This is a genomic window from uncultured Campylobacter sp., assembly GCF_938017775.1.
In the GTDB taxonomy this organism is placed as follows: Bacteria; Campylobacterota; Campylobacteria; order Campylobacterales; family Campylobacteraceae; genus Campylobacter_B.
Genome location: NZ_CALIIU010000008.1, coordinates 1 through 115343 on the forward strand (window position 1 = coordinate 1; position 115343 = coordinate 115343).

Below are 115343 nucleotides of genomic sequence, written 5' to 3' on the forward strand. Positions count from 1 at the left end.
CCCTTATAGCCGATACGCTCCTGGCGGTAGATGACATCCCCCTTAGAGTCTTCCCACTTGATGAGCAGGGCGATCAGAGCGATCAGGGGGGAGAAGAAGATCAGCGAAACCAAGGCTAAGGTAAAGTCAAAGGCGCCGAAATCAGCGATACTAAAAAGGCGTAAGGGATTTGAAAAATTTAGTCTTAAATGAAATTTTTAAAATTTTATCTCGCAAAGTCGTTTTGGAAAAACCCAAAGATAAAAGCTTGGCTCATTACGCCTCGCCCGAGGCTTTCGCGCTGGCTAAGGAGCTGCGAAAGGCGCCTAGGCTCATCGCTGAGGAGCTTGCGGTTAAATTTAAAGATAGCGAAATTCTAAGCGCCACGGCGGTGAACGGCTATCTAAATTTTCACCTAAAGCCCGCTGTGTTGGGTGCTCTTGCCGAAAATGCTCTTAGATTGGGCGGCGATTTTGCGAAAAACGACGCGAAGCTCGGAGACGGAATTTTACCGGCTTCGGAAAAGCTTTGCGTGGGCGAGCCTGCTAGCAAAGGCTCCGCTACGAATTTGGCTGCGAGCGGTAACGACGCTGCCAAATCGCAGAATTCCGACACGCAAAATTTTATTTCGCAGAATTCTGCAGAGGCGTCAAATTCCGTTGCTGTGCCAAAATGCGATGAGGCGCGGAATTCCGCCGCTATGCCGCAAAAAATTTTGCTTGAATATATCAGCGCCAATCCGACAGGTCCGCTTCATATCGGGCACGTGCGCGGCGCCGTTTACGGCGATACGTTTGCGCGCATCGGAGGCTATCTTGGGCACTGCGTCGATACGGAGTACTACATCAACGACGCGGGCAATCAGATCGAGCTTTTGGGCACTTCGATCGCGCTTCGTGCGCGCGAGCTTGCGGGCGAGGACGTAAGCTACCCCGAGAAATACTACCGCGGCGAGTATATCGACGAGATTATCCCTCTTGCGCGCGCCCAATTCGGCGATGAAATTTTCCGCGACGAATCGCGCGTTTTGATCCTTGCGGAGTTTGCTAAGGACGAAGTGCTAAAGATCATCCAAAAAGATCTCGCAGACGCGGGCATTCATATCCAAAACTGGGCTAGCGAAAAGAGCCTCTACGGCGAGCTTGAGCCTACGATTAAGAAGCTTGAGCGCAGCGGCAAGATGTATGAGCAGGAGGGCAAAATTTGGATCCGCTCATCGCAGCTCGGCGACGAAAAGGATCGCGTCGTCATCCGCGAGGATGCCCGCCCGACCTATCTTGCGGGCGACATCGTCTATCACAACAACAAATTTGAGCGCGGATATGAGCACTGCATCAACATCTGGGGCGCCGATCACCACGGCTACATCGCGCGCCTAAAGGCCGCCGTGCATTTTCTGGGCTATGACGAAAGCAGGCTCGAGATCATCCTAATGCAGATGGTAAATTTGCTTAAAGACGGGCAGACCTACAAGATGAGCAAGCGCGCAGGCAACGCGATCTTGATGAGCGACGTGCTCGCCGCGATCGGCAGGGACGCGATGCGATTTATCTTTATCAGCAAAAAGGGCGAGACGCCGCTTGAGTTCGACGTGGATGAGCTCGCGCGCGAAGACAGCAGCAATCCGATCTTTTACATCAACTACGCCCACGCGCGGGTCAATCAAATTTTTACCAAAGCGGGCAAGCGCGAGGCGGACGTCCTAGGTGCGGACTTCGGCGCGCTGGATGAAGCGGGGCTCGGCCTAGCTTTTGCGGCGCTTGGCTTGAATGAAATTTTAAACGACGCTTTTAATTCGCGCGGCTTGCAGAAGCTACCAGATTTCCTAAAGGCGCTCGCGGCGGACTTTCACAAATACTACAACGAAAACCGCGTCGTAGGCAGCGAGAACGAGGATGCGAAGCTCAAGCTGTTCGCACTCGTGGCGCTTAGTATTCGCACGGCGTTTGCCCTGATGGGCCTAAGCGCGAAAGAGAAGATGTAGCCGCACAGGCTACATCCGCGCCGATAGCCTAAATCTCACGAACGAAATTTTATGATTTAAATACAAGGCGAAATTTTACGGCGGGATTTCTGCTGCGAAATTTTATGTTTTGCTTTTCACTTCCCGCCTTGCCGCAAAATTTTGCGGCGGAATTTGGGATGAAATTTTATCGTGAAATTTGATTTAAAATTCTATCGCTATGAAATTTTAAAGCTAGTTCTAAATTTATAGCTCGTAGAATTTCAACTTTAGAATTTTACGGGCACTTTAGCGGTATTGCTGTGGCGCCGGGCGCGGTTCTTAAAATTTAAAATTTGGCTGCAAATTTACAGCTTGCGGGTTTTTAAAAATTTTGCGACGCGGAAGCCCTGGGTAAATTTTAAAACAGAGCTTTAAGGTGGCAAAATTTTATCCGCAAAATTTACTCGGGCGGGATTTGCCTGCAAGACCGCTCCTTAAGCCCCGCGGCGCATCGCCGCAAAAAGGATAGATATGAGAAAGATCATCGACATAACGGCGCTTTCCATCGCCGTTTGCATCTTGATTATGGTGCTTTTTTTGCCGTCGCCAGTTTTATCATTTAAATGCTACCGCGGCGATAGCGTGGGCTGCGCACAGCTGGGGCGCGACAAGCTCTCCCGCGGAGATTACGAAGGCGCCAAGCCCGCTCTTGCTAAGGCTTGCGAGGCGGGTGAGAAAGATAGCTGCTTTGATTTGGGAGCCCTATACGACGGCGAGGGCAATGCGACGCAGGCAGGCGTATTTTATGACGCAGCGTGCGATAAAAACGTCGCCGTAGCCTGCCACAAGCTAGGCAACCTATATCAGCGAGGGCGCCTGAGTAGGGACTTCGTTGCCGCCGCGCAGCGCTACGCTAGGGCTTGCGATTTGGGCTATGCCAAAAGCTGCCACAATGCGGGCGTGGTCTATTTCACGGGCGGTTTTGGGCTCGCGGCGGATCCGGCAAAGGCGGTGAGCTTTTTCGAGCGAGGCTGTGACGGCGGGCTAGTGGATAGCTGCTATAATGCCGGCGTTGCGTATGATAAGGGTCTCGGCGCACCGCAGGATCGCGACCAGGCGGAGAAGCTTTACACCAAATCCTGCGAGCTGGGCTACGGCGATGCCTGCAATAATTTAGGCTATTTGTATGTGAGCAAGGGGGATCTGCGCGGATTTTCCAAGGGGCTTGGATGGGTCAAAAAGGGCTGCGACGCGGGCAATAAAAAATCCTGCCAGCTCTACGAATTCATGAAAAACGAAATTTTAAAGAAGTAGGCGCTTGGTAGCCCGGCGCACATTTGCCGATTTGCACTGCCTGCCGTGCACGCCGCCTGTTTTGTATTGCTCGCCGTCCGCCGTATGTCGTATGGCGTCCGTCGTGCGCTGTCTGCCTTGCGCCGCCTATTTGCACTGCTCGTTGCGCGGTATTGGCTTTTTGCGGCGGCTTGCTTGCGATACTACCGCGGCGGATTTGTGAGCTTTTGCGGCGTGCGGAATTTTACTTGGAATTCTATTGCTATAAAATTTTTAAGGCTTAGTTCTAAATTTGCTGCCCACAGAGGTTCAACTTTAAAATTTTACGGGCGGCGCTGCGAGCAAGGCATAAATTTTGATTTTAAAATTTTACGGCGCGGAATTTAGCGCGGAAGCAAAGCGCGAAGCTGTTTGAGGAGACAAATTGGAATATGAAATCACGGGCGAGGTTCAAAATCTCCGCGTCCACGCTGCAAGAGGAAATAGCAAAATTTGGGTATTTTTCGAGATAGACGGCGTGAAGCTGCGCGGCGAGTTTAACGATATCCCCGTAGAGGAGGGCGAGCCTGCGCGCGCATATTTCATCCGCGGAGGATATGCGGGCAGCTACGTGATCACTCGAGTTCAGGTGGTGCGCAAACCAAGCCCTTTGCGCCGCAAGCTGGGGATCGCGACCGCCGTGTGCACGCTTGGCTTCGGCGCGGCGCTGTGGATTGTAGGCTTTGGGATTTTAAACGTCGGCGGGAGGGGCTCGCTAATTAATTTTGTCTGTGTTGCCGCCGCAGGATTTGGGGTGCTAAAAGAGGGCGCGGGCAATCTGAGAGCGTGGCTGAATCAACGCACGTCCGAGTAGATCGCCGCCGCGGCGTAAATTTCATAAATTTAATCCACCGAATAAAATTTACTCGCGCCGCCGTATCTTTGCGGCGTAAATTTTGCTAAAATTCGCTCCGAGCGCGAAATCCGCTGCGTAAATTTAGAAAAAGGTAAAATTTTGAATATAAACGAAGCGATAGTCGCCACTGCCAAAAAGCAAAAAGAGTGCCGGCTGGCATTTGTAAAGTATCTGTTTTTGGGAATTTTATTTATAATAGCACTGCCCGTGGGCGGCGGATTTGCCGTAGGACATCTTTTTGAAAATCGCCTTGCACCGCTATTTTTCATCATTATCTATATTCCGTTTTTTCAAGCCGCGCTAATGGCTAACGCAAGCCGAGTGACCAGCGAGCTGGGGGATTACAAAGCGTTTTATAAAGACGTTTTCGTTCGCGCCGCTATTCGGGGCACAGATCCAAATTTTAGCTACGATCCGAATGCCGGCATCAGCCGTAAAGAATTTCGCAAAATTGGCATCTATTCGCCAGGTGAGTTTCGCGCCGAAGATCAAATCAGCGGCATTTATAAAGACGTCAAATTTAACCTCAGCGAAGCGATCCGCATCCCAAACGGCGCGACGCTGGAGCTAAGCGACTCAGCGGCGCTAAATTTGCTCTCCGCGATAATTTTTGCATGGGAGGCCATGAAGGATATGCAAGCCTTTAGCGGCTCGGTTTTGGTCTGCGAGTTTTACAAGAAATTTAGCGGGCAAACGATAGTCGCGAGTCGCACGTTAAATACTAAATTTATAGGCAAAAAAGAACAGATGGACGACGTGTTTTTTAGTAAAGAATTTCGAGTTTTTGCGGACGATAAGGTTGAGGCGAGGTATCTTTTGACGCCCGCATTTATGGAGCGTCTGCGAGAGCTAAAGGAAAAATTTGCGGGGAAAATGGGGGTGAGCGCGGCGTTTATGGACGATAAATTTTATCTATTTTTAAACGGAGCGAAAAATAAGTTTGAAACAACGCTCTTTTCGCTGCCGCCGAGCTTAGAGGACGCCGCTGAGATCAAAAATGAAATTTCAGAGTTTTTATCTATCATAGATAAGCTAAATTTAAACCCGGATTTAAGCGGGGCAGCGATTTTGGCTGATTAATGCGCGCCGCTATTTATCGGCTAAAATTTACTTGCGTTGCAGCTGGTCGCCGTTATTCTCCGCTGCCGACCGAGATGTGTTACGGCTCGGATCGCTCATTTTCGCTACCGGCCGGGGCGCGCTTAAGTAGCTCCTGTTCGCGAGCGAATAATTTGTAAAATTTCTCCTAGTCGTGCAGATAGACGAGCCTGCGCTCTTTGCCGCTTTCGTCTATATAGATGCCTTGCGTCGAGCATAGGCTCATCTTTTGCCAGTAGTCGAAAAACGGCAGCGCCTCGATATCATCTTGCAGCACGCCTCGCATCATGCCGTTATCGTAAATTTTTAGATCGTAGCAGGTCTTTTTCATTTTAACCTTTCTAAATTTTACCGCGACGGAATTTTATCGTGGTGGAATTCTTAAATTTGCATTGCGATAAAATTCCGTCTTTTAGAATTTTGCCCGCCGCAAAATTTACCGCAAATTCCGCGACTTTGGATTTGCAGCGTTAAGCCTCGATGGCTTTAAATTTTGCAGCGCTAACCCTTGATGAGCTCTGCAGAATTTCACCGCAAGTAAAATTTAGCCCGCCAGCGCCTTTAGCTGATTGACGTTTAGCCCGTCAACCAAAATATAGCTCGCATCGATGAGGCGGTAGTTTTGCTTCGGCAGCCGCGCGATAAACTCGCCGTATTCCAGCTCGGCGATGTCGCGGTAGTTACCGGCGTCGTTTTCGTCGCCCTCTATGCCTATGAGCGCGATCTGCCAGCGCGCGACGTCGCTATTTTTTAGCATCTCCGCGTTTTGCCACTCCACAAGCGGCTTGTAGGGCAGGATAGTGGGCAGGTCCTGCGTGAGCGCGTATGAGCCCATTATCGTGCCGTCATCTCCATTTCGGTAAAACCTCTGGTGCGCGCTGTAAGCGTCAAGATATTGCACCTCGGTTAGCCGCTTGCTAAACTCGGCGGCGGGGTTATACGAGGCTAAAATTTCATCCATCATCGCGCGGTTTATCGCAAAAGGCCTCTGAACCCCGTAGCAAAAATTTACCTCCGTATCGCCGCTTAAGTGTTGATCTATCGAATGTAGCCCCGCCGCTATATCGCGCTCGTAGTCGAATTGCTCTATCCTGTCGTGAGCGTAAATTTCGCCGTTTTCATCCGCGATCTCGCCCCCCAGCTGCTTAGATAGCGCCTGCAGATATGAGATCGCCAAAACCCAATCAAAGATCGTCGCGGGCGTATTTACGCGCACGGCGTAGCTTAGCCGCTCCTCGTCATATCTTAGCTCCATTCCGCGCCCGCTCTTGTTCTGCACGCCCAAAATCAAGCACTCCTGCTCGCTCAAAGGCGATTTTAAAAACGCCCTCTCGTCAAAGCCCTCGGCGCTCTCATCTATGTCAAATACCGATAGATTGGGCAGGAGCTCCAATGCCTTGCTAACGCTCATAGCGTCCGAATACCCCATAAATAGCGGTCGCTTTTTGTTTTTGACGCGGAATTCTACGCTCATCGTTTTCTCCTTTGTTAAATTGGCAAAATTATAGCGAAATTTTACCCGCCGCAGCGGGCTAAATTTGCGCTCGCAAGCCCGCATCGCTGGTTGCACAAATGCGCGCCGCAGCCCGCACAAAACTACACTCCCAATCGCGAAAGCCTACGCGCCGACCGCCTCTTTTAGGCTCTGTGCGCACAAGCCCGCATCCTTAAGCTTGCGCAAAATTTCACCCATCAGCTCCTCTTTGAAAACGTCCAGTATCATCGCGCCGGCGTCCAGCTCAGCATAGCGCAGGGCGGGTTCGCTGAAGTTTTTAAGCTCTTTAAACCGCCGCTCGCCCCGCCTGGCAAATCCGAGCCGAACTTCGTTCGGGCTAAGGCTCAGCATGCCGCCGTCGCGAGCGAAATTATACACGCTAAAGCCGTAAAGCTGCGGATCGGCGGCTCTTGCGCGCACGCTCAAAATTTCCTCCAGCCGCGCCTTTGTGCCATTTAGATCGAGCCCTGTTTGCAGCGCGATTTTGCCGCCCGTGTCGAGCCGCAAAAGCGTCAAAAACGAAGCAAAATCCTGCGCGATGATGCTTTGCTCATCGCATTCGACGTCGATGTAGGCGACCGCAGGCTGTTCGCTCGTGCGGTAGTCCAGGCACAGGTACCAGTGGCCGTCGCCGCTGAAGGGCACCAGCCCGTCAAGCTCGAAGCTCACGCACTCGCGCTCTTCGCCCCAGCTAAAGCGTGTAAGCGACGGATACGCCTCGCCGATACCGCTGACGGCGTCTAGCGGGTAGCCCTCTAGCTCGTAGCGTAGGTAGCCGCCGTTTTGTACGCCCAGCATTATGGCGAACTCGCGCGGCAGAGCGTGTTCTAGCTCCTCTTCCGCGGCCCTCAGCGCCTCGGGCGTGAGCGGATCTTGTAGATAGGGCAGGTAGATCGGCCTGCGCCAGATGTTTGCAAGCTGGTTTGCGTTCATTTTCGCTCCTTTAAATTTGCGGATTAAAATTTCAAGCTCAGGCTTAAATTTCAAGCTCGAAGCCGAAATCTCGGGCTATAAAATTTTAAAATTTTGCGGCGCCGAATTTTTCACGGCCCGCTCGCTGTATTCGGCGCGTCTGCAACTATTCGGCTCGTCTTTCGGCAGTTTAAATTTAATCTAGATCGGAGCGCGCCGCCGTTTAAATTTAATCTGCACCGAGCGGGCTCAAAGCCGCACGCCGATAAAATTTCATCGTAAATTTATGCGGCCTGAGCATCTATTTAAAGCGGCGGAATTTTGCGGGCGAACTAAAGCCTTTCGCGCGCCTAATCGAAATCATAATACAGGCTCCACGCGCCGCTTTGCGGGTTTTTAGCAAACATCAAGCTGCCGCCGTCTATGACGTTAAAGCCCGCCTTTTCGTCTGAAGAGACCTGAAAAACGAACTGATAGCCATCGCCGAAGCTCACTCCCGACTGGCAAAAGTAGGGGTAGCCGCCGAATTTCGTGCAGTTATAAAACTCCAAGGCGATGTCGTCGTAATACTCGAGCCCCTCTGTCTCCTCAAGACGCAAAATTTCATCTATGGCGTCCGCATCCAGCCCACCGCCGTCCCAGCTCGCGACGTCGTCCGCGGCAAATTTTGGCTGCAAAGGAAAGGGTCTTATCTGCGAGCGAGGATTTGCAAGCTCCTTTATGACGAGCTCAGCCTCGTTTTTATACTCGCGGACCTTCCACAGGCCGTCCATATTCTCAGGGGATTTGCCGATGAAATCCTGCGAGATGAAGACCGTAAGCAGCTTGACGCCGTCCAAGACCTGCGGCACGTAGGGCAGCGTGGGCAGGTAAAACTGTGCCAGAGGGAGCATCTGCGCGCCGTTTTGATCCGTCGGCAGCTCCTCATCCGCCGCGCAGGCAAGCGCGCGGCCGATCCAGCATCATCGATCGCGCCTCGCGGCCTCACTCCGCCCGTCTGAAAATAGGTGATTTCGCGAGCGATCTTGCGCTGCAGCTCCTTAATCTTTTCTTGCAGATCCGTTTGCATTTGCGTCCTTTTCGGTTGGAATTTTAGCGCTTTTGTGAAATTATAGCGTAAATTTTACCCGCCGCCGCGAGCTAAATTTGCAGCGTAAAGAGTTGCGAAAAGTAAGCTTAAAGCTTTTTGGGAGTAAAATTTAAACAGACCCATGTAGGCGGTAAATTTAATCAAAGGAGCGAAAATGACGAAAGATCAGTGCTGCGTTTTAAAGCATTTGACGGCGGGCGAGACGGGCGGTTTTGAGAAAACGGGCGAGATGAATGACGGCGAGTTTTTGGACGCGCTTATCGCAAAAGGGCTCGTGCGGGTGCTTGATTGGGCGGGCGAGGATAGCACGGGCGATGTGGGTAAATTTATCAGCTCTAGGCTTGATGCGCTGCAAAGCGGCGTGGCTCTAGAGTGCGATAAAATTTATGCCAAGCTTACTTTTAATGCGAGGCCTTTAGAATTTTAGCTTATTAATGAGCGTGGAGGGAAAAAATTTGATCAAAGAAATACAGCAAGCAACGATAACCAAAGATGATTTTTTGGGTATAAATTTGGACGAAATATTAAAAGGTACAAAATATTTTGACGATTACAGTTCTAAATTCGCGGACTTGTGTGAGGAAAATTTTAGAAATGGAAATTTAAAAGCTAGCAAAGTGTTTTATTTACTAAGAAATGCTTGCTCTATGGCTTTAAAACCTGGAAGCTTAAACGAGCCGTATGAAGCGGGATGCATCCGGGGCAATAGCAGATCGGCGATACTAGAGGATTTTACCGAGCGGGATTTGGAATTTTTCGAGAGTATTTTGGATGAAATAACCGATTGCAGGCTAAAATCAAGGATAGCAGATATTTTATGGATTTTAAAAATTCCCAAAAATATAAAATTTTTAGAGATCGCCGTAAATGAATACTCGAAAATATCTCTAGAGCCAAAGTCGCTAAACCAATTTAATATAGATGCGTTTGAAAGGGCTATAAGGCTATCGCGATTATCTAAAATCACAAAAAATCAATACGCCGAAATACTAAATAAAATTTTAGAATGCTTTAATAGGGCGGAATCGACCGATCAATACTACTGCTTAAGGATGTCGCATTTATTGGATATCGCGGAGTTGAACAAAAAACTGCAACTAAGCGTAGCTGAAAAATTAGAAAATTTTGCCGACACCTTTGCAAAAGAGAATAAATTTATGGCAGCAATCGACTATTATCAAGAGTCGCAAAAATGGTATAAGAAGCTCAAAAATAGCCGTAAAATAGCCGAAATCGCACTTAAAATAGCTAATATCTTAATAGAAAAAGCAAAAGAAAGCGGTGCTATATCGTCAAAAATAGACCTAGAGCAAGCACTAAAAGAGCTCAGAAGTATTCCTGCAAAAGATAGAAATGAGCTCGGAATCGATCAAAAAATAGATGAGATACGCAAGCTGATAGAGCAAAATAACCAAGATATTATAAGCGAAATGAGTTTGATTGCTACTGATAAGATCGATATTTCACGCTACAAAAACGATGCAAAGCTAGCAGTAAAAGGCAAGCGATTATCTGAAGCGGTATCATGCCTAGCCAATATCACAGCAAATCCGCTATATGAAGATATCAAAAAATCATCCGAGAACCTTCTAAAGAAATCTCTGATTTCAAATTTTATTACTCAAATTTACGTAGATGCCGACGGAAGGAAGCTACAACAAATAATGACAAAAGATGATCGATTAAAACATGAAATGTACCATCAATACTATATACATGTCGAGTTGGCGGTAGACAGCAGTATATTGCCAGCATTTTGGCAAATTTTAAAGGAGCATAGAGTGTCTATGCGTTTCATTTATGATATTTGCAGAAACTCTAGCGTAGTTCCGGTTGATAGGGTAGATATCTGGGCGCAAGGCTTATATTACGGCTTTGATAGAGACTTTTTGGTTTCAAGTCATTTGTTGATACCTCAAATAGAGCATTTGGCGAGAATTTTATTGCGACAAGAAAAAATCCCTACGACTACTATCGATGAAAACGGCGTAGAATCTGAAAAAAGCATAAATTCGCTTTTGCAAGAACCAAAAATATATGAATTGCTCGGGAGAGATTTGACGGAAGAGCTAAAATTTTTACTAACGGAGCCGATGGGGCTAAACTATAGAAATAAAATATGTCACGGACTGGTCAGCGAATCTCCAAATAGTGCCGATATTTATATTTGGTGGCTTTGCCTTAAGCTAGTAGTTAATAATTGTGTTTTGTATACAATATAACTCCAATCTAGAAAATTTTTTTGAGTGATTTTATTAAGATAGTGCGTTTTATTTATATTTGCATTTTTTCAAATGAGTTTGATTTTAATGGTTGTGGACGTAGGCTCGCGCCGCTAAAAATCAAAATTTCGCCTTGCTTGCGAGCGCTAAATTTACAATCTCTAAATTTAAAATTTTAAGCGTAAATTTTGATCTAAAATTTCTAAAGTCGCTAAATTTTAAAATTTAAATGCAATGCGAGCTTGCCGGCTCGCTTATCATAAGGCTCGCAAATTCTGCCGCAATCGAAGCGACGAACTCATTCGATAAGGATAAGACAAAATTTTAGCTAGCGCGCCCGCACAGAATTCCGATATTAGCGCGATCGCGAAAGCGCTATGTTTGAAATCCGAAACCGACGAGGCGAGACGAAAGGCTAGCTGCGAGCTTTGGCGATGCACGCCTCGATCGCCGCCATCACCGCTGCGCGGAAGCCCGCCGCCTCCAGTGCCGCGAGCCCCTCTATCGTCGTGCCCGCAGGCGAGCAGACCGCGTCTTTGAGCTCCGATGGGCGCCTGCCGCTTTGTAGCAGACGCGCCGTGCCCTCTACCGCCACCGCTACCGCGTCGTAGCACAGCGCCCGCGGTAGTCCGCCCCGCACGCCCGCATCCGCCGCAGCCTCGATAAAGGCGCACACATACGCAGGCAGACTCCCTGCGATCCCCGTAAATGCAGCAAAGCCGGCCTCGTCTATCTCGTAGAATTTGCCGATTTTGGCGGCTAGAGCTCGCACGATCTCCCGACTAGCCTCGTCAAAATACTCGCCGTAGCACAGCGCCGTAGCCGATGCGCCGATGCCCGCGGCGACGTTTGGCATCGCGCGAGCCACGAAAACGTCCGCACCCACGATATTTTGGGCGCACTCCAGCTTGAAATTCGGCGCCAAAAGAAGCAGGATTTTGCCCGCGAGCTCAGGCGCGATCAGGCGCAAAATCCCCTCGTAGCTGGCGGGCTTGGTCGCGAGCACGATAATATCCGCAGTGTGCGCCAGCTGCGTCTCGCCTTGTAAAATTTGCACGCCGTAGCGCTTGCGCAAAAATTCGTTTTTGCTTCTGGCATAAGCTAGGACTTGAAGCTTCGTATCTGAGGCGGGCTGCGCGCAGGCGGAATCACGCTCGTGGCTCGTAAAATCCTGCTCGGAGGTGGGCTGCGCGCAGGCGAAGTCGCGCTCGCGGCTCGTAAAATTCTGCTCTAAATTTGCGGAATTCTGCCCACAAGCGGTAAAGCTTTGAGCATCGGAAATAAAATTCCGCTCGCCGCGCGCGGAATTTTCTCCGCCCGCCGCGCAATCTTGCCCGCCAGCTCTGCAAAGTGCGGCGATCATCGCCTCGCCCATATTTCCGCCGCCGATAAATCCCACTTTCATTTTCGCTCCTTTTAAAGCTAAATTATGCCTCAATGATAGCTCAAAATTTCTTTATCCGCCCTTGCAGCGCGCGGTTTATCTACGTAAAAGCAAATTTTAGCTACAATCTCGCCTAAATTTTTAAAAAAAGGATGCGTTATGGCAATAAATGTTTTTTACGACAAAGATTGCGATTTGGGTTTGATTAAGGCTAAAAAGGTCGCTATGATCGGCTTTGGCTCGCAGGGACACGCTCACGCCGAAAATTTGCGCGATAGCGGCGTAGAGGTTATCGTGGGTCTTAAAAAGGGCGGCGCGAGCTGGAGCAAGGCTGAGGCAAAGGGCTTTAAAGTAATGAGCGTCGGCGAAGCTACGAAGGCCGCGGATCTTGTGATGATCCTAACGCCTGATGAGTTTCAAAGCGACATTTTCAAAGCGGAGATCGAGCCAAATTTAAGCGAGGGCAACGCGATCGCGTTCGCGCACGGCTTTAATATCCACTTCGGACAGATCGTCCCTCCAAAGGGCATCGATTGCATTATGATCGCTCCGAAAGCCCCGGGCCACACCGTCCGCAACGAGTTTGTAAGCGGCGGCGGCGTGCCGATGCTGATCGCCGTTTCGCAAAACGAAAGCGGCAGAGCCAAAGAGCTTGCTCTAAGCTACGCAAGTGCGATCGGCGGCGGCCGCACCGGCATCATCGAAACGACTTTTAAAGCAGAGACCGAGACCGATCTTTTCGGCGAGCAGGCTGTACTTTGCGGCGGACTTTGCGCGCTCATCAACGCGGGATTTGAGACCCTCGTAGAGGCTGGATATGAGCCCGAGATGGCGTATTTTGAGTGCCAGCACGAGATGAAGCTGATCGTGGATCTCATCTATCAAGGCGGTATGGCCGATATGCGCTACTCAATCTCAAACACCGCAGAATACGGCGATTACGTAAGCGGCAACCGCGTCGTAAACGAAAGCAGCAAAGCGGCGATGAAAGAGGTGCTAAAAGAGATCCAAAACGGTAAATTTGCAAAAGACTTCATCCTCGAGCGCAAGGCGGGCTACGTGCGAATGAACGCCGAGCGCAATATCACGGCAAACAGCTTGCTTACCAAAACCGGCGATAAGCTTCGCGCGATGATGCCGTGGATTGCCAAGGGCAAGCTCGTAAATAAAGATAAAAACTGATTTCGGCTGAGCTTTGGCTAGTAGAAATTCACGCGGGCGCCGCAAAAAGCGCCCGATCAACTACATAACGATCGCCTTTGTCGTAATCTTATGCTTTTTAAGCGGCGCGATTACTTACGCGGTTTTGGATCTCGTATTTTCGGGCAATAAAGCCGCGTTGCAGCAAAGCTCGCGCAAACAAACTCCCGAGAGCCCTTCCGATTCTCGCGGTAAAAAGCCGCGTTTAAGCGCTGCGCAGAAGGAGGCATTGATTCAAAAGGAGCTTGATAAGATCGCCGAGCAAAACGTAACTACGCCTAAGATGAGCATCGAGCCTGCGCGGCGGAATTCCGTAGGAGAAAATTCTGCAAACGGCAATTTGCAAAATTCCGAAAATTCTATGGTTTTTGCAAATTCCGCCGCCTTAAATTCGGCAAGCGGCGGACCTGACGTAAATTTTACCGCAGTAAATTCTGCGCCAGAGAATTTCATAAATTCTACCGCGCAAAGCCACGTTTCGGGCAACGCGGACGATCTTTCTAAATCGCCGCGCAAAGCACTGCCTGCAGGCTCTCGCGCAAAGCTAGCGATCATCATCGACGACGTAGGCACCGACGAGCAGGCGCAAAAGCTCATTGCTCTGCCCGTGCGCGTGACGCCGTCCATCTTCCCGCCCGAGTATCAGCGGAAGGACACGCGCTCGCTCGCTCGCGGCTTTGAGCATTACGCGATCCACCTGCCGATGGAGGCGAGCTCCGCTAAAAATAACTCCGCGACGCTGCGAGCTTCGGATAATTACGAGAAGCTAAACGGCGTCATAGCGAAGCTGCGCGCGGACTTTCCAAATGCTAAATTTATAAACAACCACACCGGTTCTAAATTTACCTCCGACGAGCGCGCGATGCAAAATCTGCTGCGCGCGATGAACGAGCATGGATTTTTATTTATTGATTCGCGCACAAGCCCCGCTACCAAGGCCAAGGCGGCGATGAAGGGGCTCGGCATGCGATACGTGCATCGCGATGTGTTTTTAGATAATCAAGACAGCGTCGCCGCGGTGCGCAAAAAGCTGCGCGAAGCCGTCGCGCTTGCTAAAAAGCAGGGTTACGCCATCGCTATCGGCCATCCCAAAAGCTCCACTCTGCGCGCGCTTGCAAACAGCGCCGACATCCTAGGCGAGGTCGATTTAGTGTATTTGGACGAAATTTATGAGTACTACGAGTGAGCTCGGTTTTAAAATTCAAAGCCTAGCAAGGCTCGGTGCGAGCGAGCCCGCGCAGCTGTATTTTAGGGGCGAGCCGGCGATGTTACAAAAGCGCCGCATCTCGATAGTGGGCTCGCGCAAAATGAGCGTTTATAGCAAAAATTTGATCCTGCGTCTCGCGCGCGCTTTGAGCGATGCGGACTTTTGCGTCGTAAGCGGCGCGGCGATCGGCTGCGACATAGCCGCGCACGAAGGGGCGTTTCCAAATACGATCGCGGTTTTTGGCAACGGCCTTGATCAAATTTATCCCGCACAAAACGCCGCCATGATCGGCAAAATTTATGAGCGTAGCCTCGCGCTTAGCGAGTATGAGGACGGCGTGAGCGCGCGCGGATTTCAGTTTTTGCAGCGCAACCGCATCGTCGTGGCGCTATCCGAAGCGCTGATCGTCGCTCAGGCAGAGCCTCGCAGCGGCTCGCTACAAAGCGCGCGTCTGGCTCGCGAGATGGGGGTGCCCGTGTACGTGCTGCCGCACCGAATGGACGAGAGCGCGGGCACGAATGATCTGCTCGCAAAATCTCAGGCGCGACTGATCGCGGATTTTGGCGAGTTTGTCGCCTCTTTGGCTCCGCAGACGTCGCAAAACACTGAGCGCGCGCAGGATGAGGTGATGGAATTTTTAGCGCTAAATTCCGATCTGCAAGCGGCGATCGAGCGCTTCGGCGATAAAATTTACGAATACGAGCTTGAAGGCAGGATAGAAATTTTAGGCGCAAAGATCGTGGCAAAGTAGTCGGCGGCGGGCGCTTACTCGCCGTGATTTAATCGGCGCACTCGCCGGTACGGCTTGTTTGCACGGCGCGTAGTCTGCGCAATCGGTGTTTAAATTTAGAAAAAGGCGGCTCGGTAAAATTTTGCTTTTCGCAAGTAGCACTTGAGCTTAAAACAAACCCGCGCGGCCTGTCTGTGTGTCGCTGCTCGCCCCACTTGCGGTAATGATCGGTTTGTGAATGCCTCTCGCGAGCTATAAATTACTTTGTGACGCGGAATTTAAGAGCTAAAATGCGCGAAATTTTCTAAAATAGCGTTTAAATGTTGCCCATCGTGCTAAATTTTTGCGGGTAAATTTGGCTACGAATTTCAGCGCGAGTGTGGTAGGCTAAATTTGCCGCAAGGGAAAATTTTGGTCACGGCGGCAAAATTTTACGAGTTATAAAGCGTAGGGGCTTGTATCTGCTCCGTCGCGTGAGTGCGGGTTTGCTTTAAAATTTTGATTTTGCGTGGGGTGGGTTGGTTGCACGTCCGGCACCTGCACGGCAGGATTTATGCCCGCCGTGAGTTTGGGTGTCGCTTACGTGCAGCTCACGCGGACTCAGTGAGGATGTACTGAGCCGGGCGCGGCGATCGAAATTTTGGAATTTGAAGCTTGTGGCACGCTAAATTTAATAGCTCGCAAGCGGCGCGAGCGAGTGTAATTTATGTCAATTTCGTATAAAATTTCATAAATTCCGCAGCTAAATTCTGCGATGAAATTTAGCTATGAAATTTCGATCGCGGAATTTCAGCGATAGAATTTTGATAGCGAAATTCCGCAAAATTTAATATTAGCAAAGGATAAAATTTGATAGTTGCGATCGATCTTGGGCTTAAACGTATCGGCGTGGCGGCGGCACCGGATGATAAGACGCCGCTTCCGTGCGATCCGATCCTGCGCAAAAACCGTATCCAAGCCGCGCGCGAGCTAAGCGAACTGCTGCGCGAAAAGGGTGCTAGCGTGCTAGTGCTGGGCGTGCCGCGCGGCGGGGCGAGCGAGGATGAGATGAGCAGGCGCATACGCCACTTCGCCTCGCTTCTGGATTTTGACGGCGAGATAAAATTTCAAGACGAGAGCTTTTCGAGCGCCGAAGCGGCGGAGTTTGCGAGTAAATGCGCTAAGGGCGGCGGCAAGGATCCGCGCTTTGATAGTATCGCCGCGACGATAATTTTGCAGAGGTTTTTGGCGAGCAAGGGCTAGGCGTGCGTGCAGCAACGCAATTTGCGCGCAGCGGAATAACGATATAGAAAACCGCCGCCCGCGTCGTTGCAATATCTGCCGTTTGCTCTAGTAGAAGTCGGGCGCGGCGATTAGACTGAGCGTAAGATCGCCCGCGGTTAAATTTGCGGATTGCGAGCAGATTACGCGAGACGGCGAAGTTTGCAAGATAGGCGATATGGATAAATTTAAATAAAGGAGAGAGTATGTTTAAGATCACGATGTTAGTAAAAAGGGCGCCGAGCATCACGCAGCAGGAGTTTTTGGCACACTGGGCGGCGCATTCGCAAAAGGTTTTGGCTAATCAAAAAGAGCTAAATATTATCCGTTACGCAAAAACTATTCCTGTCTTTCCCGAGGGACAGAGCACCAGGCGCGAGACGGCGGCGTTTGACTACGATGCGATGGGCGAGCTGTGGTATGAGAGCGTGCAGGCGTTTGCGGAGGCGCGAAACAGCGAGGCGGCGCGAGCGGTGTTGGCGGAGCTGATGGCGGATGAGGCGCGGTTTTGCGATATGAAAAACTCCGTGATGTGGTTCGGCGATGAAGAGGCGGTGATAGAGTTCGGCTCCAAAAAAGCGTAAATTTAAAGACCGAGAGGATAAAATTTCATGGATCGTGTAAGCGGCGAAAAGCGGAAATTTATCGCTCATGACCGATACGCTTTTTTGGCATACAGCGCGCGGAATCGCGGCAAATATAGTGCTCATGGATGATGTGTGGGTGCGGCTTACATGATGAAATTTACATGCGCGATACAGATACTGCGCGGCCTAAGTTATTTTTAAGGCTCATATATCTAAGTGGCGTGGATCTAAGAAGCCTGGGTATCGGAGCAAAAAATGCCTAAAGACGCATTATGCCTGCGATTTTGGCATAGAAAAGCCTATTTCTAATATAAAATTTAAGGGCTGGCGGCATAAAATTTTTTAAAATTTTTAAGCAGCAATGCGAAATTTTCAAAAATTTTCTAGGGCGCGGCAAGATGCTCACCGTGGGCTTAGTATGCAACAAGATGTTTTACATACTAGATCATCGCTCTGATAAATCGCCATTGCGGAGGCTGTAGGCGTTTCAGACCACAGGATTAAATGCTTTAGTTATTATAAATACTGCAGACGCCGTGGATGCCGCATAGACGTGCGAGTAAAAAAGTGGGATAGCCAGCCATAAAAATAATCTTGCAAGTAAAATTTTAATTTGTCTTTTTAAAATTCCGCTCAAAGTCCCGTTTAAAATTTTATTTAAAATTTTGCTTGGGATTTTGATAGGAATTTTGCAAGAATTTGCCGGAAATTTCACAGCTATTATCAAAAATTAAAATTTTATCTCTCGCTTTTTGCTATAATTATTTTTAAAATTTAAAAGGAGCAAAAATGAAAATTTTAGCGTCGATTGCCGCACTAATCGTAGCAGCCTACTTGCTCGCGCAGATATTTTTCCCGCAAGGGGTCTCGTTTGTCGGATGCGGCATCGGTAGGGCTAATTCGTGCGAAGACTATGGAGCATATTTGCTTGAGGAGCGCGATTATGAGGCGGCAAAAAAGCCATTTGAAAAAGCTTGTGAAGCGGGGCTAGAAAATAGCTGTGCTATCGCAGGGGATTTGTATTACGACGAGCAAAATTTATATAAAACTACAAAAGATAAGGGCAAGTCCACGCGGTTTTATTCCAAAGCGTGTGAGCTGGGAGCCGCCAAAGCTTGCTACAACACCGCAATAATCTCTTATAAAAATGCCGATAAGAAAAATACGTTCGCTTTTTTTGCTAAATCATGCGATTTGGGACTAGGCGAGGGCTGCTTAAACGCTGCGGTCGCTAGCTACGAAGAAAAAGACTATCAGGGCGCTCTTAAGTTTTTCCTTAAATCTTGCGATGCTGCTTTGGCAGAGGGATGCCAAAGGGTTGGGCTAGCGTATTCAAAGAAGGAATTTGGCGAGCCGGATCTGGATAAAGCGATGATCTACTACGACAAAGCCTGCAAGCTGGGAGCTGAGTTTAGCTGCAACGTAGTAGCTGCGATGAATAAAATAAATGCAAGCGAGGATAATGCTACTAATGCGACCAAATAGATAGCAGGGCTAGCTAGATGATAATACGGTGAGATCGAAATTAGCGTAGAAATTTTGCGGAGCTTTATAGGATTTTATGAAATTCCGTGGAATTTCGTCTTTAAATTTTATTGCTGAAATTCCACATATCGCGATAATGGCGATGGATAGTGATTTTAAAATTTCAGTATCTTAGAAGTTTAGAATTTAATCTATGCTATGGATTTTATTGACATAATTTTAATTTGTCATAGACTTATCCATCGCGATATAGGGATTTCATCATAATTATGGTGCTAAATTATATATCGTTAAAAGAGAAAAAATTGCGCAAACTAGCGAGTAGCTATGTAATCACAGCTGATATGGCAAAAATATCCGAAGAAGATCGCACGGGATAATTAATTTGCGAAGTAAATAAAATCAATTCACAAGGGAATGGGAATCTATCAATAAACAAGTAAAATTATTCATCGCAAAGCAAGCAAAATCGATCTGTAAGTGGGTAAATCAAGCTTAAAACTAACTCGAAGTAGCCTGCAAATAAGCTAAATTGTAAGCAAGATAAATTTTAAGCAGGCATATTGTAAGAAAGTAAAATTTTAGATGAGATAAGTGAGATAAATCGATTTCAAATCACCGTAGAAGTTGGATGGTGATCCTAATTTAAAGCCCCATTTTTCCGGGATTTAAGATGCCTTTTGGATCGAAAGCCCTTTTGATTGCGCGAAATAGCTCCATCTCTGCTGCGCTAAAAGCTAGTGGCATAAATTCTGCTTTGCTTAGCCCGATGCCGTGCTCGCCGCTGAGCGTACCGCCAAGACCAACTGCAGCTTTGAAAATTTCGGTGATCGCGTCATGTCCGCGTCGCACCTGAGCTTCGTCCTTTTTGTCGGCGATCATGACGTTGGTGTGTACATTGCCGTCGCCCGTGTGCCCGAAGCAGGGCACGCGCACGCCGTATTTATCGCCGATGCGCGCGATACGGCGCAGTAGCTCGGGCAGCTGCGAGCGCGGGACGGTGATGTCCTCATTTAGCTTAAGCGTGCCGTAGATATTGATCGCCTGCGAGCAGTTGCGTCTCGCAAACCAAATGCCCGCACGCTCCTCTTCGCTTTCTGCGACGCGAAAGTCGCTCGCGCCGTTTTGAACGAAAATTTCTTTTATGAGCGCGAGCTCCTCCAAAAGCACTGCTTCTAAATTACCGTCGGTTTCGCAGATCAAAATCGCGCCCGCGCCCTTCGGCAAGCCTTTATGAAATTTCTCCTCGACCGCGGCTATGCACAGCGCGTCTAAAAATTCCATCGCCACGGGCGTGATACCGGCAGCCATCGTCTTATACACGGCATTCATTGCCGCATCTACGCTAGGAAAGACGCCCATCGCAGTCTTTTTAAGCTTTGGCATCGGGATTAGTTTGAGCGTGATTTCGGTGATGATGGCAAGCGCGCCTTCGCTTGCGATTAAAATTCCTGCCACGTTGAAGCCTGCGACATCTTTGATAGTGCGTTTGCCCGCTCGGATCACCTCTCCATTAGGCAGTACCGCACGCAGTGCCATTACGTAGTCTTTGGTGATGCCGTATTTTGCAGCGCGCATACCGCCGGAGTTTTCGGCGACATTGCCTCCTAGCGTGGAATAATCCTGGCTTGCGGGATCGGGCGGATAAAAGAGCCCGCGCGCTGCGGCTGCTTTTTGCAGATCGATATTTATGCAGCCGGGTTGGACTACGGCGAGTAGATTTTGCATGTCGATTTCTAGAATTTTATTCATATGTTTTTCAAATGCCAAAATCACTCCGCCGTTTGCGGCTAAAGATCCACCCGTAAAACCGCTACCTGCGCCTCTTGGAACTATGGGGATTAAATTTTCGTTGCAGAATTTTAAAATTTGACTGACATCGTCCTCGCTTCGCGGGAAAAGCACGCCGTCCGGCAGGCAGCGTCTTTTCGTCGCGTCGTAGCAGTATGCCGTGCGATGAGCCTCGTCAAAATAGGCATTATCCGCGCCTAATAGATTTGTAAAAAACGCTTGCGCAGCACTACTCGTCGCCATCTAAGCCTAGCAAATAGCGGTAGTGTTTGTCGTAATCGCTGATCGGGCCATTAGTAAAATCCCAAATGACGGTCTTTATCTCGCCCACGCGTGAGTAAAATGGCAGCTGATAATAAGCCACGCTGCCGCTAGCGAACGTGCGCAAAGGCTTGAAGCTGCCGCAGTCGGCAAATACGCCCTGTTTATCCATCGCGATAAAAATCAGTCCGGCGCTGTTTTGCGCGCAAATTTTACGAAAATCGTCTCGGCTAGGATTTGGCTTGTGGTTGTAGCTAAGATAGGCGCCGCCAAGATCTGGGTGGATAAAATTGATATTTGGAAAAGCCTTGATAACCTGCTCGTAAATTTCGGCGTTAGGCGCGACGATTATGGCGCGGTCATAGAGGAAATTTAAGATCACTTTATCGCCGCTTGAGGGTAAAATTTTAGGCAGTGGCAGCGCCTCTTGAGCTAACATATCAAAGACCTCAAATCGCACCTTTGCCTTGCCTGCGCTTTTTTGCGTCACGACGGCACGCGCGATGATGGAGCTTGCGCCGCTACCGAAATTATGCATCACCACTCCGCTGCTACCTACGGCAATCGTAGAACTATCTATGATCTCGCCCGAACCATCCTTTACACTAAGTAGGGCGGTTTCGTATCGCGGCATGTTAAATTCCGCCCCTATCGCCGCACTTAAAAATAGGCCTAAAATAAGTAAAGCTTTTTTCAAAATTCTGCTCCTGAATAAAATTTCGGCTAATTATACATAAAACTTTGAAATTAGCGATAAAATTCCGCGGTATTTACGAAATATAAGCGTTTTTTCGTTACAATCCCGCCTTAAAATAATATTTCAAAGCGGTTTTATATGACTAGAATTTTTATATTGCTTTTTCTGTGGATAGGCGTAGTTTTTGCGAACAACCCCAGCGTAGAGAAGTTTGCCTGGCCCGATGGCGTGAGTCTGCTGCAGTTTATGGAAACCGCGGGCATTCCCGCATCTGTATATTACGACCTGGATAAAGAGGATCAGGAGCTTGCCGCCGAGGTACGAGCTGGCGTGGAGTGTCAAATTTTGCGTGATCCAGCAGGTCGCGTCTCTCAGCTGTTAATTCCCGTCAGCGAGGAGCTTCAGATCCACATCTACCGCGATAAATTCGGCACTTTTAGATTCGTTTATACTCCGATAGTTTATGAGGAAAACAGCTACTCTTTAGGAATTCAGATCGAAAGCTCGCCCTATCAAGACATCATCAAAGCTACGGGTAATGCGGCTTTAGCGAATGAGTTTATGCTTGTTTTTAAAAACGAGGTAAATTTTAAAAAGCTGCAAAAGGGCGATCGGCTTGTGATCCTATACGAGCAAAAGACGCGCCTTGGCAAACCTTTTGGCGGAGTAAATATCACCGCAGGAATGATCGAGGAAAATAAAAAGCCCAAATCGCTATATTTTTTCGACGATAAATACTACGACCGAAGCGGTAAAAAGGTCGAATCTTTTCTGCTAATCACGCCGCTTGTTTATACTAGAATTTCATCGTATTTTACCCCTAAAAGATTTCATCCGATTTTAAAGCGATATCGCGCGCACTTAGGCGTGGATTATGCAGCTCCCAAAGGCACTAGGGTAAATGCCGCAGGGGCGGGCAAGATTAGCTTCGTAGGGCGTAAAAACGGCTACGGCAATACCGTAGAGATCAACCACGGAGGCGGTATTAGCACGCTTTATGCGCATCTTAGTGGCTTTGCTAGCGGCACAAAAGCAGGCGTTAGCGTCAAGCAAGGCCAGCTCATCGCTTATGTGGGCTCGACCGGGCTTAGTTCGGGACCGCATCTGCACTTCGGACTTTATAAAAATAAGCAGGCGATAGATCCGCTTAAGGTAGTCAAGATTGAAAAAACTAACGTCATAAGCGCCGAGGAACTTAAATTTAAAGCCCTCGTCAAAGATATGGACGCCAGAATGGCTGCGGCTAAAGACGGCTCAAAAAACCCTACTAAATTTGAAAACTACGAGTCGCTTATCACGATAAATTAAGGCCAAAAATGGAAAATAAAGAGCAGCTGGACGACGTCGAGGAAGCTAAGGCGCTTCTTGATGCGCATCTAGGCGATACGCTTGAGCATGAGCTGAGTGCCGCCGATCTTACGGAGCATTTAAAAACTCTAAAAAAGCACGACGAAAAAAAATATGTAGAATTCTTAAAAAAGCTAGATCCTGAGGATCTTGCCGATGCTGCGCTTGAGATGCCCGAGCATATGCTCGAAGACGTCATCGAAACTCTGCCTCACGAAAAGATCGTAAAAGCGATTGAGGAGCTCGAAAGCGACGATCAGGCAGAGCTTTTGCAAAACATCGGCGAAATCGACGAGGACAAGGCCGAGCAGATTTTCTACGGGCTTGATGAGGACGATCGCCACGACATTCTTACTATCTCCAAATATAGCGAAGATGAGGCGGGCGCGTATATGCAGACCGAGGTCTTTAGCGCGAGGCAGGATCAGACCCTGGGGCAGGCGGTCGAGATGCTGCGCGTTATGCGCGAAAAGGATGAGATCGAGAATGTCTTTCAGCTCTTTGTGCTCGATAAAAAAGGGCACCTGCTTACGAGCTTTTCGACGTCCGATCTGATTTTATACGATTTCTCGCTCACGTTGGAAGAAATTTCACAAAAATTCGGCGCCGAAAATAAAATCCACTTCGCCACCGATACCGATAAGATCGACGACGTGATCAAGGACTTTGAAGAATTCGATCTTAACGTCATCCCCGTTGTCGATGCTAACGGCGTGCTTATCGGGCGTATCACCGCCGATGATATCCACGATCTCATCCAAGAGCGCGCCACCGAGCAAATTTACAACCTCGCGGGCGTCGATGACGAAGCGGAGGACGATGAGACTACGATCTTTAAAGCAGGTCGCGCGCGCGCTGTGTGGCTAGCGGTAAATTTATGCACGGCGATCGTAAGCTCCACGATCATCGGGCTTTTTGACGCCACTATCGAAAAGCTGGTCGCGCTCGCCGTGCTTATGCCAATAGTCGCCTCCATGGGCGGCAATACCGGCACGCAGGCGCTTACGGTAACCGTGCGCCGCCTAGCCCTGGGCGAGATAGCGTTTAAAGATAAAAAGCAGGTTCTCTTTCGCGAGATCACGATCGCTTTTATAAATGGCTTAATCTTTGCCACGCTAATGGGGTTTGTGGCGTATTTTTGGTTCGGCATTAAGCTTTTGGGGCTAGTAATTGCGATGTCGATGGTGCTAAATTTAACGCTTGCGGGGCTTTTTGGCGCCGTCATTCCGATCACACTTAAAAAATTAAATATCGACCCCGCCGTCGGTAGCTCCGTGCTGCTTACCACGGTTACGGATATCGTGGGATTTTTTAGCTTTTTAGGACTTGCGACGTGGATACTACTATAAAAAATTTTAAAATTTCCGAGCTTAAAAGCTCGAATTTCGTTAAACCCTTTCGCTTAAATTTCGAGATGGACGGCGTAGCGCGCGCATGGGACTGCGTAAAGGTGCACGATAGCGTCTCGATTTTGCTATACCATACGCAGCGTGACGCGCTTTTGCTCGTTAAGCAGTTTCGCCCCAGCGTGTGGTTTTACCAAGAGGAAAATTTAATAAATTCGCCCGAAAAAGGCTACACCTATGAGCTTTGCGCTGGCATTTTAGATAAGGGCATCAGCGAGGAGCAAACGGCGATCGAAGAGGTGCTCGAGGAGACGGGATATGCCGTGAAAGATTTGAAATTTATCACGAGCTACTACAGCGCCCTGGGCTTTGCGGCGAACCGTCAAATTTTATACTTCGCGTGCATCGACGAATCGATGAAGCTAGGTCGCGGCGGCGGCGTGGACGGCGAGAAGATCGAGCTTTTCTACCTGCCTGCGGCCAAGGCGCGGGAGTTTATGTTCGACGAAAAGATCGTGCGCGCGCCGGGGCTTATCTTAGCATTTCAATGGTTTTTGAGCGAGTTTAAAGCTTAGCGGCGAGACGGAATTTCGTGTGCCATCGCGCGTTTTTGCGTCTCGGCTTTAAATTTAAAGGACGGCGATGAGGGTTTTACTTAGGCTGTGCGTTATCGCGGCGTGTGTTTATGTCTGCGTGCTAGCGGGACTTTATATCTTTCAGGAGCGGCTGATATTTTTGGGCGAGCCGCTAGATAAAAACTTCAAATTTAGCTTTGAAAATTCCGAATTTGCAGGAGTTGTGAACGCGCCCGATAGCGGCGCGCATTTAGATATGCAGGCGTCCGCTACGCAAAATGACGCCTCTACAAACGGCGGCGCGGACGAAAACGCTTCGGCGGCGGGTGACGTAAAAGAAAACGGAGGCGCAGCGAGCGAGATCAAAAATAAAAGCGCTCAAACTAGCGGCGAGCAGGGCGTAGAAAACATCGTAGGAAACGGCGCTGCAGGCAATAACGCAAACGCCGCTTCAGTAAAATTTCAAGAGATCAATATCCCGTTTGGGGGCGGGTCTATAAACGGGCTGAAATTTAGCGCGGCAGAGCCTAAAGGCGCGATTTTGTTCTTTCACGGCAACTTCGGCGACGTGAGCGGCTGGGGCGCATACGGCGCGGATTTTGCGGCTTTGGGATACGATTTTTATATTTTCGACTACCCTGGCTACGGTAAATCGGACGGCAAAATTTCATCGCAGCAGCAGCTTTTGGCGAGCGCGGATGCGATGAGCCGTTACGTTTTGGCGCAGCATTCGCCAAGTAAGCTCGCGATGATCGGCTACTCGATCGGAAGCGGCATCGCGGCTCAGCAGGCTGCGAAGTGGGATGCGGCGCGGCTGATTTTGCTCGCGCCATATTTTAGCTTCGAGCGGCTTGCGCACGAAAAAATCCCCTTTGTGCCGAAATTTTTGATCCGATATAAGATTCCGACCGCGGAATTTTTGCACGCGGCGCGCAGCACTCAGATCACGCTCATCCATGGCGGCGCCGACGAGTTGATACCCGTGCAGCACTGTCGCGATCTTGCGGGATCTCTTAAAGAGGGCGATCTATTTTATGAAATAGCCGCTGCGCGGCATAACGGACTGCTGGCAATGCCCGGTATTTGGGAAATTTTAAAAGAGCGGCTGCGCTAATTTAACGGCGGCTCGGCGTAAAATTCCACGCAGAATTCGACCGCTAAATTTTAAAATTTTACGTATAATTCCGCGCGGGCTAGGTCGTCGTAAAATTTCATAAAATTTTATAGCGGCAAAACACGGCGCCAAAACAAGGGCGCAATTTCAAATCAAAATTTATGCGTTGTTAGCTGCAAATATAAAGCCGGTCTCGTTGGCGCTAAATTATTTCTAGCGCGCAGGTGCTGCAAATTTCAAACTAAAATTTGCGCCCGATCACGACGCCGTATTTTATCCGCGTAGAATTCTGCCGCATAAAATTTTACCTAGCGAAATTCTGTTTCGAAAAATTCTATCTCGTAGAATTTTAATTCGCCGCGCTCAAATTTTACCCGCCGCTTTAAATTTATACCGCAGCGCCTAAATTTCTCCCGCTCGTCGCGCTTTACCGAAATTTATATTTAGTTGTTGTAAAATGCGTTTTTAAAAGGATTTTAGCGGTTTGTGATATGAGTATTTTAGAGTTTACGGAGTGCGTAGGCATCGCTTCGGCGGCGCTTAGCGGGTTTTTATTCGGCGTAAAGAAGGGCTGCGATTGGCTTGGGATCTTTATCGCGGCGTTTTTGACGGCGCTTGGCGGCGGGATCATGCGCGATACCTTAGTAAGCCGCGAAATCTACTCGTTTACGCACTATGCGCCTGTAACGATCGTGCTTGCGGTAAGCGCCGTAGCCATTTTTGCCAAGCTTTATGAAAACCGCGATTTGGAGGGTAAATTTTTATTTATTCTAACCGATGCGATCGACGTCGTAAGCTTTTCGATCGTGGGAGCGATGGTTGCGCTAAGCTACAATCACAACGTTTTCGGCGTGGTGTTAATCGCGTTTTGCAATGGCGTGGGCGGCGGTATTTTGCGCGACGTACTGCTGAACGAAGTGCCGTGGTTTTTGCATACGGGGCTTTATGGCACGATAAGCATGGGCGTGGGCTTAATATATTTCGTGCTTGATGGATTGGGGCTTAGCGGTGTAGTTTCGGTGCTTATTTTGCTGGTTTTAGGGGTTGCGTTTCGCATGGTGGCTTATTACAAATCTTGGCATCTGCCTAAAGTGGAGTATAAAAAATGAACTATTTGATGGATAATTTTGCGCGCGTAAACGTGGCGCTGGTAAGAGGCGAGGGCTCGATAGTCTATGACGAAACGGGCAAGGACTACGTGGATTTTGGCGCGGGCATCGGCGTAAACTGCCTGGGGCACGCAAATGAAATCGTGCTGGAAGCGATCGGCACGCAAGCCGCGCAGATCATCCACGGCTCAAATATCTATAGAATTTTGCCCCAAGAAGCCCTGGCTCAAAAGATTAGCGAGCTTTTGGGGTATCGCAGCTACGCCGTGTTTTGTAACTCTGGCGCGGAGGCTAACGAAGCTGCGATCAAAATGGCGCGCAAATACGGCACCGTAAATTTCCCTAATAAAAAATTTGAAATTCTAACTCTACAAAATTCCTTTCACGGTCGCACGTTAGCGACATTGCAAGCTACCGGGCAGGAGAAATTTCATCCGGAAATTTTCGCGCCCTATATGCCCGGGTTTAAATTTTTCGACGATATCGAGGATATCATCGCGCATATTGATGAAAATAGCGTCGCCGTGATGATCGAGCTAGTCCAGGGCGAGGGCGGCATTAAACCTCTGAATAGGGCTAGCGTGCAAAGGCTGGCGGCGGTTTTGAAAGAAAAAAAGCTGCTTTTGATCACCGACGAGGTACAGTGCGGCGTATATCGCACGGGCGAGTTTGCGACGTCGCAAATTTACGGCATCCGCCCCGACATCATCACCTTTGCTAAAGGTCTTGCGGGCGGCGTGCCGATCGGCGCGTGCGTGGCGCAGCAAAACATTTTCGCTCCGGGCGAGCACGGCAGCACTTTCGGCGGTAACTTTTTGGCGACCTCTACGGCGCTTGCGGTGCTTTCGCAGCTTCAGTTTTTAAAAGCGAGCGGCAAGCTTGATAAGACTATAAAAAGATTTATCAAAAAACTGGACGGGCTCGCCGCAGACTATCCTAGCCTGATCGAAAAGCGCGTGGGGCTCGGTTTGATGCAAGGTCTCGTGCTGCGCGATGAAAAAAATCTGAGCGAGATCTTTAACAAAGCCCTGCAAAACGGACTTTTGATCCTAAAATCCGGCAAGCGTACCCTTAGATTTTTGCCTGCGCTAAATATCAAAAAATCCGAGATCAAAGAGGGCTTTGCGCGCCTACGCAAGAGCTTGGATGAGATAGTGCGGGCGTGAAATTTAGCGATTTTTTCGAGGGCTGGCTAAACGAGAGCTACTACGCAAATACCGCTAAAATCGGCAAGAGCGGCGATTTTTATACTGCCGTAAGCGTAGGGAGCTTTTTTGGGATCTGCATCGCGCGCGAAATTTTACGCCTAAGCGCGGATTTTTGCGCGGCGCAAGAGTTAAGCTTAGACGCGGCGCCGAGCTCAAATAGGTCGCGGCAAAATCTTGCAGCTAATCCTGGCAAACTAAATTTAGATGTCGCGCTTGCAGAAAAATCGCAAAATAGCGCTAAAATCGCTATCGTAGAGATCGGCTCGCACGACGGGCGGCTGCTTTGCGACATAGCGCAAGCTATCTTTACGCTGGGCGGTACGGCGGCGCTTGATAAATTTAGCTTTGCGATTATCGAGCCGCACGAGCGCCTGCGCGAGCTGCAGCGGGCGAGCTTTGCGGAGAGCTTCGGCGACGAAATCGCGCTAAAGCATTTCACAAGCGCGCGCGAGGCAAAATTTAAAGATGCGATCTTTGTGGCAAACGAGCTTTTCGACGCCTTTAAATGCGAGGCGGTGGACGGCGAAAATATGCTTTTTATTGAAAGCGGTGCGGTAAAATTTGTCCCCATAAAAGAACGTGAAATTTTGACCCTCGCACGCAGATTCGGCATCTCGCGCGGCGAAATCCCGATCGGATACTTTCGCTTCGCGCGCGAAATTTGCGCCAGCGCGCAGCGGTTTTATTTCATCGCCTTTGATTACGGACAGATGGGCTCTAGCGGCGATTTTAGCCTGCGGATTTACCGAAATCACGAAGTTTTTAGCTTCTTTGAGGTGCAAAACTTGAGCGATTTTTACGGCAAAAGCGATCTTACCTACGACGTAAATTTTGAAATTTTACGCGCGGCGTTTGAGGACGCGGGCGCCGTGACGGCGGATTTTAAAAGACAGATCGCGGCTTTGATAGACTTCGGCGCGGTCCAGCTTTTAGAGCTTTTTATGCAAAAAGGCGGCGAGAAGGGCTATCAGAACGCGCTTTTGCAGTTCAATCACCTGCGCGCGGAGTTTGGCGAGAAGTTTAAGATGATAAAATTTAAAAAGGGGCTTTGATGAAAGCTTTTATCGATTGCGACTGTGAAATTTTGCAAAGGACGCTGGAGCTGTTTTTGAAGGACCATGCCGCAAGCGCGCAGGATTGCGATTTTGTGATAAGCGATGAGCTGCAAAGCTCGGCAAAACCGCTATTTTTGATCGGCGAGGAGGGGGATTTGGCGCTACCGTTCTCAAAGCAGATGTTGTTATCGAGGCTAGAGGATTTTCAAAGCTCGCTACGGGTGGATCTTAGTGGATACGACGCGGCAGAAGTTGAAATTTGCGCGCTATTTGATGAGTTCAAGACAAAAATCATCGAAATTTTAAGAAGGCAAAATGGCTAAATTTTCCAAGCTCGGCGGCGCGCTCTTTACGCAAATTTCAAGCGGCATCTATAAGGGCAAAAAGCTCGCTCTGCCCGCGCTTTCGAGCACGCGCAGCACAAAAAGCATCGTAAAGGGCTCCTTTTTCGATACTTGGCGGGAGGAGTTGCGCGGCGCGGCGTTTATCGAGTGCTTCGGCGGTAGCGGCGCGATGGCGCTTGAAGCGCTAAGCAACGGCGCAAAAAACGTTTATGCGATCGAAAAGGACGTCGCCGCGCATAAGATAATGCGGAAAAATTTCGAGCTTTTCGGATTCGGCGCAAACGCGATTTTGGGCGATTGCTTCGAGCGACTACCCGAAATTTTGCACGAGTTGCAAGCGGATATGAACGGATGCTCGGGCGGGAATTCGTTAAATTTAAGCGGCAAAAATTTCAAAAACAGCACTGCCGGTGCCGCCTGCTACGAAAATTTAAGCAGCGAAAAAGAGGGCTGTCGCAAAAGCTTTAGTAGCGTAGAGCAGGGCGAGAACGGATACCGCGCCGCGCAAGGCATCGGAGCGGAAAGCGGCACGCAAAGCGGCGTGAAAGATTTGCCTAAATGCGGTACGCGAAGCAGTATGTCTGACAGCGCACAAAATGGCGCGCAAAGCGGCACAAATGCTGATTGCGCAGGCGAGGGCTTTGGCGATTGCGTCCAGATTGTCGATTGCGCGGGCGCTACTAGTATAAAATACTGCATGAATTTGCTAGCTGCGGGCGCTGCGAGCTTTAGCGAAAAGGTTGACGCTAGCTCCGCTTCAAAATACGACGCTAGCGACGCCGAGACTGCTAATCGCAACATAAATTTAAGCTCAAAATGCGGCGTAAGTTCTAATTTTGACGCAAATCGCGGTGCGAGCTTAGGCGCGAGCTGCGAAGAGAAAGAAATCTTAAATTTAGGCGAGAATTTTAACGCTAGCTACGGAGAAAATTTACATTCAAATGTAAATTTTGTCTATGATTTAAGAAAAAATTCTGGCGTCAACTCCCGTGAAAATCTATCCTGCGGTTTAGGCGAATGCTCTGCCGTAAATTTAAGCGAAAGTCATACCGTAAATTCCAGCGAAAATTCCGTCACCAATCCCGCGCACAGAGTGTTTGTCTATCTGGATCCGCCGTTTGCGATCAGGCAGGGCTTTGGTGAGATTTACGAGCGGGTGCTGGCGCTGATAGCGCGCCTGGGCTCCGTGCAGTGCGAGCTGCTAATCGCGATCGAGCATATGAGCGAGCTTGAACTGCCGCCTAAAATCGGCGATTTCGCGCTACTTAAATCGCGCAAATTCGGCGCTACGACGATGAGTTATTACGCAAAATGAAAAGCTTAAAGCAAATTTTAGATTATTACGCCGATTTGAAAAATTGCGACGCGGATCTTTTCGGCGCGCCCGATCCGCTGCAGGTCGCAAAGGGACATCGAAACGACGTAGTAGCGATTATCTGCGCGCTGTTTGCTTACGGGAGTGCGGCTCAAATTTTAAAATTCCTCCGCTCGCTTGATTTTTCGCTTTTGGACGCGAGCGATGAGCGCATTAGGGCGGAGCTTGCAGGCAAAAAGTATAGATTTCAAAGCCCGCGCGACGTCGCTGAAATTTTTATAACTTTAAAGCGGCTTAAAAATAGCCTTAGCATCGAGGAGAGCGTGTTTCGCGGCATGCAAAAAAGCGGACGGATCGAGGATGGGATAAATTTTTTAATCGGCAAGATTTACAGATTAAATCCCTACCGCAGCCAGGGGTATGAGTTTTTTTTCGGGCGCGGCTTCGCGCAAAGGCCCGCGTCGCCGTACAAGCGCTACAATCTTTTCCTGCGCTGGGCGGTGCGCGACAGCGACATCGATCTGGGGCTGTATAAAAAGATCGAAAAATCGCGCCTCCTTATCCCGCTCGATACCCATACGCATAAAGTTTCACTTAAGCTTGGGCTGATTGATCGCAAGAGTTACGATTTCGAGGCGGTTTTGCAGCTTACGCAAAGCTTAAGGCGCTTCGATCCGAGCGACCCTATCAAATACGACTTCGCGCTGTACCGCCTCGGACAGAGCGGCGAGATAGATAAAATTTTACCCGAACTGGGCGCAAATTTAAACAAAACCGCGGAGTAAGTCGGCGGAATTTTACCTAACACGAGCTATGAAATTTTATGAAGCTTTAGTGCGGGTGTGCGACGGAATTTTGCGCTGTTTTGCTACTGCATAAGTAGGGCCGGCTTTATGGATTTTGCCGTACGCCTTGAGTGCGGCGCGCCGAAATTTTATAGAATTTTGCTAAAAGATCACTTCATAAATTTCTGCAAATTTCACGGATAGATGCGCGAAATTTATAGGGCTATCTTGTAGAATTTGGGTAAAATTCCACAGCCTTGTGCTGCTTAAATTTTATGAAATTTTGCAGCTTGTGCGTGACGCGATAAAATGCATAGAGCTAAAACGGCAATCGCGCGGTAAATTTCATAAAATTTAAGCAGGAGCCGTGCGGCAAAATCCGATATAATTCCGTGGAATTTTAAAAATTGCATGGAATTCTAGCAGGCGCTCGTATGCACTTTGCGGTGCATGAGCGGTTTGCGATCGTAATTGCGCGGAATTCTGGCAGGCGTTCATAGCGTGTGCCTGTGTGATTTGAGAAAAGGACAAAAATGGAGCTTGAACTTTGGCAGTTCGCGGTGCTTTTTACGGCGGCGTTTTTCGGCGGATTTGTCGACTCGATCGCGGGCGGCGGCGGGCTGATCTCGCTGCCTGCGCTGCTTGCCGTGGGCGTTCCGCCGCATGTAGCGATCGCCACAAATAGATTTCAAGGCAGCTTCGGAAGCTTTACCGCCGCTTTAAATTTCATCCGCAAGGGTTATGTCGATGCAGCGGAGATCTTGCGCGGCGTGATTTTTACGTTCATAGGCGGGCTCGTCGGCGCTTATGTCCTGCTCCTAATCGATGCGAAATTCCTAAACTACCTCATTCCGATCCTGCTGCTGGCGCTTTTCTTTTATATGATTTTTTCGCCGAACCTAGGCGAAGCGCCCGCCAAACCCAAGATGTCAAAAAAGAGCTTTTATGCGATTTTTGGGCTTGTTTTGGGCTTTTACGACGGATTTTTCGGCCCGGGCGCGGGCTCGTTTTGGACGTTTGCGCTGGTTGGAATTTTAGGGCTTTATATGAAAAAGGCGGTCGCACACACGAAGGTTTTAAATTTCACCTCAAACATCGTCTCTTTGGGCGTTTTTATCATCGGCGGGCAGATTTTATGGCTCGTCGGAGCGGTGATGGCGGTCGGACAGATCGCGGGCAGCTTCGCAGGCTCAAGCCTAGTGATGAGATGCGACGTGAAATTTGTGCGCAAGATGCTTCTGCTCGTCGTTGCCGCCACGATTTTAAAGCTACTTTACGGACTGATTGCAAGTTGATTACAGACCGATTGAGGGCCGATCGCAGGCTGATCTCAAGGCAAAATCATAGAATTTTATACAGGATTTCGTATAAAATTTCGCGTAAAATTTTATGAACCTTCGCCGATTTGCCGCAATGACGCTGATCTTACTGCCGCGACGATGTCGATTTTATGGCATCGTCTTGCCGATCTAGCTACGATGCGATGCCGATTTTGCCGCAGTGTCGCACCAAGCTTACTGCGACACTGCCAATTTACTACTGCAGCGTCGATTATATCGTAGTTTCGTACCTATTGCGTTGCGACGGAGCCGACTTTGCTGCTGCGACAGCGCCGATCTTGCCGCCTCGATAGCGTCTATTTTATTATTGCGGTCTTAATTTCACCGTAGCGCTATACAGATTGTGCTGCGACAATGCCGATCTTGTTGCTAATAGCGCGCAGATATTGTCGTAGCGTCGCACCGAACTTACTGCAGCAGCACTGATTTTATCGCGGTGTCGCACCAATCTCGCTATGACGACGCCGATCTAGCTGTCGCAATAGTGCCGATTTTACTACTGCGGCACCGATCTTGCTTAATATCGTACTGATCTAGAGCTGTGTGTCGCCGATGAAATTTTGCCTATTCGTATCGGTTAAATTTCTCCATATTGTCCGCGCGTTTTTTTGATTACCAGCCACCGATAGAATTTGGTTGTATTGCCTAGCACGCGGCATTATCGTGCCGGTGCTTATAAAATTTCATACGCTTACGTCAGCAAAATTTTAAAATACTACTTTGTAGATCGTTTTATCGCGCTGTCGCACACGTTATCTTACCGAGCTCGTATCGATTAAATTTAGCCGCACTTTCACGCGCTGTTTTTTGCGCCCGTCAGCTATTTTAAATTTTGCCGTTTCGTCGCCACGGCTCGCTTTTCGCGCTAGCCCCTCACCATATTGCTCGCTGTATTTGCGCGATAAATTTAACCGCACCGCCACGTATGCTGTTCCGCTCCGCTATCGCTGATGAAATTTGCAACCGTTAAATTTCATCGCACCGCCGCGCCCACAATCTTAGCCGCCCACTCGTAAAATTCCGCAGCCTAAAGCAATGCTAAAATATTTTACGATAAAATGGACGAAATTTTTCACAAAGGATTTACTATGCAGATCATCTCGACTCCCGATGCGGCGCAGGCCATCGGACCATACTCTCAGGCGATCAAGGCGGGCGGACTCATCTTTACCTCGGGGCAGATCGCGCTTAAGCCGGACGGCGAGTTCGTCGCGGGCGGCGTGGAGGCGCAAACGAGGCAGGTTTTGCGAAACCTCGCCGCGATCCTGAAAGAAGCTGGCGCGACGCTACAAGATGCCGTCAAAACTACGATTTTTCTGGCCGATATGGGCGATTTTGCCGCGGTGAACGAGATATACGCTGCGGCGTTCGGCGCGCACAAACCCGCTCGCAGCACGGTGCAGGTCGCCAAACTTCCCAAGGGCGCGCTTGTGGAGATCGAAGTAATAGCGCTGGTTAGGGCCTAGCGCTAAATTTAGATCACTAGAACTCTGCCGGTTCGCGTTTGCGGTTGAAATTTTATGTGCGGGCTGCTCGAAATTTTAAACGGCTCGCTTTGATTTTGAAGCTATGCGTGCTTTTAAATTTAGATTTTCAAAGTCGCGCAAATGCCCGCGGGTTTATGTAAACAGCGCGTTTTAGTGCTGCTAAGGCGTTAAAATTTCTCGCTCGAAACGGGATCAAAATGATAGAAAAACTTATTCAAAAATCTAAAAATATCACGGCCTTGGGGCGCAGCGACATAGAGCCCGCATGGATCGCGCAGGCGCAGCGGCGCTCGGTTTTGCGCTTCCTGCGAGCTACAAGCAGATGCTGCTAAGATACGCTAGCATCAGCGCGGCGGGGACGGAGCTAAAAACGATCGCGCCGCCCGAGTTTGCGGAGGATGCCGACGCCGACATCTGCTACACGTATGAGATAAATCTGAAAAACGGGCTATTCGCCGCGGACGAGCTCGTATTTTTGCAGCTCGAGGACGAAGAGTATTATTTTAAAATTTCGCTCGCAGGCGATATAGCGGATGGCTCGCCAAACACGACGCGCGGCAAGACGGCGGAGAGCACGAGCGGCGAAACTGCGGGCGCGACAGCGCGTGGTACAGTGGTCGCGACGGTAGCCGATAGTGCGGAAAATAGGGCACCTGGCGACGAAGCGTGCACGGAGAGATCACCGGATGCGTCGCGCGATATGAATGCTAAAACGACGTGCAAAGCTGCGGGCACGACAACGAGCGAGGCAGCAGGTGGAGCGACGAAAGAAATAACGAGCTACGCAGCAGGCGACGCGCCGTGCGAATACAAGGTCTATGTGCGCGACTATGCGCAGAGCGAGGATAGGCTTTTTGCGGACGATTTTTACGGGTTTTTGGAAAAATTTTAAGATGAAATTTAAGGCAAAATCAGGAGCGATAAATGGGACTATTTGATATTTTTAAAAAGGATAAATTTGACATCGACATGCGCCCGGACGGCATTTTCATCGGCGGCGTAAACTGCGAGTTTGATCTAGCTAAGTTTAACGAAGCCCTAGGTCAGTCGCGCGTGATCGATGACGGGGAGGGCAAAAGCCGCTATTTTTGGGATGAGGCGGGGATTTTCGCCTTCGTGCGCACAGACGAGCTCGCAGAACCGAAGCTTTCCGAGATAGTTTTGATGCTTGAGGTCGCAAAGGGCGTGCAGCACGAGGTTCCGCGCAAGCTCTACGGCGGCGCGTTCACGCTAGAGGGCAGACCGCCGCTTGAGGCCGTGCCAGAGCAGGAGCTGCGCGGCGCGTATATATTTTTGGAGCTTAGCCTTGGTAAATTCGAAGTCTCGCTAGCTCTCGCCGATGCCGTGCAGGAGCGCATAGGCGCGATGGACTTCGCCGAGCGCTTCGCTAAGCGCGATACGGACGAGATCGCAGACATCGTGCGAGCTGCAAAAATGTCGATAGGGCGCGTCTGCATCAATCAAAAAGAGAAAAAGGTAAAGCGCAGGCCGAGCGATAAATTTAAGCTTCCGCGCGCGGCTGGCGAGACGCTCCTGTTTAAAAACTTCAATTTCAAAATCGCCGTGATGAACGAGCTGATGTATGAAAAAGCCCTGCTACAGCCTAAATTTGACGTGTTTGAGTACTGCGAGGAGCGCGGCATCGATCCGTATGCGGACTTCGGCGCGCTGCCGCAAGCCAAAAAGTGGTTTAAGGACTATCCGGTCCCTGCAGATTTGGCGGAGCGGGTGAGCGAGCTCTACCTTGACGGTGGAAATGAAATTTATCTACAAATCGCACCTGATTGGGACGGCGAGGACGATCTTTTTGACATCAAAAACATCGATGCCACCGAGCTTGCGCCCTTCATTAATCTTAAAAAAATCGAAACGACCGGCATCGGCATATCTAAAAAAGCGCGAAAAGCCTGTGCGGATGCGGGGATTGCGATAGTTGATTGAGTGCGGAGATAGACTTTGAGCCTTACGGCGCGCGGTTTAAAAAAGCTGAAGTAGGTCTTTGAGCGGTGGCTTGCTTGCGCCGGGGGAAGTTATAGAAAGTTTAAAAAGCTAAAATAGGCTTTTGAGCTACGGTGCGCGCTCTTAAAAGGTCGTAATTGTTACCGCGCCGCGCAAAATTCTACTTATAGCGAGCGCTATGAATGAGCTTTGAAAGGCGCTTGACGAAGCATCTGACATGTCTAATTTGGCGCGCGTGTTACAAGCTTAGGAGCTTCGTTTGCAGCGTAAGAGCTGTGCCGCTAAATGCGTGAGATGAGTGTGTCGTGCGAGTAAAAATAGTTCGCTTTTTGGTTTTTGGAAAAAAATTCGCTGCGTAGCAAGGGGATTAAATTTACCGCTTTTAAATTTTAAAATTTACAAAGAGCGGCGCTTGCGGCTTTGAATGTGCGGTTAAATTTAGATTTCATAAAAGATTAAATTCTAAGCGCGGTTAAATTTGCGTCTTTAATTTTGCTTGTAGCCTGTGTCGCACTGCAAAACAGAGTGTGAAAACAGATCGCATTTGCGCGCGATCAGCGCGGATCAAATTAAAATTTCGTCTTTGGAATTTAGTCTGAATTTGCAGCTCGCATCAAGAAAGTATTTTTTGTAAGCCGATATTGAGTAGCCAAGAAGTGTCTTGAAACTTAGCATCGACGGCTTAGAAAGTATTTTGAAATCCGCACCAAGAGTGTGTTTTAAAACAACAAGGCGCGGTGCTACTTTGCTATTTTAAAACGCCGCTTCGAGGCTAAATTTCATAGTCGCATAAAGCCGTCGTCGTAGCTGCCTTCTAGCTTGCGGCACATATCCTCGCGCCATTTTGGAGTAAGTGTCGTAAGTAGGTTAAATTTTGCTAGCAACCCTTCATCGAGGCGGTCGCCGTAAAATAGACGGTTAAGCTCAATCACGCTCATCATAGCGGGGTCGCGTCCCACGACGTAGATCTCGTCGCCTGCGCGGCACGAGCCGGTCTCTAGTACGCGGTAGTACCAGCCGGTAAGTCCGCTGCGCGCGATCTCCGCCGTCATCTCCGCGTTACCCCAGCGCATTGAGAGCTTGTAGCAAGGCTTGCGCGGCTGGCTTACTTGCAATACCAGCGAGCCTATGCGGTGCACATCGCCGATGCAGACGTTTTGCTCGTGTAGTCCGCTGATCGTGAGGTTTTCGCCCATTGCGCCGTAGGCTAGATTTTTAAGCCCCAAAAACCTCTCCCACGCGGCGTAATTTTGCAGCGAGTTGGCAAAAATCGCCTTCTCCTCTCCGCCGTGATGCAGCGTGTCAGCTACCGCGTCACCCTCGAACCCAAGCTCGTTCGCGTGCACTTCGCCCGCTCTAGCTTGCTTAAAAATCGCCGTCTGCCAGCGCCTTTTTAGAGGCTGCGTAGCGCGCTCGTCGCCGTAAGCGCGCGGTTGTCCGGTCAGCAATGCCTTTAAAATGGGCATTTTTCGCTCCTTAAAATTTTGCATGCGTTCTCCTTAAATCATAAAATTTAGGCACGGATTTTAGCTCGAAAAGAATTTTAAAATTCTAAATTTTACAGCAATTTTGCGCTAAATTCCAAGCGCGGGCTTGAAATTTAGCGCGCGGCGTTATTTGTAGTCGTTTGCGTCGTAGCTTTTGCCGTCGTTAAAGTCGCTCAAAAGCCGCACTACGACGGGGCTAAGCAGGATGATCGCGATTAAGTTGGGGATCACCATCAGTCCGTTAAACATATCCGCTAGCCCCCAGACTAGGTCGATCTTTTGCACGCTTCCTATGAATACGAATGCGACGACCAAAATTTGCAAGAGCTTGACGAATTTTGCGCCCAGGAGGTATCGCACGTTGATCTCGGCGAAGTAATACCAGCCCAAAATCGTGGTAAATGCGAAGAAAAACAGGCAGATCGCCACAAAGCCGTAGCCGCCGCTGCGACCCAAAATTTGCGATGCGAAGGCTTCTTGCACCAGCGAGATGCCCGAAAATACCGCCTTGCCGTTTTCGAAGGTAACTACGTCAGTGCTGAGTACGACGAAAACGGTGATGTTAAGTACGATGAAGGTATCGACGAAAACGCCCATTATGCCGAGCACGGCTTGATCTACGGGGTGTTTGACGTTCGCTGCGGCGTGTGCGTGCGGCGTCGAGCCCATGCCCGCTTCGTTTGAAAAGAGTCCGCGCGCGATGCCGTATCTCATCGCAGTGGCGATCGTAGCGCCCGTAGCGCCGCCCCAGGCAGCGGATGGATCAAACGCGGCTTTGAATATCAGCGCGATGACGGATGGAATTTTATCGAAATTTGAGCCGATGATGACGAGACCGACGAGAACGTAGCAGATCGCCATTAGTGGCACAACCTTTTCGGCTACGCGTGCGATCGCTTTGACGCCCCCGAAAAAGATGACGCAGCAGATGAGCGCCAATGCTGCGCCGCTCACCCACTTCGGAATCCCGAATGCACTGCTAAAGCCATCTGAAATGGAGTTTGCCTGCACCATATTACCCATGAAGCCCAAAGCAAAGATGATAGCTAGCGCAAAAAATGCCGCTAAAGGCTTGGCAAGGGGGCTTTTGAGTCCGCGACTGATGTAAAACGCAGGCCCTCCGATCATATGCCCGCTGTCGTCCTTGGTGCGGTAAATTTGAGCCAGGCAGATCTCGGCGAAATTCGTCGCCATGCCCAAAAACGCCGCGCACCACATCCAAAATATCGCGCCCGGTCCGCCCATAACTAACGCGGTGCTGGCGCCTACTAGGTTGCCGGTGCCTACCTGCGCCGCGATCGCCGTAGCGACGGCTTGGAACGAGCTCATGCCGCTTTTACCCGCAGCCTCGCCGTGCAGGGAGAAGTTGCCGAAAAGCTTGCGCGCACCCATTTTAAATTTAAAAATTTGCACTAAATGCAAGCGCGCCGTAAAATATGCGCCGGTGCCGCAAAGTAGGGCGATTAGAAAGTATGGGCCCCACAAAAAGGAGTTGATCGCGTCAATTGTGGCGGTGAGTTTGTCGAGAAAATTTTGCATGATCTTTTCCGTGAATTTAAGATGCGAAAATATATTTTAAAAACTCTTAAATTCCTATAAATCGAGAGAAATTTAAGCGAAATTTTAAAGCGTTTTTATAATTTTACTCAAGCATTAAGCAAAGCGGTATGTGCCGTTTGCTCTGCATGCCAGCCTGCCAGATAAGCAGCTTAGAATTCGCGCCTTAGCTGTCGAAATTTGCAAAGCAATCAACTGAAATTTTAAGCCTTATTATTCATCACCGCCGATTTTGAAAACGAACATCTTGCACGCATTGCAAAAGGCGGGAATCAGGCTAAATAGGCGCCCTTTGAGGCTCCAGTGGCTTTTATACATTTTTAGCATCGCGGCCTCCCTGACGAATCTGATATGCGCGCTATCCCAGCCCTGCACCTCCGCGCCGCCGCCGATGCCCATTTTAAAGGGTGCGTTTTGCATATGTTTCATCGCGTCGTGGCGCTTGCTATCGAATTTCTTTACCGAAAAATCGCTCATGAAGTCGCTCAGCACGTAGCCGCGGAATTTTTGTGCAAGCGCGATAAAAAATTTCTTAAATTCCTCTTTCTCAAAATACATACTCACGCCCTCTAAGATGAAGATGTAGCCCGCGCTGCCGTGCTTTGCGACTAGCTCGTCCATCCACGAGGGATCCAGCATCGAGTAGGGCAGACTGAAGTTATTCTTTGCTTTGGGCAGTAGTGCGTCGCGCACGGCGATGACGTCGGGCAGATCGAGGTCGTAAAATAGGGCGCTCGGTAGGGCGCTCTGGAGCCTAAGCGGGCGGGTGTCGAGCCCGGCGCCGAGCTGCACGATGATAGGGCGATCAAATTCTTTAGCTAGCCGCAGCGTCTCGTCGTCAAAAAATTTCGCGCGGATCACCGTGCCCGTTTTGCTAAGGCGCGCGTCGTCGAATTTTGCAAAATCATAATCGATCTGCTCTACGACGGCGCTTGAAAAGGGATCGTTTAGAATCGGATCCTTGTCTTTGAAATCCAAGTGGCGCATATAGACGTTGATCAGCAGCGTTTCGGAGACGTTATCTTTAAAATTTAACTTTTGCATAAGGCTCCCTCTCTTGCGGTATCGTCGCGAGCAAATGCCGCTTATTTTTAATATGCATTATTATATCCTTGCTAAATAAAATTTCAATAAAATGATATGAAATTTTATTTAGAGGTAGAATTGTAAATTCGCGCCGCGGGTTTTGGCTATAATATTGCCACGTAAAGCTCAATTAATTTTTGAAATTTTACGCGATGCAAAGCGCGGGTAAAATTTAGAATTTTAAAAGCTATAAAATTTATTAGCTTAGGCGACCCAGATGCGCAGCCATAGTGCGGATGGTAAATTTAATCCGCGCAGCTTTATCTTTGTCTAAATATTTCATTGTATAATTCTTAGCTTTTGGAGGTTATATGGAAAAATCGCGGCTGGGACTACTGCAAACCGAGGCTATCGCCACGCTTAGCGACGAGGAGCTTGCAATGTTCGAGCACCAAGTCATCAAAAAAGGCTATGTTTTTTATAGCGAGGCGCCTAAAGTTTTTATTTTTAAAAGTGGACAGGCGAAGCTTTCGTTTTTTGAAGACGGCGAGGAATTCATCATCAACTACCTAAATAAGGACAATATCACTATTCTTAATGAAATTTGCGCGCTTGAGTTTTTAGAGGACAGCGAGATTTATACGATCGATGCGAGCGGACTTGGGGAGATCTTGGCAAATCGCAGCTTTTGCGAGGCGTATATAAAAATTTTAACAGAGATAATTCTGCTGCAGCGCAAAATCACACGCTCTATACTTTTTGAAAATGCAAAAGGGCGCATCGCGAGCTTTTTGATCGAGCTTGCAAACGAGCAGAATTTTCATCAAAATGGCTACAAATACGTCTTTTTGCCCTTTTCGCTAAAGGTGCTTTCATCCTTCGTAGGGCTCAAGCGTCAAAGCGCGAGTACCGCGTTTAACGAGCTTGTAAAAGATAACGTAATTCAAAAAATCAGTCAGCACGAGTTTTTGATCCTAGACTACGACAGATTGCTTAGCTACTGTGTTTAGGCTCGGGCTAGAGTTTTTAAAGCATTTATACGGCTTACGTTACGGCTTAAGCGCGAAATTTTGTCTAAAGTTACGGCGCAGGATTTCGCCTAGATTTACAGCGTAAAATTTTTATCAAGAGCTTGGTTTTAGAATTTCATCCCGAATTTCGCTTAGGATTTCGTCTAAAATTTTGGATCAAATGAAATTTTACGCATCGGAATTTTTAAAATTTAAGAAACTAAAAATGCGCGGCAAAGTGCCGCGCCGTATTTTGTTTATATCGTGCTGAAGCGCGATAGATTAGTCTTTCTTTTTCATATCGTATTTATTTACCATAAATCCGACCAAGCCTACGAAAAATAGACCGCCGCAGATGTTACCTAGCGTAACTGGGATCATATTTTTAACGATGAAATTTCCCCAGTTTATTGAATCTATTTGAGCTGCCGTTACACCGTGAAGCGAGCTTGCAAGAGCATTTACATCACCACCTGCAGCCGCAAGGTAGTGGCCTTTAGCGATGATACCTTCAGTTAGGATAAACATATTTGCCACGCAGTGTTCCATCGAGCAAGCTACGAATGCGCCGATCATCCACATAATTGCAAAGAATTTGCCTGATAGATTACTCTCACTGGTCGCAGTCCAGATAGACATACATACAAACACGTTACAAAAAATTCCGCGGATGAATAGCTCATGAAAAGGTGCGTTTATTTTGCCTGCTGCTGCAGGAATGAAGTGCTGCAAGATGTAGCCATCATATTTAAGCGGAAGTCCTGAGTAATAATACATATACGCGATTAACGCGCCACCTACAAAGTTAAAGCACCAAACGATAGCCCAATATCCGATAGTTTTACCTAGCGGTAATTTGCCGTCGGCAGCAGGTACGCCCGTTAAAACCGAGCTGGTAAATAGATGCCCACCGTAAAAAACCACCATCATCAGACCGCAGCTAAAGGTAATACCGCCGATGAAATTCGATAAGCCAATAGATTGCTTTTCAGCCATTCCGACGGTCGAGTGAGCCCAGAAAATATCGCCCATAGCGATTGCAGCGCCCGCCATTATAGCTAGAAAAATTATGCTAATTAGCGGGGTATGCGCCTTGTGTTGCATCGAACTAGATACCGCTTGCGCGGTTTCTGCAGGATTTAACATTTACTCCTCCTCATTTAAATTTGAATCAATTTCTAAGATACGCTCATAAGCTTTTTGCGCGCTTTTTTTTGCGCTCTCGCTCAGTCCTTCTTTAAAATCAAGGACGTTATCGAGCAGTACGCTAATGCCCAAAAACAACGTCTTTGGGCAAATTTTGCGCAGATAGCTTAGAAGCACCGGCGTAGGCAGGTTATGCGTCGAGTATATGTAGTCGCGATCATTGCTGAGGTCGAAAAATTCTATCTTATCCTCATCAAAGCCGCTCATCGCATCTACTACGATCAGAATTTCAGGGGCGAATTCCCTAAGGGCCGCAAATTCGTTTTCGGGCACATCCTGCCCATAAAAAACGCGCCAGTCCTTTAAGTTCGCCTCGACTATTCGCCCTGTTTCATTGCCCACGTCATCGTCGCCGCGAAGGGGATTGCCGATACAAAGCAACGCCTTTCGCATCAAAAATCCTTCCTTAGCACGAAGTATCCTTCGCGCATATTTTTTAGCAGATCTTTAAGCTCACATTCGCAAAGCTGAGGGATTAGCTTAGCTGCGTGCTCGGCAAAAATTTCAATCTCGAAATACTTGCTTAGGTTACCGATCTTAAATTTAACGTAGTCGCCCGAGTTCTCGATGATGCGTTTAAATTCTTCATCGTCTATCTCAAGTACCTTTTCGCTAAAATCTATCGTACCTACGCCGTGACCGACGCAGGTGGAAAAAACCTTGATATCCTTTAGCTCTTTGGGTAAATTTTCATTTTCGTCCATATGCCGCTTTGTAAGCTTAAAAACCTCAATCATCGTTTGCTCCAGACCTCTTTTTGCGGATCGATTTTAAATTCCTCCGCAGCGCGGGCGTATTTTAGATATACGTCATTGTGCAATAGTGCCATGCACTCCGCGTATCTAGGATCCTCTTCGGTGTGGATAGCGTTAAGTAGAGCCTCGCGAGAAGCTTTTGGATCGTGAACGTCAGATGAGGTTTTGATCGCATCCATATATTTTGCAAATAAAACCCTTCCGAAAATATAGCTCATCAGCCTCTTAGCTTCAGCTTGCAGATCGCGCTCGAATAAAATATCGCCGATAACTGAACTCTTAACCGGTGGCGGAAGAGTACTATCTTGCTCGTAGCTCTTCTTTTGAAGCTTTTGATCGATGATGCCAAGCGCCATGCCAAGACCATAGATGATGCTAGCAGGATGCGGAGGGCAGCCGGGGATATAAACATCTACCGGTACAATCTTATCGATACCACTCCATACGCTATATGCGTCATGAAAAATTCCGCCAGTACTTCCGCAGGCCCCAAGAGCTACTACGATCTTTGGATCAGGTGCAGCCTCATAAGCGCGGAGCAGCGGATAATACATCTGTCGAGTAACCGGACCGGTGCAGACTAAGATATCTGCGTGGCGAGGGTTGGCTACGAGTTTAAATCCGAAGCGCTCCGGATCCCACATCGGCGTGATAGAAGCAAAAATTTCGATTTCACAGCCATTGCAACTTCCGCAGTCGATACGATAAACGCTGAAGCTTCGTTTGATATTTTTCAAAAGCTCCAATTTTGCGGTTAGATCGTTTGCGTTTTTAATATTTTCGGGGACTTGATACAAACTCATTTTATTGCCTCCTCTATACCTTTGGTCACTCTTTCGACCGCTTGAGCTTTTTTGCATTCAGGACAGATATAGAGGTACTTTTTAGCTTCTTCTAATCTGCCTGGAAGCAAATTTGCCGTACTTAGCTTTTCTAGCGTGTAATTGATGAGCCTTTTTGGGGTCATCGGCTTGCCGCAGCAGCTGCATTTCTCCATCTCAAGCTCGCCGTGTTGGATAAGTGCGCTTTTATCAAATTTTACCGCTAGCTCAAAGCTATTGCCTAGCCTTACTGCTCCCGTAGGGCATACTTCGTCGCAGCGCCCGCAAAATATGCAGCGCCCGCAGTCAAATTCCCAAATAAGTTTGGTTTGAGCTTCGTTCATCTTAAGCTCGATTGCATTAGATGGGCAGGCGATACCGCACGCGGCACAGCCTATGCAAAGCTCATAGGTGTATTCAGGCTGCCCGCGAAAATTCTCGGGCACGATGTATGGCTCAAACGGATAAGCATAGGTCGCCTTACCATATTTTTCGGTAATGTCGAATAATTTCATCATCTTAAATCCTTTTTGCTAACCTTGCCGTCTTGGCAAAATTTCTTAAGGTCTTTTTCGGTTAGAATTTTACTCTTTCCGCTATTAATATCGACTAAAGTTACGCGCTCGGTGCATGAGTAGCACGGATCCATCGAGCATACGATTAGCGCCGCATCGGAGATGTTATTTCCGCGGAATTGAAATCGCAAGCTCGGCCAGTTGTTATACGTAGCGGCGCGACATCTCCAGCGGTAAACCTTCTGAGCGTTTCCTTGCATGATCCAGTGGACATTTTCGCCGCGCGGTGCTTCGTCGTGACCTAAAGCGTAGTTTTCCGGTCTGATCATAGTCTGTGGATCGATCATTATCGGAGTTTGCGGCATTTGATGCAAGCACTGCCTGATGATGTGGATCGATTGTTTGAGCTCTTTATATCTTACGACTTCGCGACTGAATACATCGCCACCGTGCTCTACGGCTACTTCGAATTCTATCTTGTTGAAGAAATCATAAGGGTGATCGTAGCGGTTGTCGCGTTTAAAACCGGAAGCTCTCATATTCGGACCTACCGGGCTAAAATCACGCGCCACTTTGCGATCTAATACGCCCACACCTTTCCAGCGACCGATTTGGCGTTTATCCTCCATAACGGCGTCCCAAATTTCAGAAATTTGAACATCAAGTTTATTGATGATCTCGATGCTCTTGCGAATTTCATTATCGGTCATATCACGGCGAAGTCCGCCCATAATTACATTGCCGTAAGTCTTGCGGCCGCCGGTTACGAGCTGAGCTAGCTCCATAGAATACTCGCGCACCCTAAAGATATGCATAAAGGCGTTGTAGTTGCCCGTTACCTCGCAGGCTAGACCGATATTTAAAAGATGGCTGTGAAGGCGCTCGATCTCAAGGCAGATGACGCGGATAGCTTGCGCACGAAGCGGAATTTCAAGCTTGATAGCTTTCTCTGCTGCTTCAATACACGCAATCGCGTGAGCGTAGCCGCAAATTCCGCAGACGCGCTCTGCTAAATAGCCCATCTGATCATAATTCATTCGGTTTTCAGCTAGTTTCTCCATACCGCGGTGTTGATAAAATAAGCGATAGTCCGCATCGATAATCTCATCGCCGTCGCAAAATAGTCTAAAGTGTCCCGGCTCATCGCTCGTTACGTGAAGAGGTCCAAGTGGAACATCTACTACGCCGTCGCCGCTAGGAAATAAAAACTCTGCATTGGGCTCGTCTTTATGATCTACAGGATCGGGTCTATAGCGATAGTCCATCGCGTCTTTGCGAAGCGGATGAAGTCCATCCGGCCAATCGTCGCTTAGCACTAAACGGCGTTTATCAGGCAAGCCCTCAGCGATTAAACCGAACATATCGAAGGCTTCTCTTTCGTACCATACGCAAGCAGGCACTAAAGGAGTAACTGACGGGAATGTAGGATCCGATCCGGGAATTAGCGTCCTAACGGTGATGAAGCATTTATCCTCTGCGGCAAAATCCTCCGCTTCGGTCATCTTGCCACCTTCCATAGATATCGCATAGTAAAGTGCGAAATTTCCGTTTAGCTCGCGCTCATCGTTAGGGATCATCGTGCTGATAAAACCGCCGATGTCATAATATAGCGTCTTAACCGCAAGCGGCAGATCATTTCTATCCACTAAAACGGTGATTTGATCCTCGGCTTGGCGGGTAACTTCTAAGACCTTGACTTTGGTCTTTAAAATTTCTATAAATTTATCGCCTCTCATTTTTAACCTCTCATCATTATTCTAACGCCGTTTTCGACGAGCATCCAAAAATCACCTACGTGCCATACGCCGAAAATTATCACTAAAGCGCAAAGCAAGATTAGCGGTAAATTTTCAAACAAGCTCATCTCTTTAGCATAAACCACTTCACCTTTAGGTGTACCGAAGCTCGCTAGATTAAAGTGTGCGAAGTCCGCGATGAAAATAATTACGAGCGCGATCGCAAATAATGCTACGGCTATGTATTGACCGCTGGCTATCGCGCCTTTGAAAACGTTAAATTCGCTTACAAAGATCGCAAACGCAGGAACGCCTACGAGCGAGCAAACCGCAGCACCAAACATTATCGTAGTAAGCGGAGCGATTTTTACCATGCCGCCCATTCTAGTCATATCTTTGTGACCGTAAATTCTAGCGATATTACCGGTAGAGCAGAATGCAAGAGCCTTGGTAAAGCTGTGAGCTAAGCAGTGAAAGATCGCGGCAAGCAAGCCGAAATATCCGCCGATACCTAGCGCAAATGCAATAACACCCATATGAACGACCGAGTGGTAAGCAAACATCCTTTTTACGTCGTGTTGGCGAACGAGGAAAATTCCTGCTATAAATAGCGTGATCGTGCCCGAGATCAGCATCACGTGCTTAACGAAGTCTGGCCCTACCGCTTCGGCGCTTACCGCGTAATATCTAAATATCGCTAGCATCGCACATTTTAAAAGCACACCCGAAAGTAGTGCTGAAATAGGAGCCGGACCTTCTGCGTGAACGTCAGGAAGCCAAGTGTGAGTAGGAGCAAGTCCTGCTTTGGTTCCAAAGCCGATTAGAGCGAATATAAAGATAAGCTTAGCAGCATCTTTGTTTAAGCCTTTGGCGTGATCCATAATGCTAGTCCAAAGCATCGAAGCCTCGCCGTCGCCCGTGATTTTGAATGTAGCCGCATATAGTAAAACGGTAGCATAAAGCGCGAATGCTAAGCCGATCGAGCAGATGACGATATATTTGTAACCGCTCTCGGTAGATTTTTTGTCTTTATGAATAGCGACCAAAAATACCGATGCTAACGTAGTGGCCTCTACTGCAGCCCACATAAACGCGACGTTGTTGCAGATAACGCTAAGCGTCATCGTAAAAACGAAAACGTGGCAGAGCGCGTAGTATTTTCTAAGATCGCTAAGATCCAGATGACCGCCCTGTATCTCCCATTTCATATAGGTGGTGGAGTATAAATTTACCAAAAAGCCCGTTACGGCGATTAGCACTAAAAATACGCAACCTAGGCTATCTAGGAATAGAAATTTATCGTATGCGTAAAAAGCCTCGAAGTTGCCGCTGATAAGCTTGCCTACGTTACAGAGTAGCCCTGCGGATGTAACTGCAGAAATCAAAACGTGTAGCGAGCTTAGGAGCTTGAAATTCTTAGGGCATAAGAATAATATCAGCGCTCCGAGCAACGGAAAAATTAATATAAAAGCTAAACTATTCATCATTAACCCCTTAAATTCGAAGCTTTAGACGTATCAAGCCCGTCATAAGCTTTGTAAAATCTAACTGCCAAAACGCTCATAATAATAACCGCAAAGATCGCGTCGGTTAAAATTCCAAGCTCGACTAGCTCGTGAGAGTTGTAAGCCATAAGCGCAAGGCTTAGGTGGATGCCGTTTTCAAAGAGGCAGTAGGCTAGAATTTGCTTGATGAAAGAATTTCTTAGCATGAAGCCGAAAATTCCCATCATAAATACGGTTACTGCCGCTATTAGAACGATTCTTTCTTGAATAAGAGAGAATTTAAGCAAGATCGGATTGATTGTCATCGCAATTGCTAGCGAAAATCCCATCGCAATAACGGGGCTTACGAAAAAGCCGCCTACCGGCTCATCCTCGCTGATCACATCCAGCTTTTTAACTAGCCAAAATAAAATTCCTGGCACGAAAATAACCTTCGTAAAAAACGCCACTATCGCCCAAATTCTAAGCTGCGGCGCATTGAAGTTAGAATACAGCATAAAAAATATGCTTACCAAAAGTAGCGTCTGAATCGCGTAAATTCCGATCGAAAGCTTTAAATTTCTAAGTCCGAATACCGCGAGTGACGTTACGATCATACAAATTGCTAAAATATCGATACTATTCATCTTAAAATCCTACTACGTAAAGCGTTAATGCCGCAAAAGCGATGGCAAGAGCACCGCATGAAATTTTGCGCATGCTCGAAGTCATTCTGAAGCGTGGTCCAAAGTTGTCGATGAAAACGGCTGCTACGTAAAATACGCCAGTTTTTAGCACAAAGATTATGATCGCCAAAAACGGATTGCTAAAATTCCACGGCTCAAATATCGTTAGGAATAATCCGATCATCGCAAATTGCTTCAAAATAAGCGCCGCTTGTACTAAGCCCAAATCGCTACCTGCATATTCGCCCAAAAGTCCTTCTTGAAGCTCTTGCTCGGCTTCGGCAAGATCAAATGGCTTTCTGCCGGTCTCGACATACATACACCATAAAAATGCAATCGAAGCGACAGCAAAGCTTGGAATTTGATAGCCGATCTGACCGCTGCGTACCATCCCCTGAATCTCAACTAAATTTGAAGTTCCCGCAGCCATCATTACTACGATTAAGCACATCATCATCACAGGTTCGACAAAAACGGCAAGCATCTGCTCGCGTCCGCCGCCGGTTGCGGCAAACGGGTTACCGCTATCTATCGAAGCCGCACCGAATACGAAGCGCAAAAGCGCACCTAGATATAAGATAACGAAAATATCCGAATATGCTCCGAAAATTTTATCGGTGGTTGGATCGCTGTATGTAATAGGAATAGCCGCCAAAATCGCTGCCGAAGTAGCGAAAAGGAAAAACGGCGCCCATCTAAATACCCAGTGGCTGCACGCAGGAACGGTCCTGCCGCGCTTAAAAAGCTTAATAATATCACGGTAAGTCTGGAAAAAATCGCTTCCTTGTTTCGACTGAAGTTTGGCTCGAAGTTTTCTAGCCATACCGTCGAAGAGCGGAGCGACTAGGACGATAACCGCGACTTGAAATATCATTAAAAATATAGTTTGTATAGTCTGCATCTCAAACCTCCTAGATCAAGAAATATCCGACGCCCAGTATCGCGCAAAGATAGATTAGGATGTAAAGCGTATATAAATTTGCATAGCCGCTTTGAATAATTCCTATCTTATCGGCGATCTTCTTACTCCAATCGATTACCGGTTGATAAATCATCGTCCACCAAATGTCTTGTGGGTGGTTGTGATACTCGATCGGTCCGAAGTAGCCGTTTTGCTCTATTCTGCGTTTATGACCTCTAAATAACCAGTCCATAATCTTTCTTAAATCGCCGGTAAAAGGACCGCCGGTCATCTGCATGCGAGGGCTATATTTAAAACCGCATGCCCAAGGATCTGTCTCGCGAGGTTTGTCGCGATTTGCTTTCATAACTGCTAGGATGATAAACGGAAGCAGCATTGTAGAACACAAAATTACTGCAATAAGAGGAGTTGAAACGATACTTCCCAAAGGCGAAGTGATTGACGAAGCGCCTAGGCTTGCGACAAATTCTCTATTGGAAGTGATAGAATTTACCGCCTGCATTATGTAATCGACTATGAAGTGTGCGCCTACGCCAAATCCCACGCAGCCCATCATCAGTATGATCATTCCTAAAACCATTCCTAATGGGCTTTCTTTTGCATTTTCCCAAATTTTTTCATCCCTTGGGGTTCCTGCGAAGATTACCGCATAAAGCTTAAGGTGCATACCGACCAAAACGCCGGTGAGTGCAAGAGCGACCACTGCTAAAGAGAAGGCGTATCTAATGAAAATTCCGCTTTCCTTAGCGCCTTGAAGCATTCCTTGATAGGTAAACCACTCCGAAACGAAGCCGTTTACCGGAGGAAGCGCTGCAATACCCATAATACCGATAAACATACCGATAGCGGTTAGAGGCATTTTTTTAGCTAGCCCTCCTAGCACGTCCATATTTTGCGTATGAGTAGCGTGGATTACAGAGCCTGCACATAAGAATAGCAAGCCTTTGAATATCGCGTGATTTACTACGTGGTAGCAGCCTGCTAAAAATCCGACTGCACCTAGCGTTACATTGCCTGCTGCGACGCCGTAAATTCCGGTGCCAAGACCCAGCAAGATAATGCCGATATTTTCAACCGAGTGGTATGCAAGAAGCGCTTTAAAGTCGTGCTGGCACAACGCGTATAAAACGCCAAAAAGCGAGCTGGCTGCTCCTAGGATCAAAACTGCAAGCCCAAAATAAATGCTTAGTGGCAAAAATAGCGTAAATTTAACAAGGGTAAAGAGCGCTACTTTAATCATAACGCCGCTCATTAGCGCAGAGACATTTGATGGAGCCGCAGGGTGAGCTTGCGGTAGCCAAACGTGAAAAGGCCACATTCCAGCTTTTGAGCCGAAGCCGACCAAAAACAAGATGAATGCTGCTACGGAAGCGCCCATCGGCATATTTACTTTTCCCCACTCCGCAAATTCGAAGCTGCCTGCGTAGTTTGCAATGATAAGTAATCCACAGGTGATACAAAATGCACCGATCTGTGCTATACCTAGATATACCATAACGGCTTTTAGCGTGCCTTTGCCATCGTTTACTATGATTAGAAATGACGAGATTAGCGTCATAAGCTCCCATAAAACAGCGAAGCAAAATACATTATCCGCACTGATGACTAAAAGCATAGATAAGATGAAGGTATTAAATAAACATGCAAAAACGCCGATATTTGCCTTTCCGATATATTCCTCAGCATAGCTCATACCGTAAACGCTGCTTGCAAAGCCTATAAAAACGACTACGAAGCTGAAGAAATTTCCAAGCGGACTTAAAGCAAATTTTGGCGCATATAAGAAAGTACCTCCCAAAACGAAGCTGTCGCTTACGCCCATATTGGCTACGAAATGACACATCGCGTAAAAACAGCTGATAGCACCTAATCCAAATCCCACCTTAACGGCAGTTTTTGGAGCGCAGTATAAAAGGATACTAATTACTGCACTGACGATAAATAAAGTATAGACGCTTATCATTTTGCGCCTCCTTCTTTTTTGGCGACGCAACTGATTTCGCCGTTTAACACGTCTTTTGCAAAAGCATTAGCCGCATCGTAGTCTATCGCAAAGCCCAATTTATGCTTACCTTCTTTAGGATCTATCATAATGATAGCGCTAGTTGGGCAAACCTCGACGCATGCAGGACCGTTCTCGCGTCCGTTGCATAGATCGCATTTGATGGCGGTGCTTTTGGCGCCCGCTTGGCTTTCGATCTCGAGATAATACTTCGGCTCGACCGCATAATTTACTGACGGCATAAGCTCGGCATTCGAGCTGATCGCGCCATAAGGACAGGCGAGCGTACACATCTTACATCCGATGCAAATTTCTTCGTGTAATTCGATATAGTTATTATCGAAGCGAAGCGCACCGGTAGGGCAGACATTTGCGCATGGTCCGTCATCGCACTGCCTGCACTGCGTAGGCATAACGCCGTAAGCCTGTCTAAGCACGGTAAGTCGCGATTTAGCAAGCTTGCCGCGCTCGTAGGCACTTGAGTAACAGGCCGCCATGCACGTCGTGCAACCGATACATCGTTTGTAATCGCAGATTACAAATTTATGTTGTTTCATACCTTTCTCCTTGACTTAAGGAATTTTAAAAATTTTTTACTAAAAATTTTGGTGTAATTATATTTAAGTCCGTAAAAAAATTCCGTCATTTATCTGACGATATTTGGAATTTATTTGATAAATTTGCTTTCAAAGCTTAAATTTAAAAACTAATTTCTTTTTTAAACCGGTTCGTTGATTATTTGCTTTAAATGTCTAGTATATCAGTATTAAAGTATATTTTAAAATTTAAATTACTACTGAAATTACCCTAACTTACTCCTAATTATAATTGAAAAAATTCTTTTAGCTTAAGGCAAAATTTCAATTTTATTTTAGGTAAGAATTTATATAATTGTGCCGAAATTGCATATATGGTAATTTTGCATGTTTAGTATTTTCGAAAGGAGAAAATATGGCGAATAAAGGCAAGGTCATATGCCCTTATTGTGGCACAGGCTGTCAAATCGAGCTGACTGCGGAAGACAATTATATCAAATCCGCAACCGGCGTAAGCGACAACCCTGTAAATCAAGGTTGTTTATGTTTGAAAGGTTATTACGGATGGAATTACGTAGGCTCTAGAGACAGGCTTACTACTCCGCTAATTCGTAAAAAGAATGGCAAATTTAGTAAAGACGGCGATTTGGTCGAGGCTAGCTGGGACGAAGCGCTTGATTTGGTTGCTAAAAAGATGCTAGAGGTTAAAGAAAAATACGGCGCCGACGCGATAGCCGGAAACTATTCCGCACGCTGCACGCATGAGGATAACTACGTAGCGCAGAAGCTACTTAGAATTTTAGGCACGAATAATATCGATCACTGCGCGCGCATTTGACACGCTCCGACTGTGGCAGGTCTTGCCAAAACAATCGGTAACGGAGCGGCTACAAATAGCTTCACGGAGATCGGAACTCACAGCAACTGCATTATGATGATCGGCTCAAACCCGGAAAATGGTCATCCGATCGTAGCTATGCACGTTCAAAGAGCGTTAAATAGAGGCGCTAAACTCATCGTCATCGACCCGGTTAAGACGGAATTTGCAAATCGCGCAGATATCCACCTCCAGCTTGAGCCGGAGCACAATATCCCGGTCATCAACGCTTTAATCCATGCTATTATCGACGAGGATTTGGTAAATCACGAATTCGTTGAGAAATACACTAAGGGTTTTGAATATGTAAAAGAGGCGGTTAAGGATTATTCGCCTGAGGCCGTAGCTAAATACACTAGGTTAAACGCTGAAGATATTAGAAAAGCGGCTAGAATTTACGCTACTACGCGACCTGCGGTTATCACGCACGGAATGGGTGTAACTCACTTCAACCACGGCGTAGGCGCGGTTTGTGATATTTCAAATTTAATGCTCGTAACGGGCAACGTAGGCGAGCTAGGCAGCGGCGATCTACCGATCCGCGGACAAGAAAACGTTCAAGGCTGCTGCGATATGGGAATGCTTCCTAACGTATTTACCGGCTACAAAGCTGTGACCGACGAAAGTGCCCGCGATTGGTTTGAGCGCCAGTGGAATTTACCAAAAGGTCATCTAAACGGCAAGATCGGCATTCATAAAACCGAAGTGCCTGACGCAATTCTTGATGGTAGGGTAAAATTCTTTTGGACGATGGGCGAAAACCCGGTTATGACCGATCCGAACGCAAACCACTTCTTGCGCGCGATTTCGCAGGTAGAGATGTATGTGATCCAAGATATTTTCTTAACCGAGACGAGCCGCAAAGCAGATGTCGTGCTTCCTGGAGCTTGCAGCGGCGAGAAGGAGGGCACTTATGCTAACGCCGAGCGCCGCGTACAGCATAGCGAGATTGTAGTTGCCCCTCCAGGACAAGCTAGACAAGACTGGGCTATCATCTGCGAACTTGCCAGACGCCTAGGTCTAGGAGATTATTTCACATTCCAATCTCCAGAGCAGATTTGGGAAGAGGTGCGCAGGGTAGCTCCACACAACTACGGCGGAATGAGCTATTACCGCATCAAAAAATACCACGGACTTCACTGGCCGTGCCCTGATGAGAATTCTATGGGCGGACCTGCATTGTACCTTGATAAAAAATTCTTTACCCCGGACGGTAAAGGAAATTTCGTCCCAGTTCTATTTGTGGATGATAAGAGCAAGATCGAAAGCGCCAAAGAGGAATTCGCAAAGCGTATGAATATGCCGAAAGATTATCCTGTAATGGCGGGCTCCGTGGACGAGAAGACCGATGCAGAGTTCCCAATCCAGCTTCTAACTACGCGTAAGGTTTATGAGTACGCGGGAGGCGCGATGACTAGGCGCTCTAAGACCGTAGAGCAGGGCGGCGACGCGATAGGACCGATTGCGGAAATGAATCCGAAACTCGCCGAGCGATATGGAATTTCGCAAGGCGATTTCATCGTCGCGTGGAGCCGCTACGGCTATATCGCGATTAAGGCGGACATCACCGAATGTATAATGGATGGTATCATTCAGATGTCTTATCACTACTGGGAGAGCTGCTGCAACGAGCTAACCAGCGGCGGCTGGGATCTAATCGCCAAAACTCCTACGTTTAAGGCGGCGATTCAGATTAAAAAGATCGACGAAGAGGAATTTTTGCGTATCCGCGAGCTTAAGCGCATTAAATTTCAAACCAATAAAGTCGTTTACGACGACTTCCACCACCATCCGATTAAATTCTAAGAATTTAATCTTATCCGTAGATTCGGGGCTATGCTCCCGAATCTACTTTTTAACAATCAATTCAAATAATATGAAATTTTGGCGATTTAGCCGTCTTGCAGTATTTTAAAGATCAAAAATTTAAAAAATTCAATAAATTCTGCGGTACTTCAAATACGTCTCTTTGCGTGGTCGCACTATCGAATAAGAGGGCAGTTGAAATTTATCTGCTATTGCGTTAATAGATGTGGCGGCAGAGACTGGGCATTCGCGATTTATCAAATCCTAATAAATTTAGTCTTAATCAGAGCGGCATAATAGAGTAAATTTTATAGATAAGCATGATAATAAGGCTATTTTATCGCGATAAATCTTACCAAATTACATTATTGATTAAATTTTAACGCGCGCAGGCTGATTTTATGCGAATTAACCTATATTGCCAAGAAATGCCATAATTTTAATAACGCAAATGCAATTTTTGTGATTTTAATATATAAATGCAAAAGGCCCATAGGCTTTTAAAGCGCTAGACGCGGCTTTTAGTCTTAAGAGTTGCAAATGCCGGTTTCTAGCATAACCGGAGTAGTTTCGCGCTCCGTCTGAAATCCATAAATTTTGATTTTAAAATTTTAGATTTAAAATTCCGAATTCCGCCGTGCTTGGAGCTCGGAATTTTTATAATTTTATTTTATCGCGTGTTTTTGGCGTTCTATTTTCACGCGGGAGCCCTTTGCTGCGCCAGATCACGCCGCTTGCGATGTTAAAGCTATTGCGCCAAAGCTGCTGCGGCAGAATTCCATTTACTTTATGCAAAAGTAGTTAGAATTTCCGCCGCTTGTCGCTCCTGAGCTACTTATTGTGCCGGTCTATTCGTCGTGCCTTAATTTTTATCACTCGCAGCACCCGCTTTACTTTGTCGCGCCTAAATTTTTGCCGTCCGTCGCATTAGAATTGCTCGCAGCGCCGTGATTTTCGCTGCTTGCAGAATCTGAGTTTGTCGTACCGCTAGAGCCCGCGGAGATTGGATTTACTGCACTTTCGCCCGCGATACCGCTTACGTTATTTATGTAGGCTACGGTGCTTATTTTATTCCATTCTCTGCCGATTTTCAAAAACGCGCGCTGGCTGTCTAGGATCTCTTTAAACATCGGATCTTTCGCCGCTTCTTCGTCTAAGATTTCATTCGTTGCTTTTTTAAGCGCGGCTATCACGTCTGCAGGGAAGTCGCGCACCTGCACATCCGGAAACTGCGCTTTTAGCTCCGCCCAAATGCGAGCGTTTTCATAAAAGCCCTTATTTTGGAAGTTCTCTCCGGCAAGTCTTGCTGCAGCCTCTAAGATCGCTTGAAGATCCGCAGGCAGCTTCTCTAGCGCCTTTTGATTTACCAGCAGCTGGCAGTCTCCCATAGGTTCTTGCCAGCCTGTGTAGTAGTATTTAGCCACTTTATGAAATCCAAGTGGCATATCATAGACAGGGCTTACCCACTCGACCGCGTCGATCGTACCCATCTCTAACGCCATAAATAGCTCGCCCGTAGGCACCGTGTTTATAGTAGCGCCCAGCTTGCTCATCACCTCTCCGCCTAGCCCCGGTATGCGGAATTTAAGCCCTTGCAAATCTGCGACTGAGTTGATCTCTTTTTTAAACCAGCCGCCCATTTGCATGCCGGTAGATCCCATCAAAAAGGTCTTTATGCCGTATTGCGCGAACATCTTATCGTTAAGCTCTCGCCCACCACCATAGTAGTACCACGCGTGCTGCTCATCGGTAGTCATACCGAAAGGCACTGCCGTCCAGAGCATAGTTTTGGCGTCTTTGCCTTTATAATAATAAAGCGAAGTATATCCTAGATCGTATTGACCGCTTTTGACGAAGTCGAATATGCCAAAGCTTGCCTTGTGCTTGCTCGGCGTATCGATGCGGATCTGAAGCCTACCACCGCTAAGGCTTTCGGCATAGTTTTTAAAATCCTCGGCGGCAGCGCCCAAAACTGGCGTAGTCGCCTCCCATGTACTAGCAAGTCTTAGGCGATAGACCTTATCGTCGCCGAAAAGCTGCGAGCACAAAAGCATGAGACATGCAAACAAAAAAATCTTTTTCATTTCTATCCTTTCATAAAGTTTTAAATTCATAAAATTTCAAAATTTAGCGCGCCGCCGGCTTAAAATTTACTCGCGTCCTGCGTCACTGCTACGAAATTCTGATTCACGGTGTCTATTTTATCAACACGTTGCTTTCTATTCTATTTTACGACGCTTCATCTTATAGGCACCTTGCTCTGCAAATATCTTATTTCGCGACATTTTGTTTCTAAGCGCTCTACCCAAGCTTTTTATTTTACAATGCCTGGCTTTGCGACGATAGAGTGCTGCGTTCGTTTTAATTTTGCCGCGTTCGGGCGTACTTACCACACCCGCGTCATATCTAGCGATAATATTTTATCAAGCGCGCTTATTTAAAAGCCTCTGGCAGCAGACCTATTTTGCTTAGAAACAACAAAAGTATCTTAAAATGCCATCTCTGCGCTTTTGCAGATAAAATTCTCCCTTCCTTTCAAAGCGAGCTTTGTCATTTCAGCAAGCTTAGACGCTACGCCATTTTTTGATCTTAGACGGCAGAATCGTGCTTTTAAATTTAAAATTCCGCAATCTGCGCAATCTTCGCGCCACACTGGCAAACAAAGATTTAGCCTTTATATTTAAATTTTTGCACCTTAGTTAAGCACAAAATTCCGCGCGGAGTTTTGATGCAAATTCCTCGCGAAGCCTAGATTAGAATTTTACGCAAAGCTGCCCCATATTGCCTAAAATTTTTGCAAAATTCCGTGCCGCAAAATGCACTTAAAATTTTAAATTTGCTATTGTGCGGAATTTCTTAGCGTAAATTCTAAGCCTTGAAATTTTGCTCTTGTTTGACAGCATAAAATTTTATTTGCAAAGCCTGCTTGCTAAATTTTAAAATTTTAAGCCTAAGCCCGCAAAATTCTGCATTCCGCATTTTAGAAATTCTATTTCGCAAAATTTTATCTCGCGGATTTCTCGCTCCATAAATTTCTGCGCTCAATGAAATTTTACTCCGCATAGTTTGCGCTTCGTAAAATTCTAGCTCGCAAAATTTCGCTTAAAATTTCGCGAGCTAGCCCTTATTTTCAAATAACTCCGCGTGTTTGCTACGCAAAAACTCGACCACGGCGATCACTTCGTCCGCACCGCTGGCATCCGAGTTTGCAAGCACCGTGTCGATATTTTCGATATACAGCTGCGCCGCATCGGCGAGCCGCTCGCGTTTCACGCCCGCATAAAGCAGCATCGCGTCAAGCAGGATATTAATCTCGTAGATGAGGTCTTGCTCGGCGATTTTTTCGTCATTAGTTTTCATCTTCTTCCTTTGAAATTTGGGTTTTTTTCTCGATCAGATCCACGATTTGCGCCTTTACGGCTTCGTACGAGCTCGCGTCTTTAAAGCCCGCAAACATCCCGCCGCTCGCGTTTACGTGCCCGCCGCCGCCGAGGAGCAGCTTTGCCATTTCGCTAACGTCGATCTTGCCGTCTGCGCGGAAGCTGAGCGTTTTTTTGCTCGTTACGTCGATAAAAAAATCGACATCGGGATTTTGCGTCAAAAAGTCGTTGCCGATGACGCTTACGTTGCCGATATTGTAGGTCAAAATGCCCTTTTTACCGAGGTAGTCGATCGCAAAGCGCTGCTTTTGCGCGCTTAGGCGGGTGACTACGAAATGCGAGACGAGATTGCTTAGCGTATCGTCGCGCTCGCTTTTAAAAAATTCCTTCTTTATGCCGTGCAGCGCGCTATCTAGCGCGATGTGTGCGTCCGCCTCGTCTTGAAATTTAAAAATTTGTTCTAACAGGAAAAAGATATAATCCCTGCTCTCCCGCTCAAACATAATTTTATTGATCTCTTTCGCGCCCGAGACCATGCCGAGGCAGACCTTGCCGAGCTCAAACTCGCTCTGCTCTTTCAGCCAGATATCCACGGCGTTTACGACGCGCACGAGCTTATCCAGCCGCGGCGAGCCGCCGAACATCGCGCTGAAAAAATCATAGGTGATCTTCGTAGCGCAGCGCGAAGAGTCTAGGAAATACCACGGGAATTTTTTCGCGCACTCAAGTCCGCTTTGATGATGATCCAGAAGTATCACGCGAGCGTTTCGACGGGCTAGTTCGCCGCTAAATTTCTCGCATTGCGCGGGCAGTAAATTTAGATCGGTGATTAAAACCAGGCTTTTTTCGTCTGCGTCCGTAGCGAGCCGCTCGTCGATACTAGCGAGGATGAGATCAAATTTTTCGTTTATCTCCTTGCCATAGTTGGCGTTGAAAAATTCCACATCCATCAAATAGTGCGCCGCGACGAACTGCGCGCCGTAGCCGTCCAGATCGGTGTGGCTTAGGTGATATATTTTCATTTGCGCTCTTTGCCGATGATGTTTGCTAGCGTGATCGTATCCATATACTCATCGACCTTCTCCTGAAGCTCGCCGAACATTAGATTGACGCGGCACAGCGTGCGACCGTTAGGGCAGGCGTCGATCCCCTCGGCGGTGCAGTCAAATACCGTCGCCTTGCGTCTTTCGGCGCTTTTGATGATCTCGCTTAGCGTGATTTCATTCGCATTGCGCGCGAGCACGAAGCCGCCTTTGGCGCCTTTGAAGGAATTTAAAAGTCTCGCGCGAGCCAAATTTTGTAAAATTTTAGCCAAAAAGCTGCGTGAAATTCCAAGCTCGCTAGAGATCGAATCGACATCCATAGACTCATTCTTACGGGCGATGCAGATCATTGAAAGTAGGGCGTATTCGCTTGCTTTTGTAAAAAGCATTTATTCTCTCCTTTGGTGTCAAAGCGTGCATTTTACACAAAGAAAGCAAAAATTTAGGTTAATTAAGTATAATCGCTTCCTATTTTACCGATCAGGAGGTCGTCATGGCTTTAGACACGGCTCAAAAAGCACAGATAGTTGCGAAATTCGCTAGAAGAGAGAAAGATACGGGCTCTGCAGAGGTGCAAATCGCGCTTCTTACCGAGAGGATCACGCTTCTTACCACTCATTTGCAAGCAAATCCGAAAGATTTTTCATCTCGCTTAGGACTACTAAAGATAGTAGGTCAGCGCAAAAGAATGATGAAATATCTTAAAAACAAAGACTACGCAGTTTACTCCAAGCTCGTTAGCGAGTTAAATTTAAGAGATAAATAAGCTCCTTTGCTCTCGGCGGCGTTTATTTCGCCCCGCGATTTATACACGGCGTCCGTCAAACGGCGGACGCTTTTTTTATGCCAGGAATTTCAGTGATTGCGATTTTGAAATTCTAAAATGCGGTGTCGCCAAATTTTTAACGTTTTAAAATTCATCCATCCGCCATTCGCTTGTCCGCAACGCCTTGTCTTGACGCAACATTTCTAGCTTCGGCGCAACGCCTTTGTCTCGATGCAATGCTTTTGTTCTTTCTTGCTTCCTGCTAGAGGCTTGCAAAATTTTGACATTTTAAATTACGCCTATCGTTTTATTTTCGCCATTTAAATTATCTGAATTCTTATCGCTTGAATTACCGCTGTTATTGCCGTTCGGATCTAAATTTTTCGCTCGGGTTGTCTAGCTCGCTTTTAAAATTTGAGCGAAAAATGCCGCCGCGTTGATTTAAAATTCTGCTTTATAAAAAATTCAGCAAATTTTAATGGGGGGGGGGGCGTATTATTTACAAATTTTATTTTTAAAAAGGAGCGATTATGCAAGACATAGATTATTTTCACGGGATAGTAAGCCGCTCGCAAAAAGAGGTCGTAAGCGACTTTGAAAGCCATACCTCCTTGGGCGAGTACGGATTTTCTACCGATCACAAGACCACCCATAGATATGTTTGGTCGTTTCGGCTTAAAAATTACGGCAATGCAATTTTTAGGCTAACCGCTGCTAGCAAAGATGTCCTCATAGCCGAAGGAGACGATATAGCGGGGCTATACACCGTAAACGGCGGATATAATTACGCGCATATAATCGTAAATAAGACTAGGGATTTTGAATATCTAGGAGATTTTTCAATAGCCTATAAAGATAATAATTATATACGGGATCTCATCGGGACTTTTTTTTGGATAGCGGTGCTCGCCGTGATATTCGGTTTTTTTGTTTTGGGGGTCTTGTATCATCAAACTTCCATCTTTTGCCAGAATGGCTTGGGCGGCTTATCAGTTTTATAATATTTTGGCTGCTTCTTTCTATCGGTGAATTTAGAAAAATCAAACAAAAAGCCGATAATAAAGCATTTTTAAGGAATATCGTAGAGGAATTTCGCGACCGATACGAAAACGAAGAGATAGACGAAAATACGGGCTTAATTATCCGATAAAATATATGATTTTCTATGCAAAACGTGTAGAAAATCACGAATTTCATTTCTTTAAAATTTTTGCTTCTTATGATTTCAAAGTCTATTTAAACGCCGCGAAGCTCATAAAATTCGCCCATTTAAAGATACTTTCGACACGCTTAAAGCCTGCGTTTAGCGCCAAGGCGCGGTTTTCCGCCTCGGTGTAGGGCACGAGCACGTTTTCGAGCGCCTCGCGTTTTTGCGCGATCTCGTAGCGCGAGTAGCCCTGCGCGCGCTTGTAATCCTCGTAAATTTCGATCATCCGGCGCGCCAGCGCAGGCTCTTCGTAAACGATCTTTTCGCTAAAGATCAAAACCCCGCCCTCGCGCAATCCGTCGTAAATTTTACTCACGAGCGCGGCTCGGCGCGGCGGTCTGATAAACTGCAAGGTGTAGTTTAGGATCACGGCGTCGCAGTCCGCGAGGTTCGCATCCAGCACGTCAGATACGCTAAGCTCGAGCTCGGCGCCGAACGCCGCTGCCTTGGCGCGGGCATTTTGTATCATCGCCTCCGAGCTGTCGATGCCGCACAGCCGCAGATCTGGGCGCAGCGCAAACAGCGCCAGCAGCGCGGTCGCAGTCGAGCAGCCAAGATCGATCACGCGTGCCTTTTGCGGCAGTATCCGCGCCAAAAGCTCGCTGCTAAGCCGCGTACTCGCCTCGTAAAACGGCACGCTGCGTCCGATCATATCATCAAAAACCGACGCGACGCTGGCGTCAAACTCAAACTGCTTTTTGATAGGCTCTTTAAAAATTTCGTCTTTCATCCGTTCCCTTTTTTTGCTTTGCTATTCGCGCAGTATCCGCCTTGCGGTTGCCTAGCACGGGATTTTTCGCCGCACTTGCCCGTGCGGCTCGCTTAAATTTTACACTCGGCGCGCGTTCTTTGATTGCGGACGCGCTACATCTCGGCTCGCACCGAGCTTCGGGTCGCAATCTAGTCGGTGCGGAATTTGCGCGAGCAAATTTTACTCTGCTTGGCAGCTTTACGAGCCAAGAGCTCGCGCCGTTAAACTTTAGCGTTTAAATTTTATGCCGCCGAATTTTGCACCGCCAAACCAGCTTCTTCAAATTTTTTAAGCATGGGCGCATAGTGCCCAAAAGCCCTGCAAGCGGAATTTCGTAAGCGTTTTTACGATTTTGCACATCGCAAATTTTAAGCTCGGCAAAATTCACGCTTGGCTAGACGCGAAATTTAGCCGCTTAGCTCCTGTTTTGCACTCAAGGGTTAGCCGCTAATTTGGGCTTTGCCCACAGCTAAAATCTGCGCTATCGCTAATTTTAGCGCGGCTTGCGTTCAGTTTCGCATAAGCCTAAGCTAAAAGCGCGTTAAGGCTCCGAGAGCGGAAAGCGCTACTAAATTTCGCGACCTTGCAAAATCCGCTCCGCTTCGGCAGCATCTTTTAAAATTTGTTCTTTAAGGCGCGCCGGATCGGTAAAATTTTGATTTTCGCGCAGGAATTTTATAAATTTCACGCAGGCAAATTTCGCGCCGTTGTTTTTGCCCGCAGCCTCTAAATTTTTATTTTCGGCGCCCAGGCTCTCGTTCGCCGCAAAATTTTGCATAGAAATTTCGGCCGAATTGCGCACCGAAATTTTATCTAAATTTCGCGCAGGATCTGTAGCCTGGCCCTCGCAGCACGGCGCGCGATCTTGCTCGGAATTTACGGCTTCAAAGCCCGTAAAGTCCCCCAAAATGTGCGTTTCAAGCGCAAAAGCCCCGTCGGTGCTAAGGCGCTCTCCTACGAAGCTCACGCTTTTATATCTTGCGCCGCGCACGCTCGTGACGGTTGCGTAAACTCCGCTTTTTGGGATAAAAAACCGGCCCGGCTCGAGATTTAGCGTCGCTACGAACTCCCGCGCGCCGCGCCCCTGGCCGCGCACGATCCGTCCGCAGATCTCGTAATCCCGACCTAAGAGCTCCGCCGCCTCTTCGCACCGACCGCGCGATAAAAGCTCCTTGATCCTACTTGAATGCACGCCGCCGCCGCTTAAGCAAAACTCCCCTACGACGCAGGTTTGCCCGCGAAATTCGCGCCTTAAAAATTCCACGTCCCACGCCCGATCACGCCCAAATCTAAAGTCCTCGCCCACGACAATTTTTTGTAAATTTATGAAATTCTGCCTTAAAAGTGCGATAAATTCGCCTCCGCTAAGGCTTTTGATAGTGCGTAGATCGCAATAAAAAATCTTTTTGTTCGTAAACGCCTGCCGTGACGCAAAAGGGGTTAGCTTCGTGCCACCACCTGCTAGGATTACGATTATTGCGCCGTGTTCACCTAGGTGCTCAAATAATTTTTGATGTCCAAGGTGCATGCCGTCGAAGTTACCGATTGCTACGGCGCGCACATTATCGCGGTTTGCGCCTTGTAGCGTTGCGAAAATATCGCCTCGTGCGAACTGCTCGCTTAGGCGCGCACGCAGTACTTCCGCACAAGCAGGAAGCGTGCCTTGAGCCTGCACGTCTACGTCATTGCTGCAAGCGTCGTTATAAGCCGTTTTACTGCCAAAAGTCGTTTCATTGCTGCAAGAGGTGTCGGTGTCTGCTTCATCTGCGCGGTGCGCATCGCCGGTTTTATTTTTGCGTAGCTCTTGCTTCGGGTGTTCGATACTTTTAGATGAATTTTCCCCATTGCTTGTGGAATTTTGCTCCGCAAAATTTTGCAAGCTGGAATTCTGCGCTACGAAATTTTGCTCTTTAAAATTCCGTAGCGAAGCCTCTGTATGGTCTTTACATGATTTTTGATTAGCCATTATTGCTGCTTCGTCCAGACGATTTTTTTGGTGTCGTAGCCGCTGTGCTTCGCCTTTTTCAGATAGAGGATGCGGATTGGCTCAGGCAGGGTTTTGCTGCGCGAGAGGATATACAGCTCGCTCGTATCGGCGCCGAAGATTAGGGCGTAGCGATAGTCGCCGTCCACCTGTGCCACGCGGTAGAGGGAGTCGGAAATCAGGCCTTTTTGATAGAGCAGGCCTATGTTTTTATCGCCTGCAAACTCCAATACATGCTGTTCGTTTTCGATTTTGCCAGAGCTTGTTTTGGCGGTTTTTAAAAGATTGATCGTGGAGTTTTTATCGACGAAGCACTCGTAGGCGGTGTTTTGCAGATCGTCGTCGCTGCCCTTCATGCGGGCGATCTCATACCAGCCGCCGCTAAATTTAGCGATGTCGAAGTTTTTTACGATCGGCGCTTTGGGGTTTAAGCTTTTGGCGCATGAGCCCAAAAATAGCGTGCTTAGCGCCAATATAATTAAGTTTTTAAATTTCATCGTTCATCCTTTTTAGAAGATAGAAAAATTCTTGATTCCCCTCTTTGCCCGTGATTTTGCAGGCGCTAGCGTGCAGCGCGGCAAGCCCTAGCTCGGCGCATAGCCGCTCAAATTTCGCTCGCGCGGCGCGCGCCGCTTTTTCATCTTTGAGCACCCCTTTTTTATTTCGCTTCGCCTCCGCGCCCACCTCAAATTGCGGCTTAAATAGAACGATGAGAGCGCTTTTTGCGAGGCTAGTGAGGCTTTTTAAGATCAAATTTAGCGAGATGAAGCTCACGTCGCAGGTGATGAGATCAAATTTTTTCTTGCTCGCAAACTCCCTGATGTCGGTGTTTTCGCGCACGATCACGCGGGAATCGCGTCGCAAAATTTCGCTTAACTGCGAGCTGCCGACATCAAGCGCGGTCACGCTCTTTGCGCCACGCTGAAGCAAAATCTGCACGAACCCGCCCGTGCTACTACCCACGTCCAAAACATCGGCTCCCGCTAAATTTAAAACCTCTTTTTGAGAGGGCTTTGTTTGTAGCGGCTCCGCGCCGCCTTCTCTGCGGCACGCGCCCGCCTTACCGCCCGATTTGGAGGCTGTCGCCGCATTTAAAATCTCTGCCGTTTCAGCGTCTGCGTCCGTTTGTAAAAGCTCCGCCGTATCGGCGCCCGCGCTCGTCTGTAAAAATTCCACTGCTTGTTTGTCTGCACCGGTTTGTAAAAGCACAGCCGCCTCGGCGCTAGTTTTTGCGGTACGGGTTGCTGCGACATCTACTTTTGCGATCTTTGTCGTCGCGGCAGCCGCGCTTGGAATTTTAGTCGCTTCGTCTGCGCCTAAAATTTTATCCGTAGCCGCAAAATCTGCACTTGAAATTTGCGTCGTTACTGCGCCTATTCTTTGCGTCGTCGTCGCTTTGCTATCTGCACTCTTTGCGACACTGCACGGCTTTAAAATTTCTGCCGCCGCGCTAGGCGAATTTGCGCCGCAGCTTGCTAAAAGCCCGTTTTCGGCGAGCTCGTCCAGAAAGCCCGCAAGCTTGAGCGCGCCCCTGCTTACGTAAATTTGCTCGGTCGCGCTGATTTCGCCGCTATGCTCGGGCGCGATCTGCGCAGAGGGCCTGTTTTGCACGGCGCCTCGCAGCAAAATTTTATCCTGCTTTATCAGCGCGGCGGCCTGATTTCTGCTGATTTTAAGCGTGTTTGCGACGAGCAGATCAAATCTCATTTTGCTTTTTCTCCGCGCCCCGATGAAATTTTAAGCTTGCGCAGTTTTTGCACGGCCTAGAGCTTAAAATTTTATCGCGCAAAGCAAAGCCGCGCGCAGCAGTGCCGCAAGGCTCAAACTTTAGCCCTCGCCGCGCCGTAAATTTAATCATACTATTCGTTGCAAATTTTAGCTCGCCGTGTGTTGCAAATTTTATCTCGTCGCTAGCGAAAATTTTAAAATTTTTCCTATCGGCGCAGTGTTTGCGCGCCGTAAAATTTAAAATATTTTCGCTTGCAGCCCTATCTATCGACATCGCGCTCGCCGTCTTGGCGTTGCGGTAGGCAAAGCCCGCACGCCTCGCAGAAACCGCCTCTCGGTTTGCCATTTTTGAGTGCGCCTCAAAGCCTGACGATACCGCGCCGACCGCTCGATTTGCTACCCTCGCTTTTAGCGGCAAATTTACCGCCCCCTCACACTCTTTAAAATTTTTAAAATTCTCGCGCCTTGTAAAAGATATAAGCGCCGCAGGGCGGAGATTGCTTTTAAAATTTAACCCCGCGCCGTTTGCGTGTGGGTTCGGCACCCAGCAAAAAACCTTCACTCGCCGCTCCCCGCAAGCATTTGGGGCTCGCTCTTGCCGGGTGAATTCGCACCGGTCGTCGCCAGGCTCGCGAGCGCTTCAAACTCGCTCTCGTCGATCACCCGCACGCCAAGCGAGCGAGCTTTTTGTAGCTTGGAGCCCGCTTCTGCGCCTGCGAGCACGAAGTCGGTCTTGGCAGATACCGAGCCCTGCACCTTCGCGCCCATCGCCAAAAGCCTAGCCTTAAACTCGTCGCGCGGGCGGCTTAGCGTGCCGGTGATGACGACGCTGCGGTCTGTGAAGGCGCTTTTGACGGTCTGCGTCTGGGGTGCGCGAGGCGTGATGATTTCGCTTAAATTTAGAATTTTTTCGCGATTTATCTTGCAAAACTCCTTCAGGCTCCTTGCCATCGCCTCTCCAAAGCCCTCCAGTCGCAGAATTTCATCCTCGCTCGCATCCAGCCAATCCTGCTCGAATGCCGCAGCGATCTTGCGCGCGGCCACCTCGCCGATGTGCTCGATCCCCAAAGAGGCGATGAAGCGCTCAAGCGGCGCGTTTTTGCTCGCATTTATCGCGCCCAAAAGATTTGAAATTTTTTTATCCGCAAAGCCCTCGAGATCCGCCAAATCCTGCGCGGCGAGGGCGTAAATGTCGCTGATCTTTGAAATTTTGCCGCTTTCAAAAAGTTGCGTAATCGTCGCATCGCTTAGCCCTTCGATATTCATGCATTTTTTGGAGCAGAAATAGATCAGCGAGCCTATCACGCGCGCCTTGCAATCGAGGTTTTGACACTTTATGAGCGCGCCTTCGTCAAGTAGCTTCTCGCCGCAAACCGGGCAGCGATCCGGGCGCGAAATTTCGCTCTGCGTGCCGTCTCTGCGCTGTTTGTAAACGCTCGTGATCTTCGGGATCACGTCGCCGCTGCGGATGATGCCTACGAAATCGTTTTTCATCAGCCCCAGCCGCGCGATCTCGTCGAAATTATGAAGCGTCGCGTTTGAAACGTTCGCGCCGTCGATATTTACGCTATCTACGACGGCTACGGGGGTGACCGCGCCGGTGCGGCCGACCTGCAGATTGATCTCGCGCAGCCTCGTTACCTTTTCGACCGCGGGGAATTTGTATGCGACCATAAAGCGCGGAAATTTCACCGTATAGCCCATCTGCGCGCACTTTGAAAGCTCATTTACGCGGATTACCATGCCGTCTAGCATCAGATCTTTGCTCGCGCGCATGCTATGCAGCGCCTCGTACGCGCTCCTGATCTCGCTTGCGCTCTTGCAGATGCGGCAAAACTCGTCGCGCAAAAAGCCGAGACTGCGCACAAACTCCATTATCTGCGAGTGCAGTGCAAAGCTTAAGGAATGCTCGCCCACCCCCCACGGGATAAATTTTAACTTTCGCTTCGCTACGATCGCGCTATCCAGCTGGCGCAGGCTTCCCGCGGCGGCGTTGCGCGGGTTTGAAAACAGACTCTCGCCGTTTGCGGCGCGCTCGTCGTTTAGCGCGTCAAAATCGCTCTTTGCGATCAGCGTCTCGCCGCGGATCTCGATCCTTTGCGCGTAGGGGATCTGAAGCGGCACCGATTTGATCGCTCTTGCGTTTTGCGTCACGTCCTCGCCTATAAGCCCGTCGCCGCGCGTCGCCGCGCTTATCAGCACGCCGCCTTCGTAGGTCAAATTTAGGCTCGCGCCGTCAAATTTCGGCTCGACGTAAAACTGCGCGCCGCTCTTCTCGCCGCGAGCCAGCCACGCCAAAAGGTCCGCGTCGTCGAAAATATCCTCCATCGACCACATCTGCGCGCCGTGAGCGAGCTTGGAAAAGCCCTCGCTGATCGCGCCTCCGATGCGCCGTGTAGGCGAGTAGGGCAGCGCGAGCTCGGGGTTTTGCTCTTCGAATTTCTCCGCTTGCGAATAAAGCTCGTCGTACTCCTCGTCGCTTGCGATCGGCTTATCGTCGGTGTAATATGCCCGCGCCCACGCATTTAGCGTATCTACGGCGGATCTGTATTCATCGTAATTCATCTTGCGCTCGCATCTTTAAATTTTAAAATTCCGCGCGCCATTAGAATTTCATGCGCCGTTAGAATTTTACGCTCCGCGGCAGGCCCCTGCGTCCCAAATTCCGTGCCGCGTAGCTCGTTATCGTTAAATTTTGTGGGTCCGCTCGCTTTAAATTTCGTGCTTAAAAAGGCGCGATCAATTTCCATTGCCGAACTCCTTTAGCGCGCGCTCGTAATCAGCCGGCGTGTCGATGCCGATGCTCGCAGTTTCGATCCCAAGCATCGCGATCTTCTCGCCCGCGCTTATGGCGCGAAGTTGCTCGAGTTTTTCGGTATCTTCCAGCGCTGAGGCGGGCAGGGCGCAAAACCGCTTTAAATTTTGCACGCTGTATGCGTAGATGCCGATGTGTCCGAGGTAGCACTCGCATGCCGCGCGCGGGTAGGGGATGAGCGAGCGCGAAAAATAGATCGCAAAGCCTGCGTTATCAAGCACTAGCTTGACTAAATTCGGATCCTCCGCCGCCTGAGGGCTTATATATTTGTAACAGCTAGCCATGAATGCGCCCTTTTGCGCGATCATGGCGTTGGCGAAATCTTTAAATTTAATCAAATTTTCGCTCTCAAAAAAGGGCTCGTCGGCTTGGATATTGATGATGATCTCGTTCTCCGCAAGCGCCGCGTTTGCGACCGCTTCAGCGATGCGGTCGGTGCCGCTTTGATGCTCGTGCGCAGTAAGAACGGCGTCAAAGCCGTAATCTTGCGCGATCTTTAAAATTTGCGGCTCATCCACGGCGATTAGCACGCGATCCGCTTTGGCGGCATTTTGAGCCGTTTTGATAAACATCGGCACGCCGCCAAACTCACATAAAATTTTATTTTTAAAGCGCGTCGAAGCAAGGCGCGCGGGGATTACTATCATTTTTTTATCCATTCTATTATGGCGTTTTTGATCTCGCTTTGCTCCACGACGCTAGAATGCACCTGCGGCGCGCTAAAAAGGCGCGAGATCTGCGGCGGAATGTCGCTGCGAAATTCCTTCGAAAGCGCGATCATATCGGCTCGCTCGTCCTCGCAAGCCCTGCCTTTGATCGCACCGATCATCGACGGCGTAAATTTAATCCACTTAGCGGTCGAGATGACGAGATTTAGACGGCTTTCGTCAAGCAGCTTGAAGCAGGTCGCCGTGTGCGGGTCGATCAGCACGCCGTGCTCACTTTCTTGCTTGATAAATTTAGCGCACTGCGCATCGTCGCAAAAATCCGCCTCGAAGACCTCGCGCAGCTTCGCAAGCTCGCTCGCGCTAAGCTTATAAAATTTATCTCGCGCCAGGCTCTGCATCAGCTCGTTCGTGCGCGTATCGCCGAACATATCGCTAAGCAGCCGCTCGACGTTGGAGCTAACTAAAATATCCATCGCAGGGCTAATCGTGCGGATGAGCTCACGATTTCGTAGATCGTAGATGCCGCGCGTAAAAAGCTCGGTTAGGATATTGTTCGCGTTTGAAGCGATCTTGATTTTGCCGATCTTTGCGCCCATTTTTTTGGCGAAATACGCTCCCAGCGCGTTGCCGAAATTTCCGCTAGGCACTATGACGTCGAAGGTGTTAAATTTAGAACCCTGTTTTGCGCTCTGCGCGCTGTTTGCGCCCACTGCGGCGTCTAAATTTTGACTGCACGCCTGGCACTGATCGCTTTGCTTTAAATTTTGCCCAAAGCTCAATACACCGTGCTTTGAGAAATAGATGCTAGCGTAGAGGTAGTAGATGATCTGAAATAAAATCCTGCCGAAATTTACCGAGTTTGCGGCGCTTAGATTTAAATTTGCGCGCGCGAGCTCGTTTTTGAAATCATCGTCTGCCAGCAGCGATTTTAGCGCGCGTTGCGTGTCGTCGAAGTTGCCGCGCACGCCTAAAATTTTAAGATTTGCCGCGCTTTGCTTTACCATCTGCTGGCGCTGTATCTCGCTCGTGCCGCCCTGCGGGTAGAGGCAGACCGCTTTGATATTCTCGTCGTCCGCAAAGGCCTCCAGCGTCGCAGGCCCCGTGTCGCCGCTCGTGGCGCACATTATTAAGAATTTCTCGCCTCTGGATTTTGCGATGCTTTTTAAAAGCGCGCCGAAGGGTTGCAGCGCCATATCCTTAAACGCAAGCGTCGGGCCATGGTAAAGCTCCAAAATATAGGTGTTTTCGCTTAGTTTTTTGATCTGAACGGGGCAAGCGGGATTTTCAAATTTATCGTAACGCTTTAGCGCGTCTTCAAAGACCTCGCTGCTTACGTCAAAATTGAAGCTCTCGATGATTTTAAGCGCGATCTGTTTGTAGCTCAGATCCTCGCACTGCTTAAAAAAATCCTCGTTCAAAAGCGGCAGCCTCTCGGGGCTGAAAAGCCCGCCGCCGCTCGCGCTCGGATTTAGCAGCGCATAGCTAAGATCCGCTTTTTGCGAAAAATCTCTCGTTGAAACCAGTTTCATCTTTTTCCTTTTTAAAATTTTAAAATTTACGCCCGCCTAGACACTTTAAATTTGATCGTTTAGACTTTTTGCACGGACTTGCGGCATTGCCGCTTTAAGCCTGCCGTCTCCGCGCTCGCGCCTAAATTTCTTCCTTTATCAAACTTCCTATGCCGCCGTCCGTGAAAAGCTCAAGCAGGATCGAGTGCGGAATTTTGCCGTTGATGATATGCGCGGCACTTGCGCCGTTTCGCACGCATTGCAGGCACGCATCGACCTTTGGGATCATGCCGCCTGCGATCGTGCCGTCCTTTTTGAGTTTCGAAATGAGCGCGGCATCGAGCTTGCTGATTAAATTTCCCTCTTTATCGAGCACTCCGTCAATGTCGCTTAAAAATATCGCCTTACTCGCTTTTAGCGCGGCTGCGATCCTGCTGGCGCAGAGATCGGCGTTGATATTAAAGCTTACGTTTTCGTCCGTCTCGCCGCCCGCAAGCGGGGCGATTACCGGCAGATAGTCCTTTTGTAGCAGGTCATTTATCAGCTTGGTGTTTACCTCGGTGATCTCGCCTACGAAGCCGTATTTTTTCTCATCGAGGAATTTTGCCCTCAAAAGCCCGCCGTCCTTGCCGCTGATACCGATCGCGGGCGCGCCGTTTTGGTTCAAAAGCGCCGTAATCTCTTTATTCACCGCGCCGCTTAGCACCATCTCGGTAATTTCGATCGCGTCTTTATTCGTTATGCGAAGCCCGTCCTTAAACTCGCTCTGCACGCCGATCTTATCCAGGGTCTGATTGATCTTTTTGCCGCCGCCGTGCACGACGATGATCTTGATGCCGACCATATGCAAAAGCACGATATCGCGGGCAAAATCAAGCTTAAGCGTATCGTCGGTTTGCGCCGCGCCGCCGTATTTGACGACGAAAATTTTATCTCTAAATTTACGGATATAGGGCAGCGCGGAGATGATTACTTCGGCGGTTTTGCTCTTTTTTATCATAAAATTCCTTTAAAAACCTTATTTTATCATAGCTTGGTTTATGTAGTTTTGAATTTCGCGGATAAAGTTTTCGCTTAGCTTTAAATTTAGCAAAATCACCGAAATTTCCGCGCCAAAATCCCTTAATTTCACGTAATCTTTCGCCGTGCAAAGGATATGCTCCGCATCCTCGCGTCTTAGCAGCTCTAAAATCTGCTCTTTTTTGAAATCATAATGGTCGGGGAAAAATGCGTGAGCTTTTGCGAGCGGCAAAAACTCTTGCAAGCGCCAAGGTTTGGCGATAGCGCTGATTAAGATCATGCGGGATCTCTCAAAACCAGCCTCTTTGGAATTTAAAATTTTATCCGCGGCGGCGGAATTTAAATTTGAAATTTCATCTGTGGCGCGATTTAAATTTAAATCCGAAATTTCGTCTGCGTCGGAATTTAAAATTTCATCCGCAGGATTTGAAATTTCATCCGTGCCGTTTAGCGCGCCTTGCAGATCCGCCGCCGAAACAATCTTAAAGCCCTGCGAAATATCGCTCGGCGCGGGTATGAAATCCGCAAATTTATAAAAAAACGGCGGGTAGCGATACGCGGCGAACGGCAGGCAAAAGGGTAGCTTCGGCGCGCTTTGCGGGCGCAGCAAGATATCAAATTTAGAGATATTAAATTTAGAAAATCCGTCGTCTAAAATCACCAACTCAAAGCCGAGAGTTTGCGCGCGCAAAATCCCTGCAGCGCGATCTTCGCTGACGATCACATTTGCACCGCGCAAAAACAGCGCGTATTCCATCGCCTCATCGCCGCTTTGCCGCACGTCGCAAAGTACCCGTCCGCCGAGCGCTACTTCGAGCAAGCCTCTGCTTTTGCGCCCGTATCCGCGAAGGATGATGCAGGTTTTGAGCTCCCTATTAAATTCTTTAAAAAGCGCCCGTACTAGCGGGGTTTTGCCGCTGCCGCCGAGGGTTAAATTTCCGACGCTGATTATTGGAATTTTAAATTTTTGCGGCTTAGCAAAGAGCCTTTTTAGGCAGACGATAAGCGTATAAAGTAGCGTTAACGGCGCTAAAATCACTCCGAGCGCAAGCCATGCAGGGCTTGGGTCGTATAGGTTTCGCTCGATTAGGAGTTTAAACACGATTTTGCGCTATCTCTTTGATCTGCTCGCAGATGTAGCTCACATCGTCGTCGCTAAGCGCCGTGTAGATCGGCAAGGATAAAATTTGCTGATAGTTTTTAAGCGCATTCGGGAAATCATTGACCTTGTAATTATATTTGCTTTTGTAGTAGCTTAGCAGGTGCACCGGCACATAGTGCAGCGATACGCTTACTCCGCGCGCGATCAGCGCTTTGGCAAAATCGTCGCGGTTTTTGTCGATCCTTACGATGAATTGAGTATAGATATGCTCCTCGCTGTCGCTTGGAAGCGTCACGTGAGGGCAGTTTGCGAGCTGCTCGCGATACGCTGCGGCGATCTGCTTGCGGCGCTTTATAAAAGCGTCGGTTTTTTCAAACTGGGCGATCGCGTAAGCGGAATTTATGGCGTCAAGATCGTATTTTTGACCGATGCGATCGACGTCGTAGGTAAAGGACATATTGCCGTCTTTGTAAAAGGCGTCTCCCACGATGCCGCCGTTTCTTAAAATTTGCGCGGCGCTTGCGATCTCATCGTCGTTCGTAACGAAAAAGCCCGCCGTAGAGATCGCATCTTGCGCTTGAGGATTGATCTGAAAGCACGATATGAGCGAGCTTTTAAGCGCTCCGATTTTTGCGCCCTTATAGGTAGCGCCCATAGCGCGGCACGCATCGTCGATGAGGATGATATTTTCGCTTTTGGCGACCTCGCTGATGGCGTCTATATCCGCAGCAAGTCCTGCGATGTGCGAGATGAAAGCGCATTTTAGCTTCTTGTGGCGGTTTTGATCTATCGTGCGAGCAAGGCTTTCGCTCGTAATGTTAAAGCTTATCGGATCGATATCTACGAAAACGGGCTCTGCGTCGAAGTGGCGGATCACTTCGGCGACATTAGGGAAGGAATTTACGGAGCATAAAATTTTATCTCCGCGCTTAATATCCATTGCGCAAAGCGCCAGATGCAGCGCCGTCGTGCCGCTCGTAGTCGATACGGCGTGCTTTACGCCGAAATATTTACAAATATCCTCTTCAAAAATTTCGCTATATCTTATATCGCTGTTGTAGAGGGCGCTTTTAATTAAGTCTTCCTCTTTTTTATCGATTTGAGCCTTATAAAACGGTATCTCTTTCATAAATCTCTCCTTAGTGTGCGGGCTCTATGCGAGCCACGGCCGGCATACGTAGTTTGAAGTTGTTTTTTAAAATTTTACGCACGATCAGTTTTACCAGATCTTTATTGTGGTTGGATTTTTTCAGATATTTCAGATCGTCCGCGCAGATCTGCTCGCCCGAGCGAATTTTAGCCCTTAGATTAGCTCGCGAAAAAATATCTTTTAGCACGCTATCTAGGATTTCGTAGTCGTATCCGAGATCCTTTTCGTCGCTTTGGTTTTCCCATAGATCGGCGCTTGGGGCTTTTTTGATGATCGCATCGTCTATGCATAAAATTTTTGCGAATTTAAACAGATCGGTTTTTAAAATTTCTCCGATCGGATTAAACGCGCATGCCATATCGCCGTAGATCGTGCCGTAGCCGAGCATCCTCTCGCTAAGATTGCTCGTGCCTACGACTACTCCGCGTTTTTGCGCGCTGTAATCATAAAGTAAGCTCATTCTTACGCGCGCGGCGAAATTTCCGATGCGAAGAGCGCTTGCACCGGGATTTAAAGCGGTAAAATTTTCTACAAATGGCGCGATCTCTTTGATCTCGTAGGGAATATTAAAGGATTCGCAGTGAAAGATGCCGTCTGCCATATTTTCTAAATTTGAACCCGCGCTAGGCAGGATAAGCCCGTAAGTAGGGATCTCAGTAAGCGCACAAAGTGCGGAAACCACGGCGCTGTCAAGCCCACCGCTGATGCCTACTACAAAGGCGTCCGCACCCGTTTCATCGAGTCTCTCCGATAAAAAATCGGTTAGTTGCGGCAGCAAATCGTCCAAAAACATAATATTTAGCCTTAAAATTTTACGTTAAATTGTGCGAATTTTAACTATTTTTGGCTAAATTACGGCTTTAATTTAAGCTTAAAAGGAGGATTTAAATGCAAATTTTAAAAAAAGCTTTCGGTGAATACGCGACGAACTGCTACATTCTAAAGGGTGAGCAGGGCGATCTGGTGATCGATCCGGGGCAGGGCAGCTTTGATTGGGTGATGCAAAATACGGGAAAGATCGCCGCGGTTTTGAATACGCACGGGCATTTCGATCATGTTTACGACGACGCCAAGCTGCAAAGGGCGGGCGCTAAAATTTATATCCACGAGGAAGACGCCTTTATGCTGCGGGCGGATCCTTTTGAGACGATGCCAGAATCCATAGAAGCGGACGTGCTCATAAAAGGGCAGGAGCAAAGCTTTGAAATAGCGGGCTTTAACGTTAAATTTAGCCTTTTTGCAGGACATACGCCGGGCAGCTGTATGATCGAAGTGGGCGACGCGATCTTTAGCGGCGACGTAATATTCAAAGGCTCTATCGGCAGATGGGATTTTCCCTTTTCAAGCGGCGAGCAGATGAGAGAGTCTTTGCGTAAAATTTTGCAGATAAAGGGCGATTTTACGCTCTATCCGGGGCACGGAGCAAATACGAGCCTAGCGGCCGAGAGGCAAAATTTAAAATATTTTTTGCAGCTTTTTGAGCGCTGATCGTTTAAATTTAACTGCGTTTCGCCGCACAATAAACGGTGAAGCGGTGTAAAGCTGCTCAGCGCCGAAAAATTTATGCCGCTTTGTTCGTGGGCGCTAGAATTTGTGCCGCTTTGCTCACATTGCAGGCGCCGAAATTTGCCGCTTAATTTACGGTCGCGGGCGTTAAATTATGCGCTGCGTTCGCACTGTGCGCGCATTAACGTGCGCTACGTAGATAAAATTTTAAAATTTACCGCCGCTTGATTAAATTTAATAAAATTCCGCGCCGCCGCGTATGCAAGACGCAAAGCGTAATGCAAAAGCAAAATTTAAAATTCGTGCCGCCGTGCGTGTAAAACGTAACGCATGAGGCGAAATTTAAAATTTTGCGTCGCACTGATCCTAGTCGCTACAATGCGATCTAATCCAATTTAAGCTCGCTAAATTTAGCTAAATTCCGCGCTCTGTCGAATGCAAATTTTTCTCCGCGAGCCGATAAATTCGATAAAATTTTACACGTTCTTAAAGGCACAGATATCATTCCATATCGGTGCACGGGTACACGAAAAATGTTTTAAAGGCGCAGATCACGCCCTAAGCCGCACGTAGATACGCCTCGGGGCGGGATAGCCCTCGATCGTGCGCGAGCTATCGAGCGGGTCTAGAAAATTCTCCAAGCTCTGCCCGTCGATCCATTCCGTCTTGCGCTGCTCGCTAGCATCCGTGGGCTTTTGAGCCAAAATTTCAAAATCTCTGAATTTCGCCCTCTCGCACCAATTTAGTAGCGCGCCGACGGTCGGGACGAAGTAGATATTTGAAATTTTTGAGTAGCTGTTTTTCGGGCACAGCGCGAAATCACCAGCCCCTTCGATATACATCGTATCTAAAAACACTTCTCCGTCCGCATTTAGCGAGGCGCGCAGATCTTTTAGCATCTTCACGGGATCGCTGCGATGGTAGATGACGCCGAGGCAGAAGATCGTGTCGAATTTGTGCTCGTAAAACGGCAGATGCTCAACGCCTAAAAGCTCGAATTTCGCGCCACTGCGGAGGAATTTCTCGATGAAGCGAAACTGCAGATAAAATAGCGCGCTCGGGTCAAACCCCACAAGCCGCGCAGGCGAGAGCTCGCTTGCGCGAAACATATAGTAGCCGTTGTTGCAGCCTACGTCGGCGACGGTTTTGCCGCTCAGATCTAAAAACGGCCGCAGCAGGTTAAATTTCACGAAGCTTCGCCACTCGGCATCGATAAAAAGATCATTCAGCGCGAAAGGCCCCTTGCGCCACGGCTTTAGCGCTCGCGCGATACGCAAAATTTCATCTCTCTGCTCCGCGCTAGCGTTAAAGCTTGCACGTACGACGTCGCCGCACTCGCAGTCACACTCGTCTATTTGTAGCGCCTCGATCGCGCTTAAAATTTCGCGGTTTTGCCCGCTTTGCAGCTTTTTAAAGTTCTCGTCTCTGATTTTTTGCAGATCCATTTTTAATCCTAAAATTTCAAATTTAGCGCCATTTTAACATAAAATTTTATCCATTTTAAGGCGCAAAGAGATAAAATCGACTTGCAATTCAAGCAAAGGAGCAAAAAATGCAAGAAGCAAAAACGAGAAAATTCAGTCTCAGGTTTAATCACGAAATTTCAAGTAGTGGCGCAGAGGTGCGGCTTTGGCTGCCGTTAGTGCTGCAAGAGCCGTATCAAAGGTTGCTTGGCGAATATCATGCCCGCTCAAATGCGCAAGAGTCGGCTATTTGCGGAGATCATATAAGCACGTACTACGCGCGCTTCGCACCCGATAAAGAGGCAAGAGCAGGCGTCGGCAAATACGGCGAGCAAGGTGTCGTAGGTGAAGAGGATGATTATTTTGAGCTTAGCTTCGATATTGAAATTTCGGAGCGAAACACCGATTTTAGCAAGGTAAGTTTTGACGAAAATGAGCGCTTGAGCCCCGAGATCGAGGAGTTTTTAAAGCCTTCAAAGCTAATTCCGGTAGAAGGCGCTGCGAAACAAAAATCAGACGAGATCACCGACTCGCTTAAAGGTGATCTGGAGAAAGCGCGCGCGATCTATGATTGGGTCGCAAAAAATATGAGTCGCGATAATAGCGTGATCGCATGCGGCAGCGGCGATGCAGCGGCGATTTTAAGCAGCGGCAAGCTAAGCGGCAAATGCGCCGATATTAATAGCGTGTTCGTCGCGCTCTGCAGGGCAGCGGGCATTCCTGCGCGCGCTATTTACGGCATCCGCACGGGCGCGGCGCAGAAATTTTCGCCTGAAATGGGCGTCATGGGCGCTCTAAGCGGCGGTGCGCTTGAAATTTCGGGCGCGCAGCACTGCAGAGCGGAATTTTATCTCAAAGGCCACGGCTGGATCCCGGTTGATCCCGCGGACGTTACGAAGGTGCGATTGGGCGAGAACTTAAGCGAGGATGATTCCAAGCTGGCGCGGGTGCGCGAGTATCTTTTTGGCAACTGGGAGCCTTGCTGGCTGGGCTTTAACTACGCTCGCGAAATCGTGCTAAATCCGCGCCCGGCGCATGTCCCGATTGAAATTTTTTCGCATCCGTATTGCGAAGTGGGTGGCACGCCGAAAGATCCGTACTCGCCTAAAAATTTTATCTACGAGTATTTTTCGCGCGAAATTTAGCCTTCTGATGGCTTGCATTTTGCTGCCGCGATTTGCTTAAGCTAAGCCGCCGCGTTTCGTCGAAGCTCAACCGTTTCATCGAAGCGTACGCTTGGCTTTTGCGACAGCGGCGCTTTTTGCGTGGTTTTGCCTACGCCGCCGTATATTGCCTGCGCGCCTAGTTTGCGGGCTATCATGCCCGCTTTGGCGAAATTTTGAAATTTTAAAATTCCGCGGCGAGCAAAATTCTAAAATTTTAAAGCGAGCGAAATTTTGAAATTTTAAATATGGATAGAATTTTAAAATTTACGACTTGTGGAATTTTAAATTTAGCGATTTCAAAGCCACAAAAGGCTAAAATCCATGCGTAATTAGGGCTAAGGCTTAGCCATTTTATTTTGAAGGCATTTCATGCAAAGACGCGATTTTTTAAGAAACACTGCGATTTTAGGCGCCGTTATGGCAACTCCGAGTACCATTTTGGGCGGAGAAAAAGTCATTGGCAAAAAGAGAGCTTTCGGGCTATCGCTAAATCACGAAATTTTGGAAGAGGGCAAGCAGACTCGGCTTTGGATACCGCTTCCTCTTATCACGGAATATCAAAAGGTAAGCGACATAAAATTTGACGGCAATTTCAACGATCCGTCCGTGGACTATGGCGAAATTCCTACGCTCTATGCCGGCTACGTCGGTGTGGCAAAGCCCACGCTAAATATTAAATTTAGCGTCGAGACCTTTGAGCGTAACACCGACTTTAGCAAGGTAAAATTTAATCCGAACGAGAAGCTTAACCCCGAGGTGGCGAAGTTTTTAGAGCCTAGCACGCAGATTCAAATCGACGGCGTCGTCAAGCAAAAATCAGACGAGATCGCAGGCAGCATCAAGGGTGATCTGGAAAAGGCGCGCGCGATTTATACGTGGGTGGCAAACACTATGCAGCGCGATAACAGCGTGCTAGGCTGCGGGCTAGGGGACGTGAAGCAAATTTTAAGTAGCGGCAAGTTAAGTGGCAAATGCACCGACATAAATAGCGTTTTCGTCGCACTTTGCCGTGCGCAAGGCATCGCCGCAAGAGAGATGTTTGGTATCCGCGTCGGCGCGTCGAGATTTAGCGCTCAAATGGGCGCCGCGCCTAAAGACGGCGTCAGCCATATCTCGGGCGCGCAGCACTGCAGGGCGGAATTTTATCTAAAAGGCCACGGCTGGATCCCCGTCGATCCCGCGGACGTTACAAAGGTGCGATTGGGCGAGAAGCTAAGCAATGACGACAGCAAGCTTGCTAAAATTCGCGAGTATTTATTCGGCAACTGGGAGATGTGCTGGATTGGCTTTAACTACGGCAGAGACTTCACGCTAAGCCCACGCCCAGCGCAGTTTCCGATCAATAATTTCGGCTATCCTTACGGCGAAGTGGACGGCAACACGCTTAATTACTACTCGCCGAAAGATTTCAGCTACGATTACAGATCGAAGGAGCTGTAGCGGTTCGCGTTTTGCTATGCGGCACGTCGAACTACTTGAGCTTTTTGAGTAGGTATACAAGAAAGGCTTCCCGCTAGACGACTTTGGGCGGATGTGTAAAAGCGCGCCTAATCTACGTGCTGTCGCGTCTGCATTGGAAAAGAATTCCGCGCTTTATTTGGCGTGGAATTTTAAAATTTTTAGAATTTTGCGAGCGACATGGCGGCGAAATTTTGAAATTTTAAAGCGAGCAAAATTTTGAAATTTTTCGGCGCGAAATTTTAAAATTTACGGCTTGCGGAATTTAAAATTTCGCCTCTTTGCCACTCTGTGCGAAATTTGAGCGGTAAAATTTGCAGATAAAATTCCACGCCAAAAGCCGGCTAAGGTGCGACAAGATTATTAAGATTATACTTAAAGGCAAAATTTGAAAACTGAACTAGAAAATCCCGCGCAAGAAACCTTGGCTCAAAAGCGAGAAGATCCTAGAAAAAATCGCTTCAGCACGCGCAGTCTGTGGCTGATATTCGCCGCGATTTTTAGCGCGGTTGCGGCGACGTTTTGCTGCCTGCCCGCGCTTTTATTTTTGATTTTCGGCGCGAGCTTTTCCATTTTTTCAGGCGCAGAGGCGCTGGAAGGTTACCGTGCGCCGCTTTCTGCGTTAGCGCTTTTTTGCTTCGCGCTCTCGGCATTTTTCTTTTTCAAAAAGCCGCGCGCATGCTCACTGCAAAGCGGACGCAAAAAATGGATTCTGATCTACGCGCTTTTAGGAGCCTTGCTTGCCTTTATGCTTACATATCCTGAAATTTTAGGAGGGCTTTATGCGTAAAATTTTATTTTTGATGCTTGGATTTACAGCGCTTTTTGCCGACAAAGAGGTTAAAATTTACGTGGAAAAAATCCACTGCCCGCTCTGCACTACGATCGTGCGAAAGGCGCTTTTGCAAACGCCAGGCGTGATAAGCGCGAAGGTTTCACAGCAGAGCAAAACCGCGACCGTCGCGGCAAAGGATGATGCAAACGAGACCGCGATGCTTGAGGCGATCGCTAAAACGGGCTATGAAGGCGTAATCGTAAAATAAAAATCCCCGGCAAAATTCTGACTAAATTTTAAATAAAATTCTTGCTAAATTTCGGTAAAATTCATGCGACTTTGCATAAAATTTCATTTTGCGCGGCTTGCCTGCGGCGTAAGCTAGCGCGATTGATAGAATTCTGCGTGTATTTTGCGGAAGCGCTATGTCGGCGCGATCGCGTTTAAATTTAGTAGAATTTCGTAAGCGCTTAAGCGGGCGCGGGCGCGCTTAAATTTAACGGGCGTGTCGCAATAACGCGCGGATATAATAAATTCAAAAGGAGCAAACATGCAAAAAAACGAGGTTATGAACGATTTTAAGAAGCTGTGCGAGATACCGCACTGCAGCTGCGAAACGGAGCAGATGAGGGAGTTTTTGGCGGATTTTGCGCGCTGCCAGGGCTTTAGCGTGAGCGTCGATGAGGCGGGCAACATCCACGCCGTAAAGGGCGAGCCTAAAATTTGCTTGCAAAGCCACTACGACATGGTTTGCGTGGGCGCGGCGCCGAATTTGCAGCTCATTGAAGAAAACGGCATCCTAAGAGCCAAAAACTCGACTCTAGGCGCTGACGACGGCATCGGCGTGGCGATGATGATGGGCGCGATGCGGGAGTTTGCGAATTTAGAGTGTCTATTTACCAACGACGAAGAGGTTGGGCTCGTGGGCGCAAACGCCTTTAAGGGTAAAATTTTATCGCCGAATTTGCTAAATTTAGACAGCGAGGAGGACGACCGCGTGACGCTGGGATGTGCCGGCGGCATAAACGTGAGCGCGAAAATAGACGCCGCGAGCGTCAAAAAGAGCGGTAAAATTTACGAGATCGGCGTTACCGGGCTTAGCGGCGGGCACTCGGGCAACGAGATACATAAAAATATCCCAAACGCGACGAAGCTACTAGCGAAATTCCTCGCCGAGGAGGGCTGCGAGCTAATCAGCCTTGATTTTGGCGAGAGGAGTAACTCGATCCCCGCAAACGCCGTGTGTAAAGTGCTCTGTGCGCATGAGCCGGCGCAGCGCGGCCTGGCGTGGGTAAAGAGCCTAGGCGAGGGCGAAGCGGACATGCTGGTAAACAGCGGCAAAATTTTGGCGCTTATCAACTCCTTCGCCCAGGGCGTGCGCAGCTACGACACGCAGCTTGGCATGGTAAATGAAAGTATAAATCTCTCGACGGTTAAGCAGAAGGGCGAAGTGATCGAGTTTGACTTTTTCGGACGCGCGATGAAGCGCGAGGGGCTCGAAAATCTTGGCTTTGAGACTAGCACTCTGGCTAGCGCGCTGGGTTTTGAGGTCAGAGTAACCGACCGCTCGGCGAACTGGGCGCCGCACGTCAGCGACTTCGCGCATCTGGTGCTTGAGGAGCTACAAAAACAAAAGCCGCAAGCGAAATTTGCCGCCGTGCATGCTGGCCTTGAGTGCGGCGTACTGGTCGCAAAACAGCCCGAGCTGCAAGCCTGCTCCATAGGCCCCAACATCCACTCGCCTCACTCCGTGAACGAGCACTGCGAGATAGCGTCGGTGGAGATGATGGCGGAAGTCGTAAGAAATATAATCGCTAGGCTTCAGTAGTTTGGAAAGGCTTGTCTTTTGAGCGTCTTTGAATGAGTTTGAAATTTTAAGTCTGCGGCAGACTACCTGTCTAGCCTTGACTTAAAATTTCTGCACAGCATTCAAATCCATCTCAAAAATACTTCGCCTTAAAATTTTTGCGGCGGCTTGCCTCGCGAGTGCTTTTGAAAGAGATTTTTGCTTCGCTTTGCTCGCAACTACTTCTTAAAAAGCTGCGAACACAAAGAATGAAGCAGAGCGGACGCTAAAATTTGCTCGGCGAGACCGCTTGCCGAAATAGCAATTTAAAAGGAGATAAAAATGGAAAACCAGATCAAAAATTTTCTACAAAATTGCGAGCAGATTATTAAATTGCAGGTAAAGCGATACGAAAACCATAGCTCTTTTGCGACGAAAATTCCACCCGTTTCTATACTGCCTTATGATGAATTTGAGAAAAAATACGGCTCAAATTTATATTTGGATGGTAGTTTTGACGTGCTGGTGTTTGACGGCGATCTTAGCCTATCGGGAGGCACGATAAATGCCGCTTGGCTTAAGGATAAATTTAACGAAGCAGGCGGCAAAAATAACGCACGAGCGATGTTTGTTAACGGAAATTTATCCACCGGCGGCGATATCATCGATGATGATTATCTGTTTTTACAGGTCGCTAAAGATACGGCGTGTGATTATCTGCATTCGCAGGACGGCGTTATCGCAATCGGCGGCAATCTAACGGCGCTTTGGGGCATAAGCGGCGAATACAACGACGGAATGTTGCAGGTTTTTGGAAAAACGCAAGCGCCGTATATCGTCTCAAACGACCACGCGATGCCTGATCATAGCGCTAGCGAATGCGTCTATGTCCTAGACGGACGGATCGGTCAAAGCTACCTAGGCGCGCTTGATGGTTGGGAATTTTTTGAAGATTGCGAGCTGATGTTTAAGGATGGAATTTGCGAAGATGAGCATCAGATCGATATTTCCGCCTTTTTTAAATTTGTAAAAAAGGGCGTTAATCCGATGGTGGATTTTAAAACTTTTGAAGCTAGAAAAGCCGCCTGGGACGAAGAAAATGAAGAGCAGGAGCCAGAAGATACAGGCGATCTGCCTAAAAATTCCGAAACCGTCGCCGAGATATTAAATTTAGAAAATTTCAACCTCAGCGATGAGGAACTATACGAGTATATGATGAGCGAATTTGAGGCCATAGAAAAAATCGGCGACGAAAGCGAAAAATATGCTTATGGCGGCAGAGCTTTCAAACTGCCTATCATTGCGGCGAGGATGGCGGAAAATTGGCGGCTGATTACCCAGCGTTACTCTGCGCAGCAGATAGATGACCTACGCAAAATCATCATTAAGAGCGCGACTAATTTGGCTGATTATTTTTTAAAAATCGGCGATAAAAAACAGCTTGCATTCATCTATGAATTTTTAAACGATGATGCGGTGAGCATCGAAAAGGACGAGCCGTTTTTATATGAAACGCTGGTGCGCGCGGGCTTGGAGTTGCAAGATTACGATAGCACTTACGCGCTAGTGTCCGTCATCGATAAAAAGTCCGAATTTTTGCCGCAGGAGATGGCAAAAAGCATCGCGGACGTGATTAAAAGCGAAGGATACCGGGCTTGGCTGGCAAAACAGTAAGCTCCAAAAAGCAAAATTTTAAATTTTTCTAAAAGATAAAAATCAAAAGAGGCGTTTATAAAATTTCAATCTAAATTTTAGCGCCATAATAAGCCGAATGTCTGCCGTAAAGCGGGTTTAAACAAGGCGTCAAAATTTTAAAATTCCGTCAAATTTAAGCTCGCATCTGCAGGCTAAAATTTTACGGAAAATTCTTATCCTTGCTGCTGCACAGCTCGTTTAAAAAACACTCTTTGCAGTTTGGCTTTATCGCTTTACAGGTGTAGCGGCCGAAAAGCACCATGCCTTGGTGCAGCTTGCCAAGATCCGTCTTAAAAGCCTCGCTTAGATCGCGCTCCGTAAGCTCGGGCGTCTTTGCGCGGCTCAGCCCCAGGCGATGCGCGACGCGAAAGACGTGCGTATCCACCGCCATCACGTTTGCGCCCGCGCCCTCCAAAAGCACGACGTGAGCGGTCTTTTGCCCCACGCCCGCAAGAGATTTTAGCCCCGCTTCATCAAGCGGCACTACGCCGTCAAAGTCGCGAACCACCGCCTGCGCCATTTTGATTAAATTTACCGCTTTGTTGTTGTAGAAATTGCACGAGCTAATTAGCAGCTTTACGCTTGCCAGATTGGCCTTTGCGAGCTCCTCAACGCTAGGAAATTCCGCAAAAAAGCTCGGCGTGATCAAATTTACCCGCTTATCGGTACACTGCGCGCTAAGCATCACGCAGACTAAAAGCTGATAGGTGTCTTTGAATTTCAACTCACTGCGCTCTTCCGCGAAGTTTTGCAGAATTCTCTTTTTTATCTCTAAAATATCTTTTTTACTTCTCATTTACATTTCCTCAAGGCGGAATTCTACCCTAAAATTCTAAAGTACAGTTTGATTGTTAACAACTTTGAGTTATAATCGCCGTTAAAATTTTTTTAAGGAATTGTGATGAAAAAAGTTTTATTTACAGCACTTAGTTTGGCTGCCGCTATCAGCCTCAACGCTACCGTTTACGCTACCGTCAATGGCAAAGACGTAACCGAAAAAGAGCTTGCTCCGCTACTTCAAGGCATAGGCAATGTAGATATCGCCGCTCTTAACGCGGATCAAAAAAAGGAGCTTATCGATAAAGGCATCGATCTGATGCTGCTAACGGATGAAGCTAAAAAATCGGGCGTTATGGACGAAGACGTTTATAAAAAAGAGCTTGAAATCGTAAAAGATAACTTAGCACTTCGCGTATGGCAGGCTAAAGAAGCCAGCAAAATAAATATCGACGATAAAGAAATAGCCGATTTTTATAACAAAAACAAAGCGCGCTTTACCGAGCCTGCGAGAATCAAAGCGGCTCAGATCGTCGTTAAAACCGAAGCCGAGGCAAACGATATTATTAAGCAGTTAAAAGGGCTTAGCGACAGTGCACTATTTACTAAATTTGCAGAGCTTGCCAAAGCCAAATCTATCGATCCGCAGGCTAAACAAACCGGCGGCGAGCTAGGCTGGATGCCTAGCGATCAGGTCAAGCCTTTTGCCGATGCGATCTCTAAGATAAAAGATGGTCAAATCACTACTAAAGCGATTAGAAGCAGAGTCGGATATCACGTCGTGTTAAAAGAGGAGTCTCAAGCTAAAAAGCAGTTAAGTCAAAGCGAAGCAAAGCCTTTTATTGAGCGCGTGCTTAGACAGCAAAAAGCGGCGAAAGTAGTCGAGCAAAAAGCGGCAGATCTTCACAAAAACGCTAAAATCGAGTATAAATAATATAGGAGCTAAAAATGGGCGTTTTAGATATAGTAAAACCGGGCGTTTTAAGCGGCGATGACGTAAGTAAGGTCTATGCGTATGCGAAGCAGCAGGGCTTTGCGATCCCTGCGGTAAACGTAGTGGGGAGCAACTCCATCAACGCCGTCTTGGAAAGCGCTAAAATCGCAAATTCGCCCGTTATTATTCAGTTTAGCAACGGCGGCGCAGCGTTTTATGCGGGAGCTACTTGCCCTAATGCCGCGGTTTTGGGCGCTATCGCAGGCGCGCATCAAGTGCATGCTTTGGCGGCTCATTACGGCGTTGCGGTGATTTTGCATACCGATCATGCCGCAAGGAAGCTGCTTCCGTGGATCGACGAGCTCATTAAGGCCAACGCCGAGAATAAAAAAGCTCATGGCGTGCCGCTGTTTAGCTCGCACATGCTCGATCTTAGCGAGGATGATTTGGAGCTAAATTTAGCGACCTGCGAGAAGTATTTGGAAATTTTAAGCGATCTTGGAATTTCGCTTGAGATCGAGCTTGGCGTCACGGGCGGCGAAGAGGACGGCGTCGATAATACTGGCGTCGATAACGCGCGGCTTTACACCCAGCCCGCAGATGTCGCGCTTGCCTACGAGCGACTTGGCAAAATCAGCGATAGATTTAGCATTGCAGCAAGCTTTGGCAACGTCCACGGCGTGTATAAGCCTGGCAATGTTGTGCTGAGACCTGAAATTTTGAAAAATTCGCAAAAATTCGTCCGCGAAAAATTTAATCTGCAATCCGAAAAGCCTGTAAATTTCGTCTTTCACGGCGGCAGTGGCAGCGAGACCTCTGACATCAAGGCAGCCGTAAGCTACGGCGTAGTTAAGATGAATATCGACACCGACACGCAGTGGGCGTTTTGGGACGGCGTGCGCGCTTATGAGGCCAAAAATCGCGGCTATTTGCAAGCTCAAATCGGCAATCCGGAAGGTGAGGACAAGCCAAATAAAAAATTCTACGATCCTCGCAAATGGCTGAGAGCAGGCGAGCAGAGTATGGTGGCGCGCTTGCAGGTCGCATTTGACAATCTAAATTGCCTAAATAGGAACTAATATGGATCGCCCGAATAACGAAGTGCTCGATATCACGCTACCTGAGGCGAAGGAGCGCTCGCTAGCGGGCGTTTTTTTTAAGATCGCAGCTCTGCCGATTGCGGTTTTTGTGGTGTTTTTGCTGGGCTATTTGGGGCTTATCGGGCTGAAGGTAGAAACGCACTCGATCCTGATGCTTGCAGTTTTGCTTATTATTGCACTAATTTTAGCTCGTCATAATGCAGAATATGGCTGCTTAAATTTTCAAAATAATATCGATGACTTCAAGCGCGAGCTGAAAAATTACATCGTCGCCAATCTCTTAAGTATCGGCGGTAAAAAAAAATCAGATGCTAGCTTTGATCTTTTTGTGGACGAATACGGCTACTCGCTACGTAATCAAAACTACGCTTCCGTCGCGTCGGCAGTCTTTCCGATGCTTGGAATTTTAGGAACTTTCATCTCGATTGCGATTTCGATGCCGCACTTTTCCTCAAGCAATATTGATGGGCTCGAAACCGAGATCGCGCAGCTTCTAGGCGGCGTGGGCACAGCGTTTTACGTCTCGATCTATGGAATTTTTTTAGCGCTTTGGTGGATATATTTTGAGAAAAAAGGCATTAGCAAATATGAGCGTCTGCTCATCAAATACAAAAATTCCACTAAAAATTTCTTTTGGAACAAAGACGAAATAACACAGGGCTATCTGAGTGAAATTTTAAACGCTAATTCCGAAATTTCGCGCTCATTTGCGATGATGAGCTCTACGAATTTTACCGAAAAGCTAAACCGCCTAATCGATGAAAAAATCGGCGCTTTTGAAAGCGTGATGGAAGCTGAGAAGCGAAGTATGGCGATTACACAAGAAGAGCTTGAAAAAGCAGGAGAGATGGTCCAAAGGACAAATCTCGCTCACGGCGAGTTAGATAAGAGCTTCGCTCAAATTTTATCTGCGCTCAAGTCCGTGTCTGCAAGCCTAATCGAAATTCAAAACGGAATTTCCGCGCAGTATCTAAGCCAGTCCAAGGCTTTAACGGACGGACAAGGCGAGCTGGCTAACGTTACGAATGCATTAAGCGCTCAAATAAAGAGCCTAAATGCCTCCTTAGGTGGGTTTGCGGGCGAAATTTCAAGTTCGCAGAATGCTTACGCCGCTAAAATTGACGCTAGCTTTAAGGGGTTAAGCGCGGATTTGAAGGCACTTTTAGCTGGAGAGGGCGCTGCGCGGACGAGCAACGAAAGCATCATCGAAGAGCTTCGTAAAACGCTTGCGAGCATCGATGAAAAAGCACTTTTAGATGAAAACGAATAACGAAGAAAAAGAGACCTTTTGGATTGCGTACGCCGATTTGATGGCGGGACTGCTTTTTGTTTTCGTGCTTTTAGTAGGCGGCATCATCGTCAAATACTTCCTCACGCAAAGCAACCTGCAAGAGAAAGAAAGCCAAATTTCAAGCGCGCTAGCAAGCCTGCAAAGCCAGGAGAAAAAAAGCGCCGAGCTTGAGGCGCTGAATAAAATTTTTAGCGATCAGCTCGAGAAGCTAAATATCGAAAACACCGATCTTCGCAAGCAAAATTCCATCTATTTCATACAGATCGAAGATCTAACCGAGATGGCGGAGAAGCTGAAAAAAGAGAATTTAGACATCAACTCGCTTCTGCAAAAAGCGCGCGACGATGCCAACGCTACGATCAGCCAGAACGAACTTAAAATCGCCTTTTTGCTCGATCAGCTCACGAAGAAGGAGAGCGATTTTAATAAAATTTTACAAGACCTCAACGTCACGAAAAACCGCATCCGCAACCTAACCGGAATGAAGGTCAAAATCATCGCCGATCTGAAAGAGAAGCTGGGCGGCAATATCCGCATCGATAACGAAAGCGGCGCGATGACGCTAAGCTCGTCGATCCTTTTTGACAAGGGTTCAAGTGAGCTGAAAGAGGACGCCAAAGAGACGCTCCGCTCGACGCTGCAGAGCTATTTCGCCGCGCTTTTGAATAACGATGAAATTCGCGAAAATTTAGATCAGATCATCATCGAAGGGCACACGGACAGCGACGGCGGGTATTTGTATAACCTCGAGCTCTCGCAAAATAGGGCGTTTGCCGTGATGGATTTCATCAACTCGTGGAATAAAGATGAGCGGCTGCAAAAATATCTCATCGCCAGCGGTCGCAGCTACACGCAGCCCGTGATGCGCAGAGGCGTCGAGGACAAGGACGCCAGCCGCCGCATCGAGATCAAATTTACCCTTTCAAACAAAGAGGCGATGGAGGAGATCAGGAAATTTTTGCAGTTCGACGCGAACGCTACGAATTAGCGGCTCGCTCGAAATTTTAACTCGCAAAGGGGAGAGTTTAAAATTTTAAAATTCTTAAAGAATTAACGGCTCATCTGAAATTTCAACGGCGGCGGAGCGCATCCCTTTATTTTAGCGCGAATGTCGTAATTTGGCGGCTCGCTAAATTTTACGCACCGCTTACGCAGCATCTGCTGCGGCGGAATGGGTTTAAATTTTAAACCCGCGTATTTTGCCGCGCTTTTAGTGCTGCTGTGCGCGACGATATAATTCAAATTTTGACCTTTAAATTTAAGTCGCAAATTTAAGCAGGTTTAACGGGCGGCTTAAAATTTAAACGGATTAAAAGCCTTGTTCGTTTAGCTTTCTATATCCGTTACAACCGACTTGATCACCCAAATCACAAGCTTTGCCGAAGTATTTTTTTGCCATACTTATATTCTGACTTATGCCTTTTCCTAAATAATATGAAATTCCGATATTATAGCATCCGCTTCCATCTTTTAAATTGCAAGCTTTTAGATATAGTTCATTTGCCTTTTTATAATCTTGCTTTACGCCTTTGCCAGAGCTATACAAAACTCCTAGATTATAGCACCCTTTGCCATATTTTAAATCACAAGCCTTAGAATATAACTCATTTGCTTTATTATAGTTTTGTTCTACACCTTCTCCTTGTTCATATAAAAACCCTAGATTGTTGCATCCTGCGTCATATTCTAGGTCGCAAGCTTGAGAATATAGCTTGCTCGCTTTTTTATAATCTTTATTTATGCCTTTGCCGTGTTCATATAAAATTCCAAGATTAGTACATCCTATGCCATATCCTAAATTACAAGCTTTAGAATAAAATTCACTCGCTTTTTTATAATCTTGTTTTTCATATAAAGCCCCTAGATCATTACATCCTAACCCATATCCTAGATTACAAGCTCGAGAAAGTAAGTTTCTTGCTTTCTCGATATTTTGTTTTATGCCTTCGCCTAAATAGTGTAAGACTCCAAGATTGTAACATCCTTCGGCAATTTCTAAATCGCAAGCTTTAGAATACAATTCGCTTGCCTTCTTATAGTCTTGTTTTATACCTTCGCCCGAGGCGTATAAGAGCCCAAGATTATTACATCCTGTGCCATGTCCTAAATCACAAGCTTTAGAATATAGTTCACTAGCTTTTTCGAAGTTTTGTTCTACATCTTTTCTTGAGTCATACCAAAGCCCTAATATATAGCATCCTTCGCTATATCCTAGATTGCAAGCTTTAGAAAGTAATTCATTCGCTTTTTTGTCGTCTTGCTTTATAGACGTACCTAAATAGTATGAAGCTCCAAGATTGTAACATCCTTCGGCAATTTCTAAATCACAAGCTTTAGAATAGAATTGATCCGCTTTTTGGTAGCTTTGTTTTACGCCTTCACCTTTTTCATATAAAATTCCAAGATTATGGCAGCTTTTACCATGTTTTAAATCGCAAGCTTTCAAATATAGTTCGCTTGCTTTTTTATAATCCTGTTTTATATTTTCTCCGAAGTAATATGCGCTACCGAGATTTGCACACGCCGATGCATCGTTATTGTCGCATTTACTTTGCAGTTCGTTTTCATTAAAATCGCTCTGTTTTGCCACTACTAAAGCCGCCGTGGCGATCAGCGCTAAAAATATCTTTTTCATACATCGCTCCATTTAAAATTTCGGCTATTTTATTTCATTTTCGCTTAATCTTTTGAAAATCGGCGAGCTGTAAATTTGCGCAGCCGCAAGCTTAAAGGCGAAATTTAGCAAAAAGCGTTAAAATTCCAAGCAAAACAAGGAGCGAAAATGAAAATTTTAAGAAGTACGGACGCAAATTTCAAAGAGGAATTTGCGAGGTTGGTGCGCCGCGGCGAGACGGATATGAGATCGGTAATGCTCGTCGTAAGCGGCATCATCGAAGATATCAGAGCGCGCGGCGATGAGGCGCTAGCTGAACAGATAGAGAAATTTGACAGATGGCGCGTACAGGGCGATTTGGCTATCACGCAAGAGCAGATGAGTCTCGCGTATGAAGGCTTAACCGCAGAGCTAAAAAACGCGCTTCAGATCGCATACGAGCGCATCTACGCTTATCATGAAAAACAGCTTGAGAGGAGCTGGTTTGGCTTCGATCCAAGCGGCGCGATGCTCGGGCAAAAGATCACGCCCGTGGATCGCGCGGGGCTGTATATCCCGGGTGGCAAGGCGGCGTATCCGAGCTCGCTTCTAATGAACGCGATCCCAGCAATCGTCGCGGGCGTGGAGGATATCAGCGTCTGCACTCCCGCCGTGGGCGGCGTCGTAAATGAGCTACTGCTTGCGGCGATGCATGTGCTGGGGATCAAAAAGGCCTACAAGGTGGGCGGCGCAAGCGCGATTGCGGCGATGGCATACGGCACGCGCACGATCGGCAAGGTCGACGTCATAACGGGTCCCGGGAACATCTTCGTAGCGACTGCTAAAAAGCTCGTGTTCGGCGATGTAAATATCGATATGATCGCGGGCCCTAGCGAAGTGGGCGTCATCGCAAACGCCGCGGCAAATCCGCGCAACATCGCCGTGGATCTACTCAGCCAAGCCGAGCACGACGAGATCGCGAGCAGCTTTTTGATAAGCGACGATGAAAAATTCGCTCTTTGCGTCGCAGAGCATATCGAGCGCGAGCTTCCTACGCTCGCGCGTGAACCGATCGCTCGCGCCAGCATCCAAAACAAGGGCGCGATTATCATCGCTCGCGATATAAACGAGTGCGTGGAGCTGATGAACGAGCTTGCGGTCGAGCACCTCGAGATCGCGACCGAGAACGCCTACGAGCTGCTTCCGCGCATACGCCACGCAGGCGCGATATTTTTGGGCCACTATACGCCCGAGGCGATGGGCGATTATCTCGCAGGTCCTAACCACACACTGCCGACCGGCGGAAGCGCGCGATTTTTCTCGCCTCTGGGGGTTTATAATTTTATTAAACGAAGCTCGATCATAGCGCTAAATAAACGCGCCATAGACGAGCTAGGCGGCGCGTGCATGGCGCTAGCGGATGCCGAAGGGCTAGGCGCACACAAAAAATCGGTGCAGATTAGATTCGAAGAGAAGTGATTTTGCGGCGGTAGCGCAATTACGAAATGAAATTTTAAAAAAGCGGCTTAGGGTTTAAATTTGCCCGCATATAGCCTAAGGCGGTTCGCATGCAGCTTAAAAATTGTAAAACGAAATTTTAAAAAGCACCGGCGGCAGTTGCGAAACCAAGAGCTGAAATTTTAAAATTTAAAGATGAGTTAAATTTTAAAAAATGTAAGCGTCGAGGTAAGAGTAAAATTTTAAAATTTCAAAAGCGCTATAAATTTAAAAAAACAGCCGTATTTGATTAAAATTTAAGGCAAATTTACTAAGCGAAATGATATACTTTCGCTGATTTTTTACAAGGAGAGAAAAATGAAAAAATCACTTTTAGTTTTGGCTAGTTTTGGCTTTGCGCTAAGTCTTAGCGCCGCAGATCTTTCAGATAGCTGCAAAGAGTATTTCGCAGATCTTGACAAGATGGTCGATACCTACAAACAAGCAGGTCAAGAGCAGCAGGTCAAGATGTATGAGGATCAAAAAAAGCAGTCTATGGATCAGATCAGCGCACTTCCTAAGGAGCAGCAAGAGGCCACTTGCAAACAAGCTAAAGAGATATTTAAGCAGATGATGGATCAGATGAAACAACAAGGCGCTATGAAATAAGCACCTTCGCGGGCACGATGATGCCCTCTTCAGTCGCGGCGATGCGATATCGTCGCGATTAATTCTTTTTAAACTCACACTTTTTTTAAAGATTTTTAAATTTTAAAATTCGGATGTTTTATCCTCGTTGCTTTCGGGACTTGCTAAGAATTTCAGATTTGATATTTAGCTTGTTGCAGGAAGTCAAAACCAATAAAGCGCTCGCCGTCGCGAAAATGCTCCGTAAGGCGATGCATCTTAGTGGGACGCTGCGGTGCACCAAAGATTTACGAGCCGTTTTGGCGCGGCTCGAAACAGCGCCTCATCAATATGACAAATTCGAGGCTCGGTTTGAGCGTTATTTTATCGCGATTTGAAATAGCTGGGCCCATAGATAGAGCGAATTCGCGTCTCAGTTTGCCGCTCTGCCTATGAAATTTACGGCCAAAAACATCTCGCAAAATCGCCTTGGATTTTAATCCTTAGTAACGATCGCGCCGTTTTGTATTTCGTGCACGCAGACATTTCTGTGCAGCTCTTTATCGCTATCTAAAGTATAGTAGTGCGTTGTTACTGTGCAGCGTAAATCGGCGTCGATGACGAACTCCTGCTTGGCGCGCATCGGCGGCTTGCTTTTACCGCAGTGTACGTAATCGGCGTAAATTTCGCGACAATCGCTTATACGAAATGCGTCGTTTAAAAGGCACATAAAAACATATTCGTGCCCACGTTCGCTATCTTTAAAATCCATCAGATAAAGCCTTAGCAGAATTGTTTTGACGCTCTTTTCTGGCAAACGACAAGCCCTTATGTCTTTGATCCTCTCCCAATACGCGCTTAGATTGTCGATTAAAAAGCTCTCCTTTGCGAACGAAAACAGCTCATTTTTATCAAGTAAATTTTTATCGATAGCCGCTAAGGGCGAAATTTCTTCCGGATAGCGCATTGGCAGTTGCGCGATCGGTAGATCGTCGTAGATATTTTTCATGGTCTGGTAAATCTCTGGTCGCGGCGCATTGGCTCCCTTGGCTGCAGCATTTTCCATGCCGTATAGCGCAAGTAGGCACAGCAAAAATGTCCACACCTGCTTCATAGCATTCCTCCTCGTTTCGGTCGCGCCCTCTTTGCTCCTAATCATACTGCAAATTTTAAAGCCTTAATATGAAGAAAAAAGATCAAAAATCAAAGCGCCCTTTTTACAACCACTCTCGCGCTGTCTTTTTCTGCCCTTGCTTTTGGGTTAATTTAATCCGAGTCCTCTTGTTTTTGTGTGAAACGGACGATGCGCGACTATTCGCCTTCCGTAGCCTTTTCGGTGAAGCTAACGATGCGCGGAGCTGCGATGCGCGCGTAATCCTGCGCGTTTAGGATAATCGAGTGATCGAGCAGGCCCGCGTTGAAAGCGATCTCTTCAAAGCGTCCGAATAGCGACGGATCGGCGATTAACAGCAGTTTGTCGTGGAAGCTAAAGGGCGGCACCGAGCCGATAACGCAGTCCGTGAGATCGCCCACTTCATCGGGGCTTACGAGCGATGCTTTTGTGCCGCCGAGCCTCTCTGCCAAGCGCTTTAGATCGGTTTTATGATCGGCTGCGAAGACCGCTAGGACGTAAATTCTGCCGTTTCTGCCCGCGGGTTTGTCGCTAGGAAGCTTCAGCTGCTGCGGCACGTTGGCGCAGATTTGATCGGCGGTTAAAGTTAAATTTCCCGCGCAGGCGCCGTTTTCGCAGCCTTGAGCGCTCGCAACGCAGGAAGAGTCGGGGTTTTGCGCGTCATCGGCGCTTACTAAATTTAAATTTTGCGCGAAAGAAATTTGCCCGTCCTTAAAGCCCTTGATCGTGCAAACCAGCGCCTTTGCGCCTTGTCCTAGCTGCGTGCCGCGGGCTTTGGCGACTTCTGCGGAGGTGCCCGCGCTTTGGTGAGCTACTACGCGGAAGTGCGCGCCCTGCTGCGTCAAAAGCTCTTTTAGGCTTTCAAAAATTCTCTCTGACATGCTCTCTCCTTGTTTTTGCGAAATTATACTGAAATTTTAACTAAACGACGCATCGGCGCCAAATTTTGCAACCTCGCCACTTTTGTTGGCGCAATGCTTGCCGCCGCCGCATAGGCTTTGTATGTCGCGCATTTTACGGCTAAATTTTTAAAATTTAAAAGGCGGATAGGCTGAAGGCGCGCTAAATTTTACGGCCGCAATCTACGCAGAAGCGCGATGAGGTCCCGTCGCGCATAAAATTTACGCAAAGGCGCGGCAAAATTTCGCGGTTAAAATTTGCGCAAAGGCGCAGCATAGTTTTTAAAAAGGGCGGTTAAATTTTCTACGCGCAGTTCAGCTCTTGCGAGCGATTTGACTTTTGTGAGCAGTTTGGCTTTTGCAAGTAGTTCGGCTAGTCGGCTCGTTTGCGAACGGCTAGGTTTTTCTGCGGCGCGGACATCTATAGGCGGGTCTTAAAAGCAGATCGCGTATCTCTTTTGCAGGCGGCTAAGCTTTTCTGCGTGCACGCACCCGCGCGACGACCTGCCAGAGCCCCGCGTCGCTTCGCAGCTCCTTCCGCCATGAAAACGACGCCTCGCTCATCTGTGAAAAGACGTAGCGCATCGCCCCCTTGCCGTTTTGCACTAGCACGATCTCCTCCGCCTCCTTGTGCGCGGTTAGGCGCAGCGCCGTGCCGACGCAGCCGTAAAAAATATCCCACGTCCCGCTTGCGGGCTCATAAATCCTTATCGTCGTGCCGTATTCGGCGTCGGGTTGCGGATTGATCAGTCGTTGCGTGCGCGGGGGCACGATAAACACGTCCTGCACCGCGTATCCGTCCAAAACCCGCGCAAAGAGCCACTCGCCCCTGACTTCACGCGGCGTGCCGCTCTGCAGGCCGTCCGTCCACCATATGTCCCAGTCGCCGATGAGCGGCGCGAAAAAATCGTGCTCGCTCGGTATCTTTGCACTCCGTGCGTCGCTGCATAGAGCCTTTACAAATCCGCTTTTTTGCATCAACGCTCCTTGCGGAATTATTTCATCTTGCGGATTTTAGGCTCTTTGCTCTCTACGAGTTCGTAAATTTTAAGCTCGACCTTAACGTCTTTGGGCGCTAAAATTCTAATTTCGCCGCCATCGTAGGCGAATGGATGCGTGAGCTCGTAATAGATCCGCTTCTTTTGCTTCTTGCCGTCGCATAGCATCAGCGTTTGAGCAAGCTCATCGCCGCCGCTAAACTCGTAATAAAGCCCATCCGAGCCCTCTTTTTGCTCTATTTTGCCGCCGATCAGATACGCGTCGTTGCAGTCGGCTTTGATCTCTTTCGAAAAGACCGCTTCGACCTTAAACTGCTGCGGCGGCATCTTTGACGGCGTTAGCTGAAAGACGTTTAGCTGCTTTTGCGCCTCGCCGCCGAATAAAAACAGCGGCAATAGGAAAAATAAAACGCTTTTTCTCATTTTTTACTCCTTAAAAAGATATTTTTATTTAAAATTTTAGCAAAATTTTTACTCATTAAACTGAAATTTCAATCGACTTCGTTTTTATCTATAGCAGATGATATTTTTTAGCGCCTCTGCCTCCGGTTTTAACGCCTCGCTATCGGTTTTTTGCGCGGCGCTCTTTTTGTTCGCTAAATTTTTGCTAGAGCTTTGCGGCGAGGGTTTTTCCCGCGCGTTTAAAGCTTTGACGACGTCGCGCGATATTTCGCCCTGCGTCTGCACGGTAGAAATTTCGCCGCTAGCCCCGCCAGACTTGCTCGTGCGGCGGCTTAGCACGCTTTTGATGCTTATCTTTTCGCCTGCGTAAAACGCCTCGCAAAGCCTGCCTTGCGCCTCATAGTCCGTTACTTTGACGCCGCCTTCTTGAAATTTGTAAAATTTTACCCGTTTTGCTCTTCGCAGCTCTTCGGTTCCGCCCCATACGTCGCTATGCGCGTCGAGACCCGCGAGCGCAAATGCGCCGTCTGTCGCCTTATACATATTGCCGAGCCTTATCGGTATGCGTTCGCCACTCTTTTTGGTAAGCACGAAGCCGATCTTTTCGCCATCTTTTGGGTGCGGGCGGAACTGCTTGGAGAAAAACGCCGTGAAAAATGCGACCTCCTTGATCTCGCCGTCGGTGCCTAGGTATCTCGTCCAGCCTTCTTCGGGCACGTCGATCTCAGCGACGTCTTGCCCGTCTTTTGCGCCGCATTTTAAGCCCGCGCAGCCGCTAAGCGCTAATGCCGCAAGCGCGACTAGAAATAGGTTTTTCATATTTTCCCTTCAAATAAATTTTGGCTCGGAGTAGGGCGTCGCCTGCGCCTCGGCGCGTAAATTTGCGCAAAATAGGGCGCGCTTGCTTGCTTTGCTACTTGGCTTACGCTATCACACTTCAAGGCACGCAAATACGCACGAGATAATCGGTAGCGCGGAATTTTAACGTCGCTCGGCGCCTTTTGCAAGCGTTCCGTAGCAAATCCGCCCAAAACCTCGGGCGCGCAAAGCCCGTATTACAGGCTAAATTTATTAAGCCGACGTCGCCCAGATGCGTAAAAATCGCTGCCCGCTCGCCTCAAACGAGCACTCATGCCAGTCCCAGTCGTTCTCGCCGCCCATTGCGAAATTACGAGGCTCGTCTGATAGCCCTGCCGCGCTCAAAGCAGCCGCTATCCGCTCTTTCATAAAATCATCGGGCTCGCTTGGCGTAAATTTTTCAAATTTTATCTCGTAAAGGGAGGCGAGCCCAAAGTCCGCGCGCACGAGCTTGCCGCACTGCTGCGCGAACTCCGCCGCGCTACATTCGTGCTTTGGGGCGTAGTACCAAACCTCCAGCTCCTCGATGCTCTCGCCCCAAAATTTTATGGATTTTAACATTTTGCCCCCTCCATTTTGCTCGTCGCGGCGATTTTAAATTTCATTGCTTAATTTCACTTGCCCCATACGGCGCAGGTTTTGCACGCAAGATCAAACTCTCGCTATTCGGCGCAAGCGCGCTGCGCAGACAAATTTAAATTTAATCCGCCGCGCTTTAAATTTGCACGCCGAAGTCCGTCCGCATCCCCTCTTTGCCCCTCGGCGTAAAATAGCAAACGACGTAGCAGAGCATTCGGTCCTTGCAGTCGTATTTGGCTTCGAGGCTTTCGATAATGCGCGCAAATTCCTGCGGCGCTCTGCCCTCAAAGGCGCCTCGCAGCTCCTCTGCGGCGATATGTCGCGGGCTAAGAAGCAGATACGCTGCGCCGCCGTCCTCATCCTCGCTGATGGCGCGTAAAATTTCATCGCTCGCGCGAACTCGCCAATGCTCTTTGCCGTCCCATTCGCGCAGGCTCAAAAACGTCGTGCCGCCGTCAGCGTCCAAAGCCTTTTCGTTTGGAATTTGAGCGCGTAAGGCGCCTTCATTTAAGCTCTCCTCGCTCGAAACCTCGATAAAAACGTCCGTGCCGAGCAGATAGCTGGTCCGCTCAAACTCGCTTTCGTACTCCCAGCCGTCAAATTTAGCGACAAATTCGCGCACCCGCTCGTCTGCTTCGCAGCCGAACATCATCGCGTCGCTATCTGAAATTTTAACGATATAAAGCTCGTTCATGGGATTTTCCAAATTTTATTGCGGCTCGCATTTTCCGTAAACCCACTCGCGAGTTTCGTTTAGCTTAAACTCGCCGTCTTTTAGAAAATACTGCTTGCTGCTTTTGATCGCGTTTTCGCCCGTAGCTATGTAGTCGCCGATGAAGCCGCGATCCAGGACGTCCTGCGCTAAAATTTCAGGCTCAAAGACGTTTTGCGTCTTTTGCGTCTCGCGCCATTTGCCGCTCTCATCAGGCTCGCGCAGGGTGATGGAGATGTTGTTGCCCACCTCGTCGTAGTCGTAGATATACTCGTACTGCTTGCCATCGGAAACCTGGCGATTTTTTATCACGTTGCCGCGCGCGTCGTAGCTAAGCTCGTTTTCAAACACGACCTCCCAGCGCTGCGACTCCTCGCGCCAAAGCACGGTTTGTTCGCGTAGAGGCCTGCTTTCCTCGGTCTCCTCGTGCACGTTTTTGTAGTACTCTCTCCACTCGTTTTTTGCGGCGTCCCAGCGCAATCTTAGCTCGCTAAAGCGCCTATACTTAGGCTCGATCTTGCGCAAGATCTTTTCATCGCGCCCCCAGGCGCCGTCGCGCCACACAAAATTTATCTCGCTGCGCGTCCCGTCCGCCGCCGTAAAGACGGTATGTTTTGTAAGCGGCACCCATTTGCCGCGCCACGCGTAGCCTTCTGAGCCCGCGTAAGCGTCGCCGTTGTAGTGATATATTGATTTTTCGTACGGCGTCCATTTTTTCGTTTTGGCGTTCCATTCGTAGGTCGCTACGAAATTGTTTCTGTCGTTTTCGTCGATAATTCTTTTAGTAAGGTGCGTCGGCGTCCATCTGCCCTTTTTTAGCGTGAAATTTTGTAAAATTTCCGTTTCACCCTCGCGCTTTTCGACGGCTTTTTCTCCCTCGTATGGCTTGCCGTCCTTTTGCAGACTAAAATAAATTTTTGAGCCGTCCTTTGCGATCTCCTGCTTGCTTATCGCCGTTTCACGAAATTTGTTTGTATTCGCGTCCCAGTCGTATTCGACATTTTCGATCTCGCGCTCGCCGCTTTCGTCAAATTTACTAAAGCTTTTCGATACGGACGCTCCCTCTTCGCTGCTCTTTTTGTAGATTTTTTCTAGGCGGCGGGTTTTGGCGTCGTAGTTTTGGCTCACTTCATATTCGTAGCGCGGCACGGCGCCGCCCTCTGTTTTGTAGCTCGTCTTTTGCAGGCAAATTTTATTCGCCGCCGCATGTTTCGCCGCCGCCTCGGTCGCGCTCGCAGGCATCGCAAGCGCTAACGTCGCCGCTAAAATAGAGCCTGCTAAAACTGCCGCTCGCGCCCGAAGCTTGTCTGCTAAAACCGCCGTCTGCGCCCTAAAAGCGCCCGCCGAAATAATCGCTCGCGCCTTTAAATTTAGCGCCGCAAAATCTACCGCACCCTCGGGCAAAATTTTAAAAATACCTCTCATGACCGCTCCTTTTATCTGAATTTTAAATCGCGCCTACCACTTTATATCCTCGCTCGAAAAAGCTCTTTCGCCTTCATAAATTTTCTCATAGCGGCTTAGCTTGCCATCTTTGAAATAGCCGATGAAATAGCTTGCCGATTTTTCGGCCTGCTCTTGCGAAATTTCATCGTAGAGATAGACGGGCTCCTTTGATTTTTGTTTGTGCAAGCACGAACAGCTGCGAAAATAGCGCCTTTTGGTTTTAAAATTTTGCGCCTCGCCGCCTTGCTCGTCTGCGCGCTTTGTTGCGCTTATTTCGCTACTCTGCTTGTCTGCTGGCGCCCGATCTTTTCTTTCGCCGCCTTGCATCGTCTGTTTTTGCTCGCTCGCCGCGCCGTGATCTTGCGCCTCTACGGCGCCGAAACAGATACTCGCTGAAATTAAAGCCGAAATAGCCGCTCTTGTCGCTTTGAGTAAAACCATTTTTCATCCTCTTCTTTTGCCGCCGCCGCGTAGGATTTAAATTTTAAAATTTACACGCCGTACGAAACATCCGCGCTAGCTAAATTTAACGCATAGTTCGCACAACGCCGCGCCTGCTAAATTTAACCGCGACGTTCGCGCAAGACCGCGCAGGTAAAATTTAGCCGCGAAATTTTACCGATGCATCTTCAACGCTACTTTATCTTTTTATATTTCCACGTCTTTTCCGTTACGAGCTCGGATTTGCCGTCTTTAATCTTAAATTCCTTAAAGCTTGTTATCGCGTAGATACTAGGCATCTCAAACATCATCAGCGCGGCTCCGTATCCCACGCTATCAGCCGGGATTTGGGTATCGTAAGTAGCCTCTGAGCGCCCGGTTTGCACCCATTTGCCGCTCGCGTCAAGCTTGTAGATATCCATCGCCGTATTGCTGCCGCGCTCGTCGTAGCTATAGACGTATTTGTTGCTGCTGGAATTTGATTCAAAGCTTTGCACGAGCGGGCGCTCGCCCGATTTGTCGTAAATTTCGCCGTTTGAGTAGCTTTTGACCCAATCCTTAAGCTGCTCATCCCACAGATAAGAGGTCATATTAAGATCCGCGCCCTTCTTGATAGCGGTCTGTTTGCTCATATTATCCCACGCGCTCTTCTCGTCGTTCCAGATGAAGCTCGTAACGATCTCCTCGCCCTTTGCGGCATCCAGCTCGTGCTTACTCATCGTCGCGTTTTGCCACGCGCCGTTTTGGAAAGTACTGCGGATCTGCTCGTAGCTGCCGTTTCGATCGCCGTTAAGCATCTCTCGCTCGCTGTTTTGCCACGCGCCGTTTACAAACTCGTAGCTCACGTATCCGTTCATCTCTCCTGAGCCGTCATAGAAAATTTCGGTCTTATCTTTGGGCTGCCAGCTCTTGCCGTCCCATTTGAAGCTTATCGTAAGCTCCTCCTTATCCCACGCGTTTCTTACGGATCTGTTCATGCTCTCTTTCTGCCATTTGCCCTTTGCAAGCTTATATCGCACATCCTGCGTCGCGTTGCCGTCGTAGCTGGAGACGGTTTTGCTCGCATTGCGCGTGCCGTCATCCGCTATCGAATTGCTCTCGCGCGTCGTGACGTTACCCTTTACGCTTTCCGTGTAGTCTTCTATTTTTTTCCACTTGCCGCTTTTAAGATCGAGGTTAAATACTTCAAATTTAACCATTCCTCCCTTTTCGTCAAAGTAGCTGATCTCTTTGTAGCTAGAGCCTAGGCCGTCCGAGGAGTTCGTATCTCTTATCTGCTCCAGCTTGCGCGCCGCCGCGTCGTAGCTTAGATGCGTGCTTTCTTTGCGCTCTCCGAGTGAGCTGTAGCTCATACTTTGCACCATATACTCATACTCCTTGGCAAACGCCGCCGCACAGAGCAGCGCAAGTATCGTAACGAGCTTTTTCATCCTCTCTCCTTGGAAAAATTTTGATAATTATATAATGTTCGTATATAAAAACGGATAAAATTTCGTCGCGCGGCTAAATTTAAAAACTTCGATTTTTAGGCGGTAGCGGTGGAATTTTACGTCGCCGAAGCGCCGGTTTTACTCAAATATGTGGCGCAAATTTTACGCAAGCCGCCAGGGACGCCTTTGGGTGAAATTTAAGAGAAATTTCTATAAAATTTCGGCTCAAATTACATTAAGGAGCACTTATGGGATACGTTTATTTGGGGCTTGCTATAGTTTTGGAGCTAGCGGGGACCAACTGTATGAAGCTCTCGGACGGATTTAGTAAGCTGAATTATTCTCTAGCCACGCTAGCGGCATACGGCGCGTGCTTTTATTTTTTAGCGCTTGCGCTAAAAACGGTAAAGCTTAGCGTCGCTTACGCTACGTGGGGCGGGCTCGGCATAGTATTAGCATCGCTGCTTTCGGTGTTTTATTTCCACGAAAAACTCTCTGCGCCCGCGATCTGCGGCATAGCGCTCATCGTGATAGGCACGGCGATGTGTAATTTCTTCGGCGCAGGGCACTAAGACGGCGCGTTTAAATTTAGCCTCCGATCTAACTATCGCTACTGCAAAAGCGGCGCGAGCCTCAGCCGTCTGCGTAAATTTTAAAATTTTATAAATTTACCGCCTCGCCTCGCTGCCGCGCTATGTCCGTGCCGAATGTACCCGGTGGGAGTGGTAAAATTTTAACCGCCGCCTAATCTTACAAAAAATTCTTATCGATCAGGTCGTAGTTTTTATATAGCCTGCGCAGCTCGTCTCGCACCTCCATCAGTGCAAAGCCGAGCAGATTTTGCCCGCGCCACGCGCTCGGACGACTTGCGTTTTCGCTCTGCTGACCAAGGCCGATACCCCAAATTTTATCCAGCGGGCTGGCCTCAACTAAAATTTTATCTCCCGTCGCGAGCAAAAAGCGCATCATCGCGGGATTTTGCGTAAATTTATAGTAATTGCCGCCTTAGCACGACGCTGTAGCGCACCTCGCCCCAGAGCCGCTCATCAAAGCCCCGCACCTGCCTGCCGAGCGCCTTCATCTGCTTTGCATCGCGGCTCTGCATTATCCGCGCCCGCGTCTGCTCGTCGCCGAATATTTGCGCCTTGCTCGCCATCATAAACTGCTCGGCGCATAGATACTCGTCGGCATCTACGGCAAAAGGCGAGCTCTGCCACTGCCCGAGGCAGGATCCGTCCGCGGCCGCATCCGGCTTGTAGAAAAATAGAAATTCATTCGCTTCGGAAGAATTTATTAGCGAGGTTTTGTCGTATTTCGCCGCTCCGCCACGTCGCCAAAACGGCACGCCCTCGCGGTAGAAATCGTCTATGTCGTCCGTAAGATCGCCCCTAAGCTCATCGCACTCGCTAAATTCCAAATTTTGTGGCTCCGAGCAGCATCTGTCGCCGCCATGCGCGCATTTTACCCGCTCATTTTCAGACGTCTCGTCCAGCCCGTCCCAGTCGCCGTAGTGCCAAAAGCAAGGATAGGGGAAGGCCCGTGCATACGCTTTTTGCGCCGCTTTATCCAGGCGCTCGAACCACTGCCAAAATTTAAATTTATAATCCTCTGCCGCGCCCATCCGCCAGCCAAGCGAAAACTCGCTAAGAGCGGGGTATTTGATCCACGGCGGCGGCATCACGTTTTTTAAAATTCCGCTCACGCCCTTTCCTTAAATTTTATTTTGAAGCATAGTTTGAAATTCGCCTAAATTTAGCCTGCGAGCTGAAATTTAGGCAAAATACGGCTAAGCTAGCAAAACCCGTTCGACTAAATTAGCCGCAAATTTAGTCGCAGAAGCGCTCGTCCGTACGATATTTCTTGCGCTCGGCGATGTAATCGGCTCTGTTTTTCGGATCGGCGAAATACTGCTTTTGCTTCTGCTGATCGGCTTTGAGCTTTTCTATCACTTCCTTTAGAGCCGCCTTGCGGTCGCTAGCCATGGATGGGAATTTATCCGAAAATATCGCCTTGTACGGATGATCTTTTACCCAATCGACCGCCTTTTCGACTATGATCTGCTGCTTGTCGATGTCGCAAAACGCGTATGGGTTGATCACGTCGCCCGCAAGGTGCATGAAAGCGGAATTTGCCTCGACCGTCTCCATAAACATCGCGCCGCTGACGTCGATTACCGAAGCGAAGGAGATGAAGCGGTATTTGCCCGCGTAGAACCAAAACACCGCGTCGTCCTTAAGCCCCAGATCATAAGCGCGTGCAGCGACAGTCATCAGCGTGGTCGGAGCGACCATATCCGGGGCGTCTTCGATGATTTTGATCGCCTTTTTTAGGCTCGCCACGTCATTTTTCATCAATAGATCGTCGATCGGCTCGTAAACATGCACGTATTCGGGCTTGCCCTCCTTAGCTGAATAAAACGGCGAGACATAGATGTCGATCGAAGTGATTTTTTGTACCTTGTCCTCACTCTCGCCTTGGGCGCTCAAAGTTGCAGCCGCCGCCGCGCAGAGCAGCAGTGAGCGAAATTTTTTCATGGTCTCTCCTTCGGTTAAATTTTTATAAATTTCCTCGTAATTATACCTTGAAATTTTAAGGCGCGGCGTTTGATTTTTAACGAATATATTTTTGCGGAATTTTAATTTTTGCGGTGCGGCTCTATTTTCTTTTGATTCGGCTTCAGCGCGACGCTTTACGCGGCTAAATTTAAGCGCCGTTAGTCGTAAAATTTAGCTCATAATTTAGATCGTCTAGCTAAATTGTTCCGTTCGCGCTTAATCTGAAAACATATTTTATCTTTGCTTAAATTTCATCGCCGAAAAAGTCGCCGTCGATATCGCAAATTTCGATGTTTTGCCGCACTTGCACGCCGAGTTTGTATTTTATCATCAGCTCCGCCAGCCGCTCGCCGTCAATCAAAACCACCGTGTGACTTTGCACGTTCGCGGCGTATCTTTCGGCATCCTTGCTAAATTTTGACGTGGTGATAAATACACCCTTTTTGGTCTGCTTATCCGAGATCGCGCCGACGAACTTTTGAATTTCAGGGCGTGAAATTGCGCCTTGCCAGCTTTTAGCCTGCACGTAAATTTGCGATAGTCCAAGCTCGTCCTCGTCTATAATGCCGTCTATACCGCCGTCCGGGCCGCTCTTGGTTAGTCTGCTTACTCCGTAGCCCATTTTTTCGAGCAAGTGCGCCACTAAATATTCAAAAAAGCTCGGCTTTTTTTGCGAAATTTCATCTAAAATTTGAGATTTTAGATTTTGCGCCAATTCATTTGCCGTCTCTGCTATGATGTCGCTGGGAGTCTTTTCTTGCGTTGCTGTTTGCGAGATTTCGGCGCTCGGCGCGCTTTTATTTTTATAAATTTCATCATACCAAGCCTCAAATTTAGCCTGCGCGTCTTTGCTTTTTAGCATCTGCTTGCCAAAATCCGTTATCTCATACACGCCTCTGCCGGTTTTTTTGACGGGTTTTTTGGTGCCAGGTAAATTTACGACTTCTTTATTGCCCGCAAAATACGATAACGCCCATCCTGCGCGGTTAACATACAAAAGCATGCCGCTAGGTATCCTTTGCGAGAGTTCGTCGTCGCTAAATTTATAGTACTCGGCGACAAATTTACAAACCTCTTTTCTGTCCACGCTGCCGTGCTCGCCGATAAACTGCAAAATCGGAAACATCATCTCTTTATAGCTTGGTATCATCGTTTTCCTTCCTAATTTTTAAAATTTTACCTCTCTAGGTCTGCGACTCAAAAACTTCAAATTTTACCGCTAAATTTAATGTTGCGCTTTAAATTTTACTTTCAAAGCCCGTTTTCGCCGCGTTGCGGTAGAAATCGATCTGATCTTTTTTGATGATGCGGATGTAGTCGGTGCTGCCGGGATGGCCGCTTTGAAAGCCCGCCGTCATTACGTAGGTGCCGTCCTCTTCGATGAGCCCGCGCTGCAGAGCCTCGCTTATGATACGTGCGAGCAGAGAGTTTATGCTCGTTTTTTCCCTAACCATCGCTGGATTTACGCCCCACACGAGACTTAGCGCGTGCGCGGTCTGCTCGTCGTGTGCGATTGCGATGATGTCGATTTTAGCGCGGTTGCGTGCGAGTTTGATCGCCGAGCGCCCCGAGCCCGTGATCGAAAGTATCGCGCCTGCGCCCAGTCTTGCGGCAAGCGCTGCGGTGCTTGAGGTGATCATATCGGTCTCGTCGTAGAAATCGTAATCGTTAAATTTATCGTAAGGATAGATCTTTTCGGTCTCGCGGATCGTCTCGCTCATCGCGGCGACTACGGCCGCGGGATTTTTGCCGATGGCGCTTTCCTCGCTTAGCATCACGGCGTCGGTGCCGTCGAGCACGGCGTTTGCGACGTCGCTGATCTCGGCTCTGGTGGCGCGCTCGTGCTCGGTCATGCTAAGCATCATCTGCGTGGCGGTGATGACGGGCTTTGAGCGGGCGTTGGCTAACGCTATGATGCGCTTTTGGATGCGCGGGATCTCATAAAACGGCATCTCGATGCCCAGATCTCCGCGCGCGACCATTATACCGTCGCTTGCTTCGATGATCTGCTCTATATTTTCGACTGCGTCGAATTTCTCGATCTTGGCGTAAATTTTAGCTTTTGAGCCCAGCGAGTTTAAAATTTCGCGCACGCGCAGGATGTCGTTTTGCGACTGCACGAAGGAGATGCCTACGAAATTTACGCCGTGCGCCGCGCCCCAGCGCAGATCCTCGAGGTCCTTTTGCGTGATAACGTCGATATTTAGGCGGGTGTTTGGGAAGTTCACCCCCTTATTCGAGCTTAAAAAGCCGTCGTTTTCGAGCACCGCTCGCACGCCTTGCTCGCTTACCGCGACTACCTTGGCGCGGATCGAGCCGTCGTAGAGGTAGATAAACTCGCCTACCTTCATTAACGGCAAAATTTCTGGGTGGTTGATACACAGCTCGTATTCGCCTTCTGCGGTCTTTTTGCCGATTATTTCGCGAGGAAGGAAGGTGATTTTATCGCCCGTTTTTAGTTTAAAATTTTCCTCTAGCTTGCCGACGCGGATCTTTGGACCGCTGATGTCCTGAAAGACGCCTACGCGGACGCCCAGGCTCTTTTCTACGGCGCGAATTTTGTTTAGATTTGCCTCGTGATACTCGTGCGTGCCGTGGCTGAAGTTCATCCTAAAGGCGTTGCAGCCCGCCTTTACCATCGCACTCATCATCTCCTCGCTGTCGCTTGCGGGCCCGATGGTCGCTAGGATTTTGGTTTTTTTAAGCATCTTTTCTCCTTTAAATTTAAAATTTATCGCCGCATTAGGCGAAATTTTACGCAAAATTTTGAAATTTCTAAATTTTAAAATTCGCTAGACGAAGAAATTTTAAAATTTTATAGCGCGAGAAAATTTTAGAATTCTAAGGCACGGCGAAATTTTAAAATTTCATAGCTTGCGGTGCAGGTTAAATTCTAAAAATTCGCGTTTGAATGAAATTTTAAAACTCTCTATATGTGAAGCGCGAGCAAAATTTTAAAGTCCTCGCCGAAGTAAAATTTTAAAATTCTTGCCCGAGCGAAATTTAAAAATTCCTCTTTATCGCATCATTTCCGCGTCAAATTTTGCATCATCAAAGCTCACTCCCAAATATTCGCAGGCACTTTTTGCGTCGCGAAGTGCGTTGCCTAGGCAGCTCGTAGCACCTGGGCTTGGGGTCATATTAAAGATAATCCCTGGATTTTCGCCTATTCTAGCTTCGCCTAAAAGCAGCTTTTTTTGCGAGTGTGAGATTACTTGCGGGCGCACGCCGCCAAAGCCCTTGGCATAGTAAATATCCTCCTCGCGGATGCTAGGTATGATCTTGCGCGCATTTTTGACGAAAAGCTTTTTACCTAAAATCGGTATCTCAAAGCCTATATTGCGGATTAAGAAGTCCCTTACCTCGCTATCGCCAAAATTTTGCCAAATGACCTTGGCTACATCCATGTCAAAATTTAATGACTGAAAAAATTCCGGTACCGAACGACAGCCCTTGTAGCGTTCAAGCTTTGGTAACGTAAGTGCGGTAGGGCCAAATCTCGTGCAGCCGTCCGCCAAAAGATCGGGGTCGCCGTGAAGCGCGGCAAATGGAAGCTTTGGGTTTTGCACCATGTAAACCTTGCCGTTTAGAAGCTTTTGCTTGGTTAGATAGAAGCTGCCGGCGATGCAAATCGTGCTAAGATCCTGCCCAAGCCCCATTTTGTGCGCTAGCCACAGCGAGTGAGCGCCCGCATCTACGACTACGAAATCAGCGCTTAGCGAGAGTCTATTTGCTGTGCGGATATAGAACTTATCGCCTACTTTAGTGATGTTTTGCACTTCGGTGTTTAGGTACAGATCGCAGGTTTTACCCTCCACGTTTTTAGCGTTTTGCACGAAGGAATTCGCCATCGCGCCGTAATCGATCGTCGTGTAAACTCCCGATTGCACGCCCATCGCGACGATATCCTCCGCTCGCTCCTCGCCGCGCCCGTCAAAAACTAGCTTAGGCTCGATTTTTTTGAGCTCTTCCTTGTCAAAAAGCTGCAGATACGGATAAAGCTCTTTAAATTTCTCAAAGCGCTCTTTAATTAGCTCTACCTCGCTTTCGCCCACGCCAAGAGCCATTTTCTGCCCCTGAAATAAAAATTTATTCTCATATCCGTGCTTTTGGCAATATTTCACGATCATATCCGCCTTGCGCTTGACTTCGGCCGCTTTTTGCAGGTCGTAGTTGGTCTCGATGTCGCCGCAATGAATCGTCTGGGAATTTGCGCTGGCTTTAGAATTTAGCGTCGCAAGCCCTTCGTATTTTTCAAGTAGAGCGATATTTTTGATCCCGCTAAATTCTGCCAGCACGTACGCTAGCGCGCTGCCCGTGATACCGCCGCCTATGATGATTATATCGTAATGTTTTTCTTGCATGCCCTTTCCTTATCGAATTTGGCTACAATTGTGCGAAAATTTCGCTTAAAAGCTAGTTATAAAAGCGTGAATTTAGATGATTTTATATAAAATTCGCACCATTTCATTTTGGGAGTAGTATATGAAAAAATCGATTCTTGTCGGATTAAGTTTGATTATAGCCACGTCGCTGTGGGGCGCAGATAAGAAAGTTTATCGCCTTAAGCTAGCTCAGACTTACGAGCTTAGTATGCCTATCGTAGGCGATGTCGCCAAGCGTATGGCAGATCTTGCAGATAGTATGTCTGATGGCAGGCTGAAAATCAGCATCGACGCGCCTAGCAAACATAAAGCACCTTTTGCGATCTATGATATGGTCAAAAACGGACAATACGATTTAGGCTATACTGCGAGCTACTATTATAAAGGCAAAAATAGCGCGAATATGCTGTTTACGACGGTGCCTTTTGGTATGACGAAAGACGAACAGCACGCTTGGTATTACTTCGGCGGAGGCAAGGAGCTAGCCGATAAATTCTATGCTAAAAGCAATCTAAAGGTCTTTAATATCCTAAATAGCGGTATGCAGATGGGTGGTTGGTTTAAAAAAGAGATTAATACGCTAGACGATCTAAAAGGGCTTAAATTTAGAATTCCAAGCTTTGGCGGGGAGGTTATGAGCCGCCTTGGCGTCGCAGTCGCTACGATACCGGTAGGTGAGCTATATATGGCGCTAGAGATGGGCACCATCGATGCGGTCGAGTGGGCAAGTCCTAGCTTTGATATACCTCTAGGCTTTCACAAGGTCGCAAATTACTATTATACGGGATGGCAAGAACCCGCTAGCGAGCAGCAGATAGTGATAAATCTACAAACTTGGCAGAAGCTTCCTAAGGATTTGCAAAATATCCTGGAGGCTTCGATCGCTAAGGCGCGCGAATACGCAGAAAACGAGACGTTTTATAAAAATGTAATAATTTGGGACGAGATCAAAAAGAAATATCCAAACGTTCAGATTCGCTCTTTTTCACCTGAGATTATGCGTGCGCTTCGCAAGGCGACGGATGAAATTTTAGCCGAAGAAAGCGAGAAAAATCCCGATTTCAAAGAGATTTGGGAGAGCCAAAAGGCGTTTTTAGCTAAAGCTAGAACGTGGACGAAGATGGGTGATTTTACATATATCGAAAAAACTGGCGATGTTGAAGCCGAGCAGAATTTTACTGCTTCGGTGAAAAAAATCTCTGTTCCTGAGCCCGTAAATAGCGCAGCCAGCGAGATAAACGCAAGCACTGCCGCACCAAAAAATGAGGATAATCAGACAAAATAGCGCTTCGCTTTTAAATTACGTATCAAAACCTAGCATCAAGTCAAGAAGCGGCTTAAATTCGGTCGGCGATTTAAGAGATTTAGGCTGAAGTGCGGGCGATTTACTTATTTGCAGCTGCGTAGCTCGGGATATCTTTAAAATTTTAATTTATGAAAGCGGCGATGAAATTTTATCGCCTCTTAGCATTTAAGTTAAGGCGCGCAATTTGCATCATTGCGTTTAAAGCCCAATTTAAAAGCCGCTCGGTTGCCGCCGCACAAAGCTAGAATTTTATCAAGCTCCAAGCCTCTTCTATTTTTGCTTTATTCTTTTATCTTTTGCGTTATTTAAGCTTGATATTCCGCCGTGCTCGCTTGCGGGCGACATCACGCGCGGGAGAATTTAATCTTGCTTTTTCATTTTGCGTAGTTAGCGGGGGAGCTTCGGCGAAGCGTGCTAATCTAAGATTTTAAATCGGTAACGTTCATAAATTCCACATTTTAAAATTTTAATGTTTTTGTCTTGCCGATACTGCTTTTTAAATGGAATTTGCTTTGGGTTTTCTTTCTATATAAAAGTGGCAAACTTCAAATAAAATGGCAAAATTTTAAAATTTACACGCTTAAATATCATAAGCAATGAGAATATAAAATTTTTGTCCTTCGGAGATTAAGTACAAAGCGCGTTAGAAAAAATTTTATAGGTCAAATTTCGTTTTAAGCGATTGCAAATTTAAAAGCTTGCATGCAAATTTTTTTAAAGCCTGCTCTAGTTAGAATTTATCACTAAACTAGACGGGCTTAGCCTTGGGATTTCACTGCGTCAATTTTAAAATTTTGCGCGAGCTGGGCTTAAAATTTTAAAATTCTATTCTACCTGCGAAAACTCTTAAATTTCACGGCTTAGAATTTTGATGGAGAATTTTGCCGCAACGCTATTTTTTGGATGCGATAAAACTAAACGGCATGCAAAGCCGCGTAGAATATTGAGCTAGGCTCGCTGCTGCAAGCCTAGCGAATGTCGTAAGCTAAAAAGGCGCTACTGCAAAGCGTAAAATTTTATTTCAAAGCCTTAAAAAGCTCCACGCTATCGAGCTGTTCCCACGGGTATTCGTCATTTCCGACCTGTCCGCGTGCGGCTACGTCGGCGTAGAGAAAGCTTCCTTTGCCGGGGCGATCAAGACCGAATTTATCGATGATCCAGCGCGGCGTGAGCGGGAATTTTTCAAGCACGAAAGCGGATAGCTCATCGTCGCTAGCCGCGCCTAAATTTGTCCCCATACAATCGACGCTGACGCTGACGGGCTTTGCGACGCCGATTGCGTAGCTGAGCTGGACGATGCATTTTTTCGCAAGCCCCGCCGCGACGATGTTTTTGGCGATATAGCGCGCCGCATAAAGCCCGCTGCGATCGACCTTAGTATAGTCTTTGCTACTTTGAGCGCCGCCGCCTATCGGGCTGTAGCCGCCGAAGCTATCTACGATCAGTTTGCGCCCCGTTAGACCGCTGTCGTGAAGCGAGCTGTGATTTACGTAGCGGCCGGTAGGATTGATGTAGATGATCGTTTTGCTTTTGTCGTAAAGCTCCTTCGGAAGTCCCGCCGAATCGATTAAATTTCCGATCAGATCTCGGACGCGCTCGATACTCATACTCTCGACGCAAGGCGCGGAAACCACGATCGTATGGATGCTTTGTGGTTTGCACTCCTCAAAATTGCTCTTTGTGCCGTAATCGACCGTAACTTGCGTCTTAATATCGACGCCAAGTTCGTCGGGATGGGATTTTGCGTAGGCATAAACGTGATCGCAAAGCGCTCTTGCGTAGGTGATCGCCGCCGGCATAAAATTTTTCGTTTCGCAGCTTGCGAAACCGAACATTATGCCCTGATCTCCCGCGCCGATCTCGCCGCCCTCTTGATCGACGCCTTGGTTGATGTCGGGGCTTTGCTGGTTTAAAAATACGTCCACTTGCAGATCCTGCGGATGCAGGCACTGTGCGCGCGTAAAATGAGGGTTGTCGTTGTAACCGATCTCGCTAAGCGCGCCCTTTACGATGTGGCGGTAATCGTCGTGGGTAAAATCGATCTTGGCGTTTACTTCGCCGCCGATTACTACGTGTTTGCCCGCGATGAAAACCTCCGCCGCGACGCGCCCGTTGGGATCTTGCTTTAAAATTTCATCTACGATGCTGTCCGCGATGATATCGGCGCACTTATCCGGATGACCGGGGCTTACGACCTCGCTGGTAAATAGATACATATCTGCTCCTAATTAAAATTTCGCGTCATTTTATCTAACGAGGTTTTAAGATTGACTAAAAATTACGAAATTCCGCTCAAATTTAAATGCGCTTAAATAAAATTTCGATATATTTCAAACGACGTTTTGATTGAAAGGTAAAAAATGAGTTCGATTCAAAAATTAGTAGCTAGCTACAAAGATAAAAATCTAGTTCTGCGCATAGTTACAGGCTTGATAATAGGCGCCATTTTGGGCTTTGCCGCACGTTCAGCGGCAGGCGATATTGCGGCAGAGCACACTTCGTTTTTAATAAACGTAGTAGCTTTTGCGGAAATTTTAGGAAATTTATTCGTAGGTGCCCTTAAAGCGGTAGCTCCGATTTTAGTTTTTATCTTGATTTTAAGCTCGATCGTAAATAAACAATACGGCAGCGCAAGCGGCTTAAAACGCGTGGTTGTTCTATATATCGTAGGCACCTTTTTAGCCTCGTGCGTGGGGGTGGCGGCTAGCTTTTTATTCCCGACGGAGCTTGCTCTAAGCAATGTTGGCGCGGCGGAAAATACCGCTCCTGCAAGCGTTTGGATCGTGCTAAAAGATCTACTTTTTAAGGTCGTAGATAATCCGCTAAACGCTATCGCGCACGGAAACTACGTAGGAATTTTAACCTGGGCGATAGGTCTTGGCGTCGCGCTTAAATTTTGTACCAACGAAACGAAAAAAATTTTTACCGATCTGAGCGAAGCGGTAACCAAAATCGTGCAGTTCGTAATCCAGCTTGCGCCGTTTGGAATTTTCGGCTTAGTAGCTTCTACCGTGTATCAAACCGGCGTCGATGCGCTGCTTGGATACGTGCGAATAGTAGTCGTGCTCGTAGGCGCGATGGCGTTCGTAGCCCTCGTGGTAAATCCGCTCATCGTCTTTGCGGTGATTAAGAAAAATCCATATCCGCTCGTATTTACCTGCCTGCGCGAAAGCGGCCTCACAGCGTTTTTTACCCGCAGCTCGGCGGCAAATATCCCGGTAAATTTAAATTTATGCAAAAAGCTCGGTATCAGCGACGAGCTAAGCTCGATCTCGATCCCTTTGGGAGCTACGATAAATATGGCGGGCGCTGCGGTGGTAATCGCGATCTTGGCGCTTGCTGCGGCTCATACGCTCGGCGTGCGCCCCGATTTTTGGACGGCGCTACTGCTTTGCGTGGTCTCGGCGGTCGGTGCGTGCGGTGCTAGCGGCGTGCCTGGCGGCTCATTGATGCTGATACCGCTTGCGTGTTCGCTCTTTAATATCTCAAACGATATCGCAATGCAGGTCGTCGCGATCGGCTTTATCATCGGCGTGATCCAAGACTCTGTAGAAACCGCGATCAATAGCTCCACCGACGTGATTTTTACGGCGATCGCGTCGCAAAGTATGCAAAAATAACTCACCTTAAAATTTTACCGCAAATTCCGCCCGTGCGGCGGATCTCGCGGTTTTTAAAATTTTACTTATTCTTTTTTGATAAAATTATCCAAAAATTTTAAAAGGAAATCGATGAATTGGAATTTAGGCGAGCTGTTTGCAAACGAAGCGGAATTTAGCGGCGCGATAGATAGCGCGGCCGCGCAGGCTAGGGATTTTGAGCTTAAATTTAAAGATAAACTGCGCGCTCTTAGCGCGGAGGAGTTTTTAGGCGCGCTTGCGCTTTATGAGAGCATCAGCGAGCAGATCGGCAAGATAATGAGTTTTGCACATCTTAGCTTTGCGCGAGATACGAGCCTTGGGGCTCAGCAGGCCAAGACGGAGCAGGCTTGCAACGACATTTCGCAGAGCCTACTTTTTTTTGAGCTTGAATTTAACGAGCTTGACGCCGCAAAACAGGACGAGTTTATCGCAGGAAGCGGGAGATTTAGATATTATTTGAGCCTACTTAAGCAGCGCAAGGCCCACCAGCTAAGCCTGCCGCAAGAAAGCGTGCTTTTAAAAACTTCGCCCGTAAGCGGCGAGGCGTTTTCGCGACTTTTTGACGAGAGCATGGCGCGGATGAGCTTTGATTTTCGCGGGCAAAAGCTTGGCGAGGAGGAAATTTTAAGCCTGCTTCATAGCTCCGATCGCGAGGTGCGAAAGGACGCCGCAGCCTCGCTAAGCGCGGTGCTAGAGCAGAACTCCCACCTGCTTGGCTACATCTACAATATGATCAAAACCGATCTTAAAATTCGCTGCGAGCTGCGCGGCTACGACAAAGCCGAGGCGGTGATGCATGAGGAAAATCAGATAAACATCGCAAGCGTCGATGCGCTGATCGCAGAGACGGAGCGAAGCTTCGCTCTAGTGGGCAAATTTTACGCCAAAAAGCGAGAAATTTTAGGCTACGACGCACTGTATGATTACGACAGATACGCGCCGCTCGGGGGCGATGAGAGCGAGTTTAGCTTCGAGCAGGCTAAGCAGATCGTGCTTGCGGCGTTTGAAAAATTTAGCCCAAAATTTAAGCAGATCGCGCTGATCGCGTTTGAGCGAAATTGGATCGACGCGATGCCCGCGCAAAATAAGCAAAGCGGAGCGTTTTCGCATTCGGGCTCGCGCGATACGCACCCTTTCGTGCTTTTAAATTTCACGCGCAAGCGCCGCGACGTATTTACCCTCGCGCACGAGCTGGGGCACGCGATACATCAGTATCTAAGCTACGGCGTGGGCTATTTTAACTCCTTCACGCCGCTAACGACGGCGGAGACCGCGTCGGTTTTCTGCGAGATGTTGGTGTTTGATTATATGCGCGAAAATTTTTCAAATTTAAACGGCTTGCTAAATTTCAAAAGCGCCGCCGTCTCGGACGGCTCGCAAAATTTTAAACGCAGCGCTTCGCAAGAGGCTCAGGGCGGTAAAATTCCAAACGAGCGCGCCGTAAAACACGCCGCCTCGCAAGACTCTGCGGGTTCGTGCGAATACGCGGCGAGCGATACGGATATGCCCTCGCAGACCGCAAGCGATAAGACCGCGCTAAGAGCGATGCTTGCGGCAAAGATCGAGGATATCTTCGCGACGCTTTACCGCCAGATCGGATTTACGACCTTTGAGCGGCGCGTGCATGCAAGCGCGGATGAGCTAAGCGTCGAGCGGCTGGGTGAGCTGTGGATGGAGGAGTCGAGCAAGATGTTTGCGGGCGAGCTAATCTTGCAGGATCATTACAAAAGCTGGTGGAGCTACATCCCGCACTTCATCCACTCGCCGTTTTACTGCTACTCATACGCCTACGCGCAGCTTTTGGTGCTCGCGCTTTACGGGCTGTATAAGAGCGGCAGGCTCGAAAATTTCGTTCAAATTTACACCGAGTTTTTAAGTTCGGGCGGCA

107 protein-coding genes and 1 pseudogene (1 of these 108 running past the window's edge) are annotated in these 115343 nt (G+C 48.2%); 49 read left to right on the plus strand and 59 right to left on the minus strand.

Annotation, left to right across the window (positions count from 1 at the left end; translation table 11 throughout):
• Positions 1-149, minus strand: a 149-nt coding sequence (locus Q0537_RS10380) for a sugar transferase (RefSeq protein WP_366811093.1), incomplete at its 3' end; no start/stop codon positions are given.
• A gap of 20 nt (positions 150-169) precedes the next feature.
• On the opposite strand from Q0537_RS10380, the gene argS reads away from it, so the two are divergent.
• The 4 genes from argS (at position 170) to Q0537_RS00690 (ending at position 5192) form a co-directional block, all read left to right on the plus strand.
• Positions 170-1963 (plus strand): arginine--tRNA ligase, encoded by a 1794-nt coding sequence (argS, locus tag Q0537_RS00675; protein ID WP_299224225.1) that lies wholly within the window; start codon positions 170-172, stop codon positions 1961-1963.
• Between the two features lie 492 nt (positions 1964-2455).
• Complete coding sequence (locus Q0537_RS00680; protein WP_299224228.1) at positions 2456-3238, plus strand: tetratricopeptide repeat protein; 783 nt, start codon at positions 2456-2458, stop codon at positions 3236-3238.
• 403 nt (positions 3239-3641) lie between these two features.
• Positions 3642-4070, plus strand: a complete 429-nt coding sequence (locus Q0537_RS00685) for a hypothetical protein (protein ID WP_299224231.1) — start codon at positions 3642-3644, stop codon at positions 4068-4070.
• A 141-nt stretch (positions 4071-4211) separates the two neighbouring features.
• Positions 4212-5192, plus strand: a complete 981-nt coding sequence (locus Q0537_RS00690; RefSeq protein ID WP_299224234.1) for a DUF3137 domain-containing protein — start codon at positions 4212-4214, stop codon at positions 5190-5192.
• 166 nt (positions 5193-5358) lie between these two features.
• Here Q0537_RS00690 and Q0537_RS00695 read toward each other — a convergent pair whose 3' ends face one another.
• From Q0537_RS00695 to Q0537_RS00710, 4 genes are all read right to left on the minus strand, one after another.
• A complete protein-coding gene (locus Q0537_RS00695; RefSeq protein ID WP_299224237.1) occupies positions 5359-5541 on the minus strand; it encodes a hypothetical protein in 183 nt (60 codons plus the stop codon).
• 213 nt (positions 5542-5754) lie between these two features.
• Complete coding sequence (locus tag Q0537_RS00700) at positions 5755-6684, minus strand: DUF4299 family protein (protein WP_299224240.1); 930 nt, start codon at positions 6682-6684, stop codon at positions 5755-5757.
• A 144-nt stretch (positions 6685-6828) separates the two neighbouring features.
• Entirely contained in the window at positions 6829-7638 is an 810-nt protein-coding gene (locus Q0537_RS00705; protein WP_299224244.1) for an SMI1/KNR4 family protein, read from the minus strand.
• Positions 7639-7967: 329 nt separating this feature from the next.
• The gene (locus Q0537_RS00710; RefSeq protein ID WP_366811095.1) at positions 7968-8573 is read right to left on the minus strand and encodes a DUF1963 domain-containing protein; all 606 of its coding nucleotides are present in this window, start codon (positions 8571-8573) and stop codon (positions 7968-7970) included.
• Positions 8574-8861: 288 nt separating this feature from the next.
• Here Q0537_RS00710 and Q0537_RS00715 point away from each other — a divergent pair, with 288 nt between their 5' ends.
• The gene (locus Q0537_RS00715) at positions 8862-9134 is read left to right on the plus strand and encodes a hypothetical protein (RefSeq protein ID WP_299224247.1); all 273 of its coding nucleotides are present in this window, start codon (positions 8862-8864) and stop codon (positions 9132-9134) included.
• 28 nt (positions 9135-9162) lie between these two features.
• The gene (locus Q0537_RS00720; protein WP_299224250.1) at positions 9163-10929 is read left to right on the plus strand and encodes a DUF4209 domain-containing protein; all 1767 of its coding nucleotides are present in this window, start codon (positions 9163-9165) and stop codon (positions 10927-10929) included.
• Between the two features lie 415 nt (positions 10930-11344).
• On the opposite strand, the gene proC is transcribed toward Q0537_RS00720, so the two are convergent.
• Positions 11345-12334 (minus strand): pyrroline-5-carboxylate reductase, encoded by a 990-nt coding sequence (gene proC, locus Q0537_RS00725; protein ID WP_299224253.1) that lies wholly within the window; start codon positions 12332-12334, stop codon positions 11345-11347.
• Between the two features lie 138 nt (positions 12335-12472).
• On the opposite strand from proC, the gene ilvC reads away from it, so the two are divergent.
• The 6 genes from ilvC (at position 12473) to Q0537_RS00755 (ending at position 18782) form a co-directional block, all read left to right on the plus strand.
• Entirely contained in the window at positions 12473-13495 is a 1023-nt protein-coding gene (ilvC, locus tag Q0537_RS00730) for a ketol-acid reductoisomerase (protein WP_299224256.1), read from the plus strand.
• A 13-nt stretch (positions 13496-13508) separates the two neighbouring features.
• Positions 13509-14699 (plus strand): divergent polysaccharide deacetylase family protein, encoded by a 1191-nt coding sequence (locus Q0537_RS00735; protein WP_299224259.1) that lies wholly within the window; start codon positions 13509-13511, stop codon positions 14697-14699.
• The gene (locus tag Q0537_RS00740; protein ID WP_299224262.1) at positions 14683-15471 is read left to right on the plus strand and encodes a DNA-processing protein DprA; all 789 of its coding nucleotides are present in this window, start codon (positions 14683-14685) and stop codon (positions 15469-15471) included. Before Q0537_RS00735 ends, Q0537_RS00740 begins: the two co-directional genes overlap by 17 nt.
• Before the next feature lie 828 nt (positions 15472-16299).
• Positions 16300-16692 carry a Holliday junction resolvase RuvX gene (gene ruvX, locus Q0537_RS00745; protein WP_299224265.1) on the plus strand — a complete coding sequence of 131 codons (393 nt, stop codon included), beginning with the start codon at positions 16300-16302 and terminating at the stop codon, positions 16690-16692.
• A gap of 224 nt (positions 16693-16916) precedes the next feature.
• Positions 16917-17294, plus strand: coding sequence for an EthD domain-containing protein (locus tag Q0537_RS00750; RefSeq protein WP_299224268.1), 378 nt, complete (start codon positions 16917-16919; stop codon positions 17292-17294).
• Between the two features lie 792 nt (positions 17295-18086).
• On the plus strand, positions 18087-18782 hold the full coding sequence (locus Q0537_RS00755; RefSeq protein WP_299224271.1) for a tetratricopeptide repeat protein: 696 nt from the start codon (positions 18087-18089) through the stop codon (positions 18780-18782).
• A 645-nt stretch (positions 18783-19427) separates the two neighbouring features.
• On the opposite strand, the gene Q0537_RS00760 is transcribed toward Q0537_RS00755, so the two are convergent.
• Both Q0537_RS00760 and Q0537_RS00765 read right to left on the minus strand, forming a co-directional pair.
• Positions 19428-20816: an FAD-linked oxidase C-terminal domain-containing protein gene (locus Q0537_RS00760; RefSeq protein WP_299224274.1), complete on the minus strand. Its 1389-nt coding sequence runs from the start codon at positions 20814-20816 to the stop codon at positions 19428-19430.
• Positions 20803-21531 (minus strand): plasminogen-binding N-terminal domain-containing protein, encoded by a 729-nt coding sequence (locus tag Q0537_RS00765; RefSeq protein WP_299224276.1) that lies wholly within the window; start codon positions 21529-21531, stop codon positions 20803-20805. Before Q0537_RS00765 ends, Q0537_RS00760 begins: the two co-directional genes overlap by 14 nt.
• Positions 21532-21669: 138 nt before the next feature.
• Between Q0537_RS00765 and Q0537_RS00770 the strand changes: the two genes are divergently transcribed.
• From Q0537_RS00770 to Q0537_RS00840, 15 genes and pseudogenes are all read left to right on the plus strand, one after another.
• Positions 21670-22839, plus strand: coding sequence for a peptidoglycan DD-metalloendopeptidase family protein (locus tag Q0537_RS00770; RefSeq protein WP_299224279.1), 1170 nt, complete (start codon positions 21670-21672; stop codon positions 22837-22839).
• Between the two features lie 8 nt (positions 22840-22847).
• Positions 22848-24227, plus strand: a complete 1380-nt coding sequence (mgtE, locus tag Q0537_RS00775; protein WP_299224282.1) for a magnesium transporter — start codon at positions 22848-22850, stop codon at positions 24225-24227.
• Positions 24212-24799 (plus strand): NUDIX hydrolase, encoded by a 588-nt coding sequence (locus Q0537_RS00780; RefSeq protein WP_297882298.1) that lies wholly within the window; start codon positions 24212-24214, stop codon positions 24797-24799. The genes mgtE and Q0537_RS00780 overlap by 16 nt, the downstream gene beginning before the upstream one ends.
• A gap of 67 nt (positions 24800-24866) precedes the next feature.
• Positions 24867-25913: an alpha/beta fold hydrolase gene (locus Q0537_RS00785; protein WP_299224285.1), complete on the plus strand. Its 1047-nt coding sequence runs from the start codon at positions 24867-24869 to the stop codon at positions 25911-25913.
• A gap of 491 nt (positions 25914-26404) precedes the next feature.
• Positions 26405-27022 carry a TRIC cation channel family protein gene (locus tag Q0537_RS00790; protein WP_298020489.1) on the plus strand — a complete coding sequence of 206 codons (618 nt, stop codon included), beginning with the start codon at positions 26405-26407 and terminating at the stop codon, positions 27020-27022.
• Entirely contained in the window at positions 27019-28188 is a 1170-nt protein-coding gene (locus Q0537_RS00795; protein ID WP_299224287.1) for an aspartate aminotransferase family protein, read from the plus strand. The genes Q0537_RS00790 and Q0537_RS00795 overlap by 4 nt, the downstream gene beginning before the upstream one ends.
• Positions 28185-29282 (plus strand): SAM-dependent methyltransferase, encoded by a 1098-nt coding sequence (locus tag Q0537_RS00800; protein WP_299224289.1) that lies wholly within the window; start codon positions 28185-28187, stop codon positions 29280-29282. The genes Q0537_RS00795 and Q0537_RS00800 overlap by 4 nt, the downstream gene beginning before the upstream one ends.
• Complete coding sequence (locus Q0537_RS00805; protein ID WP_299224291.1) at positions 29282-29608, plus strand: hypothetical protein; 327 nt, start codon at positions 29282-29284, stop codon at positions 29606-29608. Before Q0537_RS00800 ends, Q0537_RS00805 begins: the two co-directional genes overlap by 1 nt.
• Positions 29601-29957: pseudogene (locus tag Q0537_RS00810) on the plus strand (RsmD family RNA methyltransferase); the annotation flags it as partial. The gene Q0537_RS00805 and the pseudogene Q0537_RS00810, both read left to right, overlap by 8 nt.
• A 369-nt stretch (positions 29958-30326) precedes the next feature.
• Positions 30327-30944: an RsmD family RNA methyltransferase gene (locus Q0537_RS00815; protein WP_299224437.1), complete on the plus strand. Its 618-nt coding sequence runs from the start codon at positions 30327-30329 to the stop codon at positions 30942-30944.
• Positions 30941-31729, plus strand: coding sequence for a TIGR02757 family protein (locus tag Q0537_RS00820; RefSeq protein WP_299224293.1), 789 nt, complete (start codon positions 30941-30943; stop codon positions 31727-31729). The genes Q0537_RS00815 and Q0537_RS00820 overlap by 4 nt, the downstream gene beginning before the upstream one ends.
• A 533-nt stretch (positions 31730-32262) precedes the next feature.
• A complete protein-coding gene (locus tag Q0537_RS00825) occupies positions 32263-33024 on the plus strand; it encodes a TSUP family transporter (protein WP_299224295.1) in 762 nt (253 codons plus the stop codon).
• 1133 nt (positions 33025-34157) lie between these two features.
• Positions 34158-34535, plus strand: a complete 378-nt coding sequence (locus Q0537_RS00830; protein ID WP_299224297.1) for a RidA family protein — start codon at positions 34158-34160, stop codon at positions 34533-34535.
• 286 nt (positions 34536-34821) lie between these two features.
• Complete coding sequence (locus tag Q0537_RS00835; protein ID WP_299224299.1) at positions 34822-35448, plus strand: hypothetical protein; 627 nt, start codon at positions 34822-34824, stop codon at positions 35446-35448.
• 32 nt (positions 35449-35480) lie between these two features.
• Positions 35481-36497 (plus strand): hypothetical protein, encoded by a 1017-nt coding sequence (locus Q0537_RS00840; protein ID WP_299224301.1) that lies wholly within the window; start codon positions 35481-35483, stop codon positions 36495-36497.
• 797 nt (positions 36498-37294) lie between these two features.
• On the opposite strand, the gene Q0537_RS00845 is transcribed toward Q0537_RS00840, so the two are convergent.
• The 3 genes from Q0537_RS00845 to Q0537_RS00855 all read right to left on the minus strand — a co-directional run bounded on the left by Q0537_RS00845 (position 37295) and on the right by Q0537_RS00855 (position 40603).
• Positions 37295-37981: an MOSC domain-containing protein gene (locus Q0537_RS00845; RefSeq protein ID WP_299224303.1), complete on the minus strand. Its 687-nt coding sequence runs from the start codon at positions 37979-37981 to the stop codon at positions 37295-37297.
• A 147-nt stretch (positions 37982-38128) separates the two neighbouring features.
• Complete coding sequence (locus Q0537_RS00850; protein WP_299224305.1) at positions 38129-39541, minus strand: sodium:alanine symporter family protein; 1413 nt, start codon at positions 39539-39541, stop codon at positions 38129-38131.
• A gap of 231 nt (positions 39542-39772) precedes the next feature.
• Entirely contained in the window at positions 39773-40603 is an 831-nt protein-coding gene (locus tag Q0537_RS00855) for a class I SAM-dependent methyltransferase (protein WP_299224307.1), read from the minus strand.
• Between the two features lie 353 nt (positions 40604-40956).
• Here Q0537_RS00855 and Q0537_RS00860 point away from each other — a divergent pair, with 353 nt between their 5' ends.
• Entirely contained in the window at positions 40957-41595 is a 639-nt protein-coding gene (locus Q0537_RS00860; protein WP_005871915.1) for a Crp/Fnr family transcriptional regulator, read from the plus strand.
• Positions 41596-41877: 282 nt separating this feature from the next.
• Here the strand turns inward: Q0537_RS00860 and Q0537_RS00865 are convergent, their stop codons facing one another.
• From Q0537_RS00865 to Q0537_RS00915, 11 genes are read right to left on the minus strand one after another with little or no spacing between them, the layout of a single operon-like run.
• A complete protein-coding gene (locus Q0537_RS00865) occupies positions 41878-42741 on the minus strand; it encodes a formate/nitrite transporter family protein (protein ID WP_005871911.1) in 864 nt (287 codons plus the stop codon).
• Positions 42742-43194: a hydrogenase 3 maturation endopeptidase HyCI gene (locus tag Q0537_RS00870; RefSeq protein ID WP_291936428.1), complete on the minus strand. Its 453-nt coding sequence runs from the start codon at positions 43192-43194 to the stop codon at positions 42742-42744. It lies immediately after the preceding gene.
• Entirely contained in the window at positions 43194-43538 is a 345-nt protein-coding gene (locus tag Q0537_RS00875; protein ID WP_005871907.1) for a formate hydrogenlyase maturation HycH family protein, read from the minus strand. Before Q0537_RS00875 ends, Q0537_RS00870 begins: the two co-directional genes overlap by 1 nt.
• Positions 43535-44359: an NADH-quinone oxidoreductase subunit B family protein gene (locus Q0537_RS00880; protein ID WP_297944045.1), complete on the minus strand. Its 825-nt coding sequence runs from the start codon at positions 44357-44359 to the stop codon at positions 43535-43537. The genes Q0537_RS00875 and Q0537_RS00880 overlap by 4 nt, the downstream gene beginning before the upstream one ends.
• Entirely contained in the window at positions 44356-44895 is a 540-nt protein-coding gene (locus tag Q0537_RS00885) for a formate hydrogenlyase complex iron-sulfur subunit (protein ID WP_177386902.1), read from the minus strand. The genes Q0537_RS00880 and Q0537_RS00885 overlap by 4 nt, the downstream gene beginning before the upstream one ends.
• Positions 44892-46628, minus strand: coding sequence for a hydrogenase large subunit (locus tag Q0537_RS00890; protein WP_005871901.1), 1737 nt, complete (start codon positions 46626-46628; stop codon positions 44892-44894). Before Q0537_RS00890 ends, Q0537_RS00885 begins: the two co-directional genes overlap by 4 nt.
• A gap of 2 nt (positions 46629-46630) precedes the next feature.
• Positions 46631-48112, minus strand: a complete 1482-nt coding sequence (locus tag Q0537_RS00895; RefSeq protein ID WP_299224309.1) for a hydrogenase 4 subunit F — start codon at positions 48110-48112, stop codon at positions 46631-46633.
• 2 nt (positions 48113-48114) lie between these two features.
• Entirely contained in the window at positions 48115-48759 is a 645-nt protein-coding gene (hyfE, locus tag Q0537_RS00900; RefSeq protein WP_297879995.1) for a hydrogenase 4 membrane subunit, read from the minus strand.
• Position 48760: 1 nt separating this feature from the next.
• On the minus strand, positions 48761-49699 hold the full coding sequence (locus Q0537_RS00905; protein ID WP_291936444.1) for an NADH-quinone oxidoreductase subunit H: 939 nt from the start codon (positions 49697-49699) through the stop codon (positions 48761-48763).
• 10 nt (positions 49700-49709) lie between these two features.
• Positions 49710-51683, minus strand: a complete 1974-nt coding sequence (locus Q0537_RS00910) for a proton-conducting transporter membrane subunit (protein ID WP_299224312.1) — start codon at positions 51681-51683, stop codon at positions 49710-49712.
• Entirely contained in the window at positions 51680-52279 is a 600-nt protein-coding gene (locus tag Q0537_RS00915) for a 4Fe-4S dicluster domain-containing protein (RefSeq protein ID WP_005871891.1), read from the minus strand. The genes Q0537_RS00910 and Q0537_RS00915 overlap by 4 nt, the downstream gene beginning before the upstream one ends.
• 394 nt (positions 52280-52673) lie before the next feature.
• Here Q0537_RS00915 and Q0537_RS10385 point away from each other — a divergent pair, with 394 nt between their 5' ends.
• A complete protein-coding gene (locus Q0537_RS10385; protein WP_298028413.1) occupies positions 52674-54941 on the plus strand; it encodes a molybdopterin-dependent oxidoreductase in 2268 nt (755 codons plus the stop codon).
• Between the two features lie 890 nt (positions 54942-55831).
• Here the strand turns inward: Q0537_RS10385 and dctP (Q0537_RS00930) are convergent.
• The 4 genes from dctP (Q0537_RS00930) to Q0537_RS00945 all read right to left on the minus strand — a co-directional run bounded on the left by dctP (Q0537_RS00930) (position 55832) and on the right by Q0537_RS00945 (position 59753).
• Positions 55832-57025 (minus strand): TRAP transporter substrate-binding protein DctP, encoded by a 1194-nt coding sequence (gene dctP / locus Q0537_RS00930; protein ID WP_299224314.1) that lies wholly within the window; start codon positions 57023-57025, stop codon positions 55832-55834.
• Between the two features lie 1033 nt (positions 57026-58058).
• On the minus strand, positions 58059-58301 hold the full coding sequence (locus Q0537_RS00935) for a hypothetical protein (protein WP_298756997.1): 243 nt from the start codon (positions 58299-58301) through the stop codon (positions 58059-58061).
• Positions 58291-59343: a 3'-to-5' oligoribonuclease B gene (locus Q0537_RS00940; protein ID WP_299224316.1), complete on the minus strand. Its 1053-nt coding sequence runs from the start codon at positions 59341-59343 to the stop codon at positions 58291-58293. The genes Q0537_RS00935 and Q0537_RS00940 overlap by 11 nt, the downstream gene beginning before the upstream one ends.
• Entirely contained in the window at positions 59340-59753 is a 414-nt protein-coding gene (locus Q0537_RS00945; RefSeq protein WP_298021739.1) for an Rrf2 family transcriptional regulator, read from the minus strand. The genes Q0537_RS00940 and Q0537_RS00945 overlap by 4 nt, the downstream gene beginning before the upstream one ends.
• A 104-nt stretch (positions 59754-59857) precedes the next feature.
• On the opposite strand from Q0537_RS00945, the gene rpsO reads away from it, so the two are divergent.
• Positions 59858-60130, plus strand: a complete 273-nt coding sequence (gene rpsO, locus Q0537_RS00950; protein WP_299224319.1) for a 30S ribosomal protein S15 — start codon at positions 59858-59860, stop codon at positions 60128-60130.
• Positions 60131-60660: 530 nt separating this feature from the next.
• The gene (locus Q0537_RS00955; RefSeq protein ID WP_299224321.1) at positions 60661-61131 is read left to right on the plus strand and encodes a hypothetical protein; all 471 of its coding nucleotides are present in this window, start codon (positions 60661-60663) and stop codon (positions 61129-61131) included.
• 231 nt (positions 61132-61362) lie between these two features.
• On the opposite strand, the gene cmoA is transcribed toward Q0537_RS00955, so the two are convergent.
• The 13 genes from cmoA to nadE form a co-directional block, all read right to left on the minus strand.
• Positions 61363-62067 (minus strand): carboxy-S-adenosyl-L-methionine synthase CmoA, encoded by a 705-nt coding sequence (gene cmoA, locus Q0537_RS00960; protein ID WP_299224323.1) that lies wholly within the window; start codon positions 62065-62067, stop codon positions 61363-61365.
• A gap of 589 nt (positions 62068-62656) precedes the next feature.
• A complete protein-coding gene (locus Q0537_RS00965; protein ID WP_299224325.1) occupies positions 62657-64054 on the minus strand; it encodes a riboflavin kinase in 1398 nt (465 codons plus the stop codon).
• Complete coding sequence (locus Q0537_RS00970; RefSeq protein WP_299224327.1) at positions 64054-64569, minus strand: lipocalin family protein; 516 nt, start codon at positions 64567-64569, stop codon at positions 64054-64056. The genes Q0537_RS00965 and Q0537_RS00970 overlap by 1 nt, the downstream gene beginning before the upstream one ends.
• Positions 64559-65779: an SAM-dependent methyltransferase gene (locus Q0537_RS00975; RefSeq protein WP_299224329.1), complete on the minus strand. Its 1221-nt coding sequence runs from the start codon at positions 65777-65779 to the stop codon at positions 64559-64561. The genes Q0537_RS00970 and Q0537_RS00975 overlap by 11 nt, the downstream gene beginning before the upstream one ends.
• Entirely contained in the window at positions 65769-66362 is a 594-nt protein-coding gene (locus Q0537_RS00980; protein WP_299224331.1) for a hypothetical protein, read from the minus strand. The genes Q0537_RS00975 and Q0537_RS00980 overlap by 11 nt, the downstream gene beginning before the upstream one ends.
• Complete coding sequence (ligA, locus tag Q0537_RS00985; RefSeq protein WP_299224333.1) at positions 66359-68365, minus strand: NAD-dependent DNA ligase LigA; 2007 nt, start codon at positions 68363-68365, stop codon at positions 66359-66361. Before ligA ends, Q0537_RS00980 begins: the two co-directional genes overlap by 4 nt.
• Positions 68362-68550 carry a hypothetical protein gene (locus Q0537_RS00990; protein ID WP_299224335.1) on the minus strand — a complete coding sequence of 63 codons (189 nt, stop codon included), beginning with the start codon at positions 68548-68550 and terminating at the stop codon, positions 68362-68364. The genes ligA and Q0537_RS00990 overlap by 4 nt, the downstream gene beginning before the upstream one ends.
• Positions 68540-69262: a 3-deoxy-manno-octulosonate cytidylyltransferase gene (kdsB, locus tag Q0537_RS00995; RefSeq protein ID WP_299224337.1), complete on the minus strand. Its 723-nt coding sequence runs from the start codon at positions 69260-69262 to the stop codon at positions 68540-68542. The genes Q0537_RS00990 and kdsB overlap by 11 nt, the downstream gene beginning before the upstream one ends.
• Positions 69259-70812 carry a threonine synthase gene (thrC, locus tag Q0537_RS01000; protein ID WP_299224339.1) on the minus strand — a complete coding sequence of 518 codons (1554 nt, stop codon included), beginning with the start codon at positions 70810-70812 and terminating at the stop codon, positions 69259-69261. The genes kdsB and thrC overlap by 4 nt, the downstream gene beginning before the upstream one ends.
• A 121-nt stretch (positions 70813-70933) precedes the next feature.
• Entirely contained in the window at positions 70934-71791 is an 858-nt protein-coding gene (gene argB, locus Q0537_RS01005; protein ID WP_299224340.1) for an acetylglutamate kinase, read from the minus strand.
• Positions 71792-71809: 18 nt separating this feature from the next.
• Positions 71810-72913, minus strand: a complete 1104-nt coding sequence (locus Q0537_RS01010; protein ID WP_299224342.1) for a tetraacyldisaccharide 4'-kinase — start codon at positions 72911-72913, stop codon at positions 71810-71812.
• Positions 72906-74042 (minus strand): DegT/DnrJ/EryC1/StrS aminotransferase family protein, encoded by a 1137-nt coding sequence (locus Q0537_RS01015; protein ID WP_299224344.1) that lies wholly within the window; start codon positions 74040-74042, stop codon positions 72906-72908. The genes Q0537_RS01010 and Q0537_RS01015 overlap by 8 nt, the downstream gene beginning before the upstream one ends.
• 10 nt (positions 74043-74052) lie before the next feature.
• Positions 74053-74856, minus strand: a complete 804-nt coding sequence (gene nadE, locus Q0537_RS01020; protein WP_299224346.1) for an NAD(+) synthase — start codon at positions 74854-74856, stop codon at positions 74053-74055.
• A gap of 95 nt (positions 74857-74951) precedes the next feature.
• On the opposite strand from nadE, the gene Q0537_RS01025 reads away from it, so the two are divergent.
• Positions 74952-75551 carry an MBL fold metallo-hydrolase gene (locus Q0537_RS01025; RefSeq protein ID WP_299224349.1) on the plus strand — a complete coding sequence of 200 codons (600 nt, stop codon included), beginning with the start codon at positions 74952-74954 and terminating at the stop codon, positions 75549-75551.
• A gap of 569 nt (positions 75552-76120) precedes the next feature.
• Here Q0537_RS01025 and cmoB read toward each other — a convergent pair.
• Complete coding sequence (gene cmoB / locus Q0537_RS01030; protein WP_299224351.1) at positions 76121-77014, minus strand: tRNA 5-methoxyuridine(34)/uridine 5-oxyacetic acid(34) synthase CmoB; 894 nt, start codon at positions 77012-77014, stop codon at positions 76121-76123.
• A 107-nt stretch (positions 77015-77121) separates the two neighbouring features.
• On the opposite strand from cmoB, the gene Q0537_RS01035 reads away from it, so the two are divergent.
• The 7 genes from Q0537_RS01035 (at position 77122) to Q0537_RS01065 (ending at position 83891) form a co-directional block, all read left to right on the plus strand.
• Positions 77122-78177 (plus strand): transglutaminase-like domain-containing protein, encoded by a 1056-nt coding sequence (locus tag Q0537_RS01035; RefSeq protein WP_299224353.1) that lies wholly within the window; start codon positions 77122-77124, stop codon positions 78175-78177.
• 91 nt (positions 78178-78268) lie between these two features.
• Positions 78269-78433 (plus strand): hypothetical protein, encoded by a 165-nt coding sequence (locus Q0537_RS01040; protein WP_299224355.1) that lies wholly within the window; start codon positions 78269-78271, stop codon positions 78431-78433.
• A 134-nt stretch (positions 78434-78567) separates the two neighbouring features.
• On the plus strand, positions 78568-79638 hold the full coding sequence (locus tag Q0537_RS01045) for a transglutaminase-like domain-containing protein (RefSeq protein ID WP_299224357.1): 1071 nt from the start codon (positions 78568-78570) through the stop codon (positions 79636-79638).
• A gap of 406 nt (positions 79639-80044) precedes the next feature.
• Positions 80045-80446: an aryl sulfotransferase gene (locus tag Q0537_RS01050; protein ID WP_299224359.1), complete on the plus strand. Its 402-nt coding sequence runs from the start codon at positions 80045-80047 to the stop codon at positions 80444-80446.
• Complete coding sequence (locus tag Q0537_RS01055; RefSeq protein ID WP_005871832.1) at positions 80439-80699, plus strand: cation transporter; 261 nt, start codon at positions 80439-80441, stop codon at positions 80697-80699. Before Q0537_RS01050 ends, Q0537_RS01055 begins: the two co-directional genes overlap by 8 nt.
• Before the next feature lie 282 nt (positions 80700-80981).
• A complete protein-coding gene (locus tag Q0537_RS01060) occupies positions 80982-82259 on the plus strand; it encodes a M20/M25/M40 family metallo-hydrolase (protein ID WP_299224361.1) in 1278 nt (425 codons plus the stop codon).
• Positions 82260-82559: 300 nt separating this feature from the next.
• Positions 82560-83891 (plus strand): hypothetical protein, encoded by a 1332-nt coding sequence (locus Q0537_RS01065; RefSeq protein WP_299224363.1) that lies wholly within the window; start codon positions 82560-82562, stop codon positions 83889-83891.
• Between the two features lie 181 nt (positions 83892-84072).
• Here the strand turns inward: Q0537_RS01065 and nth are convergent, their stop codons facing one another.
• Positions 84073-84708, minus strand: a complete 636-nt coding sequence (gene nth, locus Q0537_RS01070; protein WP_299224365.1) for an endonuclease III — start codon at positions 84706-84708, stop codon at positions 84073-84075.
• Positions 84709-84813: 105 nt separating this feature from the next.
• Between nth and Q0537_RS01075 the strand changes: the two genes are divergently transcribed.
• Genes Q0537_RS01075 through Q0537_RS01090 form a run of 4 tightly spaced genes read left to right on the plus strand, consistent with a single transcriptional unit; the run spans position 84814 to position 89002 of the window.
• Positions 84814-85623 (plus strand): peptidyl-prolyl cis-trans isomerase, encoded by an 810-nt coding sequence (locus Q0537_RS01075; protein ID WP_291936539.1) that lies wholly within the window; start codon positions 84814-84816, stop codon positions 85621-85623.
• Positions 85624-85637: 14 nt separating this feature from the next.
• Positions 85638-86702 carry a class II fructose-bisphosphate aldolase gene (gene fbaA, locus Q0537_RS01080; RefSeq protein WP_299224367.1) on the plus strand — a complete coding sequence of 355 codons (1065 nt, stop codon included), beginning with the start codon at positions 85638-85640 and terminating at the stop codon, positions 86700-86702.
• Position 86703: 1 nt separating this feature from the next.
• The gene (locus Q0537_RS01085; RefSeq protein WP_299224369.1) at positions 86704-87993 is read left to right on the plus strand and encodes a MotA/TolQ/ExbB proton channel family protein; all 1290 of its coding nucleotides are present in this window, start codon (positions 86704-86706) and stop codon (positions 87991-87993) included.
• Entirely contained in the window at positions 87980-89002 is a 1023-nt protein-coding gene (locus Q0537_RS01090; protein ID WP_299224371.1) for an OmpA family protein, read from the plus strand. The genes Q0537_RS01085 and Q0537_RS01090 overlap by 14 nt, the downstream gene beginning before the upstream one ends.
• A 321-nt stretch (positions 89003-89323) precedes the next feature.
• On the opposite strand, the gene Q0537_RS01095 is transcribed toward Q0537_RS01090, so the two are convergent.
• Positions 89324-90649 (minus strand): tetratricopeptide repeat protein, encoded by a 1326-nt coding sequence (locus Q0537_RS01095; protein WP_299224373.1) that lies wholly within the window; start codon positions 90647-90649, stop codon positions 89324-89326.
• Between the two features lie 147 nt (positions 90650-90796).
• Between Q0537_RS01095 and hisD the strand changes: the two genes are divergently transcribed.
• A complete protein-coding gene (gene hisD / locus Q0537_RS01100) occupies positions 90797-92086 on the plus strand; it encodes a histidinol dehydrogenase (protein ID WP_299224376.1) in 1290 nt (429 codons plus the stop codon).
• 336 nt (positions 92087-92422) lie between these two features.
• Positions 92423-92713 carry a DUF5339 domain-containing protein gene (locus Q0537_RS01105; RefSeq protein WP_291936556.1) on the plus strand — a complete coding sequence of 97 codons (291 nt, stop codon included), beginning with the start codon at positions 92423-92425 and terminating at the stop codon, positions 92711-92713.
• Between the two features lie 454 nt (positions 92714-93167).
• On the opposite strand, the gene Q0537_RS01110 is transcribed toward Q0537_RS01105, so the two are convergent.
• From Q0537_RS01110 to Q0537_RS01155, 10 genes are all read right to left on the minus strand, one after another.
• A complete protein-coding gene (locus tag Q0537_RS01110; protein WP_299224378.1) occupies positions 93168-93785 on the minus strand; it encodes a hypothetical protein in 618 nt (205 codons plus the stop codon).
• A 197-nt stretch (positions 93786-93982) separates the two neighbouring features.
• The gene (locus Q0537_RS01115; protein WP_299224380.1) at positions 93983-94684 is read right to left on the minus strand and encodes a YbaK/EbsC family protein; all 702 of its coding nucleotides are present in this window, start codon (positions 94682-94684) and stop codon (positions 93983-93985) included.
• A 486-nt stretch (positions 94685-95170) separates the two neighbouring features.
• Positions 95171-95680: a hypothetical protein gene (locus Q0537_RS01120; protein WP_299224382.1), complete on the minus strand. Its 510-nt coding sequence runs from the start codon at positions 95678-95680 to the stop codon at positions 95171-95173.
• A 17-nt stretch (positions 95681-95697) separates the two neighbouring features.
• Positions 95698-96123, minus strand: a complete 426-nt coding sequence (locus Q0537_RS01125) for an ecotin family protein (RefSeq protein WP_299224384.1) — start codon at positions 96121-96123, stop codon at positions 95698-95700.
• Positions 96124-96207: 84 nt separating this feature from the next.
• The gene (locus Q0537_RS01130) at positions 96208-96921 is read right to left on the minus strand and encodes a hypothetical protein (RefSeq protein ID WP_299224386.1); all 714 of its coding nucleotides are present in this window, start codon (positions 96919-96921) and stop codon (positions 96208-96210) included.
• Between the two features lie 252 nt (positions 96922-97173).
• Entirely contained in the window at positions 97174-97521 is a 348-nt protein-coding gene (locus Q0537_RS01135; RefSeq protein ID WP_299224388.1) for a hypothetical protein, read from the minus strand.
• Positions 97522-97675: 154 nt separating this feature from the next.
• Entirely contained in the window at positions 97676-98233 is a 558-nt protein-coding gene (locus tag Q0537_RS01140; protein ID WP_299224390.1) for a hypothetical protein, read from the minus strand.
• Positions 98234-98248: 15 nt separating this feature from the next.
• On the minus strand, positions 98249-99676 hold the full coding sequence (locus Q0537_RS01145; protein WP_299224392.1) for a hypothetical protein: 1428 nt from the start codon (positions 99674-99676) through the stop codon (positions 98249-98251).
• Between the two features lie 33 nt (positions 99677-99709).
• The gene (locus Q0537_RS01150) at positions 99710-100138 is read right to left on the minus strand and encodes a hypothetical protein (RefSeq protein WP_299224394.1); all 429 of its coding nucleotides are present in this window, start codon (positions 100136-100138) and stop codon (positions 99710-99712) included.
• 194 nt (positions 100139-100332) lie between these two features.
• A complete protein-coding gene (locus Q0537_RS01155) occupies positions 100333-101568 on the minus strand; it encodes a hypothetical protein (RefSeq protein ID WP_299224396.1) in 1236 nt (411 codons plus the stop codon).
• 248 nt (positions 101569-101816) lie between these two features.
• Between Q0537_RS01155 and Q0537_RS01160 the strand changes: the two genes are divergently transcribed.
• Positions 101817-102140, plus strand: coding sequence for a multidrug efflux SMR transporter (locus tag Q0537_RS01160; protein WP_299224398.1), 324 nt, complete (start codon positions 101817-101819; stop codon positions 102138-102140).
• Between the two features lie 178 nt (positions 102141-102318).
• On the opposite strand, the gene Q0537_RS01165 is transcribed toward Q0537_RS01160, so the two are convergent.
• The 6 genes from Q0537_RS01165 to Q0537_RS01190 form a co-directional block, all read right to left on the minus strand.
• Positions 102319-102537 (minus strand): NADAR domain-containing protein, encoded by a 219-nt coding sequence (locus tag Q0537_RS01165; protein WP_299224400.1) that lies wholly within the window; start codon positions 102535-102537, stop codon positions 102319-102321.
• A 19-nt stretch (positions 102538-102556) separates the two neighbouring features.
• Positions 102557-103270 carry an NADAR domain-containing protein gene (locus tag Q0537_RS01170; RefSeq protein WP_299224402.1) on the minus strand — a complete coding sequence of 238 codons (714 nt, stop codon included), beginning with the start codon at positions 103268-103270 and terminating at the stop codon, positions 102557-102559.
• 124 nt (positions 103271-103394) lie between these two features.
• A complete protein-coding gene (locus tag Q0537_RS01175; protein ID WP_299224404.1) occupies positions 103395-104102 on the minus strand; it encodes a cytochrome-c oxidase in 708 nt (235 codons plus the stop codon).
• Between the two features lie 265 nt (positions 104103-104367).
• A complete protein-coding gene (locus tag Q0537_RS01180; protein WP_299224406.1) occupies positions 104368-105273 on the minus strand; it encodes a restriction endonuclease in 906 nt (301 codons plus the stop codon).
• An 88-nt stretch (positions 105274-105361) separates the two neighbouring features.
• The gene (pyk, locus tag Q0537_RS01185; protein WP_297895818.1) at positions 105362-106831 is read right to left on the minus strand and encodes a pyruvate kinase; all 1470 of its coding nucleotides are present in this window, start codon (positions 106829-106831) and stop codon (positions 105362-105364) included.
• Positions 106832-107140: 309 nt separating this feature from the next.
• Positions 107141-108487, minus strand: a complete 1347-nt coding sequence (locus Q0537_RS01190) for an FAD-dependent oxidoreductase (RefSeq protein ID WP_299224408.1) — start codon at positions 108485-108487, stop codon at positions 107141-107143.
• A 121-nt stretch (positions 108488-108608) separates the two neighbouring features.
• Between Q0537_RS01190 and dctP (Q0537_RS01195) the strand changes: the two genes are divergently transcribed.
• A complete protein-coding gene (dctP, locus tag Q0537_RS01195; protein WP_005871786.1) occupies positions 108609-109793 on the plus strand; it encodes a TRAP transporter substrate-binding protein DctP in 1185 nt (394 codons plus the stop codon).
• Positions 109794-110830: 1037 nt separating this feature from the next.
• Here the strand turns inward: dctP (Q0537_RS01195) and metK are convergent.
• Positions 110831-112030: a methionine adenosyltransferase gene (gene metK / locus Q0537_RS01200; RefSeq protein ID WP_299224410.1), complete on the minus strand. Its 1200-nt coding sequence runs from the start codon at positions 112028-112030 to the stop codon at positions 110831-110833.
• Between the two features lie 144 nt (positions 112031-112174).
• Here metK and sstT point away from each other — a divergent pair, with 144 nt between their 5' ends.
• The gene (gene sstT / locus Q0537_RS01205) at positions 112175-113434 is read left to right on the plus strand and encodes a serine/threonine transporter SstT (protein WP_299224412.1); all 1260 of its coding nucleotides are present in this window, start codon (positions 112175-112177) and stop codon (positions 113432-113434) included.
• Positions 113435-113545: 111 nt separating this feature from the next.
• Positions 113546-115343: the 5' portion of a M3 family oligoendopeptidase gene (locus Q0537_RS01210; protein ID WP_299224414.1), read on the plus strand. It continues 116 nt past the right edge of the window; the window shows 1798 of its 1914 coding nt (coding positions 1-1798); its start codon is at positions 113546-113548; its stop codon lies off the right edge, out of view.

Coding starts and splice junctions, on each gene's coding strand:
- Q0537_RS01075 (WP_291936539.1), top strand. CDS start 84,814: ATGAAAAAAGTTTTATTTACAGCACTTAGTTTGGCTGCCGCTATCAGC.
- Q0537_RS01060 (WP_299224361.1), top strand. CDS start 80,982: ATGCAAAAAAACGAGGTTATGAACGATTTTAAGAAGCTGTGCGAGATA.
- Q0537_RS01095 (WP_299224373.1), bottom strand. CDS start 90,649: ATGAAAAAGATATTTTTAGCGCTGATCGCCACGGCGGCTTTAGTAGTG.
- Q0537_RS00840 (WP_299224301.1), top strand. CDS start 35,481: ATGGGACTATTTGATATTTTTAAAAAGGATAAATTTGACATCGACATG.
- Q0537_RS00820 (WP_299224293.1), top strand. CDS start 30,941: ATGAAAAGCTTAAAGCAAATTTTAGATTATTACGCCGATTTGAAAAAT.
- Q0537_RS00910 (WP_299224312.1), bottom strand. CDS start 51,683: ATGATAAGCGTCTATACTTTATTTATCGTCAGTGCAGTAATTAGTATC.
- Q0537_RS01130 (WP_299224386.1), bottom strand. CDS start 96,921: ATGAAAAACCTATTTCTAGTCGCGCTTGCGGCATTAGCGCTTAGCGGC.
- hisD (WP_299224376.1), top strand. CDS start 90,797: ATGAAAATTTTAAGAAGTACGGACGCAAATTTCAAAGAGGAATTTGCG.
- Q0537_RS00845 (WP_299224303.1), bottom strand. CDS start 37,981: ATGCCCATTTTAAAGGCATTGCTGACCGGACAACCGCGCGCTTACGGC.
- Q0537_RS00955 (WP_299224321.1), top strand. CDS start 60,661: ATGCAAGACATAGATTATTTTCACGGGATAGTAAGCCGCTCGCAAAAA.
- Q0537_RS00895 (WP_299224309.1), bottom strand. CDS start 48,112: ATGAATAGTTTAGCTTTTATATTAATTTTTCCGTTGCTCGGAGCGCTG.
- kdsB (WP_299224337.1), bottom strand. CDS start 69,262: ATGATAGTAATCCCCGCGCGCCTTGCTTCGACGCGCTTTAAAAATAAA.
- Q0537_RS01035 (WP_299224353.1), top strand. CDS start 77,122: ATGCAAGAAGCAAAAACGAGAAAATTCAGTCTCAGGTTTAATCACGAA.
- Q0537_RS00915 (WP_005871891.1), bottom strand. CDS start 52,279: ATGAAACAACATAAATTTGTAATCTGCGATTACAAACGATGTATCGGT.
- Q0537_RS00740 (WP_299224262.1), top strand. CDS start 14,683: ATGAGTACTACGAGTGAGCTCGGTTTTAAAATTCAAAGCCTAGCAAGG.
- sstT (WP_299224412.1), top strand. CDS start 112,175: ATGAGTTCGATTCAAAAATTAGTAGCTAGCTACAAAGATAAAAATCTA.
- Q0537_RS01135 (WP_299224388.1), bottom strand. CDS start 97,521: ATGTTAAAATCCATAAAATTTTGGGGCGAGAGCATCGAGGAGCTGGAG.
- argB (WP_299224340.1), bottom strand. CDS start 71,791: ATGATAAAAAAGAGCAAAACCGCCGAAGTAATCATCTCCGCGCTGCCC.
- Q0537_RS01140 (WP_299224390.1), bottom strand. CDS start 98,233: ATGAACGAGCTTTATATCGTTAAAATTTCAGATAGCGACGCGATGATG.
- Q0537_RS00970 (WP_299224327.1), bottom strand. CDS start 64,569: ATGAAATTTAAAAACTTAATTATATTGGCGCTAAGCACGCTATTTTTG.
- Q0537_RS00975 (WP_299224329.1), bottom strand. CDS start 65,779: ATGAGATTTGATCTGCTCGTCGCAAACACGCTTAAAATCAGCAGAAAT.
- thrC (WP_299224339.1), bottom strand. CDS start 70,812: ATGAAACTGGTTTCAACGAGAGATTTTTCGCAAAAAGCGGATCTTAGC.
- Q0537_RS00945 (WP_298021739.1), bottom strand. CDS start 59,753: ATGCTTTTTACAAAAGCAAGCGAATACGCCCTACTTTCAATGATCTGC.
- Q0537_RS01175 (WP_299224404.1), bottom strand. CDS start 104,102: ATGAAAAAATTTCGCTCACTGCTGCTCTGCGCGGCGGCGGCTGCAACT.
- Q0537_RS00965 (WP_299224325.1), bottom strand. CDS start 64,054: ATGGCTAATCAAAAATCATGTAAAGACCATACAGAGGCTTCGCTACGG.
- Q0537_RS00935 (WP_298756997.1), bottom strand. CDS start 58,301: ATGAAAACTAATGACGAAAAAATCGCCGAGCAAGACCTCATCTACGAG.
- Q0537_RS00865 (WP_005871911.1), bottom strand. CDS start 42,741: ATGTTAAATCCTGCAGAAACCGCGCAAGCGGTATCTAGTTCGATGCAA.
- fbaA (WP_299224367.1), top strand. CDS start 85,638: ATGGGCGTTTTAGATATAGTAAAACCGGGCGTTTTAAGCGGCGATGAC.
- Q0537_RS00835 (WP_299224299.1), top strand. CDS start 34,822: ATGGATCGCGCAGGCGCAGCGGCGCTCGGTTTTGCGCTTCCTGCGAGC.
- Q0537_RS00830 (WP_299224297.1), top strand. CDS start 34,158: ATGCAGATCATCTCGACTCCCGATGCGGCGCAGGCCATCGGACCATAC.
- dctP (WP_005871786.1), top strand. CDS start 108,609: ATGAAAAAATCGATTCTTGTCGGATTAAGTTTGATTATAGCCACGTCG.
- Q0537_RS00825 (WP_299224295.1), top strand. CDS start 32,263: ATGGAGCTTGAACTTTGGCAGTTCGCGGTGCTTTTTACGGCGGCGTTT.
- mgtE (WP_299224282.1), top strand. CDS start 22,848: ATGGAAAATAAAGAGCAGCTGGACGACGTCGAGGAAGCTAAGGCGCTT.
- Q0537_RS00940 (WP_299224316.1), bottom strand. CDS start 59,343: ATGAAAATATATCACCTAAGCCACACCGATCTGGACGGCTACGGCGCG.
- pyk (WP_297895818.1), bottom strand. CDS start 106,831: ATGCTTAAAAAAACCAAAATCCTAGCGACCATCGGGCCCGCAAGCGAC.
- Q0537_RS01125 (WP_299224384.1), bottom strand. CDS start 96,123: ATGAGAAAAAGCGTTTTATTTTTCCTATTGCCGCTGTTTTTATTCGGC.
- Q0537_RS00805 (WP_299224291.1), top strand. CDS start 29,282: ATGAAAGCTTTTATCGATTGCGACTGTGAAATTTTGCAAAGGACGCTG.
- Q0537_RS00695 (WP_299224237.1), bottom strand. CDS start 5,541: ATGAAAAAGACCTGCTACGATCTAAAAATTTACGATAACGGCATGATG.
- Q0537_RS01160 (WP_299224398.1), top strand. CDS start 101,817: ATGGGATACGTTTATTTGGGGCTTGCTATAGTTTTGGAGCTAGCGGGG.
- hyfE (WP_297879995.1), bottom strand. CDS start 48,759: ATGAATAGTATCGATATTTTAGCAATTTGTATGATCGTAACGTCACTC.
- cmoB (WP_299224351.1), bottom strand. CDS start 77,014: ATGGATCTGCAAAAAATCAGAGACGAGAACTTTAAAAAGCTGCAAAGC.
- Q0537_RS01150 (WP_299224394.1), bottom strand. CDS start 100,138: ATGGTTTTACTCAAAGCGACAAGAGCGGCTATTTCGGCTTTAATTTCA.
- nth (WP_299224365.1), bottom strand. CDS start 84,708: ATGAGAAGTAAAAAAGATATTTTAGAGATAAAAAAGAGAATTCTGCAA.
- Q0537_RS01155 (WP_299224396.1), bottom strand. CDS start 101,568: ATGAAAAAGCTCGTTACGATACTTGCGCTGCTCTGTGCGGCGGCGTTT.
- Q0537_RS00795 (WP_299224287.1), top strand. CDS start 27,019: ATGAACTATTTGATGGATAATTTTGCGCGCGTAAACGTGGCGCTGGTA.
- metK (WP_299224410.1), bottom strand. CDS start 112,030: ATGTATCTATTTACCAGCGAGGTCGTAAGCCCCGGTCATCCGGATAAG.
- proC (WP_299224253.1), bottom strand. CDS start 12,334: ATGAAAGTGGGATTTATCGGCGGCGGAAATATGGGCGAGGCGATGATC.
- Q0537_RS00890 (WP_005871901.1), bottom strand. CDS start 46,628: ATGAGAGGCGATAAATTTATAGAAATTTTAAAGACCAAAGTCAAGGTC.
- Q0537_RS00855 (WP_299224307.1), bottom strand. CDS start 40,603: ATGCAAAAGTTAAATTTTAAAGATAACGTCTCCGAAACGCTGCTGATC.
- Q0537_RS00790 (WP_298020489.1), top strand. CDS start 26,405: ATGAGTATTTTAGAGTTTACGGAGTGCGTAGGCATCGCTTCGGCGGCG.
- Q0537_RS01090 (WP_299224371.1), top strand. CDS start 87,980: ATGAAAACGAATAACGAAGAAAAAGAGACCTTTTGGATTGCGTACGCC.
- ligA (WP_299224333.1), bottom strand. CDS start 68,365: ATGAATTACGATGAATACAGATCCGCCGTAGATACGCTAAATGCGTGG.
- Q0537_RS01110 (WP_299224378.1), bottom strand. CDS start 93,785: ATGAAGCAGGTGTGGACATTTTTGCTGTGCCTACTTGCGCTATACGGC.
- Q0537_RS01105 (WP_291936556.1), top strand. CDS start 92,423: ATGAAAAAATCACTTTTAGTTTTGGCTAGTTTTGGCTTTGCGCTAAGT.
- Q0537_RS01015 (WP_299224344.1), bottom strand. CDS start 74,042: ATGAAAGAGATACCGTTTTATAAGGCTCAAATCGATAAAAAAGAGGAA.
- Q0537_RS00905 (WP_291936444.1), bottom strand. CDS start 49,699: ATGCAGACTATACAAACTATATTTTTAATGATATTTCAAGTCGCGGTT.
- Q0537_RS01115 (WP_299224380.1), bottom strand. CDS start 94,684: ATGTCAGAGAGAATTTTTGAAAGCCTAAAAGAGCTTTTGACGCAGCAG.
- Q0537_RS00860 (WP_005871915.1), top strand. CDS start 40,957: ATGGAAAAATCGCGGCTGGGACTACTGCAAACCGAGGCTATCGCCACG.
- Q0537_RS01145 (WP_299224392.1), bottom strand. CDS start 99,676: ATGAGAGGTATTTTTAAAATTTTGCCCGAGGGTGCGGTAGATTTTGCG.
- Q0537_RS00875 (WP_005871907.1), bottom strand. CDS start 43,538: ATGATTGAGGTTTTTAAGCTTACAAAGCGGCATATGGACGAAAATGAA.
- dctP (WP_299224314.1), bottom strand. CDS start 57,025: ATGAAAAAGATTTTTTTGTTTGCATGTCTCATGCTTTTGTGCTCGCAG.
- Q0537_RS01190 (WP_299224408.1), bottom strand. CDS start 108,487: ATGCAAGAAAAACATTACGATATAATCATCATAGGCGGCGGTATCACG.
- Q0537_RS00760 (WP_299224274.1), bottom strand. CDS start 20,816: ATGGCGACGAGTAGTGCTGCGCAAGCGTTTTTTACAAATCTATTAGGC.
- Q0537_RS01085 (WP_299224369.1), top strand. CDS start 86,704: ATGGATCGCCCGAATAACGAAGTGCTCGATATCACGCTACCTGAGGCG.
- Q0537_RS00750 (WP_299224268.1), top strand. CDS start 16,917: ATGTTTAAGATCACGATGTTAGTAAAAAGGGCGCCGAGCATCACGCAG.
- Q0537_RS00785 (WP_299224285.1), top strand. CDS start 24,867: ATGAGGGTTTTACTTAGGCTGTGCGTTATCGCGGCGTGTGTTTATGTC.
- Q0537_RS00700 (WP_299224240.1), bottom strand. CDS start 6,684: ATGAGCGTAGAATTCCGCGTCAAAAACAAAAAGCGACCGCTATTTATG.
- Q0537_RS01120 (WP_299224382.1), bottom strand. CDS start 95,680: ATGCAAAAAAGCGGATTTGTAAAGGCTCTATGCAGCGACGCACGGAGT.
- Q0537_RS00770 (WP_299224279.1), top strand. CDS start 21,670: ATGACTAGAATTTTTATATTGCTTTTTCTGTGGATAGGCGTAGTTTTT.
- rpsO (WP_299224319.1), top strand. CDS start 59,858: ATGGCTTTAGACACGGCTCAAAAAGCACAGATAGTTGCGAAATTCGCT.
- Q0537_RS00990 (WP_299224335.1), bottom strand. CDS start 68,550: ATGGAAATTGATCGCGCCTTTTTAAGCACGAAATTTAAAGCGAGCGGA.
- nadE (WP_299224346.1), bottom strand. CDS start 74,856: ATGTTTTTGGACGATTTGCTGCCGCAACTAACCGATTTTTTATCGGAG.
- Q0537_RS00815 (WP_299224437.1), top strand. CDS start 30,327: ATGAATTTGCTAGCTGCGGGCGCTGCGAGCTTTAGCGAAAAGGTTGAC.
- Q0537_RS01165 (WP_299224400.1), bottom strand. CDS start 102,537: ATGATGCGCTTTTTGCTCGCGACGGGAGATAAAATTTTAGTTGAGGCC.
- Q0537_RS01065 (WP_299224363.1), top strand. CDS start 82,560: ATGGAAAACCAGATCAAAAATTTTCTACAAAATTGCGAGCAGATTATT.
- cmoA (WP_299224323.1), bottom strand. CDS start 62,067: ATGAAAGACGAAATTTTTAAAGAGCCTATCAAAAAGCAGTTTGAGTTT.
- ilvC (WP_299224256.1), top strand. CDS start 12,473: ATGGCAATAAATGTTTTTTACGACAAAGATTGCGATTTGGGTTTGATT.
- Q0537_RS00715 (WP_299224247.1), top strand. CDS start 8,862: ATGACGAAAGATCAGTGCTGCGTTTTAAAGCATTTGACGGCGGGCGAG.
- Q0537_RS00850 (WP_299224305.1), bottom strand. CDS start 39,541: ATGCAAAATTTTCTCGACAAACTCACCGCCACAATTGACGCGATCAAC.
- Q0537_RS01045 (WP_299224357.1), top strand. CDS start 78,568: ATGCAAAGACGCGATTTTTTAAGAAACACTGCGATTTTAGGCGCCGTT.
- Q0537_RS00705 (WP_299224244.1), bottom strand. CDS start 7,638: ATGAACGCAAACCAGCTTGCAAACATCTGGCGCAGGCCGATCTACCTG.
- Q0537_RS00755 (WP_299224271.1), top strand. CDS start 18,087: ATGAAAATTTTAGCGTCGATTGCCGCACTAATCGTAGCAGCCTACTTG.
- Q0537_RS00870 (WP_291936428.1), bottom strand. CDS start 43,194: ATGCGAAAGGCGTTGCTTTGTATCGGCAATCCCCTTCGCGGCGACGAT.
- Q0537_RS01055 (WP_005871832.1), top strand. CDS start 80,439: ATGCGTAAAATTTTATTTTTGATGCTTGGATTTACAGCGCTTTTTGCC.
- Q0537_RS00680 (WP_299224228.1), top strand. CDS start 2,456: ATGAGAAAGATCATCGACATAACGGCGCTTTCCATCGCCGTTTGCATC.
- Q0537_RS00880 (WP_297944045.1), bottom strand. CDS start 44,359: ATGAGTTTGTATCAAGTCCCCGAAAATATTAAAAACGCAAACGATCTA.
- Q0537_RS00885 (WP_177386902.1), bottom strand. CDS start 44,895: ATGATGAAATTATTCGACATTACCGAAAAATATGGTAAGGCGACCTAT.
- Q0537_RS01025 (WP_299224349.1), top strand. CDS start 74,952: ATGCAAATTTTAAAAAAAGCTTTCGGTGAATACGCGACGAACTGCTAC.
- Q0537_RS01180 (WP_299224406.1), bottom strand. CDS start 105,273: ATGATACCAAGCTATAAAGAGATGATGTTTCCGATTTTGCAGTTTATC.